Genomic DNA, 115,343 nt, shown 5'->3' on the forward strand with positions numbered 1-115,343 from the left:
GCTCTGTATGTACATCTGAATCTAGAGGCTCTTTCGAATATCTAGACCAAACTCCGCCAAGAGTATCCACAGTTATACGTGTATCTTTTTCTTTGGCCTGCTGGAAGGAAAGTTCTAAGCCTTCATTGATGCTATCTTTGATGTGCTTGATTTCCTCGGCAGTGATATCACCACGTTTGAGTAATGCTTCCTCATATAGAGAGATGGTTTTTGGATGTTTTTTGATGATGTCATACATTTGTGGTTGAGTGAACGTAGGCTCATCCATCTCGTTGTGTCCAAGTCTTCTATAGCAAATCAAATCGATAATCACATCTTTTTTGAACTTTTGTCTATACTCTAGTGCTAGTTTGGTGACTCGGTAGGTTGCTTCTGGATCATCTCCATTCACATGAAAGATGGGAATCTGGTAACCCTTGGCAAGGTCTGTTGCATAGAGCGTGGAACGAGATTCATTTGGGAGAGTTGTAAATCCAATCTGATTGTTGATCACAATATGAAAGGTTCCGCCCACAGTGTAACCATCTAGGTTCATCATGTTTAAAGTTTCTGCGACAACTCCCTGACCTGCGAAAGCAGCATCCCCGTGGATGGCAACTGGCATATATTTCGAACGGTCCGTATCTTTTAACATCTCCTGGCGTGCACGGACTGAGCCGGCAATCACAGGATCTACGGCTTCTAGGTGAGATGGGTTAAAGGCAAGGGAAAGTTTAACCTCTTTACCAGAATGCGTCATGACATGATTGGAATAACCTAAATGGTATTTTACGTCCGCATAACCCAATTGGCCAGGGTTCAATTTTTCTTCGAACTCGGCGAAAATAAGTCCCGCAGGTTTGCGGATGATATTCACAAGTACGTTGAGTCGCCCTCGATGTGCCATGCCAATCACGAGCGCATCCATCTTATGGAGACCCGCTTCTTCGACGAGGGTATCAAGCATAGGAATCATGGTTTCTCCGCCTTCCAGGGAAAAACGCTTTTTCCCTACGAATTTTTTTGCGAGGAAGTTTTCAAAGGTATCTGCCTGGTATAATTTTTCAAAGAGTCGCAGAGCGGTGAATTTCGCAATGGGCTCATTATTGGCGAGAGGTTCCATTCTATTTTGGAGCCATTCTCTTTCTTCGTCATTTACTAAATAATAATGTTCTGATCCAATCGAACCGCAATACGTTTTTTCAAACCAGTCGATGACCTTGGATAGTTTTGCCTTTCCGAGATTGGCAACTCCAGAATCGACTTCTGTTTCAAGGTCAGAAGACTTGAGAGCCTGTAACTTCAAATCGATAAATTCTCTATTTGGTTTATTGATCCCGAGAGGGTCGAGATTAGAAGCAAGGTGGCCTTGCCTCCTGTAAGCATTAAGTAAATTGATGATTCCAAAATCACTGAGTGAGGAATCCTTTCTGTGTTCAGAAGATGAATAATTTACGTAACCATTTCCATTGAATCCGTTGCCGTTACCATTCGTTCCAACGGAGCTTCTTTCTAAGTCTTGAAAAAAAACTACCCAATCGCTAGAAAGTGAGGAAGGATCTTTTTTGAATTGATCATATAACTCTTCTAATACGACAGCGTTGTCTCCGTATAAACTCATCATCTGTTCTGCAGTCATTTTTTTCTCCGTATGTAATGCATGGAAATCATCAATTTAAATTTAGCTTATTAAGAATGTATCGACCATTTTGCGTCGGCGTCCATGGCGGCTTCTCGAATGACTTCGGAAAGCGTAGGGTGCGCATGTGTGGAACGCGCAATGTCTTCGGCGCTCGCTCCAAATTCAAAAGCAACCGCGATCTCTGCGATCATATCCGAGGCACGTGGGCCCACGATATGAACACCAAGCAGTTTGTCCGTTTTCTTGTCAGAGAGCACTTTCACTTGCCCATCGGGTTCATTCATCGCTTTAGAACGAGCATTTGCTTTGAACATTGACTTGCCCACCTTGTATTCTATGCCTTGGGCTTTGAGCTCTTCTTCCCCACTTCCTACCCAGGCCACTTCCGGCCAAGTATAGACAACCCAAGGAATGGCACGGTAATTGACATGCCCAGCTTTGCCAGCTAACATCTCAGCTAGGGCAATGCCTTCGTCTTCTGCCTTATGAGCAAGCATAGGGCCGTCAATGACGTCGCCTATGGCATAAATATTAGGGATATTTGTTTGGAAGTGGTTTTGTTTGACTTTGATCCGACCACGTTCTGTAAATTCGATTCCTATCTCTTTAGCACCAAGTCCGTCCGTGTTTGGCCTACGTCCAATGGAAACAAGCACTTTGTCGCCATCCAAGATCGATTTGGTACCATCCTTGGCTTCGATTTCGACTTCTACTTTTTTGCCCTTTACCTTCGCTCCGTGCACTTTCGTTTCAAATAAGAAAGTTAACCCTTGTTTCTCGAGGAGGCGTTGCGTATAGCTAGCAGTCGCGGCATCGGCAGTTCCAAAGAGTCGGGGAAGTAGTTCCACGATGGTTACTTTGGCTCCAAGCCTTGCCCAAACAGAGCCAAGTTCGAGTCCGATCACTCCTGCACCTACGATGATCAAATGGTTCGGTACTTCGTCCAAAGCAATCGCATGGTCAGAGGTGATCAAAGTTTTTCCGTCGATAGGAAGAGGAGGGATCTCTATCGGTGTCGATCCTGTGGCAATGATGATGTTAGTTCCTTCAATGGTTTCTGTTTTTCCGTCATCGCTTGAGATAGAGATTTCAGTTTTGGAGATAAATTTACCAAGCCCCATATAACGCGTGATCTTGTTTTTTTTCATCAGGTATTCGACACCGGATGTCACTTCACTCACGACTTTGTCTTTTCGTTCCATCATTTTTTTGATGTCGATTTTGACTGTGCCTACCGTGATCCCATGATCACCTAGTTTGTGTTTTGCCTTGTCGAATTCTTCTGAGGAATCCAAAAGAGCCTTCGAGGGAATGCAGCCTACATTGAGACAGGTTCCGCCAAGTGTTTTTCTTTTTTCTATGATGGCTACTTTTTTGCCGAGTTGAGCGGCGCGGATGGCAGCTACATAGCCACCTGGTCCTGCACCAATGACGATCACATCAAAATTTTCCATGAATTAAACCTTATACCTCAAAGAGAAGCCGAGTCGGATCTTCTACCGCATCTTTGATTTTGACTAGGAACTGAACTGCTTCTTTTCCATCTACGATTCTATGGTCATAGGACAAAGCAAGATACATCATCGGTCGGATGACAATCTGGTCATTTACTACGACTGCGCGTTTAACGATATTGTGCATGCCAAGAATGGCCGATTGGGGAGGATTGAGTATGGGAGTCGACATCATCGATCCGTAGACACCACCGTTCGTTACGGAGAAGGTTCCACCTTCCATATCCTCTAACGCGAGTTTGCCGTCTTTTACCTTACCTGCAAGGCGGGCAATTTCAGACTCGATCTGGGCAAAACTGAGTAAGTCTGCATCCCGAACAATTGGTACAACAAGACCTTTGGGACCACCGACAGCGACTCCTATGTCATAGAAGTTTTTGTAAACGACGTCAGTACCACGGATCTCTGCGTTAATCGCAGGAAACGCTTTTAAGGCCGCAACAGCTGCCTTTGTGAAAAGGGACATGAAACCAAGACCGACACCGTGTGTGTCCTTAAATTTGTCTTTGTACTTTGTACGAAGTTCCATGATGGCACTCATGTCCACTTCATTGAATGTTGTGAGAATGGCGGCTGTATGTTGAGCCTGTACGAGTCGATTGGCAATGGTTTGTCTGAGCTTTGTCATCGGAACGACTGTTTCACGTGGACCCGCAGATCTTGCTCCGGCTGGCACTTGTTTTGCGATCACGGGAGCGGGTGCAGAAGCTGTCGCAGGGGAGGATTTTGATGATTCCATATAAAGAACCACATCCTCTTTTGTGATTTGTCCGTTGCGTCCAGTGCCTTTAATTTTTGACGCATCCAATTTATTTTCTTCAATCATCTTGCGAGCTGCAGGAGGGAGCTCTTCATTTGTAGTGCCTCCACTAACAGAAGCAGGTGCCGCTTGCGGGGTAGGTGTCTGTGCTGGAGCGCTGGCATTGCCTTTGGCGCCTTCTTCGATGGTTGCAATGATATCTCTAACTTTGACAACATCGCCCACTTTTTTAGCGATGCTTTTTAGCACGCCTGTTGCGGGTGCTGGAATCTCTAACGAGACTTTGTCGGTTTCAAGTATGGCGAGGACTTCGTCAGCTGTGACAGAATCGCCTTCTTTTTTTGTCCAAGCACTGATAGTTGCTTCGGTTACGGATTCCCCCATCTCGGGGACTTTAATTTCTATTGCCATGTAGTTTTCCTAAGATCAGGTTTAATCGAAAATGGGGGTTGTTTGAATGGGATTCCATGGAATCTAAGACTACGATACCGTAAACAAAGGTAAAAACGCAAGTCAAAATCCGAAAAGAGTTGAGTTTGGTTCCTAGTCGTTAGCATTGCACCATGATTTATACGTTTCAAGGCAAAACGCCAGTGATCGCACCCTCTGCCTGGGTTGCACCTTCCGCCGACATTTTAGGGGATGTAACGATTGGGGAAGATTCCTCCATCTGGTTCCAATGTGTGCTCAGGGGAGATGTCAATTTTATCAAAATCGGCAAACACGTGAACATCCAAGACATGACACTCGTTCATGTTTCTAGAAATCTGTATCCCGTCATCATCGGAGACTACGTCTCAATTGGCCACCATGCGACCATCCATGCTTGCACGCTCAAAGACCATTCTTTTGTCGGTATGGGGGCAACCGTAATGGATGATGTGGAGCTAGGGGAATGGTCGTTTGTGGGAGCTGGGTCTCTTGTGCCGCCTGGTAAAAAAATTCCGCCAGGGGTTCTCCTTATGGGAAGCCCTGCCAAAATCATCCGCGACATCACAGAAAAAGACAGGGAAATCATCACGAGAACTGCGGAGAATTATGTGAAGTACAAAGAGAATTACCGGGCAGAAGGGATTGTTAGTAAGATAAGGTAAGTGTATGATATAAGGAGCTCCAATCAAATTCTATCTGTCGTCGAGCTGAAGTTAGCTTCTCTTGTTGGGCTTTTGTATTCTGAGCCATATCGGTTATTTTCGATTTGTATAATCCAAATAGATCGATTCCCAGTTAAAGTTCAGTTTTGACCTCACACTCGTATCTCTCCTTAGATTTTTCCATCCAACATTCTCCTTCCTCGATTTTTGTTTCTGATTCCAGGGTATTCGATAAAATCGAAAGACTTAGGTTAATTTCTGTGATAACCTTCCAAGGATGAATACATCGCAACTGGAAGGCTACCTTGGAAAGTTCTTACACAAACGCGTATTCATCGAACATAGTAATTTATTCCAAGCGAGATTCGTAGCTACGATTCTGATTGTCGCAAGTGTCACTGCTTTCTCGACAGGGCTACCACTTATCTTTTTTTTAGGTGACCCTTCCGGTTACGTTACTTTTGGTTTTGGTATTTTTATTTCTCTTTTATTACTCGCCTTTCGGCTCGGGTTAAATACATCGCTTAGTTTTATTCTCCTCGAACTCTCCACTGGATTCCATTTTCTTTTGTGTCGCGCCATGCAAGATCGAATCGATTGGCCACTTGCCGTATGGCTTACCATATTTCCTATCTTGCGACTGTTATATGGTGGATTTCGACATGGGCTTGGTGGAATCGGATACTCGTGCTTCCTTGCCTTCTGCATGTTTATGCTAGAGAGTTATTCCCCGTTCGAACGGGTGGCAGTATCAGAGATCATCTCTTTCGAAAGGGGTGTCTCATTTATGATCGCCATCTTTATCATCACTGCCGTATTTAATGAGCTGAGAATGCAAGCAATGGGACAAGCAGAACGCGCAGCCAGTGCGAGAACTCTTTTTTTAGCCAACATGTCTCACGAACTTAGAACGCCGATGAATGGGGTTTTGGGTATTACGGAAATTATACTTTCAAATCCGATTCCCGACGATATCAGAAGCCAGCTGGAACTCGTTCAGCGTAGCGGCAAACAATTATTAGTCTTAGTAAATGATATTTTGGATTTGACTCGATTAGAAAGCATGAAAATGACCTTAGAGTATATGCCTGCCGATCTCAGATCTCTCGCAAATGATGTGATTCAACTTCTAAAACCTACTGCGGATCAAAAACAAATCGCGCTTACCTCTGAAGTCGATTCCTCAGTACCTGAGAGCTGTCTTACAGATCCCATACGTTTAAAGCAGATTTTGATCAACTTAGTCGGCAATGCCGTTAAATTTACCTCGGTGGGCAGTGTGAGTTTACTCCTTTCCCAGAAAGCCGATCAAATTAAGTTTCAAATCAAAGATACGGGAATCGGAATTTCGCAACAAGTGAAAGAACGGATTTTTTCACCATTTGAACAGGCTGATTTATCCTTCACTAGACGCTTCGGAGGCAGTGGGTTAGGACTCGCCATATCACAGAGATTAGTTGGTATTTTGGGAGGGGAATTGTCAGTAAGCTCGAACGAAGGTATAGGGAGTATTTTTTCATTTGAAATCCGTTGCCAAAAAGGAAATGGCTTACAATCGAATCAAAACAAAAACAAATCGGTTAAGAAAGTATTTTCTCATAGAGTGCTTGTCGTAGAAGATAATGAGGTAAATCGTTATGTTGCCTCGGGAATGTTAAAAAAATGTGGATGTCTTGTCACCCACAGCACAAATGGATTAGAGGCGATCGAAGCGATCCATGGCGAAAACTTCGATTTAGTTCTTATGGATTGTCACATGCCCATTATGGATGGTTTTGAAGCGACCCGGCAGATTAGAAAATTACAAACTCACCATGCTAAAATACCAATTGTAGCACTCACTGCTTCTGCCTTAGCGGAGGATAAGGAATCTTGTTTTCAATGTGGAATGGATGACATCCTAACCAAACCTTTGTCATTTGAGGATTTAAGGCGGGTCCTCCAAAAGGTAGAAAACAAATCATTTAATTCATAATATATTCCAATTCGAAACTTTTGCAATGGCCTCCAGGGCGGCGGTGCCGGCAAGGGAGTTGCCATTTTGGTTGAGGCCTGGGGACCATACCGTGATCACTCCCACTTCTGGCACAACGACTACGATCCCTCCACCAACACCACTTTTTCCCGGCAGACCCACTCGGTAGGCAAAATCTCCTGAGGCATCGTAATGACCACATAACATCATGATTGAATTGATACGTCTTGCCATTTCAGGGGAGATAATCCTTTTTTTTGCAATCGGATCAAAACCTTCACCTGCTAAATACAAAAAAGCTCTACATAATTGTTCACAATTCATTGAGACTGCACATAACGAACAGTAGGTCTCTAAAACTGCCGCTACTTCGTGTTCAATGTTTTGACAGCTTTTCATAAAATTTGCCAGACTTGCATTTCTGTGAGCTGTCGAAATTTCTGATTCTGCAACTTCGGTATCAATCCCAATCGAAGGATCACGGGAAACATCCTGAATAAAAGAAAGGACCTCACTCAGGCAAATCTCAGGACTTTTGTTTTTAAGTAAGATATCGCTGAGTACCAGCGCGCCTGCATTGATAAACGGGTTTCGTGGTATGCCACGTTCCATTTCTAATTGAACGATGGAATTAAAAGCATTTCCAGAAGGCTCATGGTGCACTCGCTTCCATAATTCATCGCCAATCATTCGTAAAACCAGTGTTAGTGAGAATACTTTCGAGATGCTCTGGATGGAAAATAAAACTTTGGAATCTCCATAATTTGAGACTTCACCATCTAACGATAAGATAGAGGCACCAAAGTGCTTGGGGTTGATTCGCGCTAATGCAGGTATGTAATTTGCAATTTGTCCAGTTCCAATTTTATCTTGTATGGATTTGCAGGCAGTTTCTAAAATTTGTTGCATGAGTTAATCTTTTTTAAGTGCTTGCGTTTGGATTTCGTGACTTGTTTGGCCTGGATCAGTTATGTAGAGCTCCATAGTGAAGTCTGCTTCTTCGCTTGGGCCCAGTGTTTTTCCATGCAAAAAATGACTCGAGTAGTGGAGGATACGACTCTTTTTGTCGCGGAGGATCAAAGATATTTCAACATATTGTACATCATAGTCCTCAAGATTTTTTAATCTTCCTGTTAATACTAATCCTGATGATTGATTGACAATGTCAGATCTTAAGATTTCGATGCGAGGGTTTTTCCTTTCATAGTAAAGTTTGGTCGCAGTGATCTTTGTTTCCATTTTATCGAATTTGGGTGCCTCTTTTAAAAGGATCTGAATCATCGATTTTTCGTTTGGTTCAATTATATTTTTTGCCGCATAACCAAATGTCGATGTTAATAGTTTTCCTTTTTTATCGTAAAATTGGATATCTACTCTCGGCTTTTCTGCAGGTACTGAGCCAATATTTTGAATGTAGCCAACAAAATAAACATTTCCAATGACATCGGGGAGTGGGGTCAAGGACTCCAACTGAAAATCACTTTCAGGGAGGTCTTTTGAGACCTCCTCTTCCGGTAGGATTTCCTTTTCAGGTTCTATTGTCAGTTTCGTGGTATCCGCTTGTTTCATAGAATTTGAAAAAAAATCGAAAGCATATTGTGAGATGAAAAAATAAGCTAAAATAATTGAAAAAAAGACAGCATACTTGAGGCGATTTTTCTTTGATGAGGGGGCATTCCCGTTTGTTCGGAGAGGGTCCGAGTGAATTTGTGAGGGAGCTACGGAATTTGCAAAATCGATTTTCGAGAAGCAGGCATTGCATCTTGATATCGTCTCGGATTCTTTATAAAAAGTTTCATTTCCACATTGTGCACATTTAAACATTATTTCTCTCAATTCAATATTTTCTAAAGAATATCGTATTCGATTAAGACTGAAAGCAAGAAAAAAAATTCCAACTTGTCAGAATATATCTTCTTAGAAAAATTAAATCTCTGATATCGCAAAAGATAAGGACAAAATGAAAAAAATTTTAATCTTACAGGGCAATCCCAAAAAAGATTCGTTATGCGGTCTTTTGGCAAAAACTTATTATGAAGAAGCAAAAAAGCAATACGATGTGAAACTGATTGAAATCAAAGATCTTAAATTTGAGTTAAATCTTTATGTTGGTTATAAGGAAGATCAAGGATTAGAGCCTGATCTAAAAAATGCACAAAATGCGATATTAGAAGCAGAGCATATCGTATTCATATTCCCAAATTGGTGGTCCACTATGCCTGCGCTATTGAAAGGTTTTCTCGACCGAGTTTTTTTGCCGAGTTTCGCGTTTAAATACCGTTCCAATTCTCCGCTCCCTGAAAAGTTATTGAAAGGAAGGTCAGCAAGGATCATCATCACAATGGATGCGCCCCAATGGTATTACAAATGGTTCAATAAGGCACCTGGATTGAACGCCCTAAAAATTGGAACTTTAGAGTTTTCGGGGATAGCGCCTGTTAAATCAACATGCCTAGGACCAGTGCGTAAGGCACCACAGAAGAGAATCGATAACTTTATTCAGATCGTGAAAGCACTCGGAGCCAAGGGTCTTTGATACTCTCATTGACCCGGTAATCTAATTTGTAAAAGGTTCAATCAAAGAACTAACCCGATCAGCCAACTCTTTTGAACTTAAATCCTTAATGGCATCAAAAGGGATCGCTGGAAGAATCGTCAATCGAACCTTGGCTGGCCTCATGATGTTCCCATTATTTTCCATGATATCTGCCGTTCCATGAATGGCGATCGGAATGATAGGCACGTTTGCATCCATCGCCAAACGAAGGCTACCTGCTTTGAATGGTTTCATTTTCCCGCCCTTGCTGCGAGTACCTTCTGGGAAAATCAAAAGTGAGTGACCATTTTTTAAAACATCTACACCGGTTCCGATTGCCTTAGAGGCATCGTTTCGATTTTTTCTATCAATGAAAACGCAGTTCATAATTTTCATCCAAGCACCAACGACTGGAATTTTCAGAACTTCGATTTTTGAGATGAAACCGAAAGGTTTGGGTAGGTGCGCGATGAGTACGGGTATATCAAAGGAGCCAACATGATTCGCAACAAAAAGGACTGGACCCTTCGGTAGATTTTCGGCACCGCTGACTTCTACTTTGGCTCCCACAATCCAGAGAAGGGCTTGTGACCAACTTCTAGGTACTTTATTTTTTTCCCAGTCTGTCTCTTCGATGGTTGGCATAGAAATTCGATTTGCCTGCCATCTCGCAATGAAACTAAAAAATCCTCGAAGAAAGAAGAAAACATAAAATCCGATTGTTCGTATCATAAGGTTCGCTTTAGGATGTATCGTACATCTAAAAATGAAAGCGAATTTTCTTTTTACTCTGCTATTCCTATTTCTCGGCTGCCAGAAAGAAGGGCTTGTCATACCTCCTCAGGTTGTTGCGGGAACGATCGACCTTCGTGACTGGAATTTTGAAAAGGTGGAAGTGCTCGAATTGAAAGGAGAATGGGAATTCTATTGGCAGAAATTTTTTTCTACAAAAACAGAGGAGCAACTTGTTCCGGCTTTTGTAAAAGTTCCTGGAGAGTGGCAGAACTACGGATTTGATGCACTTGGATATGCGACGTATCGAGTTAAGATAGTTTTACCAAAAGATATCAAACCTTTATCTATAGACATGCGGAGCATTGCCTGTTCCTACCAACTTTATCTAAACGGCGAATTATTAGGGAATCAAGGTAAAGTTGGTAAAACCAAAAAGGAGGCCGAACCTTTTTTAAATCACCAGATCCTTCATATCCCAGTAACTTTTTACGATCCTTCGAAACCGGAGATCGAGCTTGTCTTAAACGTGAGTAACTTTCATTATTTCCGAGCTGGTATCTGGGATACAGTTAGCCTTGGTTTGACAAAACACATTCTCAAAGAAGAGAAAAAGAAATTTGTAATCGATGTTATCGTTTTAAGCTGTCTTTTTCTCATGGGTTTATACCATCTGGGATTGTTTTTTACAAGAAAGGCAGACAAATCACCTTTATATTTTTCTGTCTTTGTGATTTTGATTGCCATTCGTACGGCGAGTATAAACGAGCGAATGATTATGGATTTGTTTCCAGGTTTATCATTTGAATTTGTAAGTAAACTTGAGTATTTAACGGTTTATATAAGTGGTTTTGTATTTCTAGCTTTCGTCGAATCTTTATTCCCAGAGGAGGCTGTTAAAAAATGGTCAAGATGGTTAAATCTATTTTTTATACCACCATCCTTACTCGTCGTTTTCTATCCGATGTATGTTTTTGGGCAGGCAATCTCCTTTGTAGAGATTGGAATCTTTATTGAGATCCTATATGTTGGATGGATGCTATTTCTTGCTGTTAGCCGGAAAAGAGTAGGAGCCAAGTTATTTGTTTCGGGCTTTGTGATTCTCTCAGCCACAGCAATTCATGATATTTTGAAAGGCAAACAAATTGTATATTCACCTTATCTTATGGGATACGGACTACTCACCTTTATTGTATTTCAGGCTGCAATTTTATCTCGCAAATTTGCAATTGCCTATCTCAATTCTGAAGAGTTGGCTAACGAACTAAAATTATTTTCTAGAAATTTAGAAGCTAAAGTAAAATCAAGAACGGCTGAATTACAAACAACACTTGAGCAAATCAAAGAGTTAAAATACCAACAAGACGGTGACTATTTTTTAACTTCTCAATTATTAAAACCACTTAACAGCAATAAATCGATTAGCGAGACTTGCAAAATCGAATCTCTTTCGAGTCAGAAGAAAAAATTTCAATTTCGGGAATGGCAGGAAGAGATTGGTGGCGATCTTTGCATGGCAAACGATATCGTCCTGAAAGGCAAAAAATATGTTGTCTTTGTAAATGCTGATGCCATGGGGAAATCACTGCAAGGAGCAAGTGGTGCGCTCGTATTTGGGAGTGTATTCGAATCCATCATCAATCGTAATCGAATCGCTCCAAATTCTAGGAATGTATTTCCGGAGAGATGGATCAAAGATGCCTTTATCGAATTGCACCATGTTTTTGAAACTTTTGACGGATCAATGCTGGTATCTCTCGTTATGGGCCTGATTGAAGAACAAACGGGTATCCTGTTTATGATCAATGCAGACCATCCGCCAGCAATTTTATATCGAGACGGAATTGCTTCTTTTTTAGGCCATGAAAAATAATTCCGTAAATTGGGAACACTCGGTGCGAATGGTTTACTGCATGTATTTACTACGCAGCTTCACCCAGGTGATACCGTAATTCTCGGATCCGACGGCCGGGATGATCTACTCATTACAGAGGAAAACGGAAGCATTGAAATCAATGAAAATGATTCTTTAATTCTAACACATACAGAAAAAGCGAAGGCTGATTTGAAAGGTATGCTTCAGGAGATGATGGATTTTGGAAGTCAGTATGATGATTTAACGCTTCTTAAAATTACCTATGATGCAAAGTATGAAAAGAAGGATGTAAAAGAATCGATTCAGTTATATGAAAATCATTTCAAATCAAAAAAATATGAGAAGGCCTTAGAAGTTGTTGATACGATCTGGGACGAGATGCAAGCAGACACAGAATTCTTATATCAGGTTTCATATGCGCATCGGAAGGCCAAGAATTATGCAACTTCTTGTGATATTGGAGAAAGGGTAAGACTTAGGGATCCTTATCATTTAAGAAATTTGATCAATCTAACAGCCGTTCATGAAATAACGGGAAATAAAATCCGTGCCAATGAACTTTTAAAATTTATTTTAAAATTGGATCCAGAAAATAAACGGGCTCTTCGAAAAAAGAAAAATTTGTTTTATTGAATGGTAAATCTAATACCCTATCTGTCAGAAAATGGCGAAGATAGGGTATTCCCTATTAACGAAGTATCAATGTTTCAGAACTTGTTTTTGGAGAATAAAAAGTTAAATCAATGGGAGGTTTATCCAATTGGCAAATCTTTACGTTGGCGGCTGTGGAACAAGAAGCCGTACCTGAAATCTTACATCCTTTTGCCTCACAGGATTTACGATCCCCACGACATTGTTGGCAACCATTTTTGCTACCACTACCACAGAGTAAACAATCCTCTGCAAATAATGTTGGTGTGGCGACCATGGAAATAATCGCGATCATCAAACTGTAAACTACTTTCATAGATTCTCCTTTTGTCAGCTTTTGACTGACAATATTCGCAATACTATTGCCTTATTTTTACAGATGGCTACTCAAATAATCTTGTAACAGAAAAAAATGAAATTGGTTTACCCCCTTTTTCTCGTCATATCTATTGGATGAGGAAGCAGATTTAGAATTGGAATATGTCTATTTTTAAAAATCCAACGCGAAAATATCTTTCGGTGAATGTACTTCGTGTCTTCATCGGGGTAATCTGTTTTTTCCTCTCGATTTACCTTGCAAACACAGGGATACTCTTGTTTGCATCCCTTTATTTGTTGTTATCGCTTGTATGGTTTTCTCTTTCGATGACATCCCTCATTGAGGAAGAAGGTAATTTTGCTTACTTGGCAACCGCACTTGACCTAAGTCTTGGGACTTTTTTTGTATACCTGACCGGAACTTTTTCATCACCCTTTACATTCGGCTTGTTGTTTGTAACAGCTATTAGTTCTTTGAATATAAAATTAAACCAAGGTTTGTTCTCCCTTTTTTACGGAAACATCATTTACACTGCGTTAGCTATTTTTGTCTATAGGGAATGGATTCCACCTTACGATGCGTTTGGTCCTTCAGTGCATATTAGCAACATCGGGTTGATCGTAACCATTTCTTTGTTTGTTGCCTCAAATATAAGCTTGTATTTATTTGTTCGCAATCTATCTAAATCAAATCTTCTTCTCCTTTCGCAAAAAGAGATGGAGAAGCAGAAGGCGGAAAAAGCGTATCTCGAAGCAGAGGCATCAAACCAAGCGAAGAGGTATTTTCTCGCGAATATGAGTCATGAAATTCGCACGCCCATGAATGGTATTATTGGTTTGGCGAGTTTACTGCAGAGAACCGAATTGAATGAAGAGCAGAATGATTTCCTAGAATCGATTGTCGTGAGCGCTAATAATTTAGTCTCCATCATAAATGATATTTTAGACTTTTCCAAAATCGAAGCAGGTAAATTGGAGTTAGTTCCTGAAAATATTAATTTAGAAAGCTTCTTAATGGAGATCAATAACCTACTCATTTACCGCATCCGTGAAAAAAAGATCACATGGAAAATCAATTTTGATCCATCACTTCCAAAATGGATTTTTGCGGATCCAATTCGTTTGAAACAAATCCTAATCAACCTAATCGGAAATGCGATTAAGTTTACGCCTGCAGCAGGCAGAATTGAAATGAATGTCCATCTTGAAATGAAGAGAGAGAACATTTGCAAGATCCGATTTGAAATTTCTGATACTGGGATCGGTATTGAGCCTGAAAAGTTAAAAATTCTATTCTTACCTTTTGAGCAGGCAGACCATACTACCACTAGAAAATATGGAGGGTCAGGACTTGGTCTTGCCATATCGATGAGCCTGGTGAAAATGTTGGGTGGAGAAATTACCGTTCAAAGCGAACTAAATAAAGGATCCATATTTGGATTTAGCGTTGATATCAAGGTGATCGACCAAGATGAGATAGATGCGATCACTAATGTTCAAGTTTCACAACCGAAAAGAAAAATACATTTACGTAGAGATCTTAGATTTCTGAGTGTTGATGATAATGAAATCAATCAGAAAGTAATGCTTAAAATATCTAGAATCCTGAACATGAATCTAGACTATGCAAAGGATGGTCGCGAGGCTGTGCTTGCTCACTATCAATCCCCCTATGATATCATCTTTATGGATATGCAAATGCCAGTCATGGACGGTCTGGAAGCCACTCGCAGAATCAGATCTATGGAAAAACGCTCCTTACATTCTGCACTCATCATTGCTATGACAGCCAATGCCTTCGAGGAAGATAGAGAGAAATGTTTTCAGGCAGGTATGAATGATTTTTTGGCAAAGCCAGTCCAACCAGATGCCATCATCGAGTTGATAGCACGATATGCAGAGATAACCGAAGAGTCTACGACACTCTGATCCCATACTTTAAAATCAAGATACACTCCTTCTAATTTTATTACTGTTTCAAGGGAAAATACAGACAGAGAAAGCGGAGTATCTACTTTTGAAAGGGAAACGGCATTTTATGGTCCGGAGCTTCTCAAAATCTTCGTAGGACAGGCTTTCCGTAGGGATATTTTTCAGCCAAGTGAGCGATAAATCCTCGGTAAGAAAACCAGCCAGATTTTCCTCTGTTATCCGGTGCCTTTTCAATATGCATCTCTTGGGCAGGCATAAAGCTAAAACCAATTAAAAACAAATCCTCTCTTCCTTCAGACTTAACATGATCCAATATGATAGAAACATGTCCGATCCCACCATTCTCATTTTGGACAAACAAATCACCTGGCCTTAGTTCGGTGACTTTTACCTCTCTTCCTCCCATTTTAATCGAATGCGAATTTGAGTTTGCAAATGCATTTCTCAAAAATTGAGGAAAAGTTTTCCCGCTCGATTTGTAAAATGCCTTTTTGCCGGAGTATTGAAATAGGTAAAGCTCTGAAAGCAGGTTGTTTTCTTTATGGAAATCAGCCCAAAGTCTCATCGTAAAATCGGCACATTGTTCAAGATCGTCGGTATAAAGCAAAGGTTTGTCGATGACTCCGAGACTTTCATACCAGTGGGAAAGGTCTTCTCGTTTATAGGAATAAACTTTGTTTTCTGATTTTAGTGAAAGTTTTTGAACGTAACCGGAAAAGCTGGTATCGGCATAGGGGACACGAACATAATCTAAAGGCAAAGGTAGGGAACTGATCTTACTTGGAGACGAATAAAGAATTGGACTTATTAAAAATAGAATCAATAAAAATATAAACCATTTCATTTCGATCTCATCCTAGATACCTTCTTTAGGGAATCAAGTTCTCTTCTTGACAGTTTCGAAAATTTAGGATAAATATTCTGAGATAAAGATGCAAACCCGGCAAACTAAAACTTATGAATGAAGAGACTCAAGTTTTTTTCCGGAAGATTATCATGAGCAATGAAGAGATTCTCAAATTGCGGATACTTCTTTATGGTCTCAAACTCAGGGCATTAAATGCACAAATTTTATCTGCAAATTCTGGATCTTTTGCGGTCAGCTATGGAGTTGTCGCGACAGAAATCATTCATTTCAATCAGAAACTGCAAGAAACAAATGATAAATTATCAGAGAAAATTGCTATTGTACTCAAGGCCACAAGTAGGATACAAAGAATTTCTCATATCAATGGATTGATCTCACTATCCTTGGAGAAATCGAAAGCGCGGAACAACGATATCCAACATTACCAACCGATTCGAAGAAGATCGGAACAGCGAATCACTGATTTGCATGAGTTAGAATCAGAAATTAAAAAAATATTTTCTGAGATACGCATCTTAATTCGAAATTCCATCAAGTTGTGTTTGGAAGGTCGGAGCGTATCCCTACAAACAAGGATAGAATCGGCTACGATTACAGAAAATCAAAAGCTTTTTTTAGCAGTTGCCGAAAGCTTTGATTCTGCTTTGAACATTATAGAGTCGTCTTATCGTTATCTGGTGAAAGTATGGTAGCAAATGAAAAAAATTGAAACAATTTATACGGATCATGATCACAAATGGTCTGTTATCGCACGAGATCCGGCAAAACCAAATTACCTCATTGATACAAATGAATATCTCATTGAATCAATGGGATTAGGTCTCTTGACCGATCCTGGTGGTAGCGAAATATTTCCCGAAGTATTCTCGGCATTAGGTGAGGTTTTTGCACCTTCGAATTTAAAAAACATCTTCGCCTCTCATCAAGATCCTGATATCATTTCTTCCATTGCTCTATGGCTGGAAGTAAATCCTGAAATTAAATGTTACATCAGTTGGTTATGGACAAGTTTTTTGCCCCATTTTGGTGGGAACGCGGAAACGTTTATTCCCTTAAATGATGAAGGCGCTGATATCAATCATGGCTCTTTAAAGTTAAGAGCCATACCCGCTCATTATTTGCATAGCGCAGGTAATTTGCATTTATGGGATGAGAAAGCAAAGATACTTTTTAGTGGGGATATTGGCGCCGCCTTGCTTCCGCTAGATGAAACTGCTCTTTTTGTGAAGGATTTTGATAAACATATTCGCTATATGGAAAAATTTCATAGTCGTTGGATGGCCTCAGAACAAGCCAAACTTTTATGGTGTGAACGCATTATGAAACTCAAGCCAGATATGTTATGCCCTCAACATGGCGCAATCTTTCAAGGCAAGGATGTAGAAAGATTTATAAATTGGTTTCATGATCTGAAAATTGGAATGGATGCTCTCGATTTGTCTAAATCCTAAAAATGGCAGAGTCATCTTCTTCTTCTTTCAGATCATAGTATCCGTAAACGAAGGATTTGCTGGCTCTTACTTCTAGACCGTAAAAGTATTCTGAAATGCGACCTGATTTAATGACTTCCAGCTTATATTCTTCTGCAAGAAAGGTCATCTTATCGAGTGATATTTTTTCATTGATTTTGGGACCAAAACCAGATTCCGTTTTTGCCCAATCCACAATTAAAAGGCGACCTCCTGGTTTCATAGATCGGATCAGCCCATCCATCGCCAAACCTGGATTAGGAAAAGTAGAAAGTGAGAGTGATGCAAAAATAATTTCTGGAACAGGAATCCATTCCGGCAAAAGAGGGTGATCGGACTGATCTATGTAAAAGGGAGTTAAATTGTCCAGCCCTTCGAGTAATTTACGTCTTAGGATCATGTCGATGATGTCCTGCTGACACTCGCCAGCCCATATCCAGACATTCGGAAACCACTTTCTAAACTCTGTAAAATAAAAACCAAGCCCCGAACCAAAATCCACTAGGTTGGTCACACCCTTCCAGTTAAAGAACTGATAGACATCTTCGGGAGAACACACTTCCTTTCTGTGACTAGAAATCAAGTATTCTTGGTATTTTAGTGACTTGTAGTATTCTGTTTCGGACATAATTACAAAAAGATAGAAAAGGGAGAGGAAGTACAATAGAAAAATTCAATTCGCAGGACTGCCTTACCGAAAATGATACTATGGTAATCTCTTTAAAAAGATGGATGCTTTCCATCCTCGCATACCTGCTCATACTACCAATTTTGGCTCAGTCCAATTTTGATGAGGCGCGATACCCATCGATTCCCAAAGCCATACAAGCAAACATATTGGCTGATAAAAAATCCTCCCTCATTTCCTGGGAACCACCGCGTGAGAGCGGAGAGATCATCATTGCTAGGTCAAATAGTATCATCGACACTCCGGAAAAGTTATATATCGCCGATTCCTTAGGAAGGTATAAATCAGGAGGAACTTCGGGGATAAAAAATTATTATGATTATAATTTAAAACCCGGTGCCTATTACTATGCCGTTGCTCTCGTTTCCGACGTTCGCAAAAGGGAAGTTAAATTATTTTCCGGTCAAAATTATACGATTGTACCTATCGTAATTGAAGAAACGGACGGTCCCTCTGAGGTCGGAGTAGGTCCGTTATTTCCTTCCGATGGCACCGTTTCAGCTGGATTTGTTTCAAACATAAAGGCAACGCTCGAAAAAAGAAACGTAAGATTAGAATGGAAACCGCCGCAAAATGCCATTGCAGGAAGAACCATTTATACTATTTATCGTTCCAATTCTCCGCTAACAACATTGCCTCTTTTCCAAAAAGCAGTGAAGCTGACTGAAGTTGGCCATCCGACTTTTACATTCCTCGACCAAAGTCTTGAAAAATCGCAAACAGTCTATTATGGAGTTTCGGTCAAAGATGGGAAAGGCGAAGAAGCCTTGCCGTTGGAAGATAAAAAATCAACCATACGTATCTTTTATGTAAAAAACAACGATTCGAATACGGCCGAAGTCATTCCCGACGATTCCTCTTCCCAGGATAAAAAAACAAAACCTGTGGTCACTGTACCAGTAGATCCGCCAGGTACGATGCATGTGCGAGGCGTTGGTTATGAGAGGGTTGGAAAAGGTGTCGTCATTAGTTGGCTTGCGTCTGAGGGAGCTGATGAATCTGTCATTTATTCTGTATATGCTTCGACCAAACCCTTAAACCAAGGTAGCAACTCTTTTGGCACGGGTTCGGTTGTTAAAGTAGCGAGCATTAACCATCCAAAGACGAATTTTTATATCAAAGAGCTAAAGGAAATGGAAGACCTCTATTTTGGGATCACGGCAAAGTCCAATTCTGTGAGTGAAGATTTTAATCTGAAAGAAAACGTTTCCTATTTTCGCTATGATTTCGGTAAAGATCTAACTGTTCCTACAGAGACCGACATTGCCAAGCCAGTTGAAAACAAGCTCGAAACAGATCCAAAAAAACAGGAAGATCCAAAGCTTGTCAACCAATCGGGAGTGATTCCCGCTGAATTACAATTATCGAATGATGATTCGACGATTCAGAATGAGGATCTAACATTGAATGCGACGGTTGATTATAATGTCTCCGAAGAGGAGTTGAATCGAATTATCAGAGAAACGGTTCTTCAAAAAAAATATGAACTCGGGGTTTACCGTTTGGAAAAATTTTTGACTGGTATTCGAAATTCGCATCTTCTAGGTAAGGCAAATTTTTATTTAGCAATCAGTTATTTAAAAACTGGTGAATCAAAAAAAGCACTTCGTTATCTGATGAAACGGGAAACAAAATCGTTTGCACCCGAAAGAACAGAATTTTGGACGAACCAAACATTGGAAAGAATAGGTAGGGGAAAAGTATGAATCGTTCTATCGTAGCACTGGCTGGATTTTTATTTATTTGCGCAGGCATTATTACTGCTTTTTATCAGACGACCATTGAATCGAAGTTAGATAAATCACAGAGTATATTAGAGAAAATCAAGGAAGGTGAGGAGTATCTCAAACAAACCAATCCTTCTAGTAAAGAAAAGGCTGTGAACATTTTTTCAGAGTTAGCTGGCAAGGAAGCATCGAGTGTTTACGAATTTAGAGTAAAATACAACCAAGCAAGGGCTCTTGAAAAAAATGGAGACCATTATCTCGCGTTAGATATTTATAAAAATCTCAGGACCAAGCCAAATCTGACCGATTCGGAACGAGACCAGCTTTCTTACTCTCTTGGAAATTTACTTTTAAAGCTTGACCAAGAAGCGGAAGGCAAAGGCCATTTGGAATCGGCATTACGAAGTTCGACTGATCAAAAATTGCGATCAAAAGTCTTACAGTCCCTAGGTGATTTTCAGTATAAACACAATCAATTTGAACCGGCGAGAAAAAATTATGTCTTAGCATTACAAGAAGATGCGAACAATACGGATGCGCGAATTGGTTGGGGCAGAACTTTAAGAAAACAAGGAAAGGATTGGGCATCGTTTGACGTGTTTGATGAATATATTGACACCGAAAATCAGTTAGCTGGAGCAAATGAAAAAGTTGTTGATGAATATAAGGATTCTGTTTTTGTGCAAGCAAAAGCGCTCTATTCCAAAAAAACATACTGGAAATCAATAGAACTTTTTCAAAAAGCACTCACTCTAAATCCGACTCCCTCCATCGAGGAAAATTCTCTTTATTATATTGCTTCTGCCTATGATGCGTTAGGAAGACAGTCGCAGGCATTAGAATTCATTAATAAAGCTTTGAATAATGCAAATTCATCATTAGACCAGGCAGCTCTTTACAAAAAAGGCACGATCTATTTTAGACAAGGCAAGTTTGCAAATGCAGCAGGCATCTTCCAGACTATCGTGGATAAATACCCTAAAAACCATATTACCGAAAAAGCAATCGCTTGGAAAAAAGAATCCATGGACCAAATCCAAGATTCTGATGAAGTCGGAAACACAACCACACAAGGATTAGATGAAGAATCTGTATCAGGAGATGATCGTAAGAGCTCAGTCTCTCCTCTGATGGAGAAAAACAAATCAAATTTCAATTCATCGAGTGACCTAGACTTCTGAGTTTAGGAACTCGTTGTTTATTATATTGTTTCGTGCTTCCTCTAGACCAAAAGTATTATAGATTTGTGGAACGATATCGCTAAGCGAATGGATCTTGTCTCTGAATATGTCCGCATATTTTCCATATAGAAATGTAGGTACAACATTTTCTGTATGATTTTTCTGACTTAAATCCTCCATATTTCCGTGATCACTCGTCACAATCAATGTATCCTTTTCCGTATCCATAGTAGATAAGATTCCATAGAAAAACTCTTCTAAATTATCTATGATCAATTTTGCTTTGTCCCAATCCATAGCATGCCCGACTTTATCTGTTAAAAAATATTCGTAAATGGTAACTTCGTAATCTTCAAACATTTTGAAAATAGAACTTCCTAAATCTCGAGGATCTCTTGGTGCAAGAAGAGGGTCGTCAATGGGTAAAAAATCTTTGGCAACTTGTCGCAAGATGTCATGGGTCAGGTCCATATACAACCCACGCCCGTTTCGAAGATCGTCCATATTTTTGAGAGGTCTCAGACTTGCCAGTTGGACCAATGTAGAGGCCGACACTAACTTTGGTTTTTCCACCACGTGTTGTAAGTAAGGTGCCGTGAAACAATTTAGAAAATCGGCAGCGATATGATTTTCAGCTAAAACTTTTAACATGCTGTATTTTTGAATGATCTTACGAAGGGTGATCGTAGGAAATCCGCTGACATGCCGGCCAAGGAGCTTAGCCCCATTGATGCCAGTCCAGATGGCAGTTTGGCCTGTTGCCGACTGAGGGAGCCCTGGAACTCCAAGGTGCGCATCGGTAGGAAGAACGTGTAGATTTCCGGCTAAAGTCGGCAGATTGGCGTCCTTAAGCGGTTTTCCGCCCAAAGGTGAGAAAATCCCTTGTGCGAATTTGGAGAAGGGATTGGTCTCGAGGTCATATTTGCCCATTCCAATTCCATCTAAAAAAACATAAAATATCATTACTTACCTTGGACTGTCGAATTTCAGAATTGCGCGCCGATAATAGTAAGGATGAACCGTAAATTTGGACAACTCACAATCTTAGGTGCGTTTATTTTTTTCGCTACCTTGATCGGTTGCATTTACTTGGGAATTGTCTCTATCATTGAAAATCGAGAACGAAGAATTAATTTTCTGGAAGCAATCGATGTAAAATATAATAGCAGTGAACGATTCATCTTCAGGCAAATCGAGTTTAGCCTAAGAGAAGGCGATTTGCCATATTACAGTCAGTTGGTGGGAGAGTCGATAAAATCAAAATTGGGTTTAAGCTCTGTAAAAATTTTTGATAAGTCTTTACGGCTCATCTACACATCCTCTCCTACAAATGAAATCTTTCAATCAGAACTACGTCATGATGAGAATCCGATCGAGCCTGGAAGTTCACGTCTACTGGCATCTGGCGAGAATGTCTATCGGTCCGTTTCTGGAGATTTTTTTGTCCAATATCCAAAACCTTACATTCCAAAACCTTTGCTTGAAAATCCTAACCTAGAATACGGATTCAGTTATTGGCTGTTTGATGATAAAACGGGTACCGTACATTTTACAAATGATTATAATCTTTTGAACGGAGATCGTGAGGTTAAAGATTTATTAAATTTATTTCAAGGCAATGAGGGACAAAAAATTTCCTGGCAAGTGAATGGACGTGATGGACTCTTAGAAAGATACAATACACCTTTCTATTCCATTTACATCATAGATTCAGGAAATTTTTTCCCCAAATGGGCTTTCCCTCGTGCGATTTTGATTTCACTTTTAACGTTTTCTGGGTTGTGTTTGTTGAAACTGACACTCGTGGTCTGGAATGGAAAAGCCTTTCCTCTTTCCAATCTGAGTAAAAAAAATATCCTCTTCTTTCTAATCAGTTTATTATTTTATCAGGGTATAACGTCTTACCTCCCTGATTTTCGGTATTACAAGCCATGGACAAAAATGAGATGGGAGCAATCAGAATCACTTTTATATCAATTAGAAAAGAACATTCTCAACCAAGTATCAGAAACGGATACGGATGTTGACATTAAGTCTAAACAATTCGATCCGATCGTAAAAGAATTTTACTTTTGGAAAGCTAATGAATCGACTTCCAGATTAACAAATCGATTCTCAATTGAGATTCATACTTTTTTAGAAAACTTAAATGCTTATGAATCTTCACGACTCATTGAATCGAATTTTGAATATTTGTTTATCGTTCCCATTCAAAATCAAAGCCAACAAAAAACGTATGTAATACTCGTCCTGGATCCTCTCCTGATGGGAGCAAAAAAAGAAAGAGATAGGGATGAATTTTACTTACCGAATAACTCCTTTCGACTTTCTGAGGATGCGTATGGTGAAAAATACAACATTCACCCCAAGTTATGGGACAATTCTATCCTGGCAAACGTTCGTCATCTAAAATCGGGTTTTTCGGAATTTTCTCTTTTTGGAAACCCATTTAAAGTATATGTTTATTCGCCTGGACTCAATATACCTTCTCTTACTGATGGACTCTTCTTATACAAGTCGGAAGGTGTATTTCAAATTCTAATTTATGTTTCCTTCTTTAGTTTTTTTCCCTTACTACTCTTGAGTTTACTTGCAAAATTTCGCAGAATAGAAAAGGAACTTCTGCCAGAGCCTGTGGCAACAAACGTGGAGGAAAGTGAGTTAGTGGAAGGAGAGGATCTCATTTCTGATTTGCACGCCGAGCCAGAAATACCCGTGGATTTAAAACCAAAAATCGAGCTAGAAGCGGAACAAGAAGCGATTGCCGAAACAAATAGCCCTGTTCATAATGGAGGAGTCATCGTGAAAAAGCAAATTCATCAGTACATTCCACCTAGCTTATGGAGTAAAATGGTCCCTTCCCTGCCGGGAGAGATACAAAAGAAGCGAGATACGATCTTCACTCCCGAATTAAAGAGTCTAGTGGAGCAGGTGACGACTTCTGAAATCAGCGTGGGTAGAAGGCAATCGGATGACCGAAAGATGCCAGCACTCTGGGCGATTCCTGAGGAAAAGAAGGTAGAGTATGCACTTCTCGATCGCGTCTACAGAGGCGATGAAGTTTCACTTGATGGCATTGTTGAATACACTCGAAATTTCATTCAAAGACTTGGCTCACCAAGATTTTCTTTTTTATTTTTAAATGATACTATTGGTTCCTATCATAGCCAAATTTCTTTTGGTCTAGACTATAACACACGATCCAATCTGATTTTTTTATACAATGATCCGTTTCTTCAATTCGATGACAAAGGTTATGCGGCGATCGAGATTAATGAAAAAGTGAAGTTGGATAAATTCATATCAAAGAAGTTTTCCTGGGAAATTTTAGCTCAGATTGAGACCATCCTTGCCTTTAATCTGGAAAATTCCGGCTTTCCTGGTCTGTTTCTCATTCTCCTCGACAAACAAGAAAAAACGAAATTTATGGAGCCCCATAAGAGGATGATCCTTGAAAAATTAAGGCAATTGATACCTGCACTTCATGTCCTTATGGAAAAGGAAGATAAGACTCCGGATCTATTTGAAGACAGTCTTTCTTGGATGGTTCGATCCTTCCTACAAGCGACGCTTGGCGGAAAACGGAATGCCTTTGTTTCTCATGTCATTTGGGAAAACTACCATCCAACCGATGCCAACGAAGCAAAAAAAGCGGCGATGTTGCAGGAAGTGACAAAAATTGTCGAGAGTAAGGATAGAGTGATAGAGAACTCACCAAATGCCTTTCTCGTGCTTAGCGAAAAGGACATTAAGGAACCTATGGAAAAACTTCTCAAATCCTATCCTTTCCCATATGAAACTCGTTATATGAAGTATCCTGATGATGGCGAAAACTATTATCTTTACATTTAGACTGATTTCACTTTTGATTCTGCTTGTTCCAAACCTTCAGGCTGAGACATCGCGTAAAAAAGAGGCAACGACTGCTCTAAAAAAACAAATTTTCGCCTACCATAGATCTGACGAGGAAACGAAGTCCATTCCCTATATAGAAAGGTATTTGGAACTTAGCCCCGCGGAAATTTATTTTAAGCTTTTGTATGCAAAGGCATTGCTTTATCGAACTGACTTAGAAGTACCAAAAAATGATGAGGCCATTGAATCACGCATTAACAAAAACAAAGCCATACAATCTAATTATACGAAATCCGCTAAAATTTTCCAAGAAAACGTGACTCATCTCCAAAAAATAAGACCACGGGATTCAAATTTAGGAAGATGGCTTTATTTATGGGCCTTTGCTGAATGGTTTTCAGATAACAAGGAAAAAGCGATAAAACTTTTTCAAAAATCAGTCAAACAAGATTACAGATTAACAGAATCGTATTATAATATTGCGGCGCTTTATGAATCACTAGGACAATGGCGAGATGCCGAACTTTACTGGCGCAAATATGAGAAAGCCGAGCGCGAGAAGGAGGAGGAAGATTAGTGGCAAAAATAGACAAACGATTTCAAATCCTTTTCTCAGAGGAAGAAATCCTCCTTCTAAAAAATGAGGCCGATAAGAGAGGGATTTCTCAAGGCGAACTTTTACGTCTAGCTCTCAGAAATGAGGTTACACATAAGTCAGATTTCTTGAAGATCAAGGCCATTCGTTCCCTAACAGAGGTTTTGGATTGAAATTTTATCTTAGCACTTCGCTTTTTATCCACTTACTGACATCACCAGATAAAAAGAAAATCGGCTCTGAGTTAGAGAACCTATTGCACGAAGGTCATAGATTTTATACCTCCGTTTATAGTTTATTATCCTTAATGAATCTGCTCAAAATGGAAAGTGCCGATAAGTGGCGTATGATTATTCACCAAATTGAGGAGCTTGTCGATGAAATCTTTCCTATAACGAAGACGGTATTAGAATTTTCTTTGGAGAACACCGAATCGACGTTACTTGCGCAAGAAGAGTTGATCGCGAAGATAAATGGAATGGATGAGTGGATTATCTGTGAGGAGGGGGCGAGTATCCCCTCAAAAAGTTTACCTCTGCGAAATTTCTTTGGGAAAGCTGACAGAAAGAGGTGAAGAGAGTTTGCTTTTCTGGTCGCGGCCTTCCCACTCATCAAAGAATCGATTGTAGGCAGCAATTTTGAAATAATATGTGATTCCTTCTTGGAAGAGAGCACCTCTCTTTTCATGCCTTGAAGAAAAAACAGGATCGAGCAGTGCCTTTGGAATCGATTTCGCATCTTCATCCGTTATATAGATATTGGAAATCAATGTATCTTCATCTGCACAGAATTTAAGATTTTTATAATCGGCATTCTCCGATTTCCCGTCTATAGTAGATATTTTTCCCTGGTTCGCATTAACAAATATAGTACCAATCATCCGATCAGGTTCGACTCCAAAATAGATAAGATAACCACCGTTCTCCTGGACTTCTCTTTCGTGATTGGAATTCCATGCAAAGCAAACCGTCTTTGCTTTTTCTCGAGAGAGAGAGACTCTAAAATTGGTTGGAATTTCCGGGGGAATTTGTTCTTTAATTTGGTAGTTTAAACCAAAAAGCGAAGGTGTGGATTTTCCTTGTGGATCAGAGCGTAACCATATTTTCCATTGGTGGAATTTAAATTTTGGGAGGAGTTTCGTATTCTTTGGGTCTTCTAAAGAAATCCACATAGGTCCCTTCGATTCCTCCTCCTGAAACTTCTGATTGCTCCCACGGAAAAAAACAGCTGTTTGGGTATCCTTTGGAGTCTCCATGGATGCGTTCCATTTTTCCAGAGTCGAATGGCTATACTTTGTAGCATAGACAGGAGATGTAACATAACTTCCATTGTGGGAGGCCAATTTTGTATCCTCTGCGAATTTGACACGATGATACCTGGAATAATCTCGTGCCCGTAATGGCTCACCCTTGTGAATGTGAAAACCGTCAATATTTCCGAAATAGGATTTTGCGAGAATCAAGTTGGAAGTATCAACCTCCGGAAATCCGATGCCAGCAATGCCAGAACCATCTGCTTCAAATTGAGCAGTCTGATATCCATTTTGAAAGAGGAGAATTCGATTAGAGATGGTATCGAAATAAATTGAGATGAAAATCCATTCTTTTCTGGGAAGTGTATTGGGAGATTGCAGGACCGCTGACACGGTAGTACCATTCTCTTTCATGATGAGTTGGTTTGCATAAAAAACCAATCGATTCTCTTCAATCTCCAAACTGAATCCGTACTTCTTGCCTTTGATAAAGACCGTCTTGTCCAATACTACTGAGGATGCACCTTGTTCACTTAAGTAGAGTGGAATGGTAATCGTAAATGGTTCCGGATGGGCATGGAAAAAATTTGATCCACTAACACCTAAATGGATTTGGTTTCTTTTACCTGAAAAGAAGGCAGATTTTTTCCCAAAAATCGAATATTTGGAATCACTTATATAGGAAGAGGAAACTACAGAAATAGTTTTTGCTGAATGGGACAGAGCGGATTCAGAAAATTCTGGGTTGGCGACATCACCTTCGAAGTCTAGGAAAATCTCACCACTCGTTGGAGTGTTTTCTTTGGCACGAAGGATGTCCTTTTTGCCCGCCTGGGTATCGAGAACGGCACCAGTCCGCTTCCAATCAGTTAGATTCGGACTTAAAAGTGTGACGTTCTCTTTGGCAATTAGCGAAGAGAGGGAAAATAAGAATATACTTAAGGCTTTTGCTCTTCGATAAGTTGTAGTCTTCGTTCGTGGCGTCCGCCCTCGAAAGGTGTTTCGATCCATTTTTGTACTATCCGTAGAGCCAGATCTGTCCCAAGAACTCGACCACCGAGCACGATGACATTGGCATCATTATGCCTTCTTGACATCTCAGCAGTAAATTCATCATGGCAAAGTGCCGCCCGAATTCCTGGAATTCGATTGGCTGCAATGGAAGCACCGATCCCCGTACCACAAAGGGCAATGAGTTTAGGAACTTCTCCGGCAAGTACTTTGCGGCAGGCGTCTTTGATCACGGTTGGGTAATCAACAGATGCTTCGCTCTTAGTACCGTAATCGACCAATTCGTAGCTTTCCTCTAGACTTTTCCTCAGGAATTCTTTTAAGGCGAATCCGCCATGGTCCGATGCGATGCCGATTTTTGGTTTCATCTTCATTTCTCCGTAAATTGTTTTAGATAAGTCAGGTAGGATGCGCGTGATTCCACCGAAAGGGAAAATAGAAATCGTTCTCTTTCCCTGAGAAGCGCACCGTAACGAGCTTTCAACTCCTCTCGGAAGTTTTTTGCCTCGTCTTTCCATTCTTCGTCTTCCATCTGGATGGCGGCTATTGTCCGTTCCCGGATTTCAGAAACCAAGGCGATTCTTGTCGCATAGTATTCTTCTACCAATTTTGCCTCAACAGGAGTTAGGTGAAACTCTCTGTCAGAATTGAGAAGGATCTTTCGTTCGATGCGGCTGAGATGGCTCTCTCGGAAGGCTGAATTCTCAAAGGAACGGGCGAGCTCCTCGCGATCATCTTTCGTGTTCAAAAATTTCCTGAGACAAATCACTGAGCCCAAACGTGCATTCGTGGAATCGGTTGCATACTCAGCGATTTCCTTGTCTGCAAATTCTGCGACGGATCTCGATAATTGCCCGACAAAAGATGCAGATTGAAGGTTCACATAACATTCCTTAGCTTCTTTTGCATAAGGGAGTCCTTCAGCGATCCAGATGGAAGTCGCATTTAGGGTTGTGATGGCAAAAAGTATGAAAATGCTACTGAATCGGTACATGGGAGAATCTTAGGCTTTTCGCTCAAATTCTTTCATATAGGAAATGAGTGTTTCGATGCCAGACTTAGGCATGGCATTGTAAATGGAGGCTCGAAATCCTCCAACATCTCTATAACCTTTCAGTCCACAAAGTCCTGCACTTTCAGCTCCTTCAAGAAACGCCTTATCAAGAGCTGTATCCTTTAGTCGAAAAATAGCATTCATAACAGAACGATTGTTTGGTGGCACGGGTGCAGTATACAAAGAAGAGGAATCGATAGAGCTATAAAGTAATGCTGCCTTTTCCTCATTTTCTTTTTCCATCACCTCTAAGCCCCCTTTTTTCAGTAACCACTGAAAGACAAGATTCGCTATGTAGATGGAGTAAGTGGGAGGTGTATTGTAGACGGAACCGCTTTTTTCCATTAAAGCATAATTCATCAAATTAGGTATGGGATGCTTTTGTAGCGGCAATTTTTCTTTGTCATAGATAACAATAGTTAATCCAGAGGGACCGATGTTTTTTTGTGCCCCCGCAAAAATCACCGAAAAATCTTCTATGTTTAGTTTCCGACTGAGGAGTTCACTTGTCATGTCCGCAACTAAAGGGGTCTTTTTAACTTTTGGAATTTTTCCATACCGAGTCCCATAAATCGTATTATTGGAAGTGATATAAACATATTTGGCTTTGTCCGAGATCAGATCGTCCGTGATTTCTGGAATTTCCATATAACCTGACGGTTTGCCATCAAAAATCGATTTGACCCCAGGATAGAATTTTTGTGCTTCTAGAAATGCCTTGGCTGCCCAAACTCCCGTTTGTGCAAAATCCGCACTCTCGCCTGCGGCAAGATAATTGAGTGGGATGGCGGAAAATTGAAGCGTTGCACCACCAGGAAAATAAACGACTCCATACCTTTCCGGTATCTGGAGCAGGGTGCGAAGGGAGGCAAGGGATTCATCTAGGATGCTTTGAAAGTGGGCCTCTCTGTGGCTCATTTCCATGACACTCATGCCCGAGCCTTGGTAATTGAGGAATTCTCCCTGTGCTTTTTCCATAACTTCCGTCGGAAGCATGGCAGGACCCGCATTAAAATTGTAAATTCTAGAAGTAAACTTTCCCATCTCCCCTCCAAATTCCGACGCTAAAGCCTGGGGTAAATATCTTTTTCGTCTGACAAAACTTGCTTTGCAGATTCGCTTCTTCCGAGTATACTTGGCGCATTCTTTAAATAAAAATTCAAGAGGGTGAAATGAGAATATTTCGCACTGCCACGTTGTTGGTGTTTGCTGTTGCTTTAGGTCTTTCCGCTCAATCAAAGGCTCCACTTGGAGAATCCGAGTTTCAAGGAGTGAAACGGATTGAGTTTATCAACAAGTCTTACAAAAGGGCTTCGTCTGATATCGTGCAAGAAAATCAGGAATTGGGTAAAAAATTAGCCCAGGGCATCCAAAAAGGCGATTCCAGTGTGACCGGTGGCGTATCCATTCAAAGAATTCAGCCAGGGAAGGATGGAAAGTTAGGTGCCGATATTTTGACAATCAGTGAATCCACATCTTTTGATCATGTGAATTCTATCATTCGGATTGTTGCTTCTTACGTGGAAACATCCTTCCAATACAAAGCAGGTGGGGCAGACACTTTAGGACAGTATTTAATTTATTATAATGCGGCTCATAGAAAGGATTTAAAATATTTTTCTTCCAAATATACGGAAGAAGTGACTAAGCTTCTAACGGCTGATAAGGTTGGACTTGATACAAACTATAAAAATTGGTCAGGTAAAACTCAGCTCATCATCCCGATCGAAAAAAACATCCTGAAAGATGGCGGCAAAGACGTAACAACGGACGAGCTCGAAAAAGATGTTAATAAAATCGTAAAAGATAAAGAAAAAGATCCTGCGACAAAACAAAAAATGCAGGAGGAAGCCAAAAAAATGGACACTCTTCAAACTGAAAAGTTAAAAGAGGAAAAGAAAATTGTCCAAGATAAAAAACAAGAAGTTGCTAAAGAACAAAAAGAAGTTGAGCAAAAGAAAGAAGAGATAAAGAAAAAAGAGGCAACAGAAGTTGCAAAGCTCAACGAGTTAAAAAAAGACCCAGTTAAAAACAAAGTAGAGATCGAAAAAAAGACAGAAGAAGTCAAAGCGATCCAACAAGAAGTGGCAAAAACAGAACAGCAGGCCGCTGTTGTGGAAGCTAAGAAAGATGAGCTCGATAAAAAAGAAGAACAAATTGCTGCTAAAGAAGAAGCAAGAAAAGACGGAAACACGACATCGACTGACGGAACAAAGACGGAAGAAGCAGTGAAAGTAGCCGAACAGAAAGTCGAAGTTTTAAAAAGTGAACTCCAGGAAGTAAAAGAAGAGCTAAAGAAAAAAGAAGAACAAAGTGACAATGTCATAAATAACAAAATTCTTTTTATGAAATTCATAAAGTATGATGCAGACGGTCACTACTCTAATGAACTTTGGGCCATTGACACAACCAAAGACGACGCACTCTACAAAAGCCCATACAACAACATTTGTTCCAAGGACTTTAAAGAAATCGCTAACCAAGGCGTTCTCGTTTTAGGATATGATGGTGAAAAAATTGAAACCAGAAAACACAAATTGGTTTTACTTGATCCTGATAAATTAGCGGTCAAAAAGACGAGCGATGCAGCCGACATTTTCTGGCGAACACCGATGATCAACCGTGATGACAAGATCTATGTGGTAGAAAAGTTCCAGGACAAATACCATGTTTCAAGGTTCAAAAGCGACTTAACCTTTGAAACGCGCTCTGCCGAAGGCATTGAAGAAAATTCCGAAATTACATTTTTCGGTGATAAACTTTATGTAACTGGAAAACCGAAAGAAGGGGATAAGACGACCATTAAGGTATTCAAGAAAGAAGATTTGAGCCTCATCAAAACGATTGCTCCGTAATTGAGTCTAAAACAAACCTTGTAATGAATCCGATGTAGAAATACATCGGATTTTTTTTAATCTTTCAAATACTCGATTCTTTCCCGTATGGATTCGTTTGAAGGGATTTTTTTGGCAAGGTCTTCTAGCATCTTAATCGCTTTCACTTTTTTACCCATCACATCCCAGAGGTCAGAAAGTTCCAGGGCAGGCCTTGGATCGTTAGGTGACTTGGATAAGAGAGATACATAAATCTCCTCAGCTTTTTCGAGGTCTCCGATGAGTCTGAGTGCTGCCGCTTTTCCGAGTAAGGCGAAATAATCATCACCAGAAGCAAGAATTTTATTGAAACATTCGAGAGCTTTATCGAATTTCCCTAGCCCTCGTAGAGAATCGGCATATCGGTTGATGATGAGCTTATTATCTGGGTCGAATTCTAATATTTTTTCCCAATAGAGAATGGCTGTTTCAAATTCTTTTTTCCCACGAAATGATTCGGCGAGTCCATAAAGGGCAAAGAAATTTTTAGAGTCTAGGTTTTTAGCCCTTTCATAGTAAATGATCGCTTTTTCAAAATCCTTTATCTTGCGATAGCTATTGCCGATCTCCGTTAGTATTTTGATGTTGTTTGGTTGGCTAGATAAAAGTTTTTCCCACCAATGAATGGCTTCAGCATAACGTTGGCAGGCGAAAAATAAATGACCGAGACCAACGATCACATACTGATCGTTAGGATTGATCTGAAGTGCTTCCATATAATACACTTCCGACTCTTTGAAGTTTTTTAATTTGCGATGGGCGTCTGCAACGCGTGAGAGAATACTCGCATCGGTAATGGTTATGTGATGGAATTCCTCGGCAACTTCTATAATTTTTTTTAGACTACTTAAGTCACGATAACAATTCATGATTCCCATCAGGGAAAATTTATTAGCTGAATCACCAGCCAAACATTTGCGATAGTATTTGATCGCCTCTTCTGGCTGTTTTGTTTTGGCATAATAATCACCGAGACCGACAAGACCATAGGTATTTGTAGGATCTTCATCGAGCAATATTTCCAATCGCTCTTTCGCCTCTTTGAACCGGCTTTGGTCTAGAAAACGATATGCCTCTTTAGCAAGAGCTTTGATTTTTAAGAATTTTTCGTCTTCGGGCGGTTTTTCTAATTCGGTATTTTCCATATGGATCGGCTTCAGAAACACCTTGAAAATTTAAGGAGCAAAAATCGACTCAAAAACGAGAGAACATTGACGAAACACCCTTTTTTGAGGGAATGGCAGTGGGGGAACGCACATGTCAACAGTAACTGAAGCTATCACTGGAGCCAGGTTAATGGTAGAACTTTTGGAAGAAGCAGGCGTTGAAATCGTCTTCGGATATCCAGGTGGAGCGATCCTTCCCTTCTACGACGAACTCTATCATAGTAAGAAAATAAAACACATTCTTGTCAGACACGAGCAGGGCGCCATACATATGGCAGAAGGTTATGCTCGTTCTACAGGCAAATTGGGTGTTTGCATTGCAACCTCAGGGCCTGGTGCTACCAACTTGATCACTGGCCTTACGGATGCTAAATTGGATTCCATTCCCATCCTTGCCATCACTGGACAAGTTGCCACCACAGACATTGGGACAGATGCGTTCCAAGAAGCAGATATATTCGGAATCACCATCCCCATTACCAAATACAATGCACTGATCAAAAATGCAGATGACTTATCTCGTCACTTTGAAGAAGCCATGAAGATTGCCATGGGCGGCAGGCCTGGGCCTGTGCTTCTCGACTTTCCGAAAGATGTACAAAACCAGAAAACAACTGTTCGTAAAGCAACCTCTCTGAAAATTGCAAAACACCATTATGAAAGGCAAACGGTAAAAGGAGATCCACAGGAATTTGCAGAGGCGTTGAACAATGCGAAACGTCCTCTTCTATATGTCGGAGGTGGTGCGATCAACTCTTTTGCTTCAGCCGAAATACGCGCATTAGCTGAAAAGGCAAATGCACCTGTCACCACGACTCTGATGGGGCTTGGCGCTTTCCCGGGTACCCATCCCTTGAGTGTCGGCATGCTTGGTATGCATGGAACCGCTTACGCGAATAAGGCTGTCCTTGAATGTGATTATATTCTAAATCTTGGAGCCAGGTTCGATGACCGTGTTGCTCGTAAGTTTGATTTTGCACCTGATGCGGTCAGAGCACATATTGATATTGATGCTTCGGAGTTCAATAAAAGGGTGAATGTCAGCCACATACTCAACGGAGATTTAAAAGATGCCGTTCGTGAAATTTTGCCGTTCATTAAAACCTCTGATCGAAGTGCTTGGATCCAGCGAATTGCAGATTTGAAAAAAGACCATCCGCTAGATTACGATCACTCAAAAGAAGAAATTAAGCCGCAAGATTTTCTGAACAGAGTGTATGCAAGAACCAAAGGCAAAGCGATTGTTTCTACGGATGTAGGTCAGCACCAAATGTGGGCCGCTCAATACTTCCTTTTTGATGAACCAAACACTTGGCTCACCTCAGGAGGACTAGGAACGATGGGGTATGGACTACCGGCTGCCATTGGAGCTAAGTTTGGAAATCCTGATAAGACAGTCATTTGTGTTACAGGAGACGGAAGTTTTCAGATGTGCATTCAGGAATTAGCAACCATCGCACAATCGAAATTAGGTGTAAAGATACTTCTTTTTAATAATAATTTCCTCGGTATGGTTCGGCAATGGCAGGAGTTATTCTATGAAAATCGATTTAGCGAATCTCAATGGACTTATAATCCCAACTTTGTGAAGTTAGCGGAGTCTTACGACATCCCAGCGATGAAGATTTCTAGAAAAGATGAGATAGATAAGGGAATTGATTTTTTTCTAAAAGATGATGGCTCAGCACTCATCGAAGTGATGATACCTGCAGAGGAGAAAGTTTTTCCGATGATCCCTTCTGGAAAATCCCAAAAAGATCTAATTGAATTTAAGGACCTGGCCAAGTTAAAAAAATGAAACACACACTTAGCATTCTTGTAAACAACCATCCTGGGGTCATGAGTCATGTCTCTGGGCTTTTTACGCGTCGTGGTTATAACATCGATTCTATTGCCGTAGGTGTAACGGATAACTTGGAAGTGTCCTCTATGACCATCGTTTTGAATGGGGACGAAACCATTGTAGGTCAGGTAAAAAATCAGTTATTAAAACTTCCTGATGTGCTAAAGGTTCAGGATATGGCCTATGCCAGTACGGTCCAAAGGGAGCTTGTCCTCATCTCTGTTTCCATAAGCGAAGTGAACAGGGCCGAAGCCCTAACCGTGTGCAATGGATTTGGAGCCAATATCCTAGAGATGACGGAGGATTCCCTTCTCATAGAATTCTCTGGCAATAGCAGACAAGTTGGAAATGTGATCACTCTCATGAAACACTTTGGAATTCGGGAAATTTCAAGAACCGGCCAAATTGCTCTCGCCTACCGAAACCAGGATGCGAGCTAATCGAAGTTCTTCTACATCCTAACTTCTTACTTGACCTTTTCTAATTCTTAAAATAGTTTTTCTAGGGTGGTGGAACCCAGAAAAACTATGATTAAAAAAAACTTACATTCAACGTTTTCTATTCTATTATTATATTTGCATTTGGGTGCTTTCTTTTCTCTAAAGTCCCAAGAAAAAGTGCCTTATGAGAAAAATCCTAATCGTGTTTCCTTCGTCGAGTATTCTTTTCCTTCGAGCGCACCTCGAGAATGGAATGACTACAAAATGTTACCTGAACCTAAGTTAGATGATCTAAGGCTTCGCTTTCCGAAAAAATTTCCTTCAGCGTATGTAGGACCCGATGGGGGAGAAGTATACCTTTGGAAACCTGGTCTCTACAAATGGACTCGAGTGGATGGCTCCGTGTTTCAAGAATGGGAGAATGGCAGTTGGAAATTCCAAATTCCAGATCATATTACTATTGAAAGTTTTAGAGCTTCCTGCAACGGCTGCGGTGCTACGTACCGCTATACTTGGAGCGATGGTACAGAAATAAATAAGACATGGGTTCCGCATAGAAAAGAATATGCTGTCTCCTTTCAAAACGAAAAAACAACTCCTGCTTTAAATTGGCTGATTCCTGATCCAGATAAATTTTCAAAAAATCGAATCTCCATTGGCCCTTATGAATTTTATTATTCAGATAATTGGAATTTTTATCTGCACGGACTCCGTGAATCGTTCAATGCAAATGCTTATCTGCAGGATGTTGAGCGGGAGTATGGACTTTCTAATAAAGGCCGTATACCTGTTCTTCTCTTTGATAAGAGTAGTGATTTCGTAGCATATAACGGGCGTAATCTTCCTGGTGTTTCTTCAGAAGGAGGCTTCGGTGGTCAAGATTCCATCGTTTTGTGTTGCGGAAATACTCTCAAACAATCCACAGGCAATGCGGTTGTGGATTTAGATACGCAGATGAGAACTTATTTCGGAACTTTTTATCACGAGGCGACGCATAATCTTCATCAGATAGAGTGCCTGTCAAAACGATCGGGTAAGGCGGGATTACCTCTCCAAAATCATGATGATCCTTGGTTTGTAGAAGGATTTGCCAATCACGTCGCTTCCACTTTTTTCCCACAAAAGCGTGCTGAAATCTACGAACAACTCGCCAAAAAAATAACAACAGGTAAAATCCCTAGAGATTTTGATCAAATGATAAAAGCGGAATATAGTGACCTTCTTCCTTATTCCCTAGGTGCCTATTTAGTGGAATATATGCATAGGGAATATGGTAAAGAAGCGATACAAAATTACATACACCTTAGCTGTGTTGGTAAACCTACTCGCGAGGTAGTAAAAGAGGTCACAGGGAAGGAGGCATCTCGCTTTTATTCTGATGCTGTCGCGGATTTCCAGGTAATTTATCCAAAATCGAAAAAACAAATCAATCTTTGGAAATTCGGACATCTAACGAAAATTAATCCAGTCAATCCGAAAGAATTTGAAAGATTTCAAAAAACAAGGATAAAACTTCCAAGTAGTGTTCTTCAAGTAAAATCCATAACGGAAGTTCCTGATTTAAAACAAATCTTTGAAGCAGATATTTCTAGTTATGCGGGGGAAGTCGAAGGTGACTTTTTTGGTTTAAATGGAGAGAGGTTTTATTTATGGAAACAAGGAAATTATAAGTGGTATGATGATGACTATGAATTGTTCTTTAATCCAGAAAATTCCATCATTTTAAGATATAAAAGTTGGGAAATAATCAATTGGTCAAACGGACAAAAGAAAATTGTCGCCCCTGATGGAACTTCTGCCGTTTTTTGGAACGAGGAACAAAAGGCTTATTATGCGAAGGATGGTAGCCCTTTGTGATATTCATTCACAAAGGGAGTTTTCATCAATGACCTTCTAGCCAACGCTCTGCTTCCAGGGCCGCCATACATCCGCTACCTGCTGCAGTAATCGCTTGTCTGTAAACTCGATCCTGAACATCTCCAGCAGCGAATACTCCATCTATATTTGTTTTTGTGGTACCTGGGGTTGTGATGATGTACCCTGTATCATCTAAATTCAGTTGTGCTTTGAAAATTTCTGTATTCGGAACGTGTCCAATGGCATAAAAGAGTCCACCTACATTTAGTTCGCTGACTGATTTGTTTTGTGTATCTTCGAGTGTAAGAGACGTAAGTCCACCAGCACCACCTTTTGCTTCTGTAACTGCCTTATTCCATAGGATTTCGATCTTTGGATGACTCATAGCTCGTTTTTGCATGATCTGAGAGGCACGAAGGGTGTCCCGTCTATGGATCAAATATACTTTGGATGCAAATTTTGTTAGGTGGTTTGCCTCTTCAATCGCAGAGTCACCTCCACCAATGACAGCTAAATCTTTGTTACGATAGATGGGTAATGCGCCATCACAAACAGCACAAGCAGAGATGCCTCGTTGCCAATACACATCCTCACCTTTGATATGCATTCTTTTTGCTGTCGCTCCAGTGGCAATGATCACCGATTCAGCTTCGATCTGCTCGTCGTCTGACCAAAGAAGAAAGGGCCTTCTTGAAAAATCCACCTTTGTGATGGTTTGGGTATGGATGGTCGTTCCATATTTCGCCGATTGTTCGCGGAAGAGCTGGGTCAATTTGGTGCCGTCGATTCCTTCCGGAAAACCAGGAAAGTTTTCCACTTCTGTGGTTGTCGTGAGCTGTCCACCAGCAGAAACGCCCCCTGCCATAAAGCCTTCGTACATGACCGGATTTAGATTGGCCCTTGCCGCATAGATGGCGGCTGTATGACCCGCAGGCCCCGATCCAATGATTACTACTTTATGTGCCATGACTTTCTCCGTTAGAATGATTCTAAAATTAGACGTAATATATTAAAATGCGATGTTATTTTTTTCAATTTTTTGCCTCACACGAGCGAATCCAAGGTGCATAATACGGATCAGAGGCGAGTGGGCTTGCTTCCAAGGTTTTCAGATAGTCTTTCTGTTTCGTGTTTCGTGTCAAACAAAGGTAGGAAGATTCAAAAAACTCCAGTATGTCTTTCGAACCTTGGAATCTGATTTCTTCTAAGATCTGCAGGGCTTCCTTCTCATATCCGGTCGTCAAATAGAGTCGAAAGAGCTCCCTTTTGACTTCAATGTCTTCTTTGTGGGCTGCAAAATACTTCTCTAGATAGAAAAGGGAAGTAGCTTGCGATTGTCTAGATTCTGCCAAAAGCAGACCCATTCGCTTCAAAACGGGCTCATAGTCAGGATTCTCACGGAGTGAGAGTTCATAATAATACAAAGCCTTAGTTTTTTCGCCCTTTTCTTCCCAAGCTTTTCCTTCATGGAAGAGTTTGATCTCTTGTCCGCCACATTGGACAGCTAACAGAAGGCTAAACGCTAAAAGGAAAAATTTCATTTAAAATAGGTCTCTTTATCCTTTTTTAACAAAGTGAGGCAAGGTGGCAAAAAAATAATAAGTCTCTTTAGACTTTTTGTCCGACTCTTTTAGTAACATAAGAGAGTCACCATGGGTTCCAAATTGACAAGTTCTCAAAATCAACTACTTCAAACCTTCCAAGAATACCTTTCCGTAGAGAAAGGACTAAGCGATAATTCTATCTACTCCTATGGTTATGATCTCAACAAGTTTGCGACTTTCCTAGAGAAGGAACACATTAACTTTTTAGAAGTTAAGACAAATGACATCATGCGATTCCTCGAAGGTGAAAGAGAACGAAAAATTTCCGCCAAGACGCTGGCACGTGAAGTGGTCGCGATTCGACAATTTTACAAATTCCTGAGAGACGAAAAACGACTCGATTCGAATCCAACGGAGAAGATAGAAACGCCGGAAGTCGCAAGGACAATTCCTGATTATCTAACGCAAGAAGAGATCGATGAACTTTTTAATAATATCAAAGAAGATAATTTGTATGAACTTCGTGATAAATGCATTTTTGAATTATTATACTCATCTGGTCTTAGAATCTCAGAAGCATGCAATCTAAAAATTGGCGATGTAGATATGGATAACATGACCATCACGGTGGAAGGGAAGGGCGGACGCCAAAGGCTAGTTCCTTTTGGTGAAAAATCTCTCGATATCCTAAAAAAATATATGCTCGAAAGCCGAACCGAAATTCTGAAAAAACGAGTTTGTGAATTTGTTTTCGTTTCTAAGAAGGGATCCTATATCAACCGTAAGTCGGTTTGGAGATTACTCAATCACTATATCAAACGCACTAAAATTAAGAAAAAAGTGACGCCGCATACTCTCAGACATTCATTTGCGACCCACCTGTTAGAAAATCATGCAGATTTAAAATCGGTTCAGGAACTTTTGGGTCATATCGATATTTCTACGACTCAGATTTATACGCATATGGCAAATAAAACTCTAAAAGAAGTTCATAAGAAATTTCATCCTAGAGGATAATGTCGTCAGGCAATCCTAAAAAAACGGACTATGCAAAAATAGTCCGTCTTCAGATTCCATCTCACCCTCGTTATATTTCCATTACCAGAAACTATTTTTTCAGTTTAGCCTTAGAACATGGCTTTACTCTATATGATGCAGTGGACTTAAAAATGATTCTAGGCGAAGCAATTACCAATGTCATCAAACATGCCTATGAAGGAAAAAATGATAAACCAATATTTATGGATTTTTACTTCGAAAAAGACCGGGTGGAAATCAGAGTCAGAGACTATGGAGTCAAAACGCAACCCAAGGATTTGAAAAGTTTTGATTTAAGTGATTATAGAGAAAATGGAATCGGTATTTTTATGATCAAGAAATTGACCGATTATTACTTTCTGGACCAATCTTTTGAAATCGGAAACCAGATGGTGATGATCAAACGAAAGTAGCGTAAGCACTCTTAATGATTTTAAAAATAATCGCTAAACCGAACTCCAAAAATCCCGGTATTGAAAAATTATCTGAGACAGATTGGATCGTTCGATTGAAGTCACCACCTGTCGATGGTAAGGCGAATGAAGAGTTAATTGAAAGAATTGCAGAAGAATTGAGAATTGCAAAATCAAAAGTCGAATTATTAAAGGGCGAATCAGGAAAAAATAAAAAAATCCAAATTCACTTCTAAATAGATTCCTTTTCTCATTTTCCTCGACATTCCTTCCCACTCTGTAATTTTATCCGTATGGAAGCAATTCACGCAACAACGATCCTTTGTGTTAGAAAAGATGGCAAAACTGCAATCGGCGGAGATGGTCAGGTATCTATGGGCCAAACAGTGATGAAACACACGGCGAGAAAAGTCCGAAGACTTTATGGAGGTAAGGTGATTGCAGGATTTGCGGGATCAGCAGCAGATGCATTCACACTCTTTGAATTATTTGAAAAAAAATTAAATGAACACAGCGGATCTGTATCAAGAGCCGCAGTCGAACTTGCGAGAGAATGGCGTATGGATCGAATGTTGCGCCGACTTGAGGCTCTACTGATCGTTTGTGATGTCGCCGATTGTTTCTTAATTTCAGGAACAGGCGATGTGATCTCTCCAGACGACGGAGTGCTTGCGATTGGTTCGGGCGGAAACTATGCCTTAAGTGCTGCGCGTGCACTTCTCGAAAATACGGAACTCACTCCGAATGAAATTGTTACCAGAGCGATGAAAATTACAGCGGATATTTGTATTTATACAAATCATAATCTAGTGATAGAGGAATTATAATGAGCGAAAATTTTAAGGAAGTTTTAGCAGAAGCAGTAGGCGAAAACATAAATCCACTTACTGAGGATTTAACTCCTAGAGAGATTGTGAGTCGTCTTGATGAATACATAGTGGGCCAGCAAAATGCCAAAAAAGCCGTGGCAGTCGCGTTACGAAATCGAACTAGAAGGAGAAAACTTCCCGAGGAGATTCGAGAAGAAGTTTATCCAAAAAATATTATCATGATTGGACCAACGGGTGTGGGCAAAACAGAAATTGCTCGACGTTTATCAAAGTTATGTGGTGCACCGTTTCTGAAAGTGGAGGCGACAAAATACACGGAAGTGGGATACGTCGGTCGGGATGTTGAATCGATGGTAAGAGACTTGGCGACCATATCCTTAAATCTTGTGAAAGCTGAATTTCGTGAAAAGGTCAAGGGTACCGCGAATGCAAAAGCAGAGGAAGCCATTTTAGATTTAATCCTTCCTCCGATTTTCACAAAAAAAGAAGAAGACTTAAATCCGGAAGAAAAAGAACGAAATAACAGCTATAAACAATCCAGAGAGCGTTTCCGTCAAATGTTACGCGAAGGTAAGTTGGATGAACAAGAAATTGAAATCGACCTACCAAAGCCTTCCGCACCTTCATCCATGCCCATGTTGCAAGTTTTTGGAGCAGGCAATATGGAGGATATGGACAACCAAATTCAAAATCTTTTGGGTGATCTCATGCCAAAAAAGCAGGGCAAGCGAAAAGTAAAGGTAAGTGAGGCTAGAAAAATTGTCGTAGATAGTGAAGCAGAAAAGCTAGTAGACAATGATAAAATCCAATCAGAGGCGGTGCGACGAGCTGAAAATATGGGCATTATCTTTTTGGATGAAATTGATAAGATAGCAGGTAAAGAAAGTCGGCAAGGTGCTGATGTTTCTCGCGAAGGAGTACAAAGGGACTTACTTCCGATCGTGGAAGGCTCCACAGTTTCTACTAAAATTGGGCCATTAAAAACAGATCATATCCTCTTCATAGCGGCCGGGGCTTTTCATATGTCGAAGCCTTCTGACTTAATTCCTGAATTGCAAGGTCGTTTTCCGATCCGAGTGGAATTAGAAACACTCTCAAGAGAGGATTTCGTAAAAATACTTTCAACACCAAGATCATCTCTCACCAAACAATACGAAGCACTTCTTGAAACGGAAGGTGTCATCTTAAATTTTTTAAAAGATGGGATTGAAGAGATTGCGAGCATGGCTTTTGAAATGAATGAAAAGAATGAGAACATCGGAGCCAGAAGGCTCAATACAATCATGGAAAAATTATTGGAAGATACGAGTTTTAATGCTCCAGATCTTTTGCCGGGTGAGAAAAATATTACGATTGGAAAAGAGTTTGTTCAAGGTAAACTCAAAGGGATCATTGAAGATAAAGATTTGAGTAGGTTTATTTTATAGGGGATCTAAGCTCACGCGTTCAAGACCTCTTAAGGAATTTCCGGTTAATATTTGTTCGGCATTTCTTAATTCATTTTTCTTCAAGTCTTGGATCGCGACCCATTTTTTATCAATTAATTTTTGGCGAAGTGTTCCCGGAAGCCCACCTTTTTGCAGAGATGGTGTGAACCATTTCCCACCAATGCGATAAAAAATATTTCGTAGGCAAGTCTCGCTAACATTACCAAGTTCATCGATGAGGATCACATCCTCGCTCCCTTCTTTTGAGGCGAGTTCCAGTTCCGATGTGTAAAAGTCTCGAATGGTTGTCTTATGGTATAAAAATAAATCTTCCGAGGGAAGCGTTACGTGCCCAAAAGAGAGTTTTACAGTTCTTTTTTTATTGGTCCGTGTAAAATCATAAGATTCCGCTCGAAAATCGCCCTTTCGATTTAATAAAAGTCGGATCCGTAAAAGTCCGCTTGCGACATGAGAGATAGATTTTAATGCCTCCATTGCTTTCTCCTCTGAAAAGGGAAATCCTAGTCTCTGGCTCGAGTCTCTCATGCGAAGGAGATGGTATTTTAAAAAGCGGTAACGACCGTTAAAAAAGCGAATGGTCTCTAACAATTCAAAATCAGGAATATCGATCGAAGTGAGAAACGTTAACTTGGAAAGACATTCCTCATACTCTCTTTCAGAATTCGATAATACAGTCACTCCACTCCCAACAGAATAAGTTCCTTTCCAGTGGGCGTTCCTTTTTTGCAGCACTAAAGTTCGTATGGCTACATTTGCCTGTGATACCAAACGAGGTCCGTCTCTATGCAAGGTGAAAATAGATCCTGTGTAGATACCTCTGTTTCTTTTTTCTAGCGTATGCAAAAGCTCCATGGAGCGAATCTTAGGTGCACCTGTTACAGAACCAGAAGGAAATAAAGTGACAAAAAGATTGAAGAGGTCGTTATTCTTTAATAAAGATCCTTCAATTTCTGAAGTCATTTGCCAGACAGATTCAAAGGGCTCAGTCAGAAAAAGGGAAGGAACAACAACTGATCCGATTTCACATATTTTTCCTAAATCGTTTCGGAAAAGATCCGTGATCATTACATTTTCAGCCCTTTCTTTTTCGGAGGCTGTTAACACCATTCCATTTTCCAAATCATCCGCATAGATTGGCTTTCTTTTTGCAGTGCCTTTCATGGGATAGGTTTTGATTTGGTTTCCATCAATTTCCCAAAATTTTTCTGGTGAGAATGATAAAATAAATTCATCTTCAACGTAAGAAAAAGTCGAACATTTTGTTCTCTGTTTTCTCTTCAATTTTTGATACAGTAAAAAAGGATCTCCCTTTGCTTCTACATTTGCATCAAAGGTATAATTTAATTCGTAACTTTCCCCTTCTTCCAAATATTCTTTCACCAATCTCAACGATTCGGTGTATTCTGATTTAGTCTCGTTAGGGCTGCAACGAGTAACTTTTGATTCATCTAATTCTAGTAAGGTTGGATTCGTATATGATACGTTTTCTTTATGTGAGAATACAAAAATTTCGCAGAGAATGGTCTCCTTGGGTAGATCTTTTGAGATGCTATCAAAATAGGTTTGTAAAACAAATCCCATTTCGTAGCGAGCAACTCCGAATACATATTTACCTGATAATATTTCTTCTTCTACTTTTTTGAAGGTTGCTTCTATGGCCAAACGATCGGCCTCGGGTGTTTGAGTCGCTCGAATCCGAATGGTTTCAAAATCTCCGTAGTACCATTCGCTAGTGCTATAGGCGGGTGCCGTGCGAGAGTCTTCGAAAAGAAAACCACCTCTCTCTTTATAGAGAGTGAAAAAATCAGTCCACGAGTAAATCTGATTCGCGGCTAGAACTCCATTTTCTTCAAGGCATCTATCGGATAATTCAAATAAACGGAAGTGGCATGTTTAGAGGTTTGTATGTCAAAACATTCCAAAGGATCAAGACCTAAATTATAAAATCCTTCATCGATCATGGCGATCCCGAATCCAGCACTTTCTTTTTCGTCTAAAAAATCGGGTCGGAAAAAATCTCCCGATTTTCCTTCGCGTGCTAGTTCCGCGTGGCGCGTTCGACTCTTCCGGATCCGAGCTAAGTCCATACCCATGATAGGAGAATCATTACGAATTCGAATGTAGAGTTCTTTTTCGCGGATTTCGATCTTAACCGAAATTTTCAGATTATAGATTTTAGTTTTCTCTCGGACAAGTTCCAAAAAGGAGATATCTTCGGTGGAGAGTGTAACTTTTTTCGATTTTTTCTTATCAGAGAGAGTAAGGATCTTTTGAACGGTTTTTTTGATTTTGTCCGGAACGATATATCTTTGCATCGCATCACGAAGCGGTTCTGTTTCTAAAATGGTGTCGAGTAGCTCTTCAGCTTCTTCTTCTGGAGTCTGGCCGCCAGATCTGAGCTTGGTTAAGAGTTCATCTTTGAAAATCACAAAACGTGCGTTTGCCTTTACTGCATTGAGCAACGCCTCCATCACTCCGCTGAATAAATGGAAGGATGTGAGCGGATTGGCACCAATTCTTTCTAGAATTCCTTGGACTACTTCGTTGATGATATCACGTGTGGACTTGGTGAGACCTTTCAGCTCAAAGTGAAAGGAGTCCTTTTGTAAGATGGAATCAAGATTTCGTAAAATTTCCTGACCTTTGTATTTGATTTTGTCGTTTCCCATGTGATGATTCAGAACTTTTATGTTAAAAAACTAAGGAAAGAGGGTTTTGTAAACCAGTTTTCCTTGTCTCTTTGAGGTCAAATGAGTCAGAAAGAATTTTTATTGCGAACACCCGACTTGGGAGATACCGAAAAAATCGAACTGATCCGATGGAGCGTTACCATTGGCGATTCCATAGAAATTGGCGATGAAGTCATCGAGCTGGTAACCGACAAAGCCGCATTTCCAGTAGAATCTCCGCATAAAGGAATTTTGAAAGAGATCCGGATACCGGCAGGAAGTGTCGTAACCAAAGGTCAGATACTAGGTGTATTAGAAATTTCAGAATGAAAATAGTTCATATCTCAGATTTGCATTTTCCAACGATGATACCTTTTTTATCATTAAAGGGGAAATCCATCATCGGATACGCTAATTATTATTTACGTAGACGAAAAAAGCATGACCTAACTTTGATTCAAAATTTAATATCCTACATTAAAAATACCGAATATGATGCTCTCGTGATTTCGGGCGATTTGACAAATGTTTCCGAGGAGCGCGAATTTGCGGCTGCCCGCAATTGGCTGGATCCGATTCTTGATGCTCGGACTTTTATTATACCAGGTAATCATGACAGATACAAAAGGGAGTCACTCCATCCAGAATTAAAGTTTGAAAAATATTTTTCAGAATTTATGGGGACTTCCGTTTCCTCCGAATATTATATCCGTAAAAAAATGATCCAGGGAACTGCTTTTATTGGCTGGGATTCGAATCGACCGCTTCCCATTGCAAAGGCAAATGGATATCTAGATCCAAATATTCCGAAGGAAACATTTAAAATCATTGGAAATGATTATTTTTTGGTTTGCCACCATCCCATTTGGAACCCTGGAAATTATTTAGAGTCTAATGGTCATAAGATGGTAAATCGGAGGGAAATAGCCGAGCTATTATTAGAGAAACCTCCGCTTATCTATTTTCATGGCCACTCCCATTCCAATTGGGTAAAAGCCCCTGGAAAGCTAGCACCTTATTACATTCTCAATTCTGCTTCGAGCACTAGATTCTCAGATTCATCTCATGCCTGTGGATTTCATATTGTGAATGTTCGTGATTCTAAAAATATGGATATTAAGCGGATATCTTATCATCTTCTCTCGGAAACTTTTACGGAAACAGATCTTCTTCTGTTTGAAGAAGATCGCGGCGAAATTTAACAAAAATAGGGATTAAAATGTCAAATCAAAAACCTGATCTATCCAGCATTCAAAGACAACTCATGCAGGTTAAACATCCTGAATTAAAAAAGGACATTGTCACACTCGGAATGGTTTCGAAAGTCGAGCCTAATGAAGAGGGAATCGAGATAACGATAAAAACACCAAACAATGACAGACGATTACAAATCGGGATCGAAGCCCAGGCAAGACAGCTCATTTCCAAACTTGAGTCGGTAGGAAAACTAAAAATAAAATTTGAAGTCGATCAGACGATGAAAATGGAAGATGGCAATCGTATCTTTGGAGTTAAGAAGGTCGTGGCCATTGGTTCTGGGAAAGGTGGGGTAGGTAAGTCTACTGTTACTGCAAATATTGCGGCAACTCTTCTGAAGGCTGGCAAAAAGGTGGGCATTCTGGATGCAGACATTTATGGTCCGTCACTCGGAAAAATGTTTGGGATCAATGGCCGAGTGGCATTAAAATCCGAGGAAGATAAAATTTATCCTATAGAAAAACATGGGATCAAACTCATTTCTTTTTCCTTCCTTGTTAACGAGGATCAACCTGTCGTTTGGCGCGGACCCATGCTTGGAAAAGCCATCGAACAATTCTTATACGATGTGGTTTGGGGTGAACTGGACTATTTGCTCATTGACCTTCCTCCGGGAACCGGTGATGTCCAATTGTCTCTCGCACAATTAGTAGATTTAGATGGTGCAGTCATTGTCACCACTCCCCAAGAAGTAGCGGTACTCGATGCCGGGAGAGCCGCAGGTATGTTTAAGCAGGTAAAAGTTCCTATCCTAGGCATTGTGGAAAATATGTCAGGTTTTGCCTGCCCGAAGTGTGGACATGTGACGGATGTTTTTTCCAAGGGTGGAGGTGAGAAGCTTGCAACCTCGCTTGGTGTGCCAGAACTGGGGTCAGTTCCCCTTACTGAAAATATTATGAAATCGGGAGATTCGGGCAGACCTGCGGTCTTTGACGAAAGCAACACCTCGCTTGTCGAAGCTTATGGCAAAATCATTGGCAATCTCGAGTCACAATTGGCAGTTTATGCTGACTAAAAATCACTTGTTTCTTCTCAGGGATTCTTTAGTCTAATCTATAGCACTATGAACTTTGAACGTGGCTCGAAACCCAATCCTACTGGCAACCTAGTTGCCTACTGCCATGTCTTTGGTGAAAACCCCATTGCACCTGGTGGAAAAATCATTGCGTCGAATGTTGTCGTAAGCTTTCTAAAAATCGGTGATAATTACCCGGTGGTCACGTTTCCTCCTGTGGCACTTTCCTCAAAAGAGGAACTGTTAAAGATTCTTTCAGACAGTATCCATTTGTACGATGTTGTTCAGCTTCCTGATTTTCAGATGCCAGAAAACAAAGAACAGGGAAACCAATACATCCAAGAAAGAATGGAACAGTTTAATTCCATGGTTATGCGGTATGTTGAGTTTTGTAAGGCGAAAGAAAAAAAACAATCCACTCAATCTGTAGAAATTTTGGATGGATTGAACGAACCGTTGGAAGCATTGGCAAATCTCTCGCTCGAATTTAGAAATTCTTCGGGTATTGCCAAAGAGGCAACTCGCTTAAAGATGGATCGCATCGTGGATTATTTCCATAGCAACCATCCACAATTGGATATCGAAAATTTTAAAAAAGCATTAGGGTATCCTGGCAAGTTAGGCGATGAGTTGATCAGCCTTTACATCCAAAAATTTAACGCCATTCAAATTGAGAAATACGAAGATGCCTCTGATTTAAGACGACGCATCCTAGCAATTGAGTCCATGTCCCCGCAAGCGTAATGTCTTTATCCTTTCCAGTTTCTGTAGAGAAAAATGCGGCATTGCAGCGCCGTATGGCAGAACTGGAAGTCTTGGAAAGTCACCTAGAGGAGACCTTTATCCGCTCCTCAGGGAAAGGTGGACAGAACGTAAATAAAGTTTCAACCGCCGTTTTCTTACTTCATATACCTACCGCTCTTTCGGTAAAATGTTCCATATACAGAACACAAGGACTCAATCGATATAAGGCCCGTACACTTTTATGTGACTTAATCGCAGAATTTAAGTTTGGTGTGGAAGGAAGCAAAAAAGAGGCAATCCGTCTAAAAATCATCAAACAGAAAAAGAATAAAACGAGGAAATCAAAAAGAAAAATATGAAATCTAATAGGATCATTCACTTTATCTCTCGTTTTGTCTGGATAGTTATCATTAGTTTTCTGTTCCACGGTTGTCATAATATCCTTCTTCCGTTTCAGGCGACTGATTGGAGAGATGGCTGGGAAATGCGCTGGATCACGAGAGAGCAGGGTAATCATTTTGTTCCTTCTCCAACAGAAACTTCGGAATCATATTCAACATATAATATCCCTTATATTTCTTTGGAACCTAGTCAAGGTCGCCTACTTCTCGTTAAAAGAAAAATTTCGGGTCTTTCAGATCTTGAAAATCCTTCTATCTTTTTTCGTGGTGGCGGACAGATTCTTGGGGTATTTATAGATGGGGATAAAATATTAGAACAATTTAGAAATGAAGAGAGCATTAGTGAATCTGGAGAAATTAAATTCAATTTAAAATTCAACTCAAGATATTTCCCAATCCTTCCACTTGACAAGAGTTATGATGGAAGGACGATATTCATTTTATTCCATAGCTATAAAAACTTGCCTGTTGGTTTTTTAGAGCCTCCACTTGTTGCAAATCAAACAGAAAATTTTAAAGCACTTGTAAATCGAAACCAAAGTTTCGCAGGTCTTGGATTCTTTTTCTTAGTTCTAGGTATATTTTCTAGTTACTTATATCTTAGAAGAAAGAAGAAGGCGATCGTTGCTTTTACCTTCTTTCTTATCCTCTCTGGTCTACATTTTATGTCACAGGCAGGGTTCTGGGGGTATTTGTGGTATGATTCTTATGAAATTGGTTTTTATATCTTCATCCTCACTGCGTTTGCGATTCCTATTGCTGCACTCTATTTTTTTGATAAATTATTTGGAGTAGGTCGAATCAACATCATTCGGATGCTCTGGCAATTTCATCTTCTATTCTCTCTTGTCATACTATCCTTAGCATTTTTACAAGTGATTACATTTATGTATGCATTCGTTACTTTTGTTTGGATTGCGTTGCCTGCATTAATCATTCAAGTAATTATTGCGTGGTCTGAGTTTATTTCAGGTAAACCCCGTGCTTGGATCTTAGTATGTGGTTGTTTGTTTTTGCTATTTTTTAATGTTCATGATACGTTATCGGCATTGGGATATATTCATTCCTTTTCGAGAATATCGCATTGGGGATTTTTCCTTTTTGTATTGGCACTGTCTTTGTATAGCGAAGAAATTTTTAGAAATTCAGAAGTTAAATACGCAGCCCTTCAAAAAGAAATTGCAACGGCCTCACGAATACAAAATGCGATTTTGCCTCCGAGTCCACCAAGTTGGGAAGAATTAAAAATTGGCGTCTATTACCAACCTTCTGAGGAAGTGGGTGGGGATTTTTACGACTTTCAGGCATTAGGCGATCATAAGTATGGAATTATAATTGCAGATGTCGTTGGACATGGTTTAGGTGCTTCCATCATTGCCTCACTTTCCAAATTTTCCTTCTTTCAAAATAATTTACATTGGAGAAATCCTTCCTTTCTCATGTCTTCCATGAATGAAGATTTAGTGAAACGATCCTATGGACGTTTCACGACGGCTTCTTATTTTTATTTTGATATGGAGAAAATGAAGTTAATCGTTTCAAGCGCTGGTCACCCATCGTTTTTTCATTGGTCAAAAAGTAGAAATCTAGTCATAGAAAACAAACCAAAGGGGAAACCACTCGGGATACTAGAAGGACTTACGTATATGGAAGAAGACATTCGTTTCGAAAAAGGCGATCAATTCCTGCTATATACAGATGGATTGCCTGAAGAAATGGGAAACCGACAAACAGATTTTGGAACGGATGCGCTGATGGAATCCTTTCGCTTTATTGCGGGAACAAATCCGCAAACAGGAGTCGAACAGATTTTAACATCATTTCGAAAACAAACAGGTCTTATTGGACTCCCTCATGACGACATTACCTTAATTTATATCGAAGTGGTGTAGGGGGACAGGAGCATCTGCCTTTGGTTTTGGCAATTCATTTCCACCAAGCGAAACAGATTCTAAACTAATTGTTGATAGTTCATTTTTAAACTTCGAGATTAAAAAAAAGACCCAAGGCGTTAACCTCAGGTCTTTTCTCCAAACATGTGTATGTTTTGAATTGGGGATGATTTACATCATGCCGCCCATTCCGCCCATACCACCCATTCCTCCCATACCGCCGCCGCCCATTCCACCACCAGCGTCTTTCGGCTCTGGTTTGTCGGTAATGGTAACTTCAGTAGTGAGAAGCATTGCTCCAATGGAAGCCGCATTTTGTAGTGCAGAACGAACAACTTTTGCAGGGTCAACGACACCAGCTTTGATTAGGTCTTCCCATACCATAGTGAGTGCGTTAAATCCTTCGTTGCCAGATTTCGCTCTTGCTTGTTCAACGATGACAGATCCTTCAAGACCTGCATTGGAAGTGATCATTCTGATCGGCTCTTCTAATGCACGTAAGATGATGTTCGCACCTGTTTGCTCATCGCCCACAAGTTTAAGAGCTTTCACCGCATCTTGCGCACGAAGGAGTGTGAGTCCACCACCAGCAACGATTCCTTCCTCAACAGCAGCACGAGTTGCGGAAAGAGCATCTTCTACACGAGCCTTTTTCTCTTTCATTTCCACTTCAGTAGCAGCGCCAACATGGATCACAGCAACACCACCAGCTAACTTAGCAAGGCGTTCTTGTAGTTTTTCTCTGTCGTAGTCAGAAGTTGTGTCTTCAATTTGTTTTTTGATTTGGTTCACTCGGCCTTGGATGTCTTTAGAAGCACCAGCGCCTTCGATGATCGTTGTATTTTCTTTATCAACTACGATCTTTTTTGCACGACCAAGCATCTTCACGTCAGCGTTTTCAAGTTTCATTCCGAGGTCTTCAGAAATTACTTGTCCGCCTGTGAGTACTGCAATGTCTTCGAGCATAGACTTACGTCGATCGCCAAAGCCTGGAGCCTTTACTGCCACGCACTGAATCGTTTTGCGAAGCGTGTTCACGACGATCGTTGCAAGAGCTTCGCCTTCTACTTCTTCGGCGATGATGACAAGTGGTCTTCCTGCTTGCGCAATTTTCTCGAGCACAGGAAGAAGGTCTTTCATAGAAGATATCTTTTTATCATAAATGAGGATAAAAGGATCAGAGAAAGTTGCTGTCATTGCTTCTGGATCAGTCACCATGTAAGGCGAAATGTATCCGCGGTCAAACTGCATACCTTCTACGATATCAAGTGTTGTTTCAATTGATTTTGCTTCATCAACAGTAATCACACCTTCTTTTCCAACTTTATCGAAAGCTTGTGCAATGAGTGCACCAATTTCCGGGTCGTTGTTCGCAGATATAGTAGCTACGTTTGCGTATTCTGCTTTGCTATTGATTTTAATAGCTCTTTTTTTGATTTCTTCTACAGCGGCAATCACTGCTTTGTCGATACCATGTTTGAGAGCCATTGGGTTTGCCCCGGCAGTTACGTTTTTTAAACCTTCATTCACGATAGCTTGAGCTAAGATCGTCGCAGTAGTCGTTCCATCACCAGCGATGTCGTTAGTTTTTGTAGAAACTTCCTTCACCATCTGCGCGCCCATGTTTTCGATTGGGTCTTCTAAATCGATTTCTTTAGCAACGGTTACACCGTCTTTAGTGATCGTAGGTGCGCCAAATTTTTTATCAATTACTACGTTACGACCTTTTGGTCCAAGTGTTACCTTTACTGCGTTTGCAAGTTTGTTAACACCAGCTAGGAGTTTTCTTCGAGCCGATTCATCAAATTCTATATTTTTAGCCATGATTGATTTCCTTCCTTTTGTTATTTAGAAACGACAGCAAGAATGTCGCTTTCACGGATGATCAGGTAGTCTTTGCCACCTTGTTTGATTTCTGTTCCGGAATATTTTCCGTAGAGTACGATATCGCCCACTTTTACTTCGAGAGGAATGAGTTTTCCGTCTTCGTATTTTCCTTGGCCGACTGCAGTTACTTTACCTTCTTGTGGTTTTTCTTTTGCAGTATCAGGCACTATGATGGATCCGATTTTTTCTTCAGCCTCGTTCTTAGGCTCAACTACCACTCTATCTCCCAACGGTTTGATCGATGACATAGGTTAGTCTCCTTTAATCTTTTGATTACTTGTATATTTGGATTAGCACACCTTTTAAAAGAGTGCTAATCTCTGTTGCCAAGATAAAAGGAGGCCTGTATTTAGTCAAGCACTTGAAGGAAGAGAGTGCTAAAATCCAAAAATGCCTGTTTTTTTTCGCCGTGTTTTTTTGGTTGAGGAGATTCCGAGCATCCCAAGGAGTCCCCTGGTGACTTCTTTTGCCACCGTCCTCCCCACCTCTCGCGCCAGCGGGTTTTTGGATAAGGTTTCCACGAAAGTTGGATCTTCCTTTAGTTTTTTTCGTTTTTCTTTTTTAGCAGAGGAGCCATTTTCTTCGATTTCAGTTTCCTCTTCTGCCTCGGCGATCCCATCGATTTTTTTCTGTAAAATTTCATATGCGGAGTCCCGATCTAGGTCCTTTGCATATTTACTCACAAGTTTGGAATCGGAAAGAATTTCTTTGATTTCGCTATCTGTTAGTATGTCCATGCGGGAACTCGGAGGGACAAGCATCGTGCGGACAAGTGGGGTAGGCACGCCTTTCTCGCTAAGGGCAGTCACGAATGCTTCACCAATACCAAGTTTGGTGATCTCTTCATCCACATCATAAAAATCTGTGATCGGGTAATTTTCTGCTGCCTGTTTGATACTTTTCCTATCGTTTGCCGTAAAGGCACGTAAGGCGTGTTGGATTTTTAAACCAAGTTGGGCAAGGATAGCGGGTGGAATGTCCGTAGGGGACTGGGTGCAAAAGAATATGCCGACTCCTTTTGATCGGATGAGTCGGACCATGGATTCGATTTGACCTATTAAAGTTTTCGAGGCTTCGCTAAATACTAGATGTGCTTCATCGATAAAAATTGCGAGTTTAGGTGCTTCTATGTCTCCCTCTTCAGGAAAATTTCCATAAATTTCAGTAAGCAAGGAAAGCATGAAAGTGGAAAATAAAAGAGGCTTAGATTGAATATCTGTTAAACGAATGATGTTGATTTTGCCGTAACCATTCTTATCTTTTAATAAAAGATCCTCCACATCAAAAGATGGTTCGCCGAAAAAAGTTTCAGCGCCTTGTCCCTCGAGCTCAATGATTTTGCGTATAATGGTCGATGTAGAAGCAGAAGAGATGGCTCCGTATTCCTTTTCAATCTCTTCTTTGCCTTCATTTGTTAGGTATTGAAGGGCTTTTTTGATATCTTTGATGTCAAGAAGCGGTATGCCGAGGTCATCACAGTATTTGAAAACAAGAGAAATCACTCCTGATTGGGTATCATTTAATCCTAAGATTCGTGAAAAGAGTACCGGTCCAAATTCGGATACAGCTGCTTTCAACCTGGCGCCCTTATCTTCAGACATACTCAGGAATTCAACGGGAAATCCTTCTTTCTTCCATTCATAGTCCAGATCCTTACTCCTTTTTTTGATAACATCCTTTTCTTCCCCTTCTTTGGCGATACCCGAAAGATCTCCTTTGATGTCCATGAGCAGAACAGGAATACCAGCCCTTGATAAACCTTCGGTTAGCAGTTGTAATGTTTTTGTCTTTCCTGTCCCTGTCGCTCCAGCGATCAGTCCATGTCTATTGAGAGTCGAAAGCGGAATGGTTACCTTAGCTTCCTTTTCCACCTGATCAGAGAGCATACCACCCCCTAAAAATATCGATTTGCCTTTTGGTGCGTAACCTTCACTGATTTCTTTTATAAATTCGGGTGTCTGTTTTTTGGACATATAATCATTCCTTTTCTATCATCATCTACTTAGTTTCCGCATCGATCTGGCAAGCAAAGATCAACAAAAAACTAGTAAATTTAAAGGTTGCAATCTTCTTTGATTTCTATGAAATAGAATGGCTAGTTTTTCTGGAATGATTTCATTTTTGATTCCCTTATGATAAAATTTAAAAAAATATACATTTTGTTAGGTGTGGCTCTTATACTTGTTTCCACATGTAGACAATATCCTCCTCAAGAAAGAGAGGTAAGAATTTCTGAGACCGGTGTATTAGATTTGAGAGGGATCGATTTCAATCGACTTATGCCATTCCCTCTCTCTGGTGTCTGGGATGCGTATCCAGGAAAACTACCTAAGACGGAAGTCGAATTTCTCGCCTTGGAAAAAGAGACACCAACACCACTTCTAATTCCTGGTTATTGGGTCAATCAAAACTTGCCCGCTCACGGTTATGTGACCTATCGTTTGAAGTTCCTAGTTGATGAGCCTGGTACGGTGATGCTGTATCTCAAAGAGGCTTCTTCTGCTTATAAAATTTTTCTTTGGAGACCCGACAAAGGCTTAGATGAGCTTGGATCTAGTGGTAAGTTGTCCACGAACAAAGAGGAGTCCATCGGGTATTATACAGAGACAGCTCGGTCTTTTCGGGTAACAAAGGACACTGTCCTTTACCTCCAAGTTTCAAATTATTTGTACTCCCGAGGAGGGGCGTATTACAGCCCGTTAATCGGTGGAAATAATAATATGTTATCTTATTTAGAAAACAAAGTAAGAAAAGAGTTTCTATTCATCGGGGTATTTTCTGTTTTGTTTTTGTATCATCTCGTTTTGTTTTTACATAGAAGAAAAGACAGTTTTACTTTATTTTATTCACTTATTTGTTTAGCCTGGCTGACTCGAATATTGCTTTTTGAAAGAGTGACTCGTGATTGGTTTGAACCTAGCGATTTTATGGAGATGTTACAAATTCGTTTTGAATATTTATCGTTTATATTTGTCCAATTTTTTTCTATCCAATTTTTCTACTATTATTTCCAGCCCTTCATAAAAAGTAAAATCAGGAATTTCATGTTAATTCCTATTCTCATTTTTTTCATAGTCACTCTGTTTACGCCATACGAAATTTATACAAAACTGTTACAAGTGACTCAAGTATATATGATATTAATACTCTCGTATTCTTTTTATGCTGTCACGCGGACTCTAGAAGTTAAGGAAGCTCGTTATTCTGGATTTGTATTTTTGCTTGGGACTGCGGCCATCTTATTTACGACCATTTTCGATTCCATTGTATTCCTCAAACGATTGGATTTACCTATGATGACCAATTTTGGATTCGCTGCTTATTCAATATGTCTTGCGACAGTCATTGCAAATCGAAATTCGTATGCCTGGGAGACAGCAGAATACCTAACCTTAAATTTAAGAAACGAAGTCGATTGGAAGACGATAGAACTTCGCAAAGAGAAAGAAAAAGCTGAAAAGGCTAGCGAATTAAAAGATAAATTTATCTCTATTGTTTCGCATGACATTCGCTCCCCTTTATTTGGAATATCTTCCGTTGTGAATCTGCTTACAGAAACTCCTCCGAGCATGACTCCCGAAAAAGCAAAACAAGTGTTGAGTGAGGCCTCTGGGGGTCTAAAAAATTTATTGTCTATGGTCGAGGAACTCATTCAGTATTCACGATTCCAGAATGCTACGATTTTCCCCGATTATCAGTTGTTTGACTTTTTCCAATTGGTAGAAGCAGTCAAAGAAAAAGCAAAACCATTGCTAGATGCAAAAAATATACTGCTAGAGATTGATATCGTTGAGTCGTCAGTTGGGATTGGCGATCCTCATTTGATCCAGCACCTACTTTGGAATCTCATCACAAACTCGATCAAGTTTACGCACAAGAAGGGTTCGATCCAAATTAGCCTGACAGAAATTGAAAATCGATGGTCTCTGAAGGTAAAAGACTCTGGCATTGGATTTCCTGACAAATGGAAAGAGAACATTTTTGAAGAAGGATACCTTTATTTACGAAAAGGAACAGAGGATGAAATGGGAGCAGGGGTTGGTCTAGCCTTTTGCAAAGAAGTATCCGAAAGGCATGGCGGTTCCCTAACCGCAACTGCGACAGAAGGGAAAGGTGCCACTTTTGAATTTCTTCTGCCCAATTATGAAAAGGTAGTCATGATCCTCGATGACAACCCAGGCTATAGGAAACAATTACGTAAAATTCTGAAAGATTTTCCATGTGTCATTTGGGAAGAGGAATATCCCGATCATGCTCTGCAATCCATTGTTAAATTGAAACCTGACCTAGTGCTCGTTGATTTTTCCATGCCTGAAAAAGATGGACTTACGTTTCTTCGAGAATTGTATTCAGATCCAGACATGATCGATATAAAATCCATCATGCTTTCGAGTTCTCAGACGGATCCGAATACAGGTAAAAAATTGGAAAGAGAAGTTCTCGAATCCGGAGGAGACGGATTTCTTAGGAAAACCTATCCGGATGAGAAAGTTATCTTCGAAATTAAAAAATGTCTAAACCTAAATTAACATCTGTTCTTTGGCGCGACCGATGAGTTCTGCCACGGTTTTGGAATTGAAACGATCTTTCAGTCTTCCTACATGGTATTCTACAGTTCTTTTGGAAAGTCCAATGTCGGTGCCGATTTCTTGATAGGTTTTACCTTGACCGAGAAGTGTTAAGATTTGTTTTTCTTTTTTATTGGCAACCTTCCCGTCCTGCGGTTTGCGACTAAAAGTAAGCTTTAGATTTTTTGAATATACTGTTTTTCCAGAAGCGATCTCACTCAAATTTTTTGTAAGGCTTGATAGATCATCAGATTTTAAAAGGTATCCATCAACCCCAGCTTCAATCGCAGAGTGAACAATCGCTTGGTCATCTAACATCGTAAGCGTTACGACCTTTAAATTTGGGTGCTCTTTTTTCCATTCTTTTACTAAGTTCAAAACGTTATCACCGGGGATACGCAGATCGAGTAACATAAAGTCAGGCATCTTTTCCGTTAGGAGCTGGCTGATTTGATTCGAATGTTCTGCTTCACCGACAACTTCAAAATCTGTCGATGCGTTGACTACGTGTTTTACCCCAACTCGCGTGACCGCATGGTCTTCTACGAGGATGACTTTCTTTTTTTGTTCCATTTTCCGGTTCCTTCGAATTTTTACCTAATTGCTTTCTTTTTTCGCGTTTCCAAGTTCACTTTGTGAGGACATTTGCTAACTTTAGTATCTTTAACTCACTCGTCATCTGAATTAGACGAGTAAAATGTGAAAAGTACTAGGTATTCGTACATACTTTTATGCGATTTCCCTAAGGCTTTCGGATTGTTTTTCTCTTGCCAAAATGAGAAAAAATAACAATTTCATATGGAAATCTAGGAGTTTTGATGAATCCCAAAGTAGAGAGCCTGAAAAAAATCTATCTCTTCCATACCTTAAACCAAGACGAAATGTTGCATATCGCCGAGAAGATACACGATATCCATTTACCGCCAAGAAATGTTCTCTATGATATAGGAGAAGAGGCACAATCCATGTTCATTGTGAAATATGGAACGCTTCAAATCTCGACGGCCACCAGTCATGGAGACGATGTAAACCTTGTTTCTCTCGCTGCAGGAGACCATTTTGGTGAATTGCCTTTCTTTGATGCAGAAAAACGTTCCGCCAAAGTAGAAGCATTAGAAAATTCTGAATTGTATGAGCTCAGATACCATGACTTGCAAGAGATGTTTGCAAAAAATCGCGAGATGGAGACTAAGTTTTACAAAGAAGTCACTCACTATTATATCAAACGATTGCGAAAACTCACGAACGATCTTACTTACGCGCGGGAGCTACGAAGACGATTTGCTTAAGTGCCGTCAGCAAAACGACCAACTTTAGTCCAATTCAGTTAATTTTTCTCCTGGATTCGTGAAAAAACCTTTTCCATTCCCCTGATTCTTTCTAATACAGCTAAGGAATGGATGTAGGATACCGATAATCTTTGTAGGCAGGGAGAAGGAATGCATGGTGGACCCCGAAATCCTAACCGAGAAGATCGTGACTCAGAATAAGACCTTCTTGGTGGATTTAAAGCAAAACCAGGCTGGCTTTTATCTAAAGGTGTCGGAATGGTCGAATAGCAAAAAGTCTTCGATTTTTCTACCTGCGGAAGGTATCGATCGAATGATCGAAATCTTGTATAAATTCAAAAGCCAAATATCCGATAATGATATTACCAAAGACCCGGTTTAGGAGCCTTTTAGGAGTGAGTTTCATGGGGAAAATAGGAATGACCAAGCTGATGTTAGGCCTCTTCCTTTCAATAGGAATGTTGTATGCGCAGGCGGAACCCGGCGGACAACAAGCGGCAGCTAACGACGAGGATAGCCCTCTAAGAAAAATCATTTTAGATGATTTTGAAGAAGCTGAGGATTGGAGAGTCAAATCAACCACTCCTCTGGGCGAAACGAAAACACTTAAGCTCGTACAAAGAGGGCTTATGAAAGATGTTTTTGATGAAAAAACAGTGCCAGATAACGGTGGCGACAAGATCGAAAAGAATCATATTCTTGGGGTAAAAACTTTTTTTGCCGCTAAGGGATTCGATCGCGTTGAACTTTATCCTCCGCACGAATTTGTCATCAAGGGCAAAGTAAGACAAATCTCCGTTTGGGTACTCGGTCGTAAATACCGTCATACTCTTTTTGCGAAATTTCGTGATTACAAGGATACGACTCATAACGTGCGCCTTGGAAAATTAGATTTTTTCGGATGGAGAAAACTGACTGCTACGATTCCAGGTTATATTCCACAGAGTACGCGTTTCGCATTACTTGATAAGAATTTACATTTTGTATCGTTGTTCGTGACCTCTGATAACCATGAGGTAGCTGGAGATTTCTATTTCTATGTGGATGATTTGCAAGTTCGTGCAGATCGCTCGGAATCGAAATACCCTGGTTCAGAAATCAAGGACAATTGGTAAGAGGGGCATAAGGTATTCATAATGGAAAATAGAAAACTAACAACCCTTGCGCTTGCAACAATCACAGCAATAGCCCTCACAGGCTTTGCTCAAGCACAATATAGAGTCACAAATGGTGTCGCGACTTCCAACGGGAACGACATCACTTCCATGGAATTGAAAGCCATCACCATTGAATCCTGGGATGCACCGGTTGCGGCTGCACCCTACGGTTGGGAAGTGTCCACTGACAAAGATGGAGTCAACAAAGATGGCACGGGAGACATGAAGTATGATGATACAAACAAATACTCACCTGTACTCAACGACCCAATCAAGTCACCGCTTGTGATGCGTGAGGTGAAACTCGTTCCAGGAAAACCTACGGATGTCAAAAACGTAGATCCAGGTAATGCCAAGGTTCTTGGTGTTAAGTTCCAATTCACATATCCAGGGTATAATGTGGTCACCGTTCGACCTCCCAGAACTCCTGAGTATGAGATCACGAGAGCAAGACCTTACATCGACGACAACAACACGAAAAAATTTGATAAGATCTACGGAATCGAGACTCCTGGTAACGTAAAAGCGATCTCCGTTTGGGTTTTGGGTCGTGGAAATGAATACAATCTAGAGGGCTGGTTGGAAGATTATAACGGCAATAGCCACATATTCCAATTTGGTTCGCTCGACTTCGTTGGTTGGAGACCTATGCAGATTGATATCCCTACGGGGATCCCACAAGAAGCGGTTGCGTTTCCAGCTACGCGAAATTTGATTTTCAAACAATTTAAAATCCGTTCCAATCCCCATACAGGTGGCGAGCAGGTGTATCTCTTTTTTGATGAATTGCGAGTTTTGGCGGATACATTTGAAGTTCACTTCGATGGTGCTAACTTGGATTTTGATGAAGAAGATTGCAAAAACAAGATCAAATTGGAACAAATGTTACAGAAATCGGGAGCCATCTCTACAGGTGCGAAAGTGCGCGACTGTGGCGGTAGTACACAAGGAAAATAAACTCACTCATTTTTCTTTTTTCCCCAGAACCCAGCCCCGTGTGGCTGGGTTTTTTTGTACTTTACAAGATCACACGGTTCTCAAATTCTATCTTTAGGACTGTTCTTTTTGCGGATTCATCGCTAAATTTACCGTAACAACGTTTGGAACATTGACCACCCTTTATTGGAAATTCGAAGAGGGAGATTCTTCTCATGCCCGAGACTATTACCGAAGACAAATCGAACAAAACAGCAGATTCTGATAAGCTCACATCGCTTTTTAACGAAGAAATATACGTACGCGCAGACGCGAGTTCTGTTCCTGCCTCTAAATTTAAGATTTATGATGATATCATAGAAGCTTATAAGGCAGAAGGGACACTACCAGCTGCAAAACAAAAGATAGAAGACCACTTCAAAGAACACCCCGAGTCTATTTCTGCGAAATACATGCTCATGATTCTTTCCTTTATGGAAGATCCTATGGGCGATGCCAATCTCGTGAAGAGCATTCTTGATTCTTTTAAGGCTCATGGAAAGTGGACCATAATTGAATACATCACAGACTCCATTTTAAAATTTGGTGATTTGATTCTTGCTCTACGCGTAAAGGCGGAAGCACTTGATAAGCTAAAGAAAAACAAAGAATTAAAAGTTGTTTTGGAAAAGTTGGCAGTTAAGGACAAAAAGAATCCAGAAATCGCAAAAAAATATGCCCTTTCGATTATGGAAGAGGACAAGCCAAAAGCCATTTCTTATCTCAAACAAGCAGCTGAGATTTTTGCTAAAAACAAAGATTACCAGCAAATGGAAGAGATTTGGACGATCCTTGTTCAAAATAATTATGAAGATATCGCGTTCTTTGATAAGATAGAAAGAATCTTACTTGGTCATAGAGAAAAGACTCGCCTTGTCGGACTTCTTTATCCGCTCGTGGATCCTTTTAAGGCCATGGAAGAATGGGATCGTGTCATTTATTTTCTAAAAAAAATACTCGAGCATGAGCCAGCTTCTCAAAAAGCAAGAAACGAACTGATTCGTTCTTACAAACAAAAATATGTAAATCACTCGTTACTCGAAGACTTCCTCAAAATGAGTGAGTTGGGTAACAACCGTAAGCCGGTAAAAGTTTGTATTACTAACTTTGAAAGAAATATTGTATTTGATACTGGGAACTATGTAATGCACAGAAATTGGGGTGTGGGTAAAATTACTTCCATATCTCAAACTGGGGATTCCATTTTCGTCGATTTTGAAGAAAAGAAAGAACACAAACTCTCGATTCAAATGGCGATCACTTCCCTCAAACCGCTCAAAAAAGATCATATTTGGGTGCATCATTACGAAAGTAAAGAAGAAGTAAAATCTCTTTTCTCAGAAAATCTTCCGGAATTTTTGAAAGAACTACTAAAGTCGTATGACAACCGTATGATGGTTGCTGATATGAAAAATGAGCTCATCGGTGTATTTTTGAAAGCAGACGAATGGTCCAAATGGTGGGCAAAAGTAAAGTCTGTTCTTAAAAAAGAAGCCAATATTGGCATGAATCCTAAGAAAAAGGATGAGGTTGTTTACCACGAAAAGGCAATCACTCACTCAGAGACTCTCACGCAGAAATTCCAAGCAAATGCGGATCTAAATAAAAAATTAGAAATCGCCATGGAAGCTGTGCGCGATGCAGATGAGGCAGTGGAAGCTGGTGAATTTTTCATTTCACATTACGTGGATGAAGAAAATGCAAAAGACCCAGTTCGTAGATTGTCTGCTTACTTATATCTTTCAGAGGCAAGCAAAGCTTGGCCTAACGAAGAGTTTACGCACCAAATTCGCGAATCTGAACTTCAATCCATCATTCAGTCTCTCAGCAAAGAAGAAGCACTCAAAATCTCGAAAGGGCTAGAAAACACCGACATCAAAAAAGGCTTTAAGGATTTGATTCGTAAGTATCACCCACAAGCCATTGATATTCTTGTTGGCTTGCTATTTGAAGTTCCAGTCAAAGTGAACCGTTCTGTTTTCCAAAACTTAGTCAATGATGAGAAGTATGCAGAGTTAAATCTTTTTATTGAAACAGTTTCGAATAAGTCAAAGGATCATCCTGAGGTGTTTCTCTGGGTTGCCAAATCTATCCTTTCCCATACTTGGAAATTCGATTGGATGAATATCTCTGAAGACAATTTAGTTCTCCGGGTTTTTCGAATCCTAAAACCTCTTGCAAAGATTGAAGATAAGGGAACGAAATTAAAAAACCAAGCGATGGACATTCTCTTCGGCAAAGACAATACTCTGCTTCGTGAAACCTTGGCTCGGGAAGATGACGAATACGTTAGAAAGTTATATGCACTGTTTAGAGAAGTACCTTATGTTACAGATCTAGAAAAAGATCAGCTCCTTTCGCTTATCAATGAAGTGAAACCAAACATTGTCTGGGATGAGTATGAAGGTGAAGAAGAAGCTGATGATGATCCTTTAGCAAACCTTCCTGCCGATGTAGTGCTTGTTACGCGACAAGCGTTTAACGCGAAAAAACTTGATTTTGAGAACCTTGTCAATGTTGAGATGGTTGAAAACTCTCGAGATATTGGAGAAGCACAAGAAAAAGGTGACCTTCGTGAGAACGCTGAATACAAAGCCGCCATGGAAAAACAAGTTCAATTGCAAGCTGCGATCAAACGCCTGGAAGCCGAACTTAAAAGTGCTCGAATCCTTGATCTAAGCGAAGTGAAGACAGATAAGGTTGCGATTGGATCTACTGTGAAGTTGAAGAACAAACAGACGAACGAACTTGTGACTTACTCTATTTTAGGTGCTTGGGATGCTGATACGGAAAGAAATATCATCTCTTACAATTCACCTCTTGCAAAATCCCTTCTCGGTAAAACGGTAGGTAGTGATGCAGTACTTATATTTGGTTCAACAGAAACTACGTATGAAGTATTGGAAATCTCTCGTTATTCGATGAGTGGACAAGAAGCGTAAGAATCTTTTTTCCATCCGCTGGTAGCAATTAGATCCAGAAACGGTTCTGATTCGTTCCCCGCAAAATCAAAGGCCCTAGCTTCTAAAAGAAGGTAGGGCTTTTCTTTGTATAGGCTTTTTGGAAGAGTGACACGTATCGCTGTTCTGTCTGGATCGTATTCGTAAGGATACGGTTGGCCATCCAAAAGTAGTTCTACGTTTGTTTTAAATCCTGTGCCACTGTCTCCCAATACATAAAATCGATCTTCAAAACAGCTACTTCGCACTTCCGGCAATTCAATGTGTCGTGCTAAGGAAGTCATGGGTGCAATGTAAGGTGGAGCGTGGTCTTCGAGAACCATGACATAACCAAGTTTTCCCAAAAAAAATTGAAAACCTGCGCCTTTTCTTTTTTGTCGTATGGATGAAAATTTTCGAATGGATTCATCCCAAAAATATAGCGCATCTTTGGCGGTCGCGCCAGGACTAGGCAGAAATTCTCCGTGTCCTTCTCCTTTCCAAGTGAAGTTTTGGGCACTGATATGATAGATTTTACTTCTAAGAACAAGGCCTTTGGGAATGTTAAGAGGGATTTCTTCGGAAGTTGGAAATGTCACGATTGAGACAGAACCCATACCAGTAGATTCATTTTGAGAAACATCGAAGCTTACGACTTTGTCAGTAGAGAATACCTTTTTCCCACCTGCAGGTTTTTGCAGTTTATCCGATAGTTTTGATGCCTCATTGATGATGAGGAGTTTTGTTTTGGACCTGTTGCCTGTCGCATCGACGAGCCCTGCTTCGATCCATGCCTTCGCCATTACAGGGAATTCAGTTAAGTCAAAAGAATAACCTTCTTCTTTCCAGTTTTTTGGCTGCTCATAAAGATGATAAAAATAAACGGGAGGAGACAGAGAGGAACGATTTACATCGTAAAACTGATGTTTTTTTGACCCCTCTTCAAAAGATAGGAAATCAAAATTTCGCCTAAATATCTCCTTCTCATTTAAGAAGAGATCCATGCCATAAACATTGTTTTTATTTCTGGAACGAATGATATCATACCCGCTGATGCGAATTTTTACTTTTCCAGATAGCGATATCGAATTTACGACATCCTCATTTTCGTCCAGGAGTGTATACTCTCCCTTTGCAATTTCCTTCGCTTTAAAAAGAAGTGGCTTGGTAAGAGAATCTGACTCGATTAACATAGATAATATGGTAGGTGGAGTGACATCTTTTTGATGTAAATCAGGGAAATAGAGCGGATTGACGATTCCTTTGTCCGTCCGAAATTCAAGATGCAAATGAGAAATTCCAGAACCAGACTCTCCTGTCTTTCCGAGAGCGACTCCTTTTTTAGCTGGAAACATATTGCTTGGAAGTTTTAAAGAAAATCCTTCTTTCTCACCCATTAAAAAAAGAGCCTGCCTAAGAAGTTCTAAATCATAAAGTTCTCCACCAAATGTATGTAAGTGCGCATATTTAGATTTAATTTTATGTGTGGGATTATGAAAATTCAGAGAAAGTCCATATCCTATCTTCGAATAATTGATTTCTTCAACGTACCCATCAAAGGTCGCAAGAATGCTGTGACCATTCAGCCCATAGGATTTAAAATCAGAACCGAGATGCAAGTTATGATTTCGAATCTCAGCAAAAGTTCCAGTCACAGGCGAATAATAGGGAAGGGGAAACCCCACTTCTTCTTTGGGAATACCTGGTATTTTTCCTTCGGCAAAACTCTCCTGGAAAGAGAGAAAAAGGAATAGGATCACCTGGAAGGATAAAACGTTTTTCATATTCATCGGTGTTATCGCCGCGTGCTTGCTTTAGGGGAGAGTATTCGCGGGGGAATTCGTTTGCCAAGTAAAGTTTCACTAAGGAATGTGGTGTTGGTTTGCCTATTTTTATGTATTCTCGTGTCCTTTATCTTGTGATCTTACTTCTTTTTATCGCCCGATGCTCGCTTTTCAATCGAGAGCCAGGTCGACCACCAAAGATTGACGGTGTTCCCATTTCAGACGAAAAACGAATTCTTTACATCCAAAACGTAAGAAATAACACCTACGCAGCAGGACTTCATACTCGGTTGACCCAAATGGTCATCGAGGAAATTGATCGGAGAGGACGCTTTATCACGACTCGAGATAAGTCTAAGGCTACTTACCGGTTGTACGGTGAAATCGTACATTACCAAAAAGTGGGTGACCTTATGGATCTTGCTGACCAACAATTGACTTCGGAACTCTTTGTGGTGACTAGGCTTGAGCTCGTCCAAAGTGATTCGGGCTTGAAATTACCCTTAGAAAGAAATGAGATACCTGGAAGGGTCTATTTTTCTCCTCAACTTGGATACAGGGAGTCTGAGGTAGAAGCCCAAAACCGGCTGCTTCGGGTCATGGCACTCCGTATCGCTGAGGAAGCTGAGAGATCTTGGTATTATGCCGTTGCTGGCAAGATTGATTGAGGAAGAAGGATAGGGGGTAACATTTTGTCACAAGAACAATCGGTGAACGATGACACAAAAAAAGAGATGATGGCATTTGAACATTATCTAAAAGATAAGGGATTAAAAATCACAAACCAACGCCTTCTTGTCGCCGAGAAAATATTTTCCTCTCACAACCATTTTACGGCAGAGGGACTTCTTGATGAACTCAAAGACAATCAAGATCGCATTTCGAAAGCAACAATCTACCGCATTCTTTCCATTATGGTGGAAGCAGGATTACTTGCAGAACATGACTTTGGGAAAGATTATAAATACTATGAGCATATCATTGGGCATGCTCACCATGATCATATCATTTGCATTCAATGTGGACGTATAGTAGAGTTTATTGATGAACAAATCGAAGACTTACAAAAAAATGCCGCTGAAAAAAATGGTTTTAGCATCGTCGGGCACAGTTTAAATATTTATGCCACTTGTCAGAGAGTAGAAACCTGCGAGCATAATAAAAGAAAGTAGTGCCATTTCACTTTGCCGTAAATACGGAAGACAAAACTAGTTTTGCTCGTTCTGGCACTCTTGAGATCAATGGAAATGTCGTTCAGACTCCTGTTTTCATGCCAGTTGGAACGCGGGGCAGTGTCAAATCGCTCACATCTGAGGATTTGTATGAGATTGGCTATAATCTCATTTTAGGAAATACCTACCATCTCTATTTAAAGCCAGGTACAGATGTATTAGATCACTTTGGTGGTTTAAAAAATTTTATGTCCTACCAAAGGGCCCTCCTCACAGATTCGGGTGGCTTTCAAGTTTTTTCCCTTTCGGGACTTTTTAAATTTGAAGACGATGGTGTTCGGTTTCAATCGCACATTGATGGCAGTAGGCATAAATTCACTCCGGAATCAGTGATTGATGTCCAAAGAAGCATTGGATCTGACATTATGATGGTACTGGACGATTGTGCGCCTTATGGAAGTTCTGTGGAAAGACTCAAGGAGTCTTTGGAGAGAACACATAGATGGGCCAAAATTTCGGTTGACTACTGGCTAGAGAGGCCAGGTGACCAAAGCCTCTTTGGAATTGTGCAAGGAGGCACAAAAGCAGACCTTAGATTAGAGAGTTTGCAATATCTGCAGTCCTTACCCTTTCCGGGAATTGCTTTAGGAGGGCTTTCCGTTGGCGAGCCAAGACCCGAATACGTGCGTATTTTGGAAGCCGTGGCTCCTCATTTGGACCCAGCTAGACCTCATTATCTAATGGGTGTAGGAACGGTCGTCGACATCCTGGATGGGGTTAAAAATGGCATCGATATGTTTGATTGTGTTCTCCCCACGAGAAATGCGCGAAATGGTCAGGTATTTACGAGTTACGGTAAGGTAAACCTCCGAAATGAGAGCCATAGACTCTCTACTCAGCCCATTGACCCAGAATGCCAGTGTAAGGTTTGTAATAATTACAGTCTTGGGTATCTTAGACACCTTCATAAAGTGAAGGAGCTGAGTGCTTTCAGTCTTTCCACCTATCACAACTTATATTTCATGAAAAAGTTTATGTCAGAGTTACGAGAATCCATTGAAAATAAGGAATTTAGCTCTTTTTCTGAACATTGGAAAAAATTATATGCTTCCTGAAATTATTAGGTTGACGTACCTGTTTTTTTTTTATGTGATTGTACCGTCATTTCTACATTGAATGTAGCTTCACTGAGGAGTCTCTAGACACACATGGAAATCACTAGAAGGGAAAAAGATAAAATCGTAGTCCTCGACATTAACGGGGAAATCGACCTTTACAACGCTCCTGAAATTAAGGATGTTATTGCAAAATTGATTGAAGAGCAGAAATACTGCATCGTTATCAACCTAGAGAAAGTTTCTTATATCGATTCCTCCGGCATTGGAGCTTTGATTTCGAGCTTATCAAACTTGAAAAAGTATCAAGGTGGCTTAAAGATCATTAATGTTGCAGGTTCAGTACGAAAAGTATTTGAACTTACCAAATTAACCTCTTTTTTCGAAATCTTCGACAACGAAGACGAAGCCACTGCCGCATTCAAATAGGGAAGAAGGCATCCGCTTTCTTTTCTATTTGCTTCCCCCAAAGAACTAAGGAGTATATTATGTTACTTAAGTTAAAGACACCTGTCTTGCTTGTAACAATGTCAATTGCTATGTCTACAGTCGTTAACTGTGGGCAGGAGTTGCCATTGCAAGAGCTTGCGATCGCTAAAACGCAAGTAGAACGTGCTGAAAAATTGAAGGCTGAAGAGTATTCGCCTGACGAATTCCAAGAGGCGAAAAAAAGTCTCATTCAGGCAAACGAATACGCGGCTGAAGAAAAAGCCTCCGATTCAAAAAAGAGTGCCGATTATGCGATTTCTAAAGCCTATGACGCGTTGGAGAAAACATTGCCAAAGCTAACTGCAAAGACACGCGAAGAGGCAGTTGCCAATTTGGATGCAGCCGATGAAGCAAATGCAGCTGAATCCTCTCCTGAAGAGTTTAAAAAAGCAACGGAATTGAAAAATGCGGGCGATGCGAAACTAACATCTGCTGATGCCTCCCTTGCTGCTTATCTCCGTGAAGAAAATGATGAGAAAGCAAAAGAAGCAAAACGTGACCAGGCGCTGGGTGAATATGAGGAAGCTTACAACCTTTATCTTGAATCTAAAAAATCAGGACAAGATGCGAAAGCAGTTTCCCTCGAAAAATCAGACGCGATTCGTAAATCCGCGGATGAAGTAGATGCCAATTTACAGAAAGCTGGAAGATATTATAACGGAAGCAATCCTGCCGTTGAAGAAGAAAAAGCACGCATCCAAGCAGCATACGCTGATATTGAAGCGGGTAAACTCAAAGCTGCAGATGAAAAAATTAAAACAGCAAGAGCAGCTTCGGTTCCTCTTTTGGCTGCGTCTGTTAAAGACCATGCAAAAGACAGAAATAGCCAAGCTAGAGATGTGGTAGAAGATGCAAACGTTCGCTTCTCGGATCTAAAATCTGATGCACTTCAAAAATCTCCTGCGACAAAAGATGCTTATAGCAGCGCGCAGGAAAACCTTGGCGCCGCGAATGAATCACTCGCTTCCTCCTCAAATTTGTACGAGCAAGAGAAATATGAAGATTCACTTGCCCAATCAGAGGAATCGATTCGACTCGCTGAGATATCTATCGACCAGGTAGAAACGCTAAAACTGAATGGACTTGCGACTCCTTCCGATACGAAGAAAAAAGATCGCGCAACAACCGTTAAAGAAGATGGTAATAAATCAGATACTACAGAGACCACTGAGGTTACTTCTGATACCTCTAATGAAGGCGGTAGTTCGAATTTAAAAGATCTCGGAAAGGGATGGAAACAATACACAGTTTCTAAATCAAATCCAGCTGATTGCCTTTGGAGGATTGCCGAAAAAACAGATGTCTATAATGATTCAAAATTATGGCCAAGAATTTTCGAAGCAAATCGTGGTAAAATCAAGAACAAGAACCTGATTTACCCAAGACAGAAACTGAACATACCTCCGAAATCCGGTAAAATTGGCTCACCGCCAAGGAAGTAATTTTTTAGTCTAATTGATGTAAGAAAAGCTGTCTCAGGGCAGCTTTTTTTTTGCTCGGAGGGGGGATCACGATGGAGTCAATCAGAGGATACACGGAACCTGTCACTAAACTGACTGCAGGTGACTTTGAATCATTGGTTCAATTGGCATGGGCAGAGGACATGCCGAATGGAGATATCACGACAGACTCGCTTTTTAATGAAAATGAGCAGGCCAAGGCGACATTACTTTCCAAAGATGAAGGCGTGTTATGTGGAACAGCTGTCATTGATAGTTTGTTACAAAGAGTTGAAAACCAAGTTATCTATCATGCTGTCTTAATGGATGGTTCCAAACTTTCAAAAGGTTCGGTGATCGGAGAACTATCCGGTTCTCTCGCCATGATTTTAAAGATGGAAAGGATCATGCTTAACTTTCTCCAATACCTTTCTGGCATTGCGACAAATGCTTACTTAGTCACTCAAGAATATCCTAATTTAGTCATACTTGATACTCGGAAAACTTTGCCAGGTTATCGAAAGTTGGCAAAATATGCGGTTCATACAGGTGGTGGCTGGAATCATCGTTTGAATTTATCTGAAATGGCAATGTTAAAAGACAACCATATTGCAAAAGCAGGATCCATTCAGAGTGCCGTCTCGATGGTTCGAAAATTGCATCCTACTCGTAAAATAGAATTAGAAATTGATGGCTTAGCTCAACTCGATGAGGCCATTTCGGCTTCACCGGATATCATTCTACTTGATAATTTTTCTCTTACGGATACTCGTGAGGCGATTTTAAAACTTCGAAATGTTGCACCCTTAATCAAAATTGAATGTTCTGGAGGCATTACTCCAGATAAATTAAAAGCACTTTCCGAATTTTCAGCCGTTGGTGTGAGTATGGGCTATCTGACCCATACGGTTCGATTTTTAGATATAAGCCTGGAGATTCATTAGTGGGTTTATACCAAGACATAACAGAAAGTAGCGAACTTTTTCAAGCAATCGACAAAAGACTTGGACCAGAGAAGACGAACCTTGTCCGTAAGGCATTTGATGTTGCCAGTCGTATGCATGAGGGACAGAAAAGGTTATCGGGAGAGCCTTATATCATCCATCCGATGAACGTCGCCTCTATCTTGGATGAACTAGGTTTAGATGAAAGAGCAATTGCTGCTGGGTTACTGCATGATGTCGTAGAAGACACTAGCTATTCAAAAGAGGACATGGCCAAGGAATTTGGTGAGGACATCGCGGATTTAGTCGAGGGTGTGACAAAAATATCTGAAATTAAATCACAATCTAAAGAATCGGAAGCAGCAGAAAACATACGTAAGATGCTCATGGCAACGATCAAAGATGTTAGAGTGATGCTCATTAAACTCGCCGACAAAACACATAATGTTAGAACCTTAAAATTTCAACCGCCAGAAAAACAAAAGCGCATCGCAAAAGAGGTTTTGTCGTTATATGCTCCCATAGCGGGAAGGCTTGGTGTTTACAAAGTTAAATTTGAACTGGAAGATTTAGCGTTTCAAGCAATACATCCAGAAGAATACCAAGAAATTAAGAAACGGGTTGCAGCCAAAAAATCCGAGAGAGATGAATATATCGATAAGATAAAAATCATCCTTAAACAACGTTTAGCTGAAATCAATATTGAAGCGAAGATGGATGGCAGAGCGAAACATTTTTATTCGATCTATCGAAAAATGGTAACTAAGGAAAAAACATTTTCCGAAATTTTTGATTTGCGTGCTGTTAGAATCATAACCAATGAGATCAAAGATTGTTATGGAGTTCTTGGGATCGTACATACGCTTTGGACACCCATCCCGGGCCGATTTAAGGATTATATTGCAACACCTAAAACGAATTTATACCAGTCCCTTCATACGACTGTATTCGGTCCAGATGGAAGACCAATGGAGGTGCAAATTCGCACCAAGGAAATGAATGCGATCGCAGAAAATGGGATCGCGGCACATTGGGCATATAAAGAGTCATCTAATTTATCCAAAATTAGTTTATCGATGCAGCCAGGACTCGAAAATGCATTTCGCTTAAAATGGCTTGAAGTCTTAAAATCTTGGCAGGATCCCAATCTCGATTCAAAAGAATTTTTAGAAGAGTTACAGTACGATTTACACGAGGATGAAGTCTTCGTTTTTACTCCAAAGGGAGAAATTGTTGAAATGCAAAAAGGAGCAACAGTTCTTGATTATGCGTTTCGTATTCATACTGATGTGGGCATCCATGCAAGAGGTGGAAAAGTAAACGGACGTATGGTGACTTTACGAACTGAATTAAAATCCGGAGACCAAGTAGAGATCATCACAGAAAAAAGTGCGAAGCCTTCGCCCATCTGGCTTCGAATCGTTAAAACTCCATCAGCACGTCAAAAATTAAGACAATATTTTAGAAAATTACAAGAAGAGAACCAAAGAGAAACCATTGCTTCGGTACTAGATCAGCAAAATCAAGTTTATGATGAAAACGCGATTAAAGAAATTAAGAAGGTTAAAATCAAAAAACCTTCAAAAACGAATCCGAACAAACCTGAGAAAAAAGAATTCGGAGTCTCTGTGGCGGGTTGGACAGATGTTCCTGTAAGGATTGCCTCCTGCTGTACGCCGATCCCTGGCGATGAGATTATAGGTTTTATTACACGCGGACGAGGAGTGAGCGTACACAAAAAAGACTGCGATACGGCAAATAAACAATTGGAGTGGATGAAGACAATTCCCGTTAGGTGGGATGGACCTGGGGAACCAATTCCTGTTCAAATCGAAGTTCGTGCACGTGATGTGCAAGGTATTTATCTTTCTATGGTAGAGTGTATTTCGAATACAGAAACGAATATATTGGAAGCAGGAGCAAGCTCTCACCCTAATGGCACACTGACCGCAAAATTTATGTTAGAAGTAGATCATCTGGACCAACTAAAAGAAATATTAGATAACTTACGATTGATCGAAGGTGTTATTTTTGCCGAACGTGTTAAAAAATGAACCATTGAGCTTGGTTTGCGTTTAATTTAAAATAGAATCCATTAGCAAGATCTGCTATCGAGGGCTTTGGAAAGATACTATTTGAAATTTGATCCCGAAGTTCACCTGTGAAGTCCACAGGAGAGGTTAGCATCACTTTGCCGGAAAGCTCGTAAGACATGGGATTCCAGATCAAAAGTTCTTTGGTGTTAGCATAAGTTAGGAGATGCGCTAGGATTCTTCCGTCCCCGTAGAGATCATAAGAGAGTATAGTTCTTTCTATAATCGTTGGACGCGAATTTAGTATTTTAAAAATTCGCTCATAGTAAGATATGTAGGGTTCTTTTGTTTTCTCTTTATCTCTTTTTCCTAATTGAACTGGTAATTTGATTTTGTTTCCCATCTCTTGGCCATTATAATATAGCAATATACCGGGGATAAAACAAAGAAGACCGAAAAAATTTAAACTCTCTTCTTGGAAGTGCTTCGCAGATCTTTCTTCATCATGGTTTTCAAGAAAACGAATTGATTTGTTTTGGAATTCCAGGTTTGCATCAAGATGTTCACAGACCCCAATTCCGTTTTTATGACTTAAACGATCATATAGAGTTTTGTCGTAAGTACCGTCAAATCCGGCTGTTTGTAAATCATATTCTCTATTCCAGTAAGCTTCTGCATAAAATTTAAAATCTGGAAATTTCGATTTAACTTTTGAAATAAGTTCCTGCCAATAATTTATTCCTTGTTTTCCATGCGTGGAAAAAAACACATCAGCTAAAGCAAGCATAGCCATATCACATCTAACACCATCACAAAGTTTAGCGATATCCAGAAGGATCGTTAAATGAAGTTCTAATGTTTGAGGTTTTGAAAAATCCCATTGAACTGTATCTGTCCATCCATCAAAGTAAGGATCTCTACCATGGGCAAAGATTAATTTTGAGCTGTGCTGGAAGTGGTTTTTGTCAACCTGTTCGCCTCTTAGAAAACATTCTGGATGTGTGTAGAGGAGAGGAGTATCAAGTGACATATGGTTAGGGACAAAATCGAGAATCAGCTTTTTATTTCGTCTATGCAACTCATCCTTAAATCGCAGTAACTCGCTATCGCTCGTGAGTTCCAAATTTAGTTTGTAGTCATAAATTGCATAGGGAGAGCTGAGGATATCCTCATCAGTAACGTCGGTTAAGGCTCTCCTAAATTCATTTCTGAGGCCTTCATGGGACTGTGCAATTTTGCGGGAACCAGGGCTCATTTCCCAGATTCCCATAAGCCATATTTCATTGGCGGCAGAAACAGCTGGAATTTCCCAAAAATGAGAGTTCATTTCTCCGATTCTATATTCATTCTCTAAGCAAAAAATCCTTGAGTGGATCTCATATAAGCGAGTTTGATGGAAGGGATGTTTCATTTACGGTGACGTAAATTATGACAAAAGGAATCTCAATGCGCAAGTCTCTTTTTCAAGTTTTGTTTGTTTCTCTCTTATTGAATGCTTTTTTCTTCCATTGTTCAGAAAGTGACTCCTCTAACGAATCAGTTTCGAAGGTAGTAGATATCGCATGGGAAGGTGACCCTAAAACGATACCAGATGCCTTAAAAGAAGAAAATCCTATGGTAAGTCCCGATGCGGTGAAGGGTGGGAAGATTCGATTCTATTCGCATCAGTTTCCAAAGTCCCTAAATTATTACCTTGATCAGTTTACTACAACGGCACGAATTTTTACTTCGCTTTATGAACCTTTAACCGCGTATCATCCAACGACTTTGGAAACGATTCCTCATCTTGCGAAAAGTTGGAAGATTTCACCAGACAAGCGTAAGTTTACTTTTTACCTAGACAGAAATGCGAAATGGTCAGATGGAAGGAACATTACCGCGGATGATGTAATTTTTACTTATGAGACCATCATGAATCCAAAACATGCAACAGCAGTTTTTAGAATATCGTTATCTCGTTTCTCTAAGCCCATAAAGGAGGATGATTATACTGTGACCTTTGAAGCGAAGGAAGTTCATTGGAACAATTTTAATGATATAGCATCATCCATATTTATCCTTCCAAAACATTATTTTGAAGGTAAAGATTTCAATAAAGAAAACTTCGAGTTTCCAATTGTATCTGGACCTTATAAAATTGTTGAATCAAAGAAGTCTCGATATATTAAACTAGAACGAAGAGGTGACTATTGGCAAAGGGCTTACCCGTTTAATAAAGGCAGATATAATTTTGATCAAATCGTCTATAAGGTTTATAATGAAGAAGCAGTAGCGCTCCAAGCATTTAAAAAAGGAGATATGGATATTTATCCAGTTTACACTGCTCATATTTGGGTTGAAGAAACGAAAGGACAAGCATTCGAAAACAAATGGATCGCCAAACAACGTATTTTTAATTTAAAGCCAGTAGGGTTTCAGGGATGGGCAATGAACTCACGAAGAGAAATTTTCTCCGATAAAAGAGTCCGCGAAGCGATGGCACTCTTAGTAGATCGAAAGCTCATGATCGACAAACTCGCTTTTGGAGAATATGATCCAACAAATAGCTATTACCCAGACTATTATTTAGGATCTGAAAAAAATCCGAACCAACCAGTAGAATTCAATATCGAAAAAGCAAGAAAGCTACTCGCTGAGGCAGGTTGGAAACCAAATGCGAGCGGAATTCTTGAAAAAAATGGTAAACCTTTTACGTTCACGATTCTAGATCGCGATAAGAAAACAGAAAAATATTTTACCGTATTCTTAGAAAAAGCAAAGGAAGTGGGTATCTCTGCAAACATTGATACCTTAGATCTTGCGGCCTGGAGTGCAAAGGTAGATAAATATGATTTTGATATGACATGGGCTGCCTGGGGCTCAGGTGTGTTTAAAGATCCCGAGTCGCAATGGCATTCCAAATATGCAAACGAAGAAGGACAGCCAAATTTGCCAGGACTAAAATTGCCGATAGTAGATTCACTTATCGAAAAGCAGAAGACCGAGTTCAATCTTGACAAAAGAAATGCGATCATCAAAGAAATTGATAAAATTGTGTATAAAGAATATCCTTATGTGCTGCTCTGGCACTTACCAAGCGTTAGGTTGCTCTATTGGAGAAAATTTGGTCAACCAAAACTTCCTCTCGGAAGATATGGAGATGAAAGTTTCGCGACAGAATATTGGTGGTATGACGAAAAAATGGATTCTAGTTTAAAAAAAGCGATAGACCAAGACGAGTCCCTACCTGAATACAAAGCTGTTGTTAAGTGGGAAAAATAAATGCCTGAAGGGGAAAAACCTTCTCGATTTAAGGCCATTCGGGAGAGAGTATTCTCGCTCATTGGAACCAATCAAACTTGGAATAAAATTCCACAGTTTCTAGAGTTATTAGAGAAAGGACTTGATAAGGAGCTCTTCCACGATCCCGAGAAGGATGAGTTAGAAGAGCCAATCCCACTCGAGGATTTACCTGTTGATGAGGTCTTGCGTCAATCCGGCCCATTTCGTAAATTTTACGAATGGGCTTTTCCTGTATCCCACGTGTTTCGCATCACGCACAGATACGGAAGGGAATTTTTAGATAATTTTTTACCTCTTGATAATGCTAATTATATAGGCAGAGGTTCCTATAAATTTGTTTACAAGTTGCCTTGGAACCAAGTTGTAAAGACAGGGAAATCAAAACTTCCATCTGATTCCATCTTTGGAAGTCTATATAAGGAAGTGGGAAAGGATCTTGAGAAGTATTTGAAGAAGGAAGAAATCGCTTTAAAAAACTACTTACAGGCAAAAACAAGACTAGAATCCAATCAAGATGAAATTGAATTTAAATTTAGAAGGCTGGGTCTGGAAAGATTGCACTATTGGAAATTAAAATCTCTGATTCCTGATCTTGTCATTCCTACTCGATTTTTTATGGGTTTACGTGTTCGTAACACACCTTGGCGCATCCCCACCATTTCTTTGACTCCGTGTGACCAGCAACCTCTGTTAGCAGGAAAGCATTTAAAAGAATTTACAATTAAAAATGAGAAGTTGGAACAAAATCCGATTTTGAACAAATTATTCCCGAAGTGGAAACTGAATTTTGATTCTCACCGATTTGGAGTCGTGTCAAAATCAAAACTGAAAAAGATCGCCGTGGATTTCAATCGTGTGATACAAGTAACTAAGTATTTGGCAGAGGAAGAGAAATTGATTTTTGATGTTCATTCGGAAAATATAATCATCACACTTCCCGATTTTGATTTAAAGATTTTCGACTTTCATCTATTCGATGATTATCTATATGAACCATCCGAAGAAAATCCAACTCCAGAAATGGATCATATTATTCTTATCGAAGAATTTATTCGATCCTTTGAACTAGATAAATGAAATTCTTATCCAAGAATATATTTCATATATTCGCCATCGTTTCTATATTCCTAGGTCTTAGTGAAGCATGGAAGTTGCGCTGGTTATGTGATGATGCATTTATTTCTTTCTCTTATGCGCGAAACTTATCGGAAGGATTTGGTTTGGTCTACCAAGTAGGAGAATATGTAGAAGGATATAGCAATTTTTTATGGACTTTATTGTTATCGGGTTTTTTCGTCATAGGAGTTTCGCCTTTGAAGGCATCCCTCGTCTTAGGCATCCTTTCTTATTTTTTTTTGCTTGTGTATTTGTATTTTGTTGAACGAAAAGAGAGGCCATTTTCTAATCTGCCTCTTTATTTGATCCATTTTGTTCTATTCTATCATGGATGGATTTTTGCCACTTCAGGTCTTGAAACCATGATGTTTACTTTGTTTCTGACAATAGGTCTGATCGAGTGGCAAAAAAAAGATAATAGGGCTGGGTATTTGCTGCTTCTAGCCGCTTTGGTCCGACCAGAAGGGATGCTTTTTTTAACCTTGTATACATTCGAGAAAGGCAGTGATACCAGAAAAATAAAATCTGCTTTCCCTTTCCTATTTTTTCTTTTTTTCATCGCTGCACGTTTTGTCTATTACGATGATTTCTTACCAAATACATATTATGCGAAGGCAAACCGGCCAGCCTATTTTTCTCAAGGAATGATGTATCTGTTTTATTGGTTTCGAGTCTATCCCTTATATACAATAGTGTTTTTATATTCAATTTTTTTAAATCTCGATCAGATTTATAGAAAATTTCCTGCCTTTCGATCTTTGTGCATTCTAATCTATATTTTTTATGTTTTATTTATTGGTGGAGATTTCATGGCGATGAGATTTTGGCTTCCTGTTATGCCATATTTATCTTGGATCGTTTATTTGAAGTTGGTAGAGAAAACTGATGAGTTGCAGATTTCATCAAATTTAAAATCGAAATGGAATATTTATTTTCAGCGCAATCTCATTCTGATTCATTTATTTTTTATACTTTCCCTCGCAGTTCGATTGGATCCTTTCGTTGGTGAAAATGAGAAAGAAGCCTTTTGGAATCAGGTCGGAGAAGAAAGAAGATTCTATACAGATTCGCTAATTCAGGAAATTGGCTATGACAAAGTCGCGCTACGTGATTTTCGTGTCGCATTTTTCGGTGCTCAAGCTCATTTCATATATTTCATGAAGCCAAAATATGCTTGGGAGGCTGAATCAGGTCTTACTGACAAAGTTTTAGCAAAACAGGAAAGTCAAAAGCCGAGAGGAAGGGTGGGGCATGAAAAATATGCTGAGCCGAGTGGCCTTCTTGCACGAGATATAGAGCTTGTCCTCGCGGACCGGTTCCCAGAGATGAACCTTCCTTATATCACATTTCAATTTAGAAATTACACATGGAACATATTCGTGTTACATTACCGTCCAGAAAAATTTTCAAAATTGTGTCAAAGAAGCGGATGGGATTGTTCCTTACTTTACACAGATTTGTTAAAACGTAAATTGGATCTAGAAAAGGAGCAGATTTTTTGGCATGATTGAAGACTCCCAAGTTATCGAAGTACCTTACGGTAGAATCCATACTATAACTCTAGGAAAGGCAGCCTGGACTGAAACTTTTCCAGGGAATTCGTTCCCGTCTGACTTTGAAAGTTGGTCGGCTGCGACGAATATCATCGTCTCGAAATATACAAAAATTGCAAGTGATCGTATTTTCTCTCTCAATCAGGTCCATAATCGTGATATTGGATTTGTAGAGAATGGAAAAATTTCGAAATGGCTTCCTGATCCCCCGTCTCTGCTCTCTAAAGAGGGAGAAGAATTGGTTCAGATTGATGGAAGCGGTGATGGGCTTATCACCTTTGAAGCAAATACGGCGCTCGTTATCCGAACTGCAGATTGTGTTCCTGTCTTTTGTTATTCCAAACAAAAGCCCATGGTAGCCTTACTCCATGCTGGTTGGCGTGGTGCGCTAAATGGCATATCGGAAAAATGCGTCCATTGGTTGCTTGGACAAGGTTTTATGGAAGAGGACTTACAAGTTTTGATTGGACCTTGCATATCAAAAAAAAACTACATGGTACAGTGGGATGTGGCTCAGCACTTTATGAGTATGCCTCCAGGTGTTGTTGTAGAAGCACCTGGTCTCGGTTATCTGCTCGGTGTGAAAGAGGCAATCCTGGTAAAGTTAAGAAAGGAATTCAATAAGCTGCCATTGAACCCGCAAAGTAATGATGTTTTTCTATCTAGTCGATATTTTAGTCACAGATCCCAAGATTTAGGTAGAAATATTAATATTATACTTTGGGAATCTTAATTAAGACCTCTTTGATTTTCTCTAGCACTTTTTCTCGTTTGATTGGTTTGATCATGTATTCCATTGCACCATTTTCCAATAGTATTTTAATGACGCTTGGTGTGTTTTCTTCTGAAATAAACATGATACGTGGCAATACACCGGATTCTTTAATCTCCCAAAATGCAGCGTAACCATCCACCTCTGGTAAAAAAATCTCAATCGTAATAAGATCTACTTGTTGCTTAAATTCTTTATACAACCTCATAAGCTCTTTGCCAGTTTCTGCAATTCCTAAGATTTTAAATCCTTCCGATTCCAAAATCTGTTGAAGTTGTTTTGCTTGAAATTTTGAATTTTCCGCAATGAGTATGTTATATGGGCGACCCGTAGGTGCGATTCCTGCTTGCATGTAATTTCCTTTTTCTAATTCCCTATGGCGTTTTGTATTTCTATGCCGATTTCTTTGGTGTTAAGAACTGTGGTTCCGGCTTCTGCGATATCACCAGTCCGTAGTCCTTTTTTCAAAACTGTGCGGATTGCATTTTCAATTTGAACTGCTTCTGCTTCTAATCCAAAAGAATAGCGAAGCATTAGGGCTCCAGACAAGATTTGAGCAATCGGATTTGCAATTCCCTTGCCAGCGATATCAGGTGCTGATCCTCCCGAAGGTTCGTAGAGACCAAAGCCTGATTCAGAGAGAGAAGCTGAAGGCAACATTCCAATGGATCCGGTAATGATGGATGCCTCATCCGACAAAATATCGCCGAACATATTTTCACATAACATCACGTCGAATTGTTTTGGTTTTACAATCAATTGCATGGCCGCATTATCAACATACAAATGGTCCAGAGAACAGTCAGAGAATTCTCGTTTATGAAGATCTACAACGACTTCACGCCACAATACTGAGGTAGTAAGAACATTGGCTTTATCAATACTTGTGACTTTTTTATTCCTCTTTCTGGCAGCCTCAAAAGCTTTCCGTGCAATTCGTTCGATCTCTCTACGAGAGTATCTCATGGTATCATATGCGAATTCTTCAGGTCCGCTTCCTTCTCGACCTTTCGGCTGTCCGAAATAAATTCCAGAGGTAAGTTCTCGAAGGATCAGAATATCTAAACCATCTCCAATGATATCAGCGCGGATAGGTGAAGCATTCTTCAATTCAGAATAGATGATAGCAGGGCGTAAATTGGCAAACAAATCAAAGTGTTTACGAAGAGGAAGAAGTGCCCCTCTTTCAGGTTGCTGGTTTGGAGGAAGTTTTTCCCACTTGGGTCCGCCTACGGATCCAAAAAATATTGCTTTCGAATTTTCACACAAAGCAAGTGTTTCCTTAGGTAGTGGTGAGCCAGTAGCATCAATTGCGGCTCCACCAACTAACGCAGATTCAAATTTAAAATCATTTTTTTTATTGCCTAGAGCTTTTCCCACGACGGAGAGTGCAACATCCATGACTTCAGGTCCAATTCCATCTCCAGCAAGTACTGCAATTTGATTCATCTTTATCCCTTTAATACTGATTCTAAAATATCCATGCCTTCAGCTGCCTTTTCCAAAGAAATTGTCAGCGGAGGCATAATTCTGATAACACTGTTTGCGGTACTGTTGACTACAAGACCTCTTTTCAAACATTCTTCAACGATTGGTCGCGAAGGAACGTTTAAGTCGAGTCCAATATGCAGTCCTTTCCCTCTAACTTCTTTCACGATAGGATAGAGAGATTTCATGGTTTCTAGTCTCTGAAACATGTTCGTACTAATCGTCTCAATTCCTTCCAGTAAGTTTCTTGAAAGTATGATTCTAAATGTTTCATAGGCTACCGCACAGGCTAAGTGATTTCCACCAAACGTAGAGCCATGTGCCCCCTTTCCGAGAAGACTAGTGTATTCTTCTGCCACGACCAAAGCACCGATAGGGAATCCGGAACCTAGTGCCTTTGCCAATGTGAACGCATCGGGAGCAAACCCGTAATGCTCAAAACAAAACATTTTCCCAGTTCTTCCCATTCCTGTTTGGATTTCGTCGAAAATGAGGAGTGAGTTTGTCTCCTCAGTCAGTTTGCGAGCCAAATTCACAAAGGACTGGGTCATTGGTATGATCCCACCTTCACCTATGATGAGCTCCATGATAAGACCACAAACATTTTCACCGTAATTATCAAAAGCACTGATGAGTGAATCCTCATCATTTGGTGTGATGAAGTGAATGTCTGGAACTAGATCACCAAATCCTTCTCGGATGGAGGAATTTCCAGTCATACTCATGGAGGCAGTCGACCTACCATGGAAACTTCCATCTAATGCCAGTATCACTGGCTTCATTAAATTTTTAGCAATGCCATGCTTTCTCATCAATTTAAATGCTGCTTCGTTTGCTTCGGTTCCAGAATTACAGATAAAAACTTTCCCTGGCGCACTATTTTCTATGATCACTTGTGCAAGTTTTGCTTGGCCCTCAGAATAATATAGGTTCGAGGAGTGCATAATCTTGTCCGTTTGGACGCGAATTGCCTCTATAATGTCTGCTTCCCCATGGCCCAGATTTGTTACGGCGATGCCAGATTGAAAATCTATATAAGCCTTATTGTCTTGGTCATACAACATTTCTCCCACACCATACTGAAATGTAACGGGATATTTGTTGTAGGTATTTAATAGATATTTATCGCTGAGTTCTTTAATCTCTGCTATCATTGATTTTGTTCCGTTCGTCATATAAGCCCTGCTAATTGTAAAAATTCTTTTTCGGCGATTCCAATTTCGTTTTTTAGGTTTTCCCAAGCTCCAGGAATTTCTGATTCCTTTTTGATAGATTCCTGTGTCCGAAAGGATGAGTAAACTTTGACCTTAGGCTCTGTTCCTGAAGGTCGAATTGTCAACTTTGCTTCTCCAGTTAATTCGAGTTGTATGACGTTAGATTTCGGCATTCCTTTTAATGCATTTACCTTCGCCTTTCCTTTTGTAGACAAATTTCCATAATCAAATACGGATAGAACGGTTCTATCTCCGATTTTTAATCCAATGAGATCTTTTTTGCGCAAAGTTTCAATCGATTCTTTGATTTTTGTTTGGCCTTGGCTCCCTTCGAGAGTCAGAGAGAAAAGACTTTCTCTAAAGAGTCCATATTTTAGGTAGATTTGATTTAAATAGTTCAAAAGATCTTTTTTTTCCGCTAAAATCTCCAAAAAGAGTAATGCACTCGATAGCGAATCTTTATCACGAACAAACGGGATCGGAAGGTATCCATAAGATTCTTCACCACCAAACAAGAATTTGTGGTCTTTCTTCTTATCTATCACCTTCATTTCTTCTGCAATGTATTTGAAACCAGTTAGAACATTTGAAATCTTAACTTTGTTTTTTTTAGCAATCGCTTCCTGTAAATCCGTCGTAACAATTGTCTTAACCAGATGATAGACGGTTTTAGATTTTTTCGTAGAGACTTTTTCACAGAGATAAGCTGCCATAATGGAGCCAATTTGGTTTCCATTTAAGTATTCATATTCACCGTCTGACTTTCGTATGCCGACACCGAGTCTATCAGCATCTGGATCCGTCGCGATAAATATGGGAGCTCGTTTTTGTTTGGCATACTTTTCACACAGAGCAAGGGCTTCTTTTTCTTCCGGATTTGGATACTTGACTGTGGGAAACTCACCGTCTGGTTTTGCCTGTTCTGGAACTAGAAAAACAGACTTATAGCCAAATTCATTTAAAGTGGCCTTCATAAATTCACCACCCGTTCCGTGAAGCGGGGAATAAACAATGCTAAGATTTTTTCTATCAGCTGGTTTTGCTTTAGAAAGTAATTTTGCTTTTTTCAAATCTGCGAGATATGCTTTGAAACAATCTTTACCGACATTGCTGACAAAGGCTTTAAAATCTTTGGATTTCGAATCTACAAGTTGTATCTCGTTCCAGTCAGTAATGGATTCAATGTTTTTGATGATGAGACCATCGTCTGGCGGAACTAATTGCCCTCCATCACTCAAATAAGCTTTAAATCCGTTATACTCAGGTGGATTGTGAGACGCGGTTATGACAATGCCTCCAGAAGCCTTATAGTAACGAACCGCATAAGAGAGTAAAGGTGTAGGTGTGACTGTGGGGAAAATCTTAACCTTCACTCCATGTCTCGCCGCGATGCCAGCCGAGATATTGGCAAATTCTTTGGACATCCTGCGTGAATCATAGGCGATCACAATCGAAGGATTTTTATTTTGTTTGATGAGATGTCTTACAAACCCAAGAGCTGCTCGTCCTACTGTATAAAGGTTCATGCGTCCCACGCCGTTCCCAATTTTGCCACGGATTCCGCCCGTACCAAATTCCAGGGGGATGCTAAAGGCATCGGTCAGGGGAGAAGAAATTCCTTTTTTGAATTCGACAAGTGCGAGGTTTGCTTCAGATTTTATTTCTGAAGAAAAAGGAGATTTCGTCCAGGATTGGATGTGATCTTCTGGTTTCAACATAGCTTCCTTACTATATTATAGAGACTCTACTGCTTGGAAATCAAATTTGGAACCTAGACAATTTTTCATCGAAGAACGCCTCGAATTGTACCGAAACCACTGCCAGTGCAATTTGGGAGAGAGCGGATACCACGCCTTTACCCTGGGTGAAGTGATGGACCTTGCCCAAGTGACTGTCGAGGACCTCCGCGAAATACCACTCTACGATTCTCCAAACCAGGGACGTGAGGACTTACGGGCTGAAATCGCGAGTCTTTACCCAGGGGTTTCCGCCAATGAAGTTCTGATTTCCACAGGGACGAGCGAAGCAATTTATTTACTCTTCCACCTGCTTTTGGAAGAACATTCCAGAGTCGCATTGTACGTTCCTGCTTTCCAGGCATTGTATGAAATTCCAAAAATGCTTGGTGCCACGATCATACCCGTTCCTATCAACGCGAGCCTTCAGGCACAGGACTGGATGAAGGTAGATGCAGATCTTTTTGTCATCAACCACCCGCACAATCCAACAGGCTTAGATTTTGCACCAGAAGAGCAAACCAAATTGATAGAGCTGCTAAAAACAAAAAACAAGCCAGTGTTATTTGATGAACATTATCGTTTTTTAGACCGTAAAAATGAACTCGGATGGAGTGGAGTCTCTCCGAAAGAACGTTTTTTTGGAACAGGTTCCTTTACAAAGTGTTTTGGTGTCACGGGTCTTCGAGTAGGCTGGCTCATCGCCGACGAAACAACCATTGCACGTGCTCGCAGTTTCAAGGACTACCTTACTCATACAGTTTCGCCTATCTCCGAATTGTTGGCACTGAAGCTAATGCAAAATCGAAAACAATTCCTCCAAAAGATCAGAACAGAAGTAGAAAATAATATTCTTTATTTCCAATCCCGTTTGTCTGAGTTGAAAGACATTTTGAGTCTGAATGAGATTCATGGCGGCCTTGTGAGTTTCTTGAAATTGAGAGAGGGATTGACTTCTGAATCGTATGCAGACCAACTTTTCCAGAAAACAGGGGTATTTGTACTACCTGGAAAAAATTTTGAGAGGGAAGGATTTCTTCGGATTGGCTATGGGGAATCACATGAAAAATTTAAATGGGGGATAAACGAGTGGATCAAATTTTCACACAAAACCTAATTAAGTCCAGTTTCTCACTTTTTCCTGGCATCGGTCCGGTTCTGGAAGAAAAGATATGGTCGTATGGTATTACGTCTTGGGAGGAGATGCTTCAATTTTCTCCAATTCCTGAACATCCTTGGCATAAGAGTCGTTTGCCAGCTCCTGAGAAATTAAAGGCAGCCATCCCAGAGTGGCAAAGAGCCCTTTCTTCAAAAAATATATCCTTCCTCTCCAATCAACTTCCCAACCAATTTCTTTGGAGGCTTTATGAAATCTTTCCAGAAAAGTTTTGTTATCTTGATATTGAGACAACTGGAATTGACGCAAGTTCTGTTTTGACGGTTGTTAGTTTATATATTGATGGAAAAATATTAACCTTTCAACGAGGAAAGGATTTGGAATTTTTATTAGATTCGATTTTGGAAGATCATATTCTCGTTACTTATAATGGAAAACGCTTTGATGTTCCGTTCATCGAAAGAGAATTTCATCAAAAAATTTCAAACATCCATTTGGATCTGATGAATGTTCTGCATGAAATGGGAATCAAGGGCGGTTTAAAAAAATCGGAAGAGATTTTAGGATTAAAACGAGGAGATGAAATCTCTGGGATTGACGGAAGGATGGCACCCATTCTCTGGCGAGACTACCAACAAAATGATAACCAGCGTTCTTTGGATTTACTGATTGCCTACAATCGGGAAGATACAGTCAATTTAGAAATCATTTTAAAAGAGATTATAAAAAGAAAAAATCTGCAGTTTATGAAGGATTACCGCTCGTGATTTGCGAAAAATGTATTTAATGCGGGCCGTACATATACTCGCGAAGGATATGCATTTCCGCCTGCGTTTTTGAAAGTTTAGTTTTTACGGCATCCCCGATCGAAACGAGACCGATGATCTTTTCTCCGTCTAAAACGGGCATATGTCTAAATTTTTTTGTAATCATCGTATTTAAAATGTCATCTATCTCATCATTCGCACCAGCTACTGTTAGCTGCGTTGACATAACATCTTTTAGTTTGATGTTCGGTATCTGTTCATACTTTTCTGCGATGAGTCTCATCAAATCACGTTCTGTAAATATCCCTGCTAGCTTGCCTTGGAAAGTGACAATGATGGACCCAACATGGGCCTGTGCCATCATTTTTGCTGCTTCAAGAACTGTGTGATCTTCTTCGATGGAGAAGACGGAGGAATTTTTGTCTTTGAGAATTTCTTTTACAGACATGGCTTGTTCTGGTTTCTTACAAATTCAAGGAAGTTGCAAGAATATTTTTGTCATAAATTTCATTTGAGAGACAATTTCGGTTTATATCTCCACCTTTCTTTGCCCTCAGAGGCAATGATCCTTTTTCCCTTTCTTGACACCACATCCTCTTAAAATAGCCTCTCTATATAAATATTTAGCGGTGTTCGTTATGGCCCGCAGCAGAGGTTTTTTTATGTCTCCTACTTTAGAAATGGTCCGGTCACAAAGAGATGCTGGGGCTTCCGATAGGTTTCGTCCTTCTTCGCTTGATGGCCCTAGAAAGGCAATCCGGTCCTATTTGTTTAAACCCAATGGCTGGAAAGCAATGAAGGTTCTTGCGTTCGGCTTTCTTTTTCAGACATTCAGCTATTCGGTCATTTATGCTGCGTTAGTTTACGGAAATTATTTCCTTCTTGTTACTGGTTGGATTCTCTGTGGTATGAGCGTGACATCTTTATTTGTCATCGGACATGATTGCGCTCACGGCTCTTTTTTGAAAAATACGAAAGTGGGTGATTTCATAGGGCATGTTTGTTTTCTTTTTTCCTTTTACCCATATTATGGATGGAAATATACACATAACGCACACCATGCGCATACCAATGACATCTCAACACATAGCCATGATGTTTATTTTGATAATGCATGGACTCCATTTACAGTTGAGGAGTATCTTGCCCTAAAGCAAACCTCAAAACTACGTGCATTTCTTTATAAAATGACGAGGTATTTCCCGCCATTTGGGTCACTCCTACATAACGTCGCATTCCATGCATTTCCTGGTAAATTTATAGAAAGTCATAAAAATAAATTATATTTTTCCTATGGAATCTTGGTTTTAGGACTGGGATTCATCTGTTACGGTTTATCAATGTTAGTGGGGAATCCCTTTGCATTTTTTCACTTTTTAATCATGCCAGGCATTTTATTCCAATTTTGGATGAGTTATTATACGTATTTACACCACACGTCCACAGAGATTCAGTTTTATCAGAAAAGCGAGTGGACCCCATATCTTGGCCAAATCGTATCTACCTATAATTTTTTAAACCCTAAGTGGCTTTCTTTCATCCATTTCCATATCGACATACATACACCACATCATCTTTCAACAGCGATTCCGTGTTATCATTTATTAGAAGCATATAAAGATCTTAAGTGTTCTGATTTTGCGGAAGACCTGAAAGAAGGAAAGTTTCAATGGAGCTATCTATTCAAACAGCTAAAAGAATGCCATGTCTGGGACATGGAGGAAAAAAGATATCGCAGGTTTAGTGAGGTAGAAGGGGTTTAAATTTGGAGCGTATCGGGATCGAACCGATGACCTTCTGAATGCAAATCAGATGCTCTCCCAGCTGAGCTAACGCCCCGTTTCAAACGGTTACCTTTCTTGGGCCTGATAAGATTTGAACTTATGACCCCACGCTTATCAAGCGTGTGCTCTAACCAACTGAGCTACAGGCCCTGGATAGAGACAGTATTTTTCAGGTAGGGGGTACGGGCAAATCTTTTTCGGTATAATTTTTACCAGGTCAGAGGTTTTTAATCTGTATCGATTAGCTCCAGAATCAAATCATCTAATGAAAATAAGGCGGAGGTTTTCCATTGGAATATATTCCCATCCCAATGGCAGTAACCCTTTTCGTGGATTCCTTGGATCTGTGCGAGCATTTCCATTGAAGCAGAACGATCCAAATGTTTGTCGAAAAATGTTTTCGGTTCAAAAGGTAAAAATAAACGAAACAGTGACAGGGCAATCTCGGATTTCGCTTCTGCAGGTTCCCGTCTTGCATTTGTGGGGTGTCTTAAATAAACTTCGCTATTTCTTGGATTTCCATAACGCATATGATCCAAAAATCCATGAGCACCTGGCCCGAGTCCTAGGTAAGGTTCGTACATCCAATACCGCAAATTGTGTCTTGAATACTCATTCTCTCTACAATAATTAGAAACTTCATACCAAACGTAACCATGTTTGGCCATTTTTTCAGGGAGAAATTCTAGAATCTCTCTTTGAATTTCTTCATCTGGTGCTTTTAGAATATGATCTTTCACCTTGCGAGAGTAAGTTGTTCCTTTTTCTAAGGTTAAGGAATATAAACTCATATGTCTCAAATCCATTTTGATAAAATAGTCTAAATCGCTTTCAAAATCGGATCTCGAAAGGTTTGGCATTCCATACATCAGATCAATCCCCAATCGCTCGATCTTTGAAGACGAGAAAATCTGCTGTAAATTTTCATATTTTTCGGGATCAACATAGCGACCAAGAAAACAAAGCCCTTCTTCGTTGCGTGTTTGGACACCGACATTCAGTCGGTTCACACCGGCTTCGGCAAGTTCTGCAAGAAATTCTACCGAAAGGTCCTCTGGATTTGCTTCAAAGGAAATTTCGACATCTTCTGTGACCTCGAGCTCATTTCTAAAAAAATGAATGAGCTCTTTCCAGTGTTTCGGTGAAGCCTTGCTAGGTGTTCCTCCACCCATAAATATCGTATCAATTTTTGTATTTTCTAAACTTGCGGAGTTTTTTTTACGGTAAAGAAATTCTTTTTTATATGCATCAAACAACAAAGATTCGTTTGTTGAGGGGTTCTTTCCGATCCCTTCCGAATAGAAATCACAGTAATCACATTTTTGGTAACAGTATGGATAATGCACGTAGATCCCCGTGAATCCGTTTCTTGCTTGCAAGGGGAGCGATCGGGAGTTAAGTAATGGAATCATGTTGCGAGTTTGGCAGTTACTTATCGGAATGATTTTTTGCCTCACTCCTCTTTCGTCTCAAGAACTGATATTAAAAGACAAGCTTGTCTTATGGCAAGGAAATACATTGCTCTTCCCAGAGGATGTTGTCATTCGAGAGACCAAACTTGCTTTTGAATCTTCTTTGCATGTTTATCCCGCAAGGCGGGAGCCTTTTTTTATCGTCTTTCGTAAACTCCCCTTGCAGGAACTAAATTTTCCCAAAGAGAGCTGGGAAAGAGAAATATTTTGGAGGGGCAAGGATTTAGAAAAGACCACCTTAGAAAAAAATGGGATTCTCTTTACGATTTACAAAGCGGATCAGATCAGGAACCAGAATCTGTTGCGCTGTAACCTTTGGATTTGGACGGATCAGGGGTCTAATTATTGGGTTTGGATTTTATTTCGGAAAGAAAGGACCGATTTGTTCGATTTTTTTGAAAATGGGCGCTTTCTAAACTCATCGGGGGCGAACTGATTGTTTTCTGCTTGTCTCAGCCTTTTTCTCTAAAACATTGGAAAGGGCAAAGGGCCTATAGCTCAGTTGGTTAGAGCAGCAGACTCATAATCTGCGGGTCGAAGGTTCGAGACCTTCTGGGCCCAATTGTATTTTCTAAAGGGAGGCGAAACCTTATATGGAATTTTTCGAAGTAAAAATCTCAGACATCAGCCTCACGAATGTTGGCTTCGCGGTTTTTTTACGTGCAAAGGAAGGGGAGGACAATCGCGTTGTTCCGATCTTTATCGGCCCTCTTGAGACGCACTCCATCACAACTGTGATCGACGGAACTAAGCCCCCGAGACCGATGACCCATGACTTGATGCTCTATATGCTCACAGCCATGGGAGCAACCGTTTTAAAAATCACGATCGAAGAAATCATCGACAGCACTTTTTATGCAAAGATCCAATTGAGAAAAGATGAAGAGATCATTACACTTGACGCAAGGCCTTCCGATTCGATTGCTTTAGCTCTCCGTGCCAACGCACCGATTTTTATCGCCAAATCGGTATTAGATGAAGCTGGAATCATAATGAAAGATGACGAGATCCAATCAGAAAGTGCCATTCCAGAGAAAAAAATCCAAGCTCTGCCCAAATCAAACTTACAAATATTAGAAGAAACTCTTGAAAATGCTTTAAAGACCGAAGATTATGAAACCGCTGCAAAAATTCGGGACCAAATCAAAAAACTCATCGGCAATAGTTAAATTCTACAATCAAATTCGTAAACATCCAACACGCGGCAATTTCTTATGTCACATAGGTTATTGGAAAACTCATATTTTTTAATTGTCAGGTCAAAACAAGATACGTAACTTTGAGTTACGAAACACAAGGGACTTGGCTCCCGATAAGGAATGTTGCATGGAAAAATTGGTAATGGACGTTGTTAATGCTGGTATCGCTCTTTTTCGTTCTGGAGAAGAGAAGTTAAAAACAGCCGTAGTTGACTTAGAAAAAGTTTACACGGATCTTAAAAGCAAAGGTGAATTGGATAAGTCTCCAGAATCTCAGAAAATCAGAGACCTCCTAAGTAAAACAATTACTGATGCAAAAGATGCCATCGGTAAAACAAATGCAAGTTACGAAGAAATCGTGACAAAGCTTCAAGCAAACTATCAATCTATTTATGCTCAACTTGATACTGCTCTTCCTCCACAATTGAAAGAGAAGGCAAAACAAGCATTAGATGAACTTAAAGCATTGATTGACAAAGTTAAGAACAAACAAGGTTAATTCTAAATCATTTAACTGAATTTACGAAAAGAGTCACAGAGAAATCTGTGACTCTTTTTATTTTTATATATGCCAAATCAAAACCAACACATCAAACGCATTCTATTTTTAACTGTTTTTACGGATATGATGGGCTTCTCCATCCTCTTTCCTTTGTTTCCCAGAACGATCACTCATTTTTTGGAAAAGGGTGATGATCCGATATTTTCAATTTTTTATACGTGGTCCCAATGGTTGGGAGAATGCGGAGATACAAAGTATACCTTGGTCTTGTTTGGTGGCATTCTCGGATCAATTTATTCATTTTTGCAATTTCTTTCGGCTCCGGTATGGGGAAAATTATCTGATCGACTTGGCAGACGTTTTATCTTGATATTTACAACTTTTGGCTCAGTTTTTGGTTATTCCCTTTGGCTTTTCTCTTCCTCATTTTGGATGTTTGTGCTCTCCCGCGTTGTGACGGGCATTACAGGTGGAAATATTAGTGTCGCTTCTGCTGCTATGGCAGATCACACGGAAGAAAAAACAAGAGCAAGTGGAATGGGAATGATCGGAGCTGGTATTGGCCTTGGCTTTGTGATGGGTCCGTTGCTTGGGGGAATAAGTTCCACGTTTACTTTTTTAGATCCCTTTTATCAAAGCGGGACTTTGGTTATTTTTCCAGTATCAGCATTATTTGCTCTCCTTGTGGCATTCGTTAACTTGATTATGATCATCCTTTTTTTACCTGAAACGAAAGTACATGTCTCCACTTTAAAAGGCATTCACCCGATATTGAACATCAAAAATATCCAATCAAAGACACTTGTTAGATTATGTGTTCTAAATTTACTTTTCCTTACTAGTTTTTCTGGTTTTGAATTTGTAATTAATTTTTATCTTTCCGAAGGCTTTAGTTTCACACCAAAGTCTATAGGACTTTCCTTTCTTTACATGGGAACGATCATTGTTTTAGTTCAAGGCGGACTTGTCAGAAGACTCAATGGTATGATTTCTGAGAAACGAATGGTAGAATATGGCAGCGCCGGAGTTCTCATGGGTCTACTCGTTTTGATTTTTGGAGACACCATTTATCACGTATTTGTTGCTTTATTCTTCTTGGCGTTTGGGGCATCTCTAGTCAATCCAGGGCTTTCTTCCTTTGCTTCTTTAGAGAGCGGAAAGGCAGACCAAGGGATGGCCATGGGATTGTTCCGAAGTTTTGGCTCGCTAGCACGTGCGGTTTCTCCGATCCTCTTCTCTATCATTTACTTTCAGAAAGGTCCGCAGTTTACTTTCGTATTATCAATGCTGATTTTGATTGTATTTGGCTACTTACTCCACCAAACCAAAAGTCATTCTAGTTCTCGAATTTGAATGGAGTTTAGAGAAAAGATTCTAGTCTAGATCTTAAAAGAGGAAACATCGTTTTCTCCTCTAAGCGATCCCCCGTAAGTGAAGTTCTCAGCAAGAAGCTATCTCTGATTTTTCCATCTGAGGTATTTGCGGTAAAGCTGATGATATCGATCCCTAAATGGTAAAGTGCTTCTGTAATTTGAAATAAAATACCTGGCGTATCTCTCATTCGTAAGTCCATAACGGTAAAGTCAGAAGAGATGGGATTGTAAAGTTTAAGTGAGGCTTCCGGATCTCCCACCTTTCGGCTTAGGACATCACCTTTTCCTTGCTCCCTCAAGTAAGTCTCTACTGGTTTTGCTTCATAAAATAAAGAAAATAGATCTTTTCGAATCTGAGATAACAAAAGTTCGGTCATCTCGGTTCCATTCCAACTACGGATCACAAATAAATCCTGTACATGACCTTCATGCGAAGTTTCTGCAACCGCCTCTAAAATGTCCCAGCCATGGTTATAGAGGACGGAGGTGACACGAAATAAAATACCCAAGTCATCTTGTGAGAGAGAGATTTTGAGAAGTGTGGTGTCTTTGCGTGGAACACAGGAAACATGAAGCACTGGCTTTTTAGTTTCATTCGTGGTTGTCGTGGTCATATGCTCTCCCAGGCGTCAGAATGCTTAGAATTTGTACAATGCGTTAAAATGATACAATTTGCTATGCAGAGAACAGCCTACAGTAAGAGAGATGCAAGAACAGTACCAATCAAAGGCAAAAATACCTAAAATTATGCTCTGAAACGTTTAGAAGGTTATTTTTGCTCCGAGCATAACCGATTGCACTTTTTGAGCGACGATGGCTTCAACGGTTATTTTAGTGATGAGTGCATTCAGTTCAATGCCTGCGATAAGGAAATTTGTCGTATTGGGAGCTTGCGCAGAGCCAGAAAGATCAAGCGCGAGAGTTCCCGTTCTGAGTTGGCCAAGACTGGCTGAAGGGATCAAGGCTGCTACTTCAGCCGAAAGGCTACTGGAAATCGCTCCTGAGTCTAGTGCGAGCGAGAGTGGACCCGAACGTTCAATTTTAAGGTTTGTTGACCCAAAGTTAAGCGAAGCTCCAGCGCCGGCAAAAAAAGTGAGAAAATAAAACATTCGAAATCCTGTTCTGAGATCGAGCGGAACACTTGTGATCGTGCTATTATAATTAAATTTTGTTTCACCACCCCAAGTTCCGATCGCAGGTCCAAGAGTTAAGCTTTGGGTTTTACCATCGTTATAGGCTACATTCAATACTTGTCTTTGGTAGTGAATGCCCATTCCTAGAGAAATTCCTGAAAATTCAAAGATTCCCAATCCGTCAGAATAATTATCGAAAACATGAAATCTAAGTGTTAACCCACCAGTGGTAATGTCGCCGCCTAAGTCAACATTCTTGTTTTGGGCTTCAATCGCCTTTTGCACATCACCTTGCGCAAAGTTAAATTTAAAACCGTGGATATACAAATTGAATCTATGCATAAAGGTTTTCAAATCTGCTTCTGTATCCGAAGGTCCGCCGCCAAGCAACCATCCCAGATTTACCGCCAATACCAAGTTTGGTGCGACAGATGCACCAACGTTTGGTAATTTTTGAAAATTCAAACTTTGGTATTGGACATCGATATCTTCTTTTTTTTGACCGGAAATTCCGAGTCCTCCACCGATTTGAAAGCGATTCACAAGTCCAGGTCCCATAAGCGAAGAGTTAATATTTGTAAGTACGGCAGCCTCAGACATGGTATCTAATACTTTGTCCGTGTATTGTGACTGGAGTGCCTGATCTACATTGTTCAATTGAGATTGTATGCTTGTGGGTAAAACGGTGCAGGCATCTCCCGTACAAGTCACTTTCGCCGAAATAGGAACAGAAACGAGAGTTAAACTAGACCAACTGAGGATGATTAAGATTTTATTCTTCATTTGTTTTGTGCCTGCGTTAGCCACAGCCTATCCTATTACTATCGGGTTTGAATACACAGAATCTTGAGGATCAGCTTAACGCTCTAAATCAGACTTTACAAGTGGTTTTTTCCTATAAGATTGGTGGGATGCCCACAACGAACGAAAAGCGAAAGCACCAGCGAGTCAAGCCGCTCGAGGAGGAACCCGTTGAAGTCCATTTGATGGGGACTGGCCTCATTGACGTCCTAAATGCCAATGACATCAGTTTGGGCGGTATAGGAATACTTGCCCCCAACCACTTTGATGAATGGGATTTGAATGAGAAAATCGAAATCATCGTCGCCTTGCCAGGAGATTTGGCTGATTTCCGTGCGCGAGGGGTCATCAAACAAATTGGAAAAAAATCGAGCGAATTGGGTCTCTACGGGGTTCAGTTTACTGAAATGGGTCCCAAAGGCAAACAAGACCTTCTTGTTTACGTCAATCGCTTGATCCGCAAACACAGAATTGTAAAATAATCCTTGAATCTTGATTCTATTCCTTTATCCTAGTGACATAACCGTTAGGGGTGCTTGCGAAATGCTAGCTGAGAGAGTCCCTAGAACCTGCTCGGGGTAATGCTCGCGAAGGGAAACGGGATCTAGCCAAATATCAATCCGAGTTTTGGTCTGCCCAATTACCTTTCTTTTACCTTATCAGTTGTTCTGCGGTATAGGAGAACATTCTGATGACTGAAAACACCCAAACCCAATTGCATGTGCCACAAAACGAGATCCAACTTTCGGATGGAAGTACCTTCAAAACTTATAGAACGGCAGGCTCTCTTTGCTCTCACGATGATGAGTTTGATTATAAAGTGGGAATTAATAAACTTCGCAAACATTGGATTGAAGAACGTTTGGCGCGTGGCGATGAAAACCATTCACAAATGTATTATGCTAAAAAAGGGCAAATCACGAATGAGATGCGTTATGTGGCGATCCGAGAAGGCGTGAGTCCAGAATTTGTTTTAAATGAGATTAAGATCGGTCGTGCCATCATTCCTTCAAATCGCAACCATCCAGAACTTGAACCAATGATCATTGGAAAGAAATTTTTGGTTAAGATCAATGCCAATATTGGAAACTCGGCACTCGGTTCTTCGATTGAAGAAGAGGTGGAGAAACTGCGCTGGTCTCTCCATTGGGGTGCAGACACAGTTATGGATCTTTCCACTGGAAAGAATATACATGAAACCAGGGAATGGATCATCCGCAATGCTCCTGTTCCCATCGGAACCGTTCCCCTTTACCAAGCACTCGAAAAAGTAAAAGGGAAAGCTGAAAATTTAAACATAGACATATTCATTGAAACTTTGATCGAACAGGCAGAACAAGGTGTAGATTATTTTACCATTCATGCAGGAGTTCTTCATGACTATGTAGCACTCACAAAAAAACGCATAACTGGAATCGTATCTCGTGGCGGATCCATTATGGCAAGATGGTGCCTGCATCATAAAAAAGAAAATTTCCTCTATGAGCATTTTGATAGGATCAATGAGGTCATGAAAAAATATGGAGTCTCTTATTCTTTGGGTGATGGTTTGAGACCCGGTTGCATTGCGGATGCCAATGATGAAGCGCAATTTGCAGAATTAAAGACTTTAGGCGAGCTTACAAAAAAAGCTTGGGCAGAAGATATCCAAGTTATGGTAGAAGGTCCAGGTCACGTTCCACTCAATCTGATAGAAGAGAATATGCGATTACAAAATGAAATTTGTAACGAGGCACCATTTTACACTCTCGGTCCTTTGGTTACCGACATTGCACCAGGATATGATCACATCACTTCTGCGATTGGAGCAGCAATGATCGCGTGGTATGGAACAGCTATGCTTTGTTATGTGACACCAAAAGAACATTTAGGCCTTCCAAACAAACAAGATGTAAAAGATGGTGTGATCGCTTATAAAATTGCAGCCCACGCAGCGGATGTTGCTAAAGGCCATCCAGGCGCAAAGGAAAGAGACGATTTGCTGAGTAAAGCGAGATTCGAATTTCGATGGGAAGATCAGTTTGCACTCTCCCTGGATCCTGAACTTGCAAGGTCTTATCACGATGAAACCTTACCACAGGATGGAATGAAGAAGGCACATTTTTGTTCCATGTGCGGACCGAGTTTCTGTTCCATGCATCTTACTCAGGAATTGCGAAAAGAAGAAGACGAAAGAAGTCTTTCTAAAAATTAAAAAAAAGCCTCTTCCTTTTTAGGGAGAGGCCATTTTCGAAAAAAGACCAGTGTAGGTCTTTGTGATTATAAACCTAGGCTTCTGCCAATGATCTCTTTCATGATTTCCGTAGTTCCCGCATAGATCGTTTGTATCCTTGCATCGATGTATGCCCTGGCGATAGGGTATTCCATCATATAACCATAACCACCAAAAAATTGTAAGCATTCATCGGTATGTCGTTTTTGCATTTCCGTCGTATACCATTTGACCATCGCTGCTTCACTCGAGGTGTTATTTCCTTTCATATGATCAATGAGAACGCGATCGGTAAAAACCTGTGCCATCTCTAGTTCCGTTGCCATCTCAGCCATTTTGAATTTCGTATTTTGGAAGGACCCAATCTTCTGACCAAATGCTTTTCTTTCTTTGATGTATTGTAGTGTTAGGTTATGAACAAGGCGAGTTGCCTCTACTGCTGCTACACCTAAAATCAAGCGTTCTTGTGCCAGCTTCTGCATGAGGTATCGGAAGCCTTGTCCTTGTTTACCGATTAGATTTGACTTTGGTACTTTCACATCATTGAAAAACAATTCTGAAGTATCCTGCGCTTTCAAACCGATCTTGTCTAAATTTCGACCTCTTTCAAAGCCCTTCATTCCTTCTTCCACCATAACAAGAGAAATGGTACCATTGTCATGTTTGACAGCAACGATGATGAGATCCGCAAGTTGGCCATTGGAGATAAAAGTTTTTTGGCCATTGATGAGCAAATGGTCTCCATTGTCGACAGCACTGGTTCGGATTGATTTTAAATCGGAACCAGCACCAGGTTCTGTCATTGCAATCGCAAGAATAGAGTCGCCAGAAACAACTCTGGGCAGCCATCTTTTCTTTTGTTCGTCATTTGCGAAGGCGGAAATATAAGGTGCAATGATGTCACTATGGAGCGACATAAACAAACCACTGTTACCTACCTTCGAAGATTCTTCAACAACGATGACATTGTATAAAAAATCGCCTCCAGCACCACCGTATTCTTCGGCGACATCCGGACAGAGTAGGCCGTAGTCCCCCGCTTTTTTCCAAACTGATTTTGGTACGATATGATTTTTTTCCCATTCTTCGTGATGGGGTTTTACTTCTGTTTCAAAGAATTTGCGAGCCATCTCGCGGAATTGTTCATGTTCTTCTGTAAAGGGCAGGATGCGATCCATTCGGGAACTCCTTGTAATAGGAGAATTTTAAGGGAACGCTAAAAATCGGTCAATTATAAACGGTGTTCAGCTTCATGTAGACGCCAGGATTTTTCTTGATGTACTGAATGGCGTCGTTTTGGCTCAGGGTATAAAGTTCTGTTCCGGGCCAGGCAATAAAGGTATAGCTAGAAGGGAGCTTTTTTGTCAGAGGGTAAATCTCTCCCACATAGTCCCCTGGTCCAAGCTCACGGATCGTCTTGTGGTTTTGCATGACGACAACTGTGCCAGATTTGACGATAAAGGACTTGTCGAACGTTTTTCCTTCTTCAATGAGGACTTCTTCCCCTTTTACGGTTTCGAATTTTAAAATGAGTTCTAACTGAGTCACCTGGTAACTTGTGAGTCCACGAAAAGTTTGGGATTCGGTGAGAGTTTTCCAAGTATTGGTCTCACGTATGGAATTTAATTTAACTAGATTCTCATGCAACTTAGATCCACGAATGAATTGAAAAAAACGTGTCTTGTCAATCGTAAGTGCAACAACATCGGTTTCCGCGTAAACATCTGCCTGACGAACGGTATCCAAAATTAGAGATGCTTCGCCAAAGTATTCATACGTTCCATATCGTTTAACAGCTGAATGATCCTGGTTCAGGCCCTCGAATCGGACGTTACCAGAGGCAATGATGAAAAATTTGTCTCCGTGGGTTCCTTTTTTGATGATCTGAGTGCCTCTTGTAAAGCGTTCATCTTTGGCGATCTGTAGGAACTCTTTTGCTTTTTCGATTGGAAATCCCGAAAAGATATCTATCTGGGAAAGTATTTCTAGAAGTTGATAAGCCTCTTGGTGTTTTGGAGGGGTGATCTCTGGATAGAGAGTATTTTCAATCCCAAACTTAGCGAGTGTCAGGTGGGTGCCTGGCGGCATATCTTTTTGGGCAATATGATAGACCGTGATTCTTTTTTGCACTTCCTCAGGAAGAGAGGCTAAGTAGCTGATTTTCGTATGGAGCGGAGGCACGCCTGCTTCATGGTAAATGACCTTTCGATCCCAAGGAAAGTCTTTAAGGAATTGGTACCTTGATTCTGGTAATACACCTTTTTTGTACATATCCTCAAAGGCTTGCGGGTCATTTAAATGATCGGAAGTATAATAAAAGGATTGGTCTTGGAAAAAAAATTCGAAACCCACAGATGGAATGGAATGAATCGCATAATGGAAGTAAAACTCTCCACCGTTGATGATGGTAGCCCGTCCAATCACAACAGGAATGAAGTCAAAGAGGTCTGTGATTTCTTTGCGCGGAATCTTTGTCAAACTGCAGTATTTCCTTAGGAAGGATTCCATTACCGTAGCAGTCGCATAGATTGTAATCTTTGACTCCTCCAGAATTTTTTGGAACGTCCCTGCATCATGGTCAGCATGACAGTGCGTTAAGATGATGGAGTTAATCAGCTTAGGATTGACATTGGACTCTCGTAACCACTCTGTCGAATTTACAGGTGGATCAACCATGATCCCTTGGCCATTCAGCCAAATGATAAAGCCTGATGTATTGTCATCGGGGTCGAATCCGTGCGATGGACCCAGGCAGGTGATGCCAATGATGGGTGGCTGAAACGGCTCCTCCAATCTCTTTCCAATGTCAAATTTAACATGGAAATCGACTTCGCCGGGAATTTTGATTTTTTTCTCTTTATCGATCAGTAAAAATTCATTACTCGGTAGTTGTTCAATTGTGATTTCACCAAACTTCGCTATGTGGCGTTCATCAAAGATAATAAATTCCACAACATCTTCCATCGTTTTATAACTTCGGAAGTATGCCATTTCCGCCTTGATATCAGGAAACCCATAAGTGGCTTCTCCATCTATGAATTCGGAGGCCAAATTTAATTCCGTTGGGCCCATTAAGGATTCACCCAAAACGATTGTTAGTTGTTCTTTTTGCTCGTTCGAGCATACGATAAAAGTTTTTTTACCACCTCGAAAGAAAAAGTTAAAATAAATGGGAAATTCGAGTTCGGCAACAGAGATGCCCTTTTCCACATGAAAAAATTTATTTGGAAGAACAAATACAAGAGGAGTCTTTTTTTCGAGACTCATTGTGTCTTTGATCGTCTCGGGAGGAGATCCGAATTGGATGTATCCTTCCGAGGAATCGACGAGGTAACCTCCCCGAGGTAGGGCAGTAAATCCTATAGGCTCTGTACTAACCATCGGTGAGGTCAAGTATCCTTAACGGTGATTCTCTATGAATTTTTTTATTTGTGGTTTCGGAAGTGCACCTATGGCTTTGTCTACCAACTCTCCGTTTTTATAAAGAAGCAAAGTAGGAATGGATTGGATGCCGAGCTCTTGGGCAGTTTTTTGATTGAAGTCTACATTTAGCTTCATGATTTTCACGTCTTGCATTTCCGTCGATAGTTCATCTAAAACCGGGGCCACCATTCTACAAGGTCCACACCATTCAGCCCAACAGTCTACGAGTACGATGCCGTTTGACGTTTCAGTTTTGAAGTTGGCGTCATTGATTTCACTAAGTGCCATGATTCATTTTCTCCTAAGAAAGGTTTCTGCCTTTGTACAAACTAGACTGCGAAGATGGGGGAAAATCGTCGATTATTGTTTCTTTTTTTTCTTTTTATCATCGGATTCGAGATCATTGATTTTTTGTTGGAAACTTTCAATGAGAGTTTTCGTTTTTTCAAGGTCTTCTGTCTCTCCAGTGATTTGAAAAATCTTACGGTTCATCTCTAACATTTCAACCGAATGTTTCAAATCTGTGGAATCCTGTGTCGACATTTCAAATTTCGACCTGTAATCCTGTGCTGCCGTATTGGCCAGTTCAATGATCAGATTGAAATGTTCTTTTCTGATATAATAGTAGGGATTGTCAAGATCTTGCTCTTTTTCATAGGCGATGAAATCAAAAAGATTTTTAGTGCATCCCGCAATACGGAAGTGGATGTCAGGCCAGCTCCATTTCCATTTGGAATTTGAACCGAAGGCGGCGATTGTTTTTTTTATGGCCTCCCTTAATCCCTTGATCAGATTAAGCCTTTGCGTAGGTGTTATACGTTCGATTTTTGCAAGCAATTCCTTGTTTTCTGAGAGGGAACCATCTATATTATTTGAGACAGTTTTTTCAATAAAAGAAATGCAGTTGTATATTTCTTTCCTTGCGGTCTCTAAATAGTTGTTATTATTGATTTCCAGAATGGATGTAGAAAGTTCATTGATCATTAAGCAAGTGTTAATCGTCTTAATCGAATTGATTGCTAGAGAGATGTTAAAATAGGGTTCTAAATCTTTACTTTTTTTTGCTTGAACTTTGTAAATATTTGCCTCTTTTTTCAATTCCTCCAGATAGTTTTTGAAATCTGCGAGTTTCTCGTTAAAATCGGCTTTTTTCTCTTTCGTAATGGCCATGGTGCTGTTATCATTTTCGGCCAACTTCTTCGACCAAAGCGCCAAAAAAGAAGCCTATGTTCTAAAAAACAAATCGACCCTTATGGATTCTCGGGTACCTTAGAAAAAAATGGAACAATTTCCCCACCCAAAAAGGGACTTCCTGGATCTTTTTGAAACATATAAATATATGAATGAGCCCGTATTTTGGGACGGCATGGATCTGACTGGTCGGGTGGATCATGGGCAAGGCTGGGTCCAATTGAACATACCTGAGTCAGAATGGCAGATGCGCCTTGTAGCCAATCTCTTTCAGAGTTTTCCCAACTGCGCGGACAAATAAGATCGGCTTTACTGGTAATAAATGTACCCACTCAATTTAGATTTTTGGATCTTTCACTTTCGCGGCTATGAAGGCCATTGGGCTGTTGCCATCCTCATCCTAGGTTATTATTACCAAAGATCGCGTTCCCTCAAAGCTGGGTATGGCATCGATTGGTACAATAAAGCCTGGAGTTATGCCATTCTTTCTGGATTTATTTTTGCCAGACTCTTTCATTTTCTCTTTTGGGATACGAAACCATTTTTTGAAAATCCCACCATCCTCTTTACATCCACGGGTGGTTTTGCCATTCTCGGCGGAACCGTAGGTACGGCGTTCGGTGCCTGGGTCTATTGCCAATACACGAAAGTCAACTTTTTGCATTGGTGTGATTCTCTGATGATACCCTTAACTTTAGGTTTAGCACTGAGTCGATTTTCATGTTTTTTTAATGGTGATGCTTATGGACTACCCACTGCATCCTTTTTCGGTGTGACGTTTTCAGAAAACAGTGATGCATGGATGGCAGAGTGGAGAAGTTTACATCAGTATTATGCTCTCGACCCTAATCCACTTTCCATCATCTCTCAGATTTTTGCGCCATATGTAAATCTAAGCGATATCCCAATTCCTGATAGTATGGACAGCTTGCGAAAGTTAGGTTACTCCAATCTTGCTGAACTTAGTGTTCTCTATCCACCTACCGCAACAGGAGATTACAAGAAAGAACTTATCGCCTTGGGTTTGGTTCCTTTCCCGGTGATATACCCGAAAGTCCATCCAGCCCAACTATACGAAGTTTTTAATATGACTCTCATTTTACTTGCCTTATATAAGATTGAAACTTTCAATTTTTCGAAAGAACGGATGTTCTTCATCTTCTGGTTCTTTTACGGCATCAATCGATTTTTCATCGAATTCTTTAGAGGCGATAGGAATCTAGCCTTGGGAAGTTTGACGTATGCCCAAGTGATATCCATCTCGATCGTCGCCTTTGCCATCATCGGCTATTATTTGAAAACAAAACTATACAACAAAAACCTTAAACATTCGGAGTCTTCAAATTGAAATTTCTATTGGTCTTAATTCTTACAATTTCCACTTTAGTTTCCTGCGCCTCTTCGGACCGTTACTTTCGAGCGGCAAGAAGCGGCGATGAAAGTTTGATCAAACAGTACATTGAACAAAAAGGTGATCTTAACATCAAAGACCAAACAGACTCGACAATGCTTATCTATGCGGCTGGTCATGGCAACAAAGCGGTTGTGGAACTGTTGCTCGCCAATGGTGTCGATGTCAATTATGCGAATCGAGACAAGCGCACAGCGCTGATGATGGCAACAAATTTTGGTCATCTAGATATTGTTAAGCTATTGATTGAAAAGGGAGCGGATATAAATAAAAAGGATATTGTAGATTGGGATGCCCTTATGGTCGGGATTTTAAGATACCAAGTCGATATCTGCAAGGAAATTTTGAAAAAGAAGCCGAGCCTAAGGACGGTAAACAAGGACGGGCAAACGGCACTAATACTGGCTGTACAAGTTCAATTTTCAGAAATTCTCCCTCAACTCATCGCGGGTTCTGATCTCAACCAAGAAGATTTATTTGGTGAGACAGCGCTCGTAAAAGCAGTTTCCAGAAACGATTTAGATAGCATTCGTTTACTTGCCAAAGCTCGCGCCAATATGAATGCACGAAGTAAAGATGGCAAAACACCGGTCATGATGGCGACAAAAAAAGGTTCTGTAGAAATGCTTAAAGTATTGGCAGAGAGTAAAGCTGACTTTAATTTGCAAGACAATGCTGGCTTAACAGCACTTATGTGGGCTGTCAATATGCGAGAGATCACTGTACTAAAAGCACTAATAGGTTACAATGCGAATCCAAATTTACAAGATAAGTTAGGCCAAACAGCACTGATGAAAGCAGTTCTACAAGGAAACCAAGAGATGACATCGATCCTTCTCGCTAAGCGTCCCAACCTCAATTTGAAGGACAATAATGGTGACACCGCCTTGTCCCTGGCTCGGGCCGTGAGCCAAGGAGAGATTGCCCAACTTTTAATCAAGGCTGGAGCGAAGTAAGGCCGCCACAAAAAGACTGGAGTCTGCCAGCTCTTCCTGCGGGCAATTTTTAAGCCCGAACAGAGGTTACGTATTTTAGCAAATCAGTTGCCAAATCGGGTATCCCCGATCGTAAGATGGTGATTTTACCTTCTTTTTGGCCCGCTTTCTCTAATAAGAGATTGGTCACTGTCTTTGCCATCACGTTCGTCTTTTCCATAAAAACGGAATGATGGTTTACGAACACCCAATCACCAATCAAAACTAAGTTATCAATTGGAGATTGGATGCCTGGACGATTCGACTCGTCTCCAGGGCGCATGCCTGTATACGTATCCCAATGATTGATATAGAATTCTTTATAGGGTGGAAGATCGGGCATGATATGTCGGAGGTCCGCATCGACACGTCTTGCGATTTCTGGAAACGGGAACTGCAAAAGTTCTTTCCACTTTGAGACCTGTACTTCTATCAAATCTACTTTTTTCTCGCGTAACTCGGGGATTTGTTTCGCTGCCCAATTGGACGTATAACCTAGATTATCGTAGCCTGTTGGCATAAAATCGAATGCACAATACTTTCCATCAGGAAAACGTTTGAACCAAGCCTCACTGTTTTCATAAAGTAAGTTCACACACAGTATATGTGCATTGGTGAGTTTCATAATCTTTTTAAAATAGTCGCCTTCTTCTGAAAGTCTACTTGTTGTTAAGAATTTTTGCGTCCCTGGTACATCTCCTGCAAGAATGAAAAAATCAGCCTTGAAGACACCAGGTTTCATTTCTAGAATTTCTAATTCGGAGTGGTGTGCTCCGCAAAACGGGCAGTGGTCATATTCACCGGGAGGAATCACATTTCCACATATTCGACAACGTCTTATTTTACCTTTAGGAAAGGATTCATTAGTCCTGACAGAGGAGATTTTACCAGAAGCATCCCTTTCAATTCCTGAGACCTCTTGGTAGTACAATACATTTCCACCCTTAGATTTAATATGTTCAACTAAAGGATCAATGAAACTTTTGTTTGGTGGCCATGCAAAGAGATCGACACGTGAATCACTTGGCTGGTTTCCAAGTTTTATAAAATTTACTACTGCAAGAGCGGAACATTCTTTGGTGGTCATAAAGAAGCCCATCTCGGCGAGTGCATCAAAAAAGTGTTTAATGTATTCAACACTCATTCCATTCTGAATGGCCCAATCGTAAAATGTGATGCTATCGAGATAAAGACGATCTTTTTCGTTAGAAAAATCAAAGCCCCACATCTTCATCGACACCATAAGTGTTTCAAACATGTTGGAAGCCGGTTTGTTGATATCTTCGCGAGATGGAACATAGATCCCGTTATTGATCATTTCCACTCTATCAAATGGGATAGGCCAGGTTGTACTATGGATTTTGCTTTGCACTCCACGTTTTGAAACAAAAAAGTAAAACGAGTCGGCATCGCTAAGTCGATTGATCTTTAATTTATGACGTCCTATGAATTCGCGTAAATTTTTATAAAATCCCCAAATAGCATGTAGTCCGTGTTCACGCTCATAGCCTTCTTTGCCAAAATGTTTTTTAGCAAAGTTTTTATCCTTCCATGTTTTGAGTTTCCCGCCAGCAAGTCCGGTTTTCTCAAGAACCGTAACTTGGAATCCTCGATCCGCAAGCTCGCAGGCTGCTTGTAAACCACCAAGGCCTCCTCCTATGATACACACAGATTTACCATTGGGTGGTAGGTTTGCATGATTTTCGGGAACCGTAGGAAAATCTTTTTTATAATTTGAATTTCCAAAAAAAGAATAACCTATACCACCGGAGAGGGAAAGAGCAGCACCAGTACCTGCAATCTTAGCAGTCTTTAAAATAAAATCCTTTCGATTCAATTTGGACATTTGAATTAATTTGAAACGAGATCTTTTTCACTTCGGTGATTGTAGTAAACCAACGCGAAAAACAATGTCGTAAAAAACAATGCGGCATCGATGCTCTGAGGAAGTATGCTGATACGAAGCAGGAAGGCGAGTACTATCATACCCATCCGAGCATATAAATAATTCTGGAATGTTTTTTCTGAAAATTTATCTTTTCGAAAGAGTATATAATCAAGCGGCGTGAAGACAAGTATCATGATCGTATCATTCATAAACGGAAATGATGTGAGTAAAATCACAAGCAGAGTAAACGCACCAGAAACAGTGGAGACGAATCCAAAAACTTTACGCCCCGTATTTCCAAATCGCTTTTTCAAATATCCAGGAACTTGGGAAGCTATGAGTGCAATAAAGAATGCAAATGTTAGATTTCCCAGAAGATCAAAAGATTCAGGGCGCTTTAGAAAATCAGGATGTAACATCTCCTTGTCTTTGACTATTTTGGCATCTTCGATGGCAAATTGCAAATCGTAAGGAAGATATATCAGATTCGTTGGATCGCGTTTAATATCCGTATCATGGTCAAGAAGAAGCTTTTCACAAAATCTGAGCCAAAAAACAGAGAGAGTATAAGGCATAAGACGTGCTCGCCACGTCATTTTGTTGGCTTCGGTTTCGAGAGTTAATACTTTACCATAAACTTCACCAACTATATCCCTTATAAATGTTACACAATTGCTTTCAAAGTTATCATACTCATAACCTGTCTTTTTGTCCGTCATTACCTTTAAAATGGCAGCCGCGAATTTCATCTTCTTCGTATCATCTAATATGAATTCTGAGGTAAAGATTCCTCGACCTGTGGAGTCCCAAAATGTATAGGCATCGGCCATGGTCCTTATCTTAACAAAAAAGAGGGCTTCCCCTTTCAAAAATCGCCAAATAAAACCGGCAGATTCATCATACTCACCAAAATCGATGTAAAAATCTTGTTTGTCGAATTGTTTGCCCGTATACACCCGAAGTGCTGAGTGTCCAAAGGCAGTCGTGACCGTATGAGCGGGTGTGACTGTTACCAACTCGAAATGTACATCATTCAACTGTTTTGGATTTAAAGACTTTAGGAAAACAATCAGATTTTCTTCTGGCGTAGGTTCATTTGAGACTTGTTTGTTCTCTTGAGAAAAAATAGAAAATGAGGTGAATACAATTAATAATAGGAATAATACTTTGCGCATGTTATTTGATCTTTTTAGTTTCTACAATGTATGTGATAAATGCTTTCATTCGTTCTTCCGGCAAAGGTACCCGAAAATAATGGTCATTTCTCCAGCTTGGAAAAAGAGGGGCTCCTTGAATGTATCCGTCGGATAGAAGCGTTAAGCCTTCGTTTGGTCCAAACTGTGAAAGATAATCGTAAAGTGGTCGTGCCCGATCCGTAACGACTTGGGACATGGGAACACCAACTATGTTGACAACGATCATAGTTTTTGGAAATTCTACATTTTTTGCTAGAGGTGCATCGGGACCGCCACGAAGTGACTCAAGGCCTTTCCAGTTATAGTTATTCCACCAAAAGTAGAGCTTGCCTTCTTTGCTATATAACCAATGTTCCATCATGGCATTCATGACGAGAGATCCCTTAGTTAGGCCACCAAAATTAAACCATCCAGAGACCTTAGCAAAGTATGGTTCTTTTCCGCACTGGTCGATGGCCATTTTAAAATCACCACTTCCCTTGCTTGCTGTCCCAATGATGATTGTGTTTTTGTCTTGGTTGTTTTTAATAAAATCGCAAATGATCGTACCATTGCCTTCGACAGTACCTGTTTGGTCTGTTGGGATGACGGCATCAGTGATACCCATGGAACGGACCATGCTTCGAATCATTTTACCATCAGCATCCACTTCGGTATTATCTTTATAAAACATACCGGGAGCAATCGCAAAGAGAATGTTCTTTTTGCTATAATCGGGACGTTTTCTTAGCATTTCATTCTGTTTTGTAAAAACATATTCAATGAATTTGCGATTGAGAGGCTCGGTAATGGCTCTGTGATAAAAAACCGCTGCCGCATGGTCAATGTCCGTTTCGTTTTGGATCTCAAGTAACACTTCTTTGGTGAGATCAGTCAGTTTTCGATACTTTGGATAGGAGGCTGCCCAATCTAAGATGGCTTTTTCGCTTTCGCAAATTTCATCCACGTAATAATCAATTCCCTCGCATTGCATGCTTTTTAGGGCTTCACGCGGGTCGTTAAGTCTTCGGTCGGCAGTACAAGTATATATAAATAATACGAGAAAGGGTAACGTAAGTCTAGAGTAGGTCATGTAGGTTAGTCAGCTTGGTATGGATTAAGAGGTGCAGAAAAAAAAAGATCATGCTGCAGATGAACTACAGCATGATTGGTTGTGGAATTATGTTCCGTTAACTAGAATGCAAGTTTCTACTAGAACTGATCCAAGTAGAGTGTTGCTTTCAGCATCAATAGAAGTAACTTTTGTGATACCACCAGCTTTTGCACCAGCTGCAAGAGACATGTCTCCGCTTCTGATTAGGCCAAGGATAGAGTTAGTGCAAGCGCGACCAGTTTTAGTTCCAACTGGTTTACCACCGTCTTTTCCCCATACGCAACCTGCTTCAGCAGTACCTTGCTCAGTCATACCCCAACCGCAGTTTTGGTTTGATTTAACATTGTCCATGATTGAACCAGAAGAAGCTGGTTGAATAGATGGTCCACCAGATCCAGATCCACTACAAGCAATAGCTGCTGCTACTGCGAACGCTGTTAAAACACCCAAAGAGTTTTTGAAGTTGTTAGTCATATTTTTCTCCGTGAAAAATTAAATTTCTGTAAAAACAGAAACTTATCAAAAAAATATTTAGAAAATCAACGGTTTCGTCAATAGAAAAAGCAATTCGATCAAGAAATTTTGTCAAAGTCATCTTTTGCGCATTTTGCATCGTACAATTGAAACACAACTGCAATAAACGGGTGGATTAAAATACAAAAGGTACGATTCTCTTGCGATTCGAAGGGAAATCGGAGAACTTTTCTCTATACCAGTCTCTAGTCCTTGCACTTCTTCCAGATAAATAGCAGGTCATAACGAAAAATACCACGTATGTTTCCCAATGTCTGGACAAAATCGCGATCCCAAGCCAGGAGATGAGTTCAAAAAAGTAGTGAGGGCAGACAACGAGCTGGAAAAGACCAGAATTTGGAATCAAGTAGTTCTTATCCCCACGAGAATTTCTAAGCCTTCGCAACAGGATATGGTGGTATAAATTGCCTGCTTGTCCAAAGAAAAATATAATGATTCCAAGTATAGAAAAGGTTGAAGTCGGACTTACTTCAGAAAGGAACTGCATCTGTTCATGATTTTTTCCTAATAAAATTCCAATATTCGTATATGCGAAAGTAATGATGATTACACCAATTAAACCAATTTTTCCTGAAAACTGATGGAGAAATATTACCTCTAAACATCGTTTGCCAAAGTGAAATACAAAGACGAAAAGCAAAAGCAGATGGTAAGGAGAAAGACTTGAGAGCTTGCCAATAGTGCTTACGTATCCCAATATTGGAATAAAGTAAATAAAGAACATACCTACTTTTGGGGAAATGCCTCGGTTTGAAGCAAATTTGCTATAGGGAAGGTTGAATTTTCCGCTGGATTCTAAATAGAAGACAAAAAAACCGAAGAGGATATAGATTGCTGCTTGGGCGTAAAAAATAATGGAATCTTGCGGAAAATAAATCATGTTCGAGTCTCGCTTACGGTTTCCGAAAGAATACCTTTCCGCCAGAATCAGGAACGATGATGCATTCACTGGCGCTGCGAAAAAATACCTTTCTTATGCTTTCATTGGACTCTCTGTATTCCGGACCGAGCAATTTTTTTAAATGAGACTTCGCAAATTTTAGCTGATAATGAGGAATTGTGGGGAAGAGGTGATGCACCACGTGGGTACCGATGTTGTGGTGGATGGGTTCAAAAATCCCGTAACTTCGATCCACCGTCGATAAAGCACCCTTTGCATAATTCCAATCCTTTCCACGATACCAAGGGATATTTACGTCCGTGTGATGGAGAAAGGTAACTAGGGAGAGCCATACGACAAAAACGGTATAGGGGAGAAAGTAGTAAGATATAAAAAATAAAAAGCCATATTGCCAAGTGACCCAAACTAGAAAACAAACCATGCCAATCATCCAAAGGAGACTCGTTACGGCGTGCTTTCTTTCGCCCCGAGGGAACAAAGGACTGCTTGGTAAAAAATGAGAACCATCCCGACCAGAGGAACGAACAAAAAGATAAAGTGGAAATACGATCAAAAAGAATTTATACCGTGCAATTTTTGCCAAGGGGGAGAGCGACTTGTATTGGGTCTCGGTAAGCGGATGCCAACTTTCATCTTTGTCGATGTCGCCCGTATGATTATGATGCGTTCGATGGCTTACCTTCCATCCATGGAAAGGAACCAAGAGTGGCGTGTGTGCTAGATGTCCGAAGAGAAAATTAATCCAAGTCACATGAGAAAAAGAGCCGTGACCGCAATCATGCCCGACGACAAACAATGCCCACATGATTGTTCCTGCAGCAAACCAAAAGATAGGAAACATCCAAACGGAGCCGTAGTTTAACATGGCATAGTAGAGGAGCGCGAGAAGGCTTACGTCCCAAAAAAAATAAAAAAGGCTTCGAGGGAGTGAGGGAACAAATGCACTTTGTGGTATGGATTTCTTCAGTTCGGAAATAGAATGTTTCATGGAGGAGATAATGCAAACATACGTTGTTAACTATAATGCGAAAGCAAAAAAAAGGCAAGATCGCATTTGATCTTGCCTTTTCCATCGGAACGTTGCTGTTAAAATCTAATTAGAAAGTTTCAAATCAGAGATATCATAGAATCGGCGAAACAACAATCCATTGACTGGTTTTTTTGTATCGAAAACAAGCACGGCCACTTTGTTAAAGGACAGGAAATTCGGTCTGTATTGAGTGTAATGGTGTGATGTAATCGAAGCCTGATACTTGTTATTGTAAATCGTATAAGTATGTTTTGGCAATGTATCATGCACCTGCTTTTTTCTTTCCTCAGGAGTTTGAGCAATGTAATTATGAACTACAATCTTATCAGGAGTAGGGCCACTTTCTCCAAAAAGGGTAAAGGGAAGTGCTTTCGGTTGGTTTTTGCAAAGATAATCGACCACTTCAGTGAAAGTAGGTTCAGGGATCTCTGCTTCAAAACCTTGCCAATGTAGTTTTTCCACAGCTTCAATTTTCTTTTTGTATGTCTCTTCGCCCCATACTTCTTTTGCTGTTACGGCTGTAGGCATGACATTAGAAAAGTATAATGTTTTTGCTTCTTTTTTCGGATCGTAGGCTCTCCAAGCGGGGTAGGGAACCAGTCTTCTTTCCGAATCATTGATTTCATTTTTTTCATGTGCCGCAAGAACGTAAATCGCGTAATCATGATTTTCCATAACACGAGATTCGATCTCAACGAGTACATCCAAAAATTCGCCGCGTCCCGTATCAGCGTGGCGTTTCACGAAAGAAACACTTTTCATGCGAATCCTTGGGTCATAGATGGAAAGCGGATAAAGGTCGTGAATGTCTTTCGCACCTTGTGTCGAAGTGGCGCCGCTGTTTGCATTCACAGTGGTGCCTGTGTCTTGAGCTCCCAGAGCGAGCGCGAGTAAACTGAAGAAAGTGAGTATGTATAGTTTTTTCATGTTCCGACTACCGATTTGATTCTACAGTAAGTATCGAAGGTTTGCCCTAGAAAGATTAGGATAAGATTAGGCTTTTTTCGGATGATTGTGTTCATCTACGAAAACAATTTTAGGCTGGTAGTGTGGGGGGACGGCTTCCTCATCGATTTGCCCATAGGTAATGATGATGACTTTGTCTCCCTTCATCCCGAGGCGGGCTGCTGCACCATTGAGACAAATGGTGCCTGAACCACGTTTGCCGACAATGAGGTAGGTTTCAAAACGAGCCCCATTATTGACATTGACGACAGAAACTTGCTCAAACGGCCTCATTCCTGCCAAATCCATTAAATCTTGGTCAACAGTCAGGCTTCCTTCGTAATGAAGTTCCGCTTCCGTGACAATGGCACGGTGGATTTTCCCTTTGCATATGGTGATCATCATTCAGGAGACCTCTCAAATAAAACCCTAAACATTTTTCCAGACAGTTGTAAAAGGCTTTTTTTCATTAAAACATGTATTTTCGTATTGATCCGGTCAATGGCAAACGGGATCGGCTCGTAAAGCGGTGTCACCACATAGTTTTCATAAAGATTCGGATAGTGGCGATTTTCGTCAAAAACGCGGCCACGAAAGGCTTCCACGACTTTCATCATGACTCGTTTTTCTTCCCGGGTGAGTACCAGTCCTTCCAGTGGTTTGACAAACCGAAGGGAGAAACCTTGGACCCCTTTTGCCGAGATAACAGGTGCCGTATCGATGACCTCTTTTTCTCGTAGGAAAAGGAGGGCTTCGTTCAGTTTGACTGGATAGGGGGAATCTTCCAAATGGATGTAAATTCCACCAGTGATCATGCTTGCATGTTTTTGAAAGTGAACTCCGTCCGAAAAATAAAGGAGCTTCGCTAGGTCGAGCCTGCTCCGACCGTTGGGAGATTTTTCAAGGATCCAAAGAATTGCATGGCAAAGTTTCTCCATTCTAGACTGTTCTCATCCTATTCCATCTCATCCCGTATATCCTATGATCGGTATCTCCGTTTCCAAGAAAAAGCAAGAAACCAAAGAATGGAATCCATTCTTTTTCTGGAGCACAATCCATGTTTGACAGGGGGGTCAACGGCGAAAGCTGAAAATCTACTCAGCAAGGAGGAAACTCTCTCTGCCGCGGGCGTGGGTCTTTTTCTCTTACAGAGAGGCGGGGATTATACCGCCCACGAGCCCGGCCAGGTTGTTGGTTATCCGCACATCGATTTAAAAAAGCGAGACATTCGCTTAGGTGACTATTTGGCAGTACTGACGATTTCCATCCGGAATGCCGTGTTAGAGATTTGGAACGTGGAACTTCTGGAAAATCGTGAGTCGCCAGGGCTTTATTTAAAAGAAAATCCAAAGAAGAAATTAGTTTCTTTCGGTGTTTATGCCAAGAGCCATTTTACCAGTTTTGGATTTGCGCTCAATGGGATAAATACTTTGGAAACATTCAAGCATATCCATCCATGTGGGGCCTTAAGTTCGGACGTCGTCAGTCTACAAATTCTTGGTAAAGTGAGAGATTGGGAAATGGAAAAGCAAAGGTTTATGGGGGCTTTTTTATTTCACCTAGACGCACTCCTAAGCAAATAAAGTAAAGGTTTTTCATCAGTCAAGATTACCAAACTGACCGAAAATATGTATAGGAGAGTTCCTAATATGTTCGTCCTCAGATCCATACTCTATTTTATCATACTTTTTTTAATGTTCGAATCCATTGCCCTTAGTGCTGTTTTGTGGTCTTTTTTCGAATCGACTCAGAATGCCCTCAAACAGGAACTCTTACTTACCGATCATAGAGCACGTGATTTTACGCTCGCACTTGCGAAAGCAACGGAATTACGATTGAATAAAAATGGTTTCGCGGAGATTGATAAGACTTTTTCTCGTTATGTGGAAGTGACTTTCAAGGATCCCGAAAAGTTTGTTTTAAAACAAATAAAACTTTTTAATCCCGATGGATTACTTCTCAGCTCCTCGGACCCAAATGATTTAAAAGACCCGCTAGAAAAAAGAAAACCTGATGCGACATTAACAGCACAGGCATACTTTCGCAAAGCAATGCGTATGCGAAAGTGGGAGTGGCCTGAGAAGGAGACTGAGTCTATGAAACTTGCTTCTGTGCCAGAATTGCCAAATTATGCTAAACCCATATTGAAGTTGTTTCCAAACGCAATCACACACGAAGTCATAATGTTTGCTCCCCTTTATCACGAAACGAAACTAGATGTAATTGGTGCCGTCTTTGTCACATATAAAGAAGGGAATCTATCACTTTTATTTGAGAATCAATTTGATCTGACGAAGTGGTTATTTGTAAACTACAGCCTGATCGCTATTCTAGTAACAGTCGTATCCTGGGGAATATTTTTCTTATTCCAATATTTTACAAAACGGGAAGGACAATCGAATACTATAAAAGAGGAACATGTTGTTCTCGAGAATGATTCATTGCCTCTCATTCAGAAAAAGATGGTATCAACTAGTGGCTCAGAAGTTTCCGAGCTAACACCTGTAATGATTCCAGATTCCGTTGAAGTAACGGAAAACATTAGTAAGAATGAAGAATTATCAAAGCCCCAAGCAGATGTCGTAGATGCAATCTACCTTGGTTAAAAGGAATTTTATGAATACAATATCAGATGAAAAAATATTTTCGATTCAATTGAAGGGAGCACTCGACGGAGCAAGTTCCGAGGACCTGCTCAGTTATCTAGAATCTCTATTAGAACAAGGTTACACTCGTTTTTTATTTAATTTTAGTTTTGTTCAGTTTATTACATCGAACGGGATCAGTACTTTATTGAAAGTCCAAAATCGGATGAAAAAGAGCCCACATCTTTCTTTTGTGTTTTATGGTCTCACAGAAGAAGTAGAGAACGTTCTCTCTTTACTCGGAATCTATAAAAAACTTCCCATTCGAAAATCGCTAACTGACGCAGAAAATTATTTAAGGTTAGCAACCTCGGAATCCGTGATCAGAAAAGAAGAGATCCAGGAACAGAGCGAAACAAAACCTGCAGCAGAACGAATCAAATTTTATTATACGGGTGCTCCAAAAGAGCCTGTATCAAGGCTAGAAAAGATTTCGGAAGAAAATACATTCGAGAGAAAAGCTCTGAAAAGTTTTGAAAAACCGATCATGACTCGGACGGTTGAAGTTCCTGATATGGAAAGACTTCTTGAAGACAAATTATCGCTTTTAAGAAGGGAGATCAAAGAGACTCTATCAACTGAACTCGAGAAAAGATTTACTCCCACGAATCGAACTTCAACGAATCCTACAAACGAAGCGGTTATTGGTCAAATTCCAAGTTATATTCAATCCAAGTCAAAAAAGAATAACGATATTAGTTTTCAAAGAATATTTCCTTGTGAAGCCTGTGGAACAAAACTCCGAGTATTTCAATCGGGTCAGCATAGATGTCCAAATTGTAAAACGGAAGTTTATGTGAGTGCTACTGGGCCCACTCGTTTTATCGAAAAATTAGATATCTAATCAGTTTCGAATGACAGATAAAGAGAGTCTGAAATTACCCATATCAAGTGCAAGAAGAAGTCTTGCCTTGTCTTTTTATACCTTTCTCTCGCGTATCCTCGGGCTTGTTCGGGACCATTTTATGGCTGTCAGCTTTGGAACAGGTATGGTCGCTTCCGCCTTTAGTGTAGCCTATAGACTGCCAAATATGTTTAGAAATTTATTGGCAGAGGGGACACTCTCACAATCCTTTATGCCGATCTTTTCGGAATACGAAGCGATGGGAGTGGAAGCGGCGCGCGTAATGGCAGGAACTGTCCTAAGTTTTTTGTTTTTATCTCTTTCGATTTTTGTGGCCGTATTTTGGGTGTTTGCTGCTCAATTTTTGCCAATACTTGTCGGAGGAAGCCCAGAATATGGAAACCTGGTTGTAGAGCTTTCGCTGGTCCTATTTTTTCTCATTATGACAGCGAGTCTTTCTTCCATTTTCATGTCCATTTCGAACTCTCATCATAAATATTTCATTCCCTCTCTGTCTCCCATCATACTTAACTTAAGCTATCTCACCGTATTCTTATTTTTCTTTCCGTTTATATCTGATTTACGAGAGCGAGTTTTTACGCTCGCCTACGGAATTGTAGCTGGTGGCATCATACAGCTGTTTGTGCAGGCCATATTTGTTTATAAACTAGGTTATGGTCCACTTTTCCGATTAAACTTCCGACACCCTGCTATAAAAAAAATCTTTAAGCTGATGTTACCTGCAGCACTTGGTGGAAGTTTTTACCAGATAGGGCTCCTGGTTGACATCTTTTTAGCAAACTACATTCAGAATGCCAACCCTGGTCTTGGTGCTGTCGTGAGTCTGGACTACGCGCAGAGACTAGTTCAGCTACCGACAGGAATCATCGGTGTGGCGCTCGCAACAACGATCTTGCCATCGTTACTCAGAGACTTGCGTGCAGGCGAAAAGGCACGAGTTCCTGCGGAGATATTAGATGTGCTCAGTTTTGCATTCTTTTTAACCATACCCGCCGCAATAGGTCTCTCTGTGCTCGGCGAGACAGTGCTTGATGCGATCTACTATGGGGGAAGGTGGGATGAATTAGCAACAAAGACCGCGCTGCTTCCACTCATATTTTACTCGATTGCCATTCCCTTTTATAGTTCCAATAAGGTTCTTGTATCTTCCTATTATGCGTTTCAAGATACAAAAACGCCACTCAGGGTACAGTTTGTATCTTTTACTATGAGCATAGGCTTAAGTCTTTCGCTCATGTTTTTTTTAAAGCATGGTGCGATTGCCCTTTCATCTGCAATCTCTGCATTCGTAACATCAGGGTTATTGATATTTTTTCTAAAAAGACATGAAGTAAAAATTCCTTGGCTTTCGCTTGCTGGAAGACTTTCGGTGATGGTGCTTCCTTTTTTGGGGCTTTCCACATGGCTTCTGTTTGGTGAATGGTATTTGAAACCTTTGCTGAAACAGACATGGGGATTAGATATTTCCCACGCAGGTATTTCTCGCATATCTCTGTTAGTATCTATTTTGCCATCAGTCTTTATTTTTTTTGGACTGTCTGTTTTTGTAAAGTTGAAGGAGGCCGAGATTATCCTCGGCCGAGTGTTAAAAAGATTCTTTAAGTAATCGCCAAGGCGCAACGTTTACAAAGATCTCCTTCTCTTTTCAGATCACGCGTGTGCCTCCAGCATCTTGGGCATTCAAATTCTTCTGGTTTCAAGACTTGAATCTTGTAATGTTCAGAGGAGATGCTTGCCAAGGCTTGACTTGACTCCGATTTGTCTGTTTCTACTTGGGAGACCACAAAGAAAAGCTC

107 protein-coding genes, 3 tRNA genes, 1 pseudogene and 1 riboswitch (2 of these 112 only partly in view) are annotated in these 115,343 nt (G+C 40.3%); of the genes and pseudogenes, 62 read left to right on the plus strand and 49 right to left on the minus strand.

The window, feature by feature from the left end:
- The 3 genes in view from EHQ58_RS11550 to odhB are tightly spaced (at most 50 nt apart) and all read right to left on the minus strand, a layout consistent with a single transcriptional unit that may run on beyond the window.
- On the minus strand, positions 1 to 1,618 hold the 5' portion of the coding sequence (locus EHQ58_RS11550) for a 2-oxoglutarate dehydrogenase E1 component (RefSeq protein ID WP_135624043.1). The gene continues 1,148 nt to the left of window position 1, outside the view; only the first 1,618 of its 2,766 coding nucleotides appear in the window; the start codon lies at positions 1,616 to 1,618; its stop codon lies off the left edge, out of view.
- A 50-nt stretch (positions 1,619 to 1,668) separates the two neighbouring features.
- Positions 1,669 to 3,075 (minus strand): dihydrolipoyl dehydrogenase, encoded by a 1,407-nt coding sequence (gene lpdA / locus EHQ58_RS11555; RefSeq protein WP_135624044.1) that lies wholly within the window; start codon positions 3,073 to 3,075, stop codon positions 1,669 to 1,671.
- 10 nt (positions 3,076 to 3,085) lie between these two features.
- Complete coding sequence (gene odhB / locus EHQ58_RS11560) at positions 3,086 to 4,306, minus strand: 2-oxoglutarate dehydrogenase complex dihydrolipoyllysine-residue succinyltransferase (RefSeq protein WP_135624045.1); 1,221 nt, start codon at positions 4,304 to 4,306, stop codon at positions 3,086 to 3,088.
- Positions 4,307 to 4,458: 152 nt separating this feature from the next.
- Between odhB and EHQ58_RS11565 the strand changes: the two genes are divergently transcribed.
- Both EHQ58_RS11565 and EHQ58_RS11570 read left to right on the plus strand, forming a co-directional pair.
- Positions 4,459 to 4,989: a gamma carbonic anhydrase family protein gene (locus EHQ58_RS11565; protein ID WP_135624046.1), complete on the plus strand. Its 531-nt coding sequence runs from the start codon at positions 4,459 to 4,461 to the stop codon at positions 4,987 to 4,989.
- Between the two features lie 277 nt (positions 4,990 to 5,266).
- Complete coding sequence (locus EHQ58_RS11570) at positions 5,267 to 6,964, plus strand: response regulator (RefSeq protein ID WP_135624047.1); 1,698 nt, start codon at positions 5,267 to 5,269, stop codon at positions 6,962 to 6,964.
- Here EHQ58_RS11570 and EHQ58_RS11575 read toward each other — a convergent pair.
- Both EHQ58_RS11575 and EHQ58_RS11580 read right to left on the minus strand, forming a co-directional pair.
- Entirely contained in the window at positions 6,959 to 7,873 is a 915-nt protein-coding gene (locus EHQ58_RS11575; RefSeq protein ID WP_135624048.1) for a glutaminase, read from the minus strand. The genes EHQ58_RS11570 and EHQ58_RS11575 overlap by 6 nt on opposite strands.
- A 3-nt stretch (positions 7,874 to 7,876) precedes the next feature.
- Positions 7,877 to 8,533 (minus strand): hypothetical protein, encoded by a 657-nt coding sequence (locus EHQ58_RS11580; RefSeq protein WP_135624049.1) that lies wholly within the window; start codon positions 8,531 to 8,533, stop codon positions 7,877 to 7,879.
- 391 nt (positions 8,534 to 8,924) lie between these two features.
- Between EHQ58_RS11580 and EHQ58_RS11585 the strand changes: the two genes are divergently transcribed.
- Positions 8,925 to 9,500: an NAD(P)H-dependent oxidoreductase gene (locus EHQ58_RS11585; protein WP_135624050.1), complete on the plus strand. Its 576-nt coding sequence runs from the start codon at positions 8,925 to 8,927 to the stop codon at positions 9,498 to 9,500.
- A 21-nt stretch (positions 9,501 to 9,521) separates the two neighbouring features.
- Here the strand turns inward: EHQ58_RS11585 and EHQ58_RS11590 are convergent, their stop codons facing one another.
- Entirely contained in the window at positions 9,522 to 10,232 is a 711-nt protein-coding gene (locus EHQ58_RS11590) for a lysophospholipid acyltransferase family protein (protein WP_210412809.1), read from the minus strand.
- Positions 10,233 to 10,587: 355 nt separating this feature from the next.
- On the opposite strand from EHQ58_RS11590, the pseudogene EHQ58_RS18975 reads away from it, so the two are divergent.
- A pseudogene (locus EHQ58_RS18975) lies at positions 10,588 to 12,741 on the plus strand (7TM diverse intracellular signaling domain-containing protein).
- A gap of 55 nt (positions 12,742 to 12,796) precedes the next feature.
- Here EHQ58_RS18975 and EHQ58_RS11605 read toward each other — a convergent pair.
- Positions 12,797 to 13,075: a hypothetical protein gene (locus tag EHQ58_RS11605; protein WP_210412810.1), complete on the minus strand. Its 279-nt coding sequence runs from the start codon at positions 13,073 to 13,075 to the stop codon at positions 12,797 to 12,799.
- A gap of 164 nt (positions 13,076 to 13,239) precedes the next feature.
- Between EHQ58_RS11605 and EHQ58_RS11610 the strand changes: the two genes are divergently transcribed.
- On the plus strand, positions 13,240 to 15,006 hold the full coding sequence (locus EHQ58_RS11610; RefSeq protein WP_135624053.1) for an ATP-binding protein: 1,767 nt from the start codon (positions 13,240 to 13,242) through the stop codon (positions 15,004 to 15,006).
- A gap of 124 nt (positions 15,007 to 15,130) precedes the next feature.
- Here the strand turns inward: EHQ58_RS11610 and EHQ58_RS11615 are convergent, their stop codons facing one another.
- Positions 15,131 to 15,853: a DUF4846 domain-containing protein gene (locus EHQ58_RS11615; protein WP_246047338.1), complete on the minus strand. Its 723-nt coding sequence runs from the start codon at positions 15,851 to 15,853 to the stop codon at positions 15,131 to 15,133.
- Positions 15,854 to 16,005: 152 nt separating this feature from the next.
- Here EHQ58_RS11615 and EHQ58_RS11620 point away from each other — a divergent pair, with 152 nt between their 5' ends.
- Together EHQ58_RS11620 and EHQ58_RS11625 are read left to right on the plus strand one after the other, a co-directional pair.
- Positions 16,006 to 16,569, plus strand: coding sequence for a hypothetical protein (locus EHQ58_RS11620; RefSeq protein ID WP_246047339.1), 564 nt, complete (start codon positions 16,006 to 16,008; stop codon positions 16,567 to 16,569).
- Positions 16,570 to 16,572: 3 nt separating this feature from the next.
- Positions 16,573 to 17,328, plus strand: coding sequence for an oxygen-binding di-iron domain-containing protein (locus EHQ58_RS11625; protein WP_135624055.1), 756 nt, complete (start codon positions 16,573 to 16,575; stop codon positions 17,326 to 17,328).
- Here EHQ58_RS11625 and EHQ58_RS11630 read toward each other — a convergent pair.
- Entirely contained in the window at positions 17,318 to 17,974 is a 657-nt protein-coding gene (locus tag EHQ58_RS11630) for a class I SAM-dependent methyltransferase (protein WP_135624056.1), read from the minus strand. The genes EHQ58_RS11625 and EHQ58_RS11630 overlap by 11 nt on opposite strands.
- Positions 17,975 to 18,054: 80 nt before the next feature.
- Here EHQ58_RS11630 and EHQ58_RS11635 point away from each other — a divergent pair, with 80 nt between their 5' ends.
- Both EHQ58_RS11635 and EHQ58_RS11640 read left to right on the plus strand, forming a co-directional pair.
- The gene (locus EHQ58_RS11635) at positions 18,055 to 19,740 is read left to right on the plus strand and encodes a tetratricopeptide repeat protein (RefSeq protein ID WP_246047340.1); all 1,686 of its coding nucleotides are present in this window, start codon (positions 18,055 to 18,057) and stop codon (positions 19,738 to 19,740) included.
- Positions 19,737 to 20,942, plus strand: coding sequence for a tetratricopeptide repeat protein (locus tag EHQ58_RS11640; RefSeq protein ID WP_135624057.1), 1,206 nt, complete (start codon positions 19,737 to 19,739; stop codon positions 20,940 to 20,942). Before EHQ58_RS11635 ends, EHQ58_RS11640 begins: the two co-directional genes overlap by 4 nt.
- Here the strand turns inward: EHQ58_RS11640 and EHQ58_RS11645 are convergent.
- Positions 20,931 to 21,905, minus strand: coding sequence for an alkaline phosphatase family protein (locus EHQ58_RS11645; protein ID WP_135624058.1), 975 nt, complete (start codon positions 21,903 to 21,905; stop codon positions 20,931 to 20,933). The genes EHQ58_RS11640 and EHQ58_RS11645 overlap by 12 nt on opposite strands.
- A gap of 51 nt (positions 21,906 to 21,956) precedes the next feature.
- Here EHQ58_RS11645 and EHQ58_RS11650 point away from each other — a divergent pair, with 51 nt between their 5' ends.
- Genes EHQ58_RS11650 through EHQ58_RS11665 form a run of 4 tightly spaced genes read left to right on the plus strand, consistent with a single transcriptional unit; the run spans position 21,957 to position 25,966 of the window.
- The gene (locus tag EHQ58_RS11650; protein ID WP_135624059.1) at positions 21,957 to 24,794 is read left to right on the plus strand and encodes a hypothetical protein; all 2,838 of its coding nucleotides are present in this window, start codon (positions 21,957 to 21,959) and stop codon (positions 24,792 to 24,794) included.
- On the plus strand, positions 24,766 to 25,374 hold the full coding sequence (locus EHQ58_RS11655; protein WP_135624060.1) for a tetratricopeptide repeat protein: 609 nt from the start codon (positions 24,766 to 24,768) through the stop codon (positions 25,372 to 25,374). The genes EHQ58_RS11650 and EHQ58_RS11655 overlap by 29 nt, the downstream gene beginning before the upstream one ends.
- Positions 25,374 to 25,565, plus strand: a complete 192-nt coding sequence (locus EHQ58_RS11660; protein WP_135624061.1) for a ribbon-helix-helix domain-containing protein — start codon at positions 25,374 to 25,376, stop codon at positions 25,563 to 25,565. Before EHQ58_RS11655 ends, EHQ58_RS11660 begins: the two co-directional genes overlap by 1 nt.
- Positions 25,562 to 25,966 carry a hypothetical protein gene (locus EHQ58_RS11665; protein ID WP_135624062.1) on the plus strand — a complete coding sequence of 135 codons (405 nt, stop codon included), beginning with the start codon at positions 25,562 to 25,564 and terminating at the stop codon, positions 25,964 to 25,966. The genes EHQ58_RS11660 and EHQ58_RS11665 overlap by 4 nt, the downstream gene beginning before the upstream one ends.
- Here EHQ58_RS11665 and EHQ58_RS11670 read toward each other — a convergent pair.
- From EHQ58_RS11670 to serC, 4 genes are read right to left on the minus strand one after another with little or no spacing between them, the layout of a single operon-like run.
- Positions 25,922 to 27,655 carry a concanavalin A-like lectin/glucanase gene (locus tag EHQ58_RS11670; protein WP_246047341.1) on the minus strand — a complete coding sequence of 578 codons (1,734 nt, stop codon included), beginning with the start codon at positions 27,653 to 27,655 and terminating at the stop codon, positions 25,922 to 25,924. The two genes, EHQ58_RS11665 and EHQ58_RS11670, sit on opposite strands and share 45 nt — an antisense overlap.
- Positions 27,583 to 28,023: a ribose 5-phosphate isomerase B gene (gene rpiB, locus EHQ58_RS11675; protein ID WP_135624063.1), complete on the minus strand. Its 441-nt coding sequence runs from the start codon at positions 28,021 to 28,023 to the stop codon at positions 27,583 to 27,585. Before rpiB ends, EHQ58_RS11670 begins: the two co-directional genes overlap by 73 nt.
- A gap of 2 nt (positions 28,024 to 28,025) precedes the next feature.
- The gene (locus EHQ58_RS11680) at positions 28,026 to 28,649 is read right to left on the minus strand and encodes a hypothetical protein (protein WP_135624064.1); all 624 of its coding nucleotides are present in this window, start codon (positions 28,647 to 28,649) and stop codon (positions 28,026 to 28,028) included.
- 9 nt (positions 28,650 to 28,658) lie between these two features.
- Complete coding sequence (gene serC / locus EHQ58_RS11685; protein ID WP_135624065.1) at positions 28,659 to 29,753, minus strand: 3-phosphoserine/phosphohydroxythreonine transaminase; 1,095 nt, start codon at positions 29,751 to 29,753, stop codon at positions 28,659 to 28,661.
- A 128-nt stretch (positions 29,754 to 29,881) separates the two neighbouring features.
- Between serC and EHQ58_RS11690 the strand changes: the two genes are divergently transcribed.
- The gene (locus EHQ58_RS11690) at positions 29,882 to 31,564 is read left to right on the plus strand and encodes a P83/100 family protein (RefSeq protein WP_135624066.1); all 1,683 of its coding nucleotides are present in this window, start codon (positions 29,882 to 29,884) and stop codon (positions 31,562 to 31,564) included.
- A gap of 56 nt (positions 31,565 to 31,620) precedes the next feature.
- Here the strand turns inward: EHQ58_RS11690 and EHQ58_RS11695 are convergent, their stop codons facing one another.
- Positions 31,621 to 32,727, minus strand: a complete 1,107-nt coding sequence (locus EHQ58_RS11695; RefSeq protein ID WP_135624067.1) for a tetratricopeptide repeat protein — start codon at positions 32,725 to 32,727, stop codon at positions 31,621 to 31,623.
- Positions 32,728 to 32,839: 112 nt separating this feature from the next.
- On the opposite strand from EHQ58_RS11695, the gene ilvB reads away from it, so the two are divergent.
- From ilvB to EHQ58_RS11710, 3 genes are all read left to right on the plus strand, one after another.
- A complete protein-coding gene (gene ilvB / locus EHQ58_RS11700) occupies positions 32,840 to 34,546 on the plus strand; it encodes a biosynthetic-type acetolactate synthase large subunit (protein WP_135624068.1) in 1,707 nt (568 codons plus the stop codon).
- Entirely contained in the window at positions 34,543 to 35,031 is a 489-nt protein-coding gene (ilvN, locus tag EHQ58_RS11705; protein ID WP_135624069.1) for an acetolactate synthase small subunit, read from the plus strand. The genes ilvB and ilvN overlap by 4 nt, the downstream gene beginning before the upstream one ends.
- Before the next feature lie 87 nt (positions 35,032 to 35,118).
- Complete coding sequence (locus tag EHQ58_RS11710) at positions 35,119 to 36,888, plus strand: hypothetical protein (RefSeq protein ID WP_135624070.1); 1,770 nt, start codon at positions 35,119 to 35,121, stop codon at positions 36,886 to 36,888.
- 25 nt (positions 36,889 to 36,913) lie between these two features.
- Here the strand turns inward: EHQ58_RS11710 and trxB are convergent, their stop codons facing one another.
- A complete protein-coding gene (gene trxB / locus EHQ58_RS11715; RefSeq protein ID WP_135624071.1) occupies positions 36,914 to 37,855 on the minus strand; it encodes a thioredoxin-disulfide reductase in 942 nt (313 codons plus the stop codon).
- Positions 37,856 to 37,919: 64 nt separating this feature from the next.
- A complete protein-coding gene (locus tag EHQ58_RS11720; protein WP_135624072.1) occupies positions 37,920 to 38,429 on the minus strand; it encodes a tetratricopeptide repeat protein in 510 nt (169 codons plus the stop codon).
- Positions 38,430 to 38,552: 123 nt separating this feature from the next.
- Between EHQ58_RS11720 and xerD the strand changes: the two genes are divergently transcribed.
- From xerD to hslU, 5 genes are read left to right on the plus strand one after another with little or no spacing between them, the layout of a single operon-like run.
- Entirely contained in the window at positions 38,553 to 39,449 is an 897-nt protein-coding gene (gene xerD / locus EHQ58_RS11725; protein ID WP_135624297.1) for a site-specific tyrosine recombinase XerD, read from the plus strand.
- The gene (locus tag EHQ58_RS11730; protein WP_135624073.1) at positions 39,449 to 39,883 is read left to right on the plus strand and encodes an ATP-binding protein; all 435 of its coding nucleotides are present in this window, start codon (positions 39,449 to 39,451) and stop codon (positions 39,881 to 39,883) included. The genes xerD and EHQ58_RS11730 overlap by 1 nt, the downstream gene beginning before the upstream one ends.
- A 14-nt stretch (positions 39,884 to 39,897) precedes the next feature.
- The gene (locus EHQ58_RS11735) at positions 39,898 to 40,119 is read left to right on the plus strand and encodes a DUF167 domain-containing protein (RefSeq protein WP_135624074.1); all 222 of its coding nucleotides are present in this window, start codon (positions 39,898 to 39,900) and stop codon (positions 40,117 to 40,119) included.
- Positions 40,120 to 40,176: 57 nt separating this feature from the next.
- Positions 40,177 to 40,710, plus strand: coding sequence for an ATP-dependent protease subunit HslV (gene hslV, locus EHQ58_RS11740; protein ID WP_135624075.1), 534 nt, complete (start codon positions 40,177 to 40,179; stop codon positions 40,708 to 40,710).
- Positions 40,710 to 42,140 carry an ATP-dependent protease ATPase subunit HslU gene (gene hslU, locus EHQ58_RS11745; RefSeq protein ID WP_135624076.1) on the plus strand — a complete coding sequence of 477 codons (1,431 nt, stop codon included), beginning with the start codon at positions 40,710 to 40,712 and terminating at the stop codon, positions 42,138 to 42,140. The genes hslV and hslU overlap by 1 nt, the downstream gene beginning before the upstream one ends.
- Here the strand turns inward: hslU and EHQ58_RS11750 are convergent.
- Positions 42,135 to 43,823: a bifunctional chorismate-binding protein/class IV aminotransferase gene (locus tag EHQ58_RS11750; protein WP_135624077.1), complete on the minus strand. Its 1,689-nt coding sequence runs from the start codon at positions 43,821 to 43,823 to the stop codon at positions 42,135 to 42,137. The two genes, hslU and EHQ58_RS11750, sit on opposite strands and share 6 nt — an antisense overlap.
- Positions 43,824 to 43,993: 170 nt before the next feature.
- Positions 43,994 to 44,830, minus strand: a complete 837-nt coding sequence (locus tag EHQ58_RS11755; protein WP_135624078.1) for a hypothetical protein — start codon at positions 44,828 to 44,830, stop codon at positions 43,994 to 43,996.
- A gap of 81 nt (positions 44,831 to 44,911) precedes the next feature.
- Here EHQ58_RS11755 and EHQ58_RS11760 point away from each other — a divergent pair, with 81 nt between their 5' ends.
- The 6 genes from EHQ58_RS11760 to EHQ58_RS11785 are packed head-to-tail and all read left to right on the plus strand — an operon-like array spanning position 44,912 to position 50,139.
- Positions 44,912 to 45,160, plus strand: a complete 249-nt coding sequence (locus EHQ58_RS11760) for a lipoyl domain-containing protein (protein ID WP_135624079.1) — start codon at positions 44,912 to 44,914, stop codon at positions 45,158 to 45,160.
- Positions 45,157 to 46,032, plus strand: coding sequence for a metallophosphoesterase family protein (locus EHQ58_RS11765; protein WP_135624080.1), 876 nt, complete (start codon positions 45,157 to 45,159; stop codon positions 46,030 to 46,032). The genes EHQ58_RS11760 and EHQ58_RS11765 overlap by 4 nt, the downstream gene beginning before the upstream one ends.
- Before the next feature lie 17 nt (positions 46,033 to 46,049).
- Positions 46,050 to 47,102: an Mrp/NBP35 family ATP-binding protein gene (locus EHQ58_RS11770; protein WP_135624081.1), complete on the plus strand. Its 1,053-nt coding sequence runs from the start codon at positions 46,050 to 46,052 to the stop codon at positions 47,100 to 47,102.
- A gap of 48 nt (positions 47,103 to 47,150) precedes the next feature.
- The gene (locus EHQ58_RS11775; RefSeq protein WP_135624082.1) at positions 47,151 to 47,846 is read left to right on the plus strand and encodes a hypothetical protein; all 696 of its coding nucleotides are present in this window, start codon (positions 47,151 to 47,153) and stop codon (positions 47,844 to 47,846) included.
- Entirely contained in the window at positions 47,846 to 48,205 is a 360-nt protein-coding gene (locus tag EHQ58_RS11780; RefSeq protein WP_135624083.1) for a peptide chain release factor family protein, read from the plus strand. The genes EHQ58_RS11775 and EHQ58_RS11780 overlap by 1 nt, the downstream gene beginning before the upstream one ends.
- Positions 48,202 to 50,139, plus strand: a complete 1,938-nt coding sequence (locus EHQ58_RS11785; protein WP_135624084.1) for a PP2C family protein-serine/threonine phosphatase — start codon at positions 48,202 to 48,204, stop codon at positions 50,137 to 50,139. Before EHQ58_RS11780 ends, EHQ58_RS11785 begins: the two co-directional genes overlap by 4 nt.
- A gap of 171 nt (positions 50,140 to 50,310) precedes the next feature.
- On the opposite strand, the gene groL is transcribed toward EHQ58_RS11785, so the two are convergent.
- From groL to EHQ58_RS11800, 3 genes are all read right to left on the minus strand, one after another.
- Positions 50,311 to 51,963: a chaperonin GroEL gene (groL, locus tag EHQ58_RS11790; protein ID WP_135624085.1), complete on the minus strand. Its 1,653-nt coding sequence runs from the start codon at positions 51,961 to 51,963 to the stop codon at positions 50,311 to 50,313.
- Between the two features lie 20 nt (positions 51,964 to 51,983).
- Positions 51,984 to 52,274: a co-chaperone GroES gene (groES, locus tag EHQ58_RS11795; RefSeq protein ID WP_135624086.1), complete on the minus strand. Its 291-nt coding sequence runs from the start codon at positions 52,272 to 52,274 to the stop codon at positions 51,984 to 51,986.
- Positions 52,275 to 52,403: 129 nt separating this feature from the next.
- The gene (locus EHQ58_RS11800) at positions 52,404 to 53,999 is read right to left on the minus strand and encodes a helicase HerA-like domain-containing protein (RefSeq protein WP_135624087.1); all 1,596 of its coding nucleotides are present in this window, start codon (positions 53,997 to 53,999) and stop codon (positions 52,404 to 52,406) included.
- Positions 54,000 to 54,158: 159 nt separating this feature from the next.
- Between EHQ58_RS11800 and EHQ58_RS11805 the strand changes: the two genes are divergently transcribed.
- The gene (locus EHQ58_RS11805; RefSeq protein WP_135624088.1) at positions 54,159 to 56,555 is read left to right on the plus strand and encodes an ATP-binding protein; all 2,397 of its coding nucleotides are present in this window, start codon (positions 54,159 to 54,161) and stop codon (positions 56,553 to 56,555) included.
- Here the strand turns inward: EHQ58_RS11805 and EHQ58_RS11810 are convergent.
- A complete protein-coding gene (locus EHQ58_RS11810; protein ID WP_135624089.1) occupies positions 56,547 to 57,167 on the minus strand; it encodes a response regulator transcription factor in 621 nt (206 codons plus the stop codon). The genes EHQ58_RS11805 and EHQ58_RS11810 overlap by 9 nt on opposite strands.
- A gap of 245 nt (positions 57,168 to 57,412) precedes the next feature.
- Between EHQ58_RS11810 and EHQ58_RS11815 the strand changes: the two genes are divergently transcribed.
- The 5 genes from EHQ58_RS11815 to greA all read left to right on the plus strand — a co-directional run bounded on the left by EHQ58_RS11815 (position 57,413) and on the right by greA (position 62,957).
- Entirely contained in the window at positions 57,413 to 57,883 is a 471-nt protein-coding gene (locus EHQ58_RS11815; protein ID WP_135624090.1) for a cyclic nucleotide-binding domain-containing protein, read from the plus strand.
- Between the two features lie 154 nt (positions 57,884 to 58,037).
- Positions 58,038 to 58,265: a DNA-binding protein gene (locus EHQ58_RS11820; RefSeq protein ID WP_425460483.1), complete on the plus strand. Its 228-nt coding sequence runs from the start codon at positions 58,038 to 58,040 to the stop codon at positions 58,263 to 58,265.
- A gap of 22 nt (positions 58,266 to 58,287) precedes the next feature.
- Positions 58,288 to 58,998, plus strand: coding sequence for a flagellar filament outer layer protein FlaA2 (gene flaA2 / locus EHQ58_RS11825; protein WP_135624091.1), 711 nt, complete (start codon positions 58,288 to 58,290; stop codon positions 58,996 to 58,998).
- A 21-nt stretch (positions 58,999 to 59,019) separates the two neighbouring features.
- The gene (gene flaA1, locus EHQ58_RS11830; protein ID WP_135624092.1) at positions 59,020 to 59,997 is read left to right on the plus strand and encodes a flagellar filament outer layer protein FlaA1; all 978 of its coding nucleotides are present in this window, start codon (positions 59,020 to 59,022) and stop codon (positions 59,995 to 59,997) included.
- A 194-nt stretch (positions 59,998 to 60,191) separates the two neighbouring features.
- Positions 60,192 to 62,957, plus strand: a complete 2,766-nt coding sequence (gene greA / locus EHQ58_RS11835; RefSeq protein WP_135624093.1) for a transcription elongation factor GreA — start codon at positions 60,192 to 60,194, stop codon at positions 62,955 to 62,957.
- Here the strand turns inward: greA and EHQ58_RS11840 are convergent.
- Positions 62,930 to 64,738, minus strand: coding sequence for a M23 family peptidase (locus EHQ58_RS11840; RefSeq protein ID WP_246047342.1), 1,809 nt, complete (start codon positions 64,736 to 64,738; stop codon positions 62,930 to 62,932). The two genes, greA and EHQ58_RS11840, sit on opposite strands and share 28 nt — an antisense overlap.
- Before the next feature lie 110 nt (positions 64,739 to 64,848).
- On the opposite strand from EHQ58_RS11840, the gene lptE reads away from it, so the two are divergent.
- The 7 genes from lptE to EHQ58_RS11875 all read left to right on the plus strand — a co-directional run bounded on the left by lptE (position 64,849) and on the right by EHQ58_RS11875 (position 71,951).
- Positions 64,849 to 65,406, plus strand: a complete 558-nt coding sequence (gene lptE, locus EHQ58_RS11845) for an LPS assembly lipoprotein LptE (protein ID WP_135624299.1) — start codon at positions 64,849 to 64,851, stop codon at positions 65,404 to 65,406.
- A 66-nt stretch (positions 65,407 to 65,472) separates the two neighbouring features.
- Complete coding sequence (locus EHQ58_RS11850) at positions 65,473 to 65,910, plus strand: Fur family transcriptional regulator (protein WP_135624300.1); 438 nt, start codon at positions 65,473 to 65,475, stop codon at positions 65,908 to 65,910.
- Positions 65,910 to 67,025, plus strand: a complete 1,116-nt coding sequence (tgt, locus tag EHQ58_RS11855; RefSeq protein WP_135624095.1) for a tRNA guanosine(34) transglycosylase Tgt — start codon at positions 65,910 to 65,912, stop codon at positions 67,023 to 67,025. Before EHQ58_RS11850 ends, tgt begins: the two co-directional genes overlap by 1 nt.
- Positions 67,026 to 67,118: 93 nt before the next feature.
- Complete coding sequence (locus tag EHQ58_RS11860; protein ID WP_135624096.1) at positions 67,119 to 67,454, plus strand: STAS domain-containing protein; 336 nt, start codon at positions 67,119 to 67,121, stop codon at positions 67,452 to 67,454.
- A 59-nt stretch (positions 67,455 to 67,513) separates the two neighbouring features.
- Complete coding sequence (locus tag EHQ58_RS11865) at positions 67,514 to 68,956, plus strand: LysM peptidoglycan-binding domain-containing protein (RefSeq protein WP_135624097.1); 1,443 nt, start codon at positions 67,514 to 67,516, stop codon at positions 68,954 to 68,956.
- Positions 68,957 to 69,027: 71 nt separating this feature from the next.
- The gene (gene nadC / locus EHQ58_RS11870) at positions 69,028 to 69,897 is read left to right on the plus strand and encodes a carboxylating nicotinate-nucleotide diphosphorylase (protein ID WP_135624098.1); all 870 of its coding nucleotides are present in this window, start codon (positions 69,028 to 69,030) and stop codon (positions 69,895 to 69,897) included.
- A complete protein-coding gene (locus EHQ58_RS11875; protein WP_135624099.1) occupies positions 69,897 to 71,951 on the plus strand; it encodes a RelA/SpoT family protein in 2,055 nt (684 codons plus the stop codon). The genes nadC and EHQ58_RS11875 overlap by 1 nt, the downstream gene beginning before the upstream one ends.
- Here EHQ58_RS11875 and EHQ58_RS11880 read toward each other — a convergent pair.
- Entirely contained in the window at positions 71,941 to 73,257 is a 1,317-nt protein-coding gene (locus EHQ58_RS11880; protein ID WP_135624100.1) for an alpha-amylase family protein, read from the minus strand. The genes EHQ58_RS11875 and EHQ58_RS11880 overlap by 11 nt on opposite strands.
- A 119-nt stretch (positions 73,258 to 73,376) precedes the next feature.
- On the opposite strand from EHQ58_RS11880, the gene EHQ58_RS11885 reads away from it, so the two are divergent.
- The 4 genes from EHQ58_RS11885 to EHQ58_RS11900 are packed head-to-tail and all read left to right on the plus strand — an operon-like array spanning position 73,377 to position 78,614.
- The gene (locus EHQ58_RS11885) at positions 73,377 to 75,191 is read left to right on the plus strand and encodes an extracellular solute-binding protein (RefSeq protein WP_135624101.1); all 1,815 of its coding nucleotides are present in this window, start codon (positions 73,377 to 73,379) and stop codon (positions 75,189 to 75,191) included.
- The gene (locus EHQ58_RS18980; RefSeq protein WP_135624102.1) at positions 75,192 to 76,289 is read left to right on the plus strand and encodes a hypothetical protein; all 1,098 of its coding nucleotides are present in this window, start codon (positions 75,192 to 75,194) and stop codon (positions 76,287 to 76,289) included.
- Positions 76,286 to 77,839, plus strand: a complete 1,554-nt coding sequence (locus EHQ58_RS11895; protein ID WP_135624103.1) for a hypothetical protein — start codon at positions 76,286 to 76,288, stop codon at positions 77,837 to 77,839. The genes EHQ58_RS18980 and EHQ58_RS11895 overlap by 4 nt, the downstream gene beginning before the upstream one ends.
- The gene (locus tag EHQ58_RS11900; protein ID WP_135624104.1) at positions 77,832 to 78,614 is read left to right on the plus strand and encodes a purine nucleoside phosphorylase YfiH/LACC1 family protein; all 783 of its coding nucleotides are present in this window, start codon (positions 77,832 to 77,834) and stop codon (positions 78,612 to 78,614) included. The genes EHQ58_RS11895 and EHQ58_RS11900 overlap by 8 nt, the downstream gene beginning before the upstream one ends.
- Here EHQ58_RS11900 and EHQ58_RS11905 read toward each other — a convergent pair.
- The 4 genes from EHQ58_RS11905 to EHQ58_RS11920 are packed head-to-tail and all read right to left on the minus strand — an operon-like array spanning position 78,595 to position 83,073.
- Positions 78,595 to 79,005, minus strand: a complete 411-nt coding sequence (locus EHQ58_RS11905; RefSeq protein ID WP_135624105.1) for a response regulator — start codon at positions 79,003 to 79,005, stop codon at positions 78,595 to 78,597. The two genes, EHQ58_RS11900 and EHQ58_RS11905, sit on opposite strands and share 20 nt — an antisense overlap.
- Positions 79,006 to 79,019: 14 nt before the next feature.
- On the minus strand, positions 79,020 to 80,102 hold the full coding sequence (gene leuB / locus EHQ58_RS11910; protein WP_135624106.1) for a 3-isopropylmalate dehydrogenase: 1,083 nt from the start codon (positions 80,100 to 80,102) through the stop codon (positions 79,020 to 79,022).
- Positions 80,103 to 80,104: 2 nt separating this feature from the next.
- Positions 80,105 to 81,316, minus strand: coding sequence for an aspartate aminotransferase family protein (locus tag EHQ58_RS11915; RefSeq protein ID WP_135624107.1), 1,212 nt, complete (start codon positions 81,314 to 81,316; stop codon positions 80,105 to 80,107).
- Positions 81,313 to 83,073, minus strand: coding sequence for a phospho-sugar mutase (locus EHQ58_RS11920; RefSeq protein WP_135624108.1), 1,761 nt, complete (start codon positions 83,071 to 83,073; stop codon positions 81,313 to 81,315). The genes EHQ58_RS11915 and EHQ58_RS11920 overlap by 4 nt, the downstream gene beginning before the upstream one ends.
- A gap of 46 nt (positions 83,074 to 83,119) precedes the next feature.
- On the opposite strand from EHQ58_RS11920, the gene EHQ58_RS11925 reads away from it, so the two are divergent.
- Both EHQ58_RS11925 and EHQ58_RS11930 read left to right on the plus strand, forming a co-directional pair.
- Positions 83,120 to 84,208, plus strand: coding sequence for an aminotransferase class I/II-fold pyridoxal phosphate-dependent enzyme (locus EHQ58_RS11925; protein WP_135624109.1), 1,089 nt, complete (start codon positions 83,120 to 83,122; stop codon positions 84,206 to 84,208).
- Complete coding sequence (locus tag EHQ58_RS11930; RefSeq protein WP_342776243.1) at positions 84,181 to 84,975, plus strand: ribonuclease H-like domain-containing protein; 795 nt, start codon at positions 84,181 to 84,183, stop codon at positions 84,973 to 84,975. Before EHQ58_RS11925 ends, EHQ58_RS11930 begins: the two co-directional genes overlap by 28 nt.
- Before the next feature lie 16 nt (positions 84,976 to 84,991).
- Here the strand turns inward: EHQ58_RS11930 and EHQ58_RS11935 are convergent, their stop codons facing one another.
- Entirely contained in the window at positions 84,992 to 85,423 is a 432-nt protein-coding gene (locus EHQ58_RS11935) for a CBS domain-containing protein (protein ID WP_135624110.1), read from the minus strand.
- A gap of 214 nt (positions 85,424 to 85,637) precedes the next feature.
- On the opposite strand from EHQ58_RS11935, the gene EHQ58_RS11940 reads away from it, so the two are divergent.
- The gene (locus tag EHQ58_RS11940; RefSeq protein WP_167883616.1) at positions 85,638 to 86,738 is read left to right on the plus strand and encodes a fatty acid desaturase; all 1,101 of its coding nucleotides are present in this window, start codon (positions 85,638 to 85,640) and stop codon (positions 86,736 to 86,738) included.
- A 3-nt stretch (positions 86,739 to 86,741) separates the two neighbouring features.
- Here the strand turns inward: EHQ58_RS11940 and EHQ58_RS11945 are convergent.
- From EHQ58_RS11945 to hemW, 3 genes are all read right to left on the minus strand, one after another.
- A tRNA-Ala gene (locus tag EHQ58_RS11945) sits at positions 86,742 to 86,814 on the minus strand.
- A 21-nt stretch (positions 86,815 to 86,835) separates the two neighbouring features.
- Positions 86,836 to 86,909: transfer RNA gene (locus tag EHQ58_RS11950), tRNA-Ile, on the minus strand.
- Positions 86,910 to 86,986: 77 nt separating this feature from the next.
- Positions 86,987 to 88,105, minus strand: coding sequence for a radical SAM family heme chaperone HemW (hemW, locus tag EHQ58_RS11955; protein WP_246047343.1), 1,119 nt, complete (start codon positions 88,103 to 88,105; stop codon positions 86,987 to 86,989).
- A 10-nt stretch (positions 88,106 to 88,115) separates the two neighbouring features.
- Here hemW and EHQ58_RS11960 point away from each other — a divergent pair, with 10 nt between their 5' ends.
- The 5 genes from EHQ58_RS11960 to EHQ58_RS11980 all read left to right on the plus strand — a co-directional run bounded on the left by EHQ58_RS11960 (position 88,116) and on the right by EHQ58_RS11980 (position 91,285).
- Positions 88,116 to 88,667 carry a hypothetical protein gene (locus tag EHQ58_RS11960; protein ID WP_167883605.1) on the plus strand — a complete coding sequence of 184 codons (552 nt, stop codon included), beginning with the start codon at positions 88,116 to 88,118 and terminating at the stop codon, positions 88,665 to 88,667.
- 51 nt (positions 88,668 to 88,718) lie between these two features.
- Positions 88,719 to 88,792, plus strand: a tRNA-Ile gene (locus EHQ58_RS11965).
- Positions 88,793 to 88,824: 32 nt separating this feature from the next.
- On the plus strand, positions 88,825 to 89,400 hold the full coding sequence (locus EHQ58_RS11970) for a bifunctional nuclease family protein (protein WP_135624113.1): 576 nt from the start codon (positions 88,825 to 88,827) through the stop codon (positions 89,398 to 89,400).
- A gap of 157 nt (positions 89,401 to 89,557) precedes the next feature.
- Complete coding sequence (locus EHQ58_RS11975; protein WP_135624114.1) at positions 89,558 to 89,929, plus strand: phasin-related domain-containing protein; 372 nt, start codon at positions 89,558 to 89,560, stop codon at positions 89,927 to 89,929.
- Positions 89,930 to 89,998: 69 nt separating this feature from the next.
- Positions 89,999 to 91,285 carry an MFS transporter gene (locus tag EHQ58_RS11980; RefSeq protein WP_135624115.1) on the plus strand — a complete coding sequence of 429 codons (1,287 nt, stop codon included), beginning with the start codon at positions 89,999 to 90,001 and terminating at the stop codon, positions 91,283 to 91,285.
- Between the two features lie 7 nt (positions 91,286 to 91,292).
- Here the strand turns inward: EHQ58_RS11980 and EHQ58_RS11985 are convergent, their stop codons facing one another.
- Together EHQ58_RS11985 and EHQ58_RS11990 are read right to left on the minus strand one after the other, a co-directional pair.
- Positions 91,293 to 91,919, minus strand: a complete 627-nt coding sequence (locus EHQ58_RS11985) for an ACT domain-containing protein (RefSeq protein ID WP_135624116.1) — start codon at positions 91,917 to 91,919, stop codon at positions 91,293 to 91,295.
- A gap of 147 nt (positions 91,920 to 92,066) precedes the next feature.
- Complete coding sequence (locus EHQ58_RS11990) at positions 92,067 to 93,221, minus strand: Lsa36 family surface (lipo)protein (protein WP_135624117.1); 1,155 nt, start codon at positions 93,219 to 93,221, stop codon at positions 92,067 to 92,069.
- A gap of 128 nt (positions 93,222 to 93,349) precedes the next feature.
- Here EHQ58_RS11990 and EHQ58_RS11995 point away from each other — a divergent pair, with 128 nt between their 5' ends.
- Positions 93,350 to 93,721 carry a PilZ domain-containing protein gene (locus EHQ58_RS11995; RefSeq protein WP_135624303.1) on the plus strand — a complete coding sequence of 124 codons (372 nt, stop codon included), beginning with the start codon at positions 93,350 to 93,352 and terminating at the stop codon, positions 93,719 to 93,721.
- Between the two features lie 36 nt (positions 93,722 to 93,757).
- A riboswitch (TPP riboswitch) is annotated at positions 93,758 to 93,852 on the plus strand.
- Between the two features lie 78 nt (positions 93,853 to 93,930).
- The gene (thiC, locus tag EHQ58_RS12000; RefSeq protein WP_135624118.1) at positions 93,931 to 95,433 is read left to right on the plus strand and encodes a phosphomethylpyrimidine synthase ThiC; all 1,503 of its coding nucleotides are present in this window, start codon (positions 93,931 to 93,933) and stop codon (positions 95,431 to 95,433) included.
- Between the two features lie 65 nt (positions 95,434 to 95,498).
- Here the strand turns inward: thiC and EHQ58_RS12005 are convergent, their stop codons facing one another.
- The 4 genes from EHQ58_RS12005 to EHQ58_RS12020 form a co-directional block, all read right to left on the minus strand.
- Positions 95,499 to 96,629: an acyl-CoA dehydrogenase family protein gene (locus tag EHQ58_RS12005; protein ID WP_135624119.1), complete on the minus strand. Its 1,131-nt coding sequence runs from the start codon at positions 96,627 to 96,629 to the stop codon at positions 95,499 to 95,501.
- Positions 96,630 to 96,678: 49 nt separating this feature from the next.
- The gene (locus tag EHQ58_RS12010; RefSeq protein WP_135624120.1) at positions 96,679 to 98,832 is read right to left on the minus strand and encodes a cAMP/cGMP-dependent 3',5'-cyclic-AMP/GMP phosphodiesterase; all 2,154 of its coding nucleotides are present in this window, start codon (positions 98,830 to 98,832) and stop codon (positions 96,679 to 96,681) included.
- Between the two features lie 18 nt (positions 98,833 to 98,850).
- Complete coding sequence (gene trxA, locus EHQ58_RS12015) at positions 98,851 to 99,162, minus strand: thioredoxin (RefSeq protein ID WP_135624121.1); 312 nt, start codon at positions 99,160 to 99,162, stop codon at positions 98,851 to 98,853.
- 72 nt (positions 99,163 to 99,234) lie between these two features.
- Complete coding sequence (locus EHQ58_RS12020; RefSeq protein ID WP_135624122.1) at positions 99,235 to 100,044, minus strand: hypothetical protein; 810 nt, start codon at positions 100,042 to 100,044, stop codon at positions 99,235 to 99,237.
- A 109-nt stretch (positions 100,045 to 100,153) separates the two neighbouring features.
- Here EHQ58_RS12020 and EHQ58_RS12025 point away from each other — a divergent pair, with 109 nt between their 5' ends.
- From EHQ58_RS12025 to EHQ58_RS12035, 3 genes are read left to right on the plus strand one after another with little or no spacing between them, the layout of a single operon-like run.
- Positions 100,154 to 100,366 (plus strand): hypothetical protein, encoded by a 213-nt coding sequence (locus tag EHQ58_RS12025; RefSeq protein WP_135624123.1) that lies wholly within the window; start codon positions 100,154 to 100,156, stop codon positions 100,364 to 100,366.
- Between the two features lie 21 nt (positions 100,367 to 100,387).
- Positions 100,388 to 101,413 (plus strand): prolipoprotein diacylglyceryl transferase, encoded by a 1,026-nt coding sequence (locus EHQ58_RS12030; RefSeq protein WP_135624124.1) that lies wholly within the window; start codon positions 100,388 to 100,390, stop codon positions 101,411 to 101,413.
- Complete coding sequence (locus tag EHQ58_RS12035) at positions 101,410 to 102,432, plus strand: ankyrin repeat domain-containing protein (RefSeq protein ID WP_135624125.1); 1,023 nt, start codon at positions 101,410 to 101,412, stop codon at positions 102,430 to 102,432. Before EHQ58_RS12030 ends, EHQ58_RS12035 begins: the two co-directional genes overlap by 4 nt.
- Before the next feature lie 49 nt (positions 102,433 to 102,481).
- Here EHQ58_RS12035 and EHQ58_RS12040 read toward each other — a convergent pair whose 3' ends face one another.
- The 9 genes from EHQ58_RS12040 to EHQ58_RS12080 form a co-directional block, all read right to left on the minus strand.
- Positions 102,482 to 104,296 carry an FAD-dependent oxidoreductase gene (locus EHQ58_RS12040; RefSeq protein ID WP_135624126.1) on the minus strand — a complete coding sequence of 605 codons (1,815 nt, stop codon included), beginning with the start codon at positions 104,294 to 104,296 and terminating at the stop codon, positions 102,482 to 102,484.
- 5 nt (positions 104,297 to 104,301) lie between these two features.
- Entirely contained in the window at positions 104,302 to 105,513 is a 1,212-nt protein-coding gene (locus EHQ58_RS12045) for a lipoprotein N-acyltransferase Lnb domain-containing protein (RefSeq protein WP_135624127.1), read from the minus strand.
- Position 105,514: 1 nt separating this feature from the next.
- Complete coding sequence (locus tag EHQ58_RS12050; RefSeq protein WP_135624128.1) at positions 105,515 to 106,480, minus strand: hypothetical protein; 966 nt, start codon at positions 106,478 to 106,480, stop codon at positions 105,515 to 105,517.
- A gap of 213 nt (positions 106,481 to 106,693) precedes the next feature.
- Positions 106,694 to 107,101 (minus strand): TRL domain-containing protein, encoded by a 408-nt coding sequence (locus tag EHQ58_RS18850; RefSeq protein ID WP_210412812.1) that lies wholly within the window; start codon positions 107,099 to 107,101, stop codon positions 106,694 to 106,696.
- 175 nt (positions 107,102 to 107,276) lie between these two features.
- Positions 107,277 to 108,041, minus strand: a complete 765-nt coding sequence (locus EHQ58_RS12060) for a DUF1295 domain-containing protein (protein WP_135624129.1) — start codon at positions 108,039 to 108,041, stop codon at positions 107,277 to 107,279.
- A gap of 13 nt (positions 108,042 to 108,054) precedes the next feature.
- Entirely contained in the window at positions 108,055 to 109,050 is a 996-nt protein-coding gene (locus EHQ58_RS12065; protein WP_135624130.1) for a fatty acid desaturase, read from the minus strand.
- Positions 109,051 to 109,155: 105 nt separating this feature from the next.
- Positions 109,156 to 110,019 carry a hypothetical protein gene (locus tag EHQ58_RS12070; RefSeq protein ID WP_135624131.1) on the minus strand — a complete coding sequence of 288 codons (864 nt, stop codon included), beginning with the start codon at positions 110,017 to 110,019 and terminating at the stop codon, positions 109,156 to 109,158.
- A gap of 66 nt (positions 110,020 to 110,085) precedes the next feature.
- Positions 110,086 to 110,442 (minus strand): aspartate 1-decarboxylase, encoded by a 357-nt coding sequence (panD, locus tag EHQ58_RS12075; protein ID WP_135624132.1) that lies wholly within the window; start codon positions 110,440 to 110,442, stop codon positions 110,086 to 110,088.
- Positions 110,439 to 110,975, minus strand: coding sequence for a type II toxin-antitoxin system antitoxin SocA domain-containing protein (locus EHQ58_RS12080; protein ID WP_135624133.1), 537 nt, complete (start codon positions 110,973 to 110,975; stop codon positions 110,439 to 110,441). Before EHQ58_RS12080 ends, panD begins: the two co-directional genes overlap by 4 nt.
- On the opposite strand from EHQ58_RS12080, the gene EHQ58_RS12085 reads away from it, so the two are divergent.
- The 4 genes from EHQ58_RS12085 (at position 110,958) to murJ (ending at position 115,153) form a co-directional block, all read left to right on the plus strand.
- Positions 110,958 to 111,620 carry a lipoyl protein ligase domain-containing protein gene (locus EHQ58_RS12085; protein ID WP_167883617.1) on the plus strand — a complete coding sequence of 221 codons (663 nt, stop codon included), beginning with the start codon at positions 110,958 to 110,960 and terminating at the stop codon, positions 111,618 to 111,620. The genes EHQ58_RS12080 and EHQ58_RS12085 overlap by 18 nt on opposite strands.
- 66 nt (positions 111,621 to 111,686) lie before the next feature.
- Positions 111,687 to 112,643, plus strand: coding sequence for an LIC_12071 family protein (locus EHQ58_RS12090; protein WP_135624134.1), 957 nt, complete (start codon positions 111,687 to 111,689; stop codon positions 112,641 to 112,643).
- Between the two features lie 10 nt (positions 112,644 to 112,653).
- Complete coding sequence (locus EHQ58_RS12095; RefSeq protein WP_167883618.1) at positions 112,654 to 113,526, plus strand: STAS domain-containing protein; 873 nt, start codon at positions 112,654 to 112,656, stop codon at positions 113,524 to 113,526.
- 10 nt (positions 113,527 to 113,536) lie between these two features.
- Positions 113,537 to 115,153: a murein biosynthesis integral membrane protein MurJ gene (gene murJ, locus EHQ58_RS12100; protein ID WP_135624136.1), complete on the plus strand. Its 1,617-nt coding sequence runs from the start codon at positions 113,537 to 113,539 to the stop codon at positions 115,151 to 115,153.
- On the opposite strand, the gene ileS is transcribed toward murJ, so the two are convergent.
- Positions 115,146 to 115,343, minus strand: the end of a protein-coding gene (ileS, locus tag EHQ58_RS12105; protein ID WP_135624137.1) for an isoleucine--tRNA ligase. It continues 2,553 nt past the right edge of the window; 198 of the gene's 2,751 nt are visible here — the last part of the coding sequence; its start codon lies off the right edge, out of view — the gene reads right to left on this strand; its stop codon occupies positions 115,146 to 115,148. The two genes, murJ and ileS, sit on opposite strands and share 8 nt — an antisense overlap.

Origin of the sequence: Leptospira ognonensis, assembly GCF_004770745.1 — a bacterium.
Classification (GTDB): Bacteria; Spirochaetota; Leptospiria; order Leptospirales; family Leptospiraceae; genus Leptospira_A; species Leptospira_A ognonensis.

What these genes read in the sequence shown, in the direction of transcription:
- EHQ58_RS11915 (WP_135624107.1), bottom strand. Translation starts at nt 81,316, where the DNA reads ATGACGAACGGAACAAAATCAATGATAGCAGAGATTAAAGAACTCAGC.
- EHQ58_RS11805 (WP_135624088.1), top strand. Translation starts at nt 54,159, where the DNA reads ATGATAAAATTTAAAAAAATATACATTTTGTTAGGTGTGGCTCTTATA.
- leuB (WP_135624106.1), bottom strand. Translation starts at nt 80,102, where the DNA reads ATGAATCAAATTGCAGTACTTGCTGGAGATGGAATTGGACCTGAAGTC.
- EHQ58_RS11635 (WP_246047340.1), top strand. Translation starts at nt 18,055, where the DNA reads ATGGTAATCTCTTTAAAAAGATGGATGCTTTCCATCCTCGCATACCTG.
- EHQ58_RS11770 (WP_135624081.1), top strand. Translation starts at nt 46,050, where the DNA reads ATGTCAAATCAAAAACCTGATCTATCCAGCATTCAAAGACAACTCATG.
- EHQ58_RS12060 (WP_135624129.1), bottom strand. Translation starts at nt 108,041, where the DNA reads ATGATTTATTTTCCGCAAGATTCCATTATTTTTTACGCCCAAGCAGCA.
- EHQ58_RS12045 (WP_135624127.1), bottom strand. Translation starts at nt 105,513, where the DNA reads ATGCGCAAAGTATTATTCCTATTATTAATTGTATTCACCTCATTTTCT.
- EHQ58_RS11710 (WP_135624070.1), top strand. Translation starts at nt 35,119, where the DNA reads ATGATTAAAAAAAACTTACATTCAACGTTTTCTATTCTATTATTATAT.
- EHQ58_RS11575 (WP_135624048.1), bottom strand. Translation starts at nt 7,873, where the DNA reads ATGCAACAAATTTTAGAAACTGCCTGCAAATCCATACAAGATAAAATT.
- EHQ58_RS11680 (WP_135624064.1), bottom strand. Translation starts at nt 28,649, where the DNA reads ATGTACCGATTCAGTAGCATTTTCATACTTTTTGCCATCACAACCCTA.
- EHQ58_RS11850 (WP_135624300.1), top strand. Translation starts at nt 65,473, where the DNA reads ATGATGGCATTTGAACATTATCTAAAAGATAAGGGATTAAAAATCACA.
- EHQ58_RS11840 (WP_246047342.1), bottom strand. Translation starts at nt 64,738, where the DNA reads ATGAAAAACGTTTTATCCTTCCAGGTGATCCTATTCCTTTTTCTCTCT.
- EHQ58_RS11735 (WP_135624074.1), top strand. Translation starts at nt 39,898, where the DNA reads ATGATTTTAAAAATAATCGCTAAACCGAACTCCAAAAATCCCGGTATT.
- EHQ58_RS12005 (WP_135624119.1), bottom strand. Translation starts at nt 96,629, where the DNA reads ATGGATCGCATCCTGCCCTTTACAGAAGAACATGAACAATTCCGCGAG.
- EHQ58_RS11620 (WP_246047339.1), top strand. Translation starts at nt 16,006, where the DNA reads ATGAGCAATGAAGAGATTCTCAAATTGCGGATACTTCTTTATGGTCTC.
- trxB (WP_135624071.1), bottom strand. Translation starts at nt 37,855, where the DNA reads ATGGCACATAAAGTAGTAATCATTGGATCGGGGCCTGCGGGTCATACA.
- EHQ58_RS11810 (WP_135624089.1), bottom strand. Translation starts at nt 57,167, where the DNA reads ATGGAACAAAAAAAGAAAGTCATCCTCGTAGAAGACCATGCGGTCACG.
- EHQ58_RS11590 (WP_210412809.1), bottom strand. Translation starts at nt 10,232, where the DNA reads ATGATACGAACAATCGGATTTTATGTTTTCTTCTTTCTTCGAGGATTT.
- EHQ58_RS11730 (WP_135624073.1), top strand. Translation starts at nt 39,449, where the DNA reads ATGTCGTCAGGCAATCCTAAAAAAACGGACTATGCAAAAATAGTCCGT.
- hslV (WP_135624075.1), top strand. Translation starts at nt 40,177, where the DNA reads ATGGAAGCAATTCACGCAACAACGATCCTTTGTGTTAGAAAAGATGGC.
- EHQ58_RS18850 (WP_210412812.1), bottom strand. Translation starts at nt 107,101, where the DNA reads ATGACTAACAACTTCAAAAACTCTTTGGGTGTTTTAACAGCGTTCGCA.
- EHQ58_RS11935 (WP_135624110.1), bottom strand. Translation starts at nt 85,423, where the DNA reads ATGTCTGTAAAAGAAATTCTCAAAGACAAAAATTCCTCCGTCTTCTCC.
- EHQ58_RS11940 (WP_167883616.1), top strand. Translation starts at nt 85,638, where the DNA reads ATGTCTCCTACTTTAGAAATGGTCCGGTCACAAAGAGATGCTGGGGCT.
- EHQ58_RS11980 (WP_135624115.1), top strand. Translation starts at nt 89,999, where the DNA reads ATGCCAAATCAAAACCAACACATCAAACGCATTCTATTTTTAACTGTT.
- EHQ58_RS11990 (WP_135624117.1), bottom strand. Translation starts at nt 93,221, where the DNA reads ATGAAGAATAAAATCTTAATCATCCTCAGTTGGTCTAGTTTAACTCTC.
- EHQ58_RS11765 (WP_135624080.1), top strand. Translation starts at nt 45,157, where the DNA reads ATGAAAATAGTTCATATCTCAGATTTGCATTTTCCAACGATGATACCT.
- EHQ58_RS11880 (WP_135624100.1), bottom strand. Translation starts at nt 73,257, where the DNA reads ATGAACTCTCATTTTTGGGAAATTCCAGCTGTTTCTGCCGCCAATGAA.
- EHQ58_RS11895 (WP_135624103.1), top strand. Translation starts at nt 76,286, where the DNA reads ATGAAATTCTTATCCAAGAATATATTTCATATATTCGCCATCGTTTCT.
- EHQ58_RS12040 (WP_135624126.1), bottom strand. Translation starts at nt 104,296, where the DNA reads ATGTCCAAATTGAATCGAAAGGATTTTATTTTAAAGACTGCTAAGATT.
- nadC (WP_135624098.1), top strand. Translation starts at nt 69,028, where the DNA reads ATGGAGTCAATCAGAGGATACACGGAACCTGTCACTAAACTGACTGCA.
- EHQ58_RS18980 (WP_135624102.1), top strand. Translation starts at nt 75,192, where the DNA reads ATGCCTGAAGGGGAAAAACCTTCTCGATTTAAGGCCATTCGGGAGAGA.
- EHQ58_RS11775 (WP_135624082.1), top strand. Translation starts at nt 47,151, where the DNA reads ATGAACTTTGAACGTGGCTCGAAACCCAATCCTACTGGCAACCTAGTT.
- EHQ58_RS11585 (WP_135624050.1), top strand. Translation starts at nt 8,925, where the DNA reads ATGAAAAAAATTTTAATCTTACAGGGCAATCCCAAAAAAGATTCGTTA.
- EHQ58_RS12085 (WP_167883617.1), top strand. Translation starts at nt 110,958, where the DNA reads ATGGCAAAGTTTCTCCATTCTAGACTGTTCTCATCCTATTCCATCTCA.
- EHQ58_RS11885 (WP_135624101.1), top strand. Translation starts at nt 73,377, where the DNA reads ATGCGCAAGTCTCTTTTTCAAGTTTTGTTTGTTTCTCTCTTATTGAAT.
- lpdA (WP_135624044.1), bottom strand. Translation starts at nt 3,075, where the DNA reads ATGGAAAATTTTGATGTGATCGTCATTGGTGCAGGACCAGGTGGCTAT.
- EHQ58_RS11800 (WP_135624087.1), bottom strand. Translation starts at nt 53,999, where the DNA reads ATGTCCAAAAAACAGACACCCGAATTTATAAAAGAAATCAGTGAAGGT.
- trxA (WP_135624121.1), bottom strand. Translation starts at nt 99,162, where the DNA reads ATGGCACTTAGTGAAATCAATGACGCCAACTTCAAAACTGAAACGTCA.
- EHQ58_RS11650 (WP_135624059.1), top strand. Translation starts at nt 21,957, where the DNA reads ATGAACCGTAAATTTGGACAACTCACAATCTTAGGTGCGTTTATTTTT.
- EHQ58_RS11975 (WP_135624114.1), top strand. Translation starts at nt 89,558, where the DNA reads ATGGAAAAATTGGTAATGGACGTTGTTAATGCTGGTATCGCTCTTTTT.
- EHQ58_RS11655 (WP_135624060.1), top strand. Translation starts at nt 24,766, where the DNA reads ATGGCGAAAACTATTATCTTTACATTTAGACTGATTTCACTTTTGATT.
- flaA2 (WP_135624091.1), top strand. Translation starts at nt 58,288, where the DNA reads ATGGGGAAAATAGGAATGACCAAGCTGATGTTAGGCCTCTTCCTTTCA.
- panD (WP_135624132.1), bottom strand. Translation starts at nt 110,442, where the DNA reads ATGATGATCACCATATGCAAAGGGAAAATCCACCGTGCCATTGTCACG.
- ilvN (WP_135624069.1), top strand. Translation starts at nt 34,543, where the DNA reads ATGAAACACACACTTAGCATTCTTGTAAACAACCATCCTGGGGTCATG.
- EHQ58_RS11720 (WP_135624072.1), bottom strand. Translation starts at nt 38,429, where the DNA reads ATGAAATTTTTCCTTTTAGCGTTTAGCCTTCTGTTAGCTGTCCAATGT.
- murJ (WP_135624136.1), top strand. Translation starts at nt 113,537, where the DNA reads ATGACAGATAAAGAGAGTCTGAAATTACCCATATCAAGTGCAAGAAGA.
- odhB (WP_135624045.1), bottom strand. Translation starts at nt 4,306, where the DNA reads ATGGCAATAGAAATTAAAGTCCCCGAGATGGGGGAATCCGTAACCGAA.
- EHQ58_RS11580 (WP_135624049.1), bottom strand. Translation starts at nt 8,533, where the DNA reads ATGAAACAAGCGGATACCACGAAACTGACAATAGAACCTGAAAAGGAA.
- EHQ58_RS11820 (WP_425460483.1), top strand. Translation starts at nt 58,038, where the DNA reads ATGGTGGACCCCGAAATCCTAACCGAGAAGATCGTGACTCAGAATAAG.
- hslU (WP_135624076.1), top strand. Translation starts at nt 40,710, where the DNA reads ATGAGCGAAAATTTTAAGGAAGTTTTAGCAGAAGCAGTAGGCGAAAAC.
- serC (WP_135624065.1), bottom strand. Translation starts at nt 29,753, where the DNA reads ATGGGAAAGTTTACTTCTAGAATTTACAATTTTAATGCGGGTCCTGCC.
- groES (WP_135624086.1), bottom strand. Translation starts at nt 52,274, where the DNA reads ATGTCATCGATCAAACCGTTGGGAGATAGAGTGGTAGTTGAGCCTAAG.
- EHQ58_RS11985 (WP_135624116.1), bottom strand. Translation starts at nt 91,919, where the DNA reads ATGACCACGACAACCACGAATGAAACTAAAAAGCCAGTGCTTCATGTT.
- rpiB (WP_135624063.1), bottom strand. Translation starts at nt 28,023, where the DNA reads ATGAAACCAAAAATCGGCATCGCATCGGACCATGGCGGATTCGCCTTA.
- EHQ58_RS11610 (WP_135624053.1), top strand. Translation starts at nt 13,240, where the DNA reads ATGTCTATTTTTAAAAATCCAACGCGAAAATATCTTTCGGTGAATGTA.
- EHQ58_RS11630 (WP_135624056.1), bottom strand. Translation starts at nt 17,974, where the DNA reads ATGTCCGAAACAGAATACTACAAGTCACTAAAATACCAAGAATACTTG.
- EHQ58_RS12080 (WP_135624133.1), bottom strand. Translation starts at nt 110,975, where the DNA reads ATGGAGAAACTTTGCCATGCAATTCTTTGGATCCTTGAAAAATCTCCC.
- EHQ58_RS11645 (WP_135624058.1), bottom strand. Translation starts at nt 21,905, where the DNA reads ATGATATTTTATGTTTTTTTAGATGGAATTGGAATGGGCAAATATGAC.
- EHQ58_RS11755 (WP_135624078.1), bottom strand. Translation starts at nt 44,830, where the DNA reads ATGGGAAACGACAAAATCAAATACAAAGGTCAGGAAATTTTACGAAAT.
- EHQ58_RS12020 (WP_135624122.1), bottom strand. Translation starts at nt 100,044, where the DNA reads ATGGCCATTACGAAAGAGAAAAAAGCCGATTTTAACGAGAAACTCGCA.
- EHQ58_RS11785 (WP_135624084.1), top strand. Translation starts at nt 48,202, where the DNA reads ATGAAATCTAATAGGATCATTCACTTTATCTCTCGTTTTGTCTGGATA.
- EHQ58_RS12065 (WP_135624130.1), bottom strand. Translation starts at nt 109,050, where the DNA reads ATGAAACATTCTATTTCCGAACTGAAGAAATCCATACCACAAAGTGCA.
- EHQ58_RS11625 (WP_135624055.1), top strand. Translation starts at nt 16,573, where the DNA reads ATGAAAAAAATTGAAACAATTTATACGGATCATGATCACAAATGGTCT.
- EHQ58_RS12090 (WP_135624134.1), top strand. Translation starts at nt 111,687, where the DNA reads ATGTTCGTCCTCAGATCCATACTCTATTTTATCATACTTTTTTTAATG.
- EHQ58_RS11605 (WP_210412810.1), bottom strand. Translation starts at nt 13,075, where the DNA reads ATGAAAGTAGTTTACAGTTTGATGATCGCGATTATTTCCATGGTCGCC.
- lptE (WP_135624299.1), top strand. Translation starts at nt 64,849, where the DNA reads ATGTATTCTCGTGTCCTTTATCTTGTGATCTTACTTCTTTTTATCGCC.
- EHQ58_RS11970 (WP_135624113.1), top strand. Translation starts at nt 88,825, where the DNA reads ATGGAATTTTTCGAAGTAAAAATCTCAGACATCAGCCTCACGAATGTT.
- EHQ58_RS11565 (WP_135624046.1), top strand. Translation starts at nt 4,459, where the DNA reads ATGATTTATACGTTTCAAGGCAAAACGCCAGTGATCGCACCCTCTGCC.
- EHQ58_RS11640 (WP_135624057.1), top strand. Translation starts at nt 19,737, where the DNA reads ATGAATCGTTCTATCGTAGCACTGGCTGGATTTTTATTTATTTGCGCA.
- EHQ58_RS12095 (WP_167883618.1), top strand. Translation starts at nt 112,654, where the DNA reads ATGAATACAATATCAGATGAAAAAATATTTTCGATTCAATTGAAGGGA.
- EHQ58_RS11900 (WP_135624104.1), top strand. Translation starts at nt 77,832, where the DNA reads ATGATTGAAGACTCCCAAGTTATCGAAGTACCTTACGGTAGAATCCAT.
- EHQ58_RS11690 (WP_135624066.1), top strand. Translation starts at nt 29,882, where the DNA reads ATGAGAATATTTCGCACTGCCACGTTGTTGGTGTTTGCTGTTGCTTTA.
- EHQ58_RS11670 (WP_246047341.1), bottom strand. Translation starts at nt 27,655, where the DNA reads ATGGATCGAAACACCTTTCGAGGGCGGACGCCACGAACGAAGACTACA.
- EHQ58_RS11695 (WP_135624067.1), bottom strand. Translation starts at nt 32,727, where the DNA reads ATGGAAAATACCGAATTAGAAAAACCGCCCGAAGACGAAAAATTCTTA.
- EHQ58_RS11570 (WP_135624047.1), top strand. Translation starts at nt 5,267, where the DNA reads ATGAATACATCGCAACTGGAAGGCTACCTTGGAAAGTTCTTACACAAA.
- EHQ58_RS11615 (WP_246047338.1), bottom strand. Translation starts at nt 15,853, where the DNA reads ATGAAATGGTTTATATTTTTATTGATTCTATTTTTAATAAGTCCAATT.
- EHQ58_RS12025 (WP_135624123.1), top strand. Translation starts at nt 100,154, where the DNA reads ATGGAACAATTTCCCCACCCAAAAAGGGACTTCCTGGATCTTTTTGAA.
- EHQ58_RS12010 (WP_135624120.1), bottom strand. Translation starts at nt 98,832, where the DNA reads ATGGTTAGTACAGAGCCTATAGGATTTACTGCCCTACCTCGGGGAGGT.
- EHQ58_RS11905 (WP_135624105.1), bottom strand. Translation starts at nt 79,005, where the DNA reads ATGCAAGCAGGAATCGCACCTACGGGTCGCCCATATAACATACTCATT.
- thiC (WP_135624118.1), top strand. Translation starts at nt 93,931, where the DNA reads ATGACTGAAAACACCCAAACCCAATTGCATGTGCCACAAAACGAGATC.
- flaA1 (WP_135624092.1), top strand. Translation starts at nt 59,020, where the DNA reads ATGGAAAATAGAAAACTAACAACCCTTGCGCTTGCAACAATCACAGCA.
- ilvB (WP_135624068.1), top strand. Translation starts at nt 32,840, where the DNA reads ATGTCAACAGTAACTGAAGCTATCACTGGAGCCAGGTTAATGGTAGAA.
- greA (WP_135624093.1), top strand. Translation starts at nt 60,192, where the DNA reads ATGCCCGAGACTATTACCGAAGACAAATCGAACAAAACAGCAGATTCT.
- EHQ58_RS11920 (WP_135624108.1), bottom strand. Translation starts at nt 83,073, where the DNA reads ATGTTGAAACCAGAAGATCACATCCAATCCTGGACGAAATCTCCTTTT.
- EHQ58_RS11865 (WP_135624097.1), top strand. Translation starts at nt 67,514, where the DNA reads ATGTTACTTAAGTTAAAGACACCTGTCTTGCTTGTAACAATGTCAATT.
- EHQ58_RS12070 (WP_135624131.1), bottom strand. Translation starts at nt 110,019, where the DNA reads ATGAAAAAACTATACATACTCACTTTCTTCAGTTTACTCGCGCTCGCT.
- groL (WP_135624085.1), bottom strand. Translation starts at nt 51,963, where the DNA reads ATGGCTAAAAATATAGAATTTGATGAATCGGCTCGAAGAAAACTCCTA.
- EHQ58_RS11995 (WP_135624303.1), top strand. Translation starts at nt 93,350, where the DNA reads ATGCCCACAACGAACGAAAAGCGAAAGCACCAGCGAGTCAAGCCGCTC.
- EHQ58_RS11760 (WP_135624079.1), top strand. Translation starts at nt 44,912, where the DNA reads ATGAGTCAGAAAGAATTTTTATTGCGAACACCCGACTTGGGAGATACC.
- EHQ58_RS11860 (WP_135624096.1), top strand. Translation starts at nt 67,119, where the DNA reads ATGGAAATCACTAGAAGGGAAAAAGATAAAATCGTAGTCCTCGACATT.
- EHQ58_RS11780 (WP_135624083.1), top strand. Translation starts at nt 47,846, where the DNA reads ATGTCTTTATCCTTTCCAGTTTCTGTAGAGAAAAATGCGGCATTGCAG.
- EHQ58_RS12030 (WP_135624124.1), top strand. Translation starts at nt 100,388, where the DNA reads ATGTACCCACTCAATTTAGATTTTTGGATCTTTCACTTTCGCGGCTAT.
- EHQ58_RS11815 (WP_135624090.1), top strand. Translation starts at nt 57,413, where the DNA reads ATGAATCCCAAAGTAGAGAGCCTGAAAAAAATCTATCTCTTCCATACC.